General features: G+C 42.2%; 55 protein-coding genes. 30 read left to right on the forward strand and 25 right to left on the reverse strand.

Features of this window, described 5'->3' with window-relative positions; translation table 11 throughout:
* Positions 1-415 precede the first annotated feature (415 nt).
* Entirely contained in the window at positions 416-1,285 is an 870-nt protein-coding gene (rlmF, locus tag EAG18_RS12775) for a 23S rRNA (adenine(1618)-N(6))-methyltransferase RlmF (RefSeq protein WP_125252773.1), read from the reverse strand.
* Between the two features lie 175 nt (positions 1,286-1,460).
* Between rlmF and EAG18_RS12780 the strand changes: the two genes are divergently transcribed.
* On the forward strand, positions 1,461-2,381 hold the full coding sequence (locus tag EAG18_RS12780; protein ID WP_125252823.1) for an alpha/beta hydrolase: 921 nt from the start codon (positions 1,461-1,463) through the stop codon (positions 2,379-2,381).
* Here EAG18_RS12780 and EAG18_RS12785 read toward each other — a convergent pair.
* Both EAG18_RS12785 and EAG18_RS12790 read right to left on the reverse strand, forming a co-directional pair.
* A complete protein-coding gene (locus EAG18_RS12785; RefSeq protein WP_125252774.1) occupies positions 2,323-3,789 on the reverse strand; it encodes a sulfotransferase in 1,467 nt (488 codons plus the stop codon). The genes EAG18_RS12780 and EAG18_RS12785 overlap by 59 nt on opposite strands.
* Before the next feature lie 98 nt (positions 3,790-3,887).
* Positions 3,888-6,479 (reverse strand): TonB-dependent receptor, encoded by a 2,592-nt coding sequence (locus EAG18_RS12790; RefSeq protein ID WP_125252775.1) that lies wholly within the window; start codon positions 6,477-6,479, stop codon positions 3,888-3,890.
* 529 nt (positions 6,480-7,008) lie between these two features.
* On the opposite strand from EAG18_RS12790, the gene EAG18_RS12800 reads away from it, so the two are divergent.
* Positions 7,009-7,383 (forward strand): hypothetical protein, encoded by a 375-nt coding sequence (locus EAG18_RS12800; RefSeq protein ID WP_125252776.1) that lies wholly within the window; start codon positions 7,009-7,011, stop codon positions 7,381-7,383.
* 55 nt (positions 7,384-7,438) lie between these two features.
* Positions 7,439-8,803: a leucyl aminopeptidase family protein gene (locus tag EAG18_RS12805; protein WP_125252777.1), complete on the forward strand. Its 1,365-nt coding sequence runs from the start codon at positions 7,439-7,441 to the stop codon at positions 8,801-8,803.
* Positions 8,804-8,868: 65 nt separating this feature from the next.
* Here the strand turns inward: EAG18_RS12805 and EAG18_RS12810 are convergent, their stop codons facing one another.
* Together EAG18_RS12810 and EAG18_RS12815 are read right to left on the reverse strand one after the other, a co-directional pair.
* Positions 8,869-10,344, reverse strand: a complete 1,476-nt coding sequence (locus EAG18_RS12810; RefSeq protein ID WP_125252778.1) for an aminoacyl-histidine dipeptidase — start codon at positions 10,342-10,344, stop codon at positions 8,869-8,871.
* Between the two features lie 119 nt (positions 10,345-10,463).
* Positions 10,464-11,534 (reverse strand): ketoacyl-ACP synthase III, encoded by a 1,071-nt coding sequence (locus EAG18_RS12815; RefSeq protein ID WP_125252779.1) that lies wholly within the window; start codon positions 11,532-11,534, stop codon positions 10,464-10,466.
* Between the two features lie 150 nt (positions 11,535-11,684).
* On the opposite strand from EAG18_RS12815, the gene EAG18_RS12820 reads away from it, so the two are divergent.
* The 6 genes from EAG18_RS12820 (at position 11,685) to EAG18_RS12845 (ending at position 16,738) form a co-directional block, all read left to right on the forward strand.
* Complete coding sequence (locus EAG18_RS12820) at positions 11,685-12,956, forward strand: ATP-binding protein (protein WP_225740809.1); 1,272 nt, start codon at positions 11,685-11,687, stop codon at positions 12,954-12,956.
* Positions 12,937-13,452 (forward strand): response regulator, encoded by a 516-nt coding sequence (locus EAG18_RS12825; protein ID WP_125252780.1) that lies wholly within the window; start codon positions 12,937-12,939, stop codon positions 13,450-13,452. Before EAG18_RS12820 ends, EAG18_RS12825 begins: the two co-directional genes overlap by 20 nt.
* Positions 13,453-13,503: 51 nt before the next feature.
* Positions 13,504-13,914, forward strand: coding sequence for a DUF1761 domain-containing protein (locus tag EAG18_RS12830; RefSeq protein ID WP_125252781.1), 411 nt, complete (start codon positions 13,504-13,506; stop codon positions 13,912-13,914).
* Positions 13,915-13,920: 6 nt separating this feature from the next.
* The gene (locus tag EAG18_RS12835) at positions 13,921-14,172 is read left to right on the forward strand and encodes a hypothetical protein (RefSeq protein ID WP_125252782.1); all 252 of its coding nucleotides are present in this window, start codon (positions 13,921-13,923) and stop codon (positions 14,170-14,172) included.
* Positions 14,173-14,338: 166 nt separating this feature from the next.
* Positions 14,339-14,599: a hypothetical protein gene (locus EAG18_RS12840; RefSeq protein ID WP_125252825.1), complete on the forward strand. Its 261-nt coding sequence runs from the start codon at positions 14,339-14,341 to the stop codon at positions 14,597-14,599.
* 129 nt (positions 14,600-14,728) lie between these two features.
* On the forward strand, positions 14,729-16,738 hold the full coding sequence (locus EAG18_RS12845; RefSeq protein ID WP_125252783.1) for a TonB-dependent receptor: 2,010 nt from the start codon (positions 14,729-14,731) through the stop codon (positions 16,736-16,738).
* A gap of 291 nt (positions 16,739-17,029) precedes the next feature.
* On the opposite strand, the gene EAG18_RS12850 is transcribed toward EAG18_RS12845, so the two are convergent.
* Complete coding sequence (locus tag EAG18_RS12850; RefSeq protein WP_125252784.1) at positions 17,030-19,411, reverse strand: TonB-dependent receptor; 2,382 nt, start codon at positions 19,409-19,411, stop codon at positions 17,030-17,032.
* Between the two features lie 204 nt (positions 19,412-19,615).
* Here EAG18_RS12850 and EAG18_RS12855 point away from each other — a divergent pair, with 204 nt between their 5' ends.
* The gene (locus EAG18_RS12855; RefSeq protein WP_125252785.1) at positions 19,616-20,410 is read left to right on the forward strand and encodes a kinase; all 795 of its coding nucleotides are present in this window, start codon (positions 19,616-19,618) and stop codon (positions 20,408-20,410) included.
* Between the two features lie 187 nt (positions 20,411-20,597).
* On the opposite strand, the gene EAG18_RS12860 is transcribed toward EAG18_RS12855, so the two are convergent.
* The 9 genes from EAG18_RS12860 to EAG18_RS12905 all read right to left on the reverse strand — a co-directional run bounded on the left by EAG18_RS12860 (position 20,598) and on the right by EAG18_RS12905 (position 29,957).
* Complete coding sequence (locus EAG18_RS12860; protein WP_125252786.1) at positions 20,598-21,449, reverse strand: Tim44-like domain-containing protein; 852 nt, start codon at positions 21,447-21,449, stop codon at positions 20,598-20,600.
* A 149-nt stretch (positions 21,450-21,598) separates the two neighbouring features.
* On the reverse strand, positions 21,599-22,318 hold the full coding sequence (locus EAG18_RS12865; RefSeq protein ID WP_125252787.1) for a DUF3379 family protein: 720 nt from the start codon (positions 22,316-22,318) through the stop codon (positions 21,599-21,601).
* Entirely contained in the window at positions 22,318-22,833 is a 516-nt protein-coding gene (locus EAG18_RS12870) for a sigma-70 family RNA polymerase sigma factor (protein ID WP_125252788.1), read from the reverse strand. The genes EAG18_RS12865 and EAG18_RS12870 overlap by 1 nt, the downstream gene beginning before the upstream one ends.
* Before the next feature lie 342 nt (positions 22,834-23,175).
* Positions 23,176-24,807 (reverse strand): BatD family protein, encoded by a 1,632-nt coding sequence (locus EAG18_RS12880; protein ID WP_125252790.1) that lies wholly within the window; start codon positions 24,805-24,807, stop codon positions 23,176-23,178.
* A complete protein-coding gene (locus tag EAG18_RS12885; protein ID WP_125252791.1) occupies positions 24,801-26,630 on the reverse strand; it encodes a VWA domain-containing protein in 1,830 nt (609 codons plus the stop codon). The genes EAG18_RS12880 and EAG18_RS12885 overlap by 7 nt, the downstream gene beginning before the upstream one ends.
* A gap of 4 nt (positions 26,631-26,634) precedes the next feature.
* Entirely contained in the window at positions 26,635-27,618 is a 984-nt protein-coding gene (locus EAG18_RS12890) for a VWA domain-containing protein (protein ID WP_125252792.1), read from the reverse strand.
* Complete coding sequence (locus tag EAG18_RS12895; RefSeq protein ID WP_125252793.1) at positions 27,611-28,042, reverse strand: DUF4381 domain-containing protein; 432 nt, start codon at positions 28,040-28,042, stop codon at positions 27,611-27,613. The genes EAG18_RS12890 and EAG18_RS12895 overlap by 8 nt, the downstream gene beginning before the upstream one ends.
* Positions 28,043-28,996: a DUF58 domain-containing protein gene (locus tag EAG18_RS12900; RefSeq protein WP_125252826.1), complete on the reverse strand. Its 954-nt coding sequence runs from the start codon at positions 28,994-28,996 to the stop codon at positions 28,043-28,045.
* 4 nt (positions 28,997-29,000) lie between these two features.
* The gene (locus tag EAG18_RS12905) at positions 29,001-29,957 is read right to left on the reverse strand and encodes a MoxR family ATPase (RefSeq protein ID WP_125252794.1); all 957 of its coding nucleotides are present in this window, start codon (positions 29,955-29,957) and stop codon (positions 29,001-29,003) included.
* Between the two features lie 267 nt (positions 29,958-30,224).
* On the opposite strand from EAG18_RS12905, the gene fadI reads away from it, so the two are divergent.
* The 6 genes from fadI to EAG18_RS12935 all read left to right on the forward strand — a co-directional run bounded on the left by fadI (position 30,225) and on the right by EAG18_RS12935 (position 37,615).
* Positions 30,225-31,535: an acetyl-CoA C-acyltransferase FadI gene (gene fadI / locus EAG18_RS12910; RefSeq protein ID WP_125252795.1), complete on the forward strand. Its 1,311-nt coding sequence runs from the start codon at positions 30,225-30,227 to the stop codon at positions 31,533-31,535.
* Positions 31,535-33,634, forward strand: coding sequence for a fatty acid oxidation complex subunit alpha FadJ (gene fadJ / locus EAG18_RS12915; protein WP_125252796.1), 2,100 nt, complete (start codon positions 31,535-31,537; stop codon positions 33,632-33,634). Before fadI ends, fadJ begins: the two co-directional genes overlap by 1 nt.
* 433 nt (positions 33,635-34,067) lie before the next feature.
* Entirely contained in the window at positions 34,068-35,582 is a 1,515-nt protein-coding gene (locus EAG18_RS12920) for a sensor domain-containing diguanylate cyclase (protein WP_125252797.1), read from the forward strand.
* Between the two features lie 66 nt (positions 35,583-35,648).
* Complete coding sequence (locus EAG18_RS12925) at positions 35,649-36,215, forward strand: elongation factor P hydroxylase (protein ID WP_125252798.1); 567 nt, start codon at positions 35,649-35,651, stop codon at positions 36,213-36,215.
* The gene (locus EAG18_RS12930) at positions 36,205-37,326 is read left to right on the forward strand and encodes an ATP-NAD kinase family protein (protein WP_125252799.1); all 1,122 of its coding nucleotides are present in this window, start codon (positions 36,205-36,207) and stop codon (positions 37,324-37,326) included. Before EAG18_RS12925 ends, EAG18_RS12930 begins: the two co-directional genes overlap by 11 nt.
* A 13-nt stretch (positions 37,327-37,339) precedes the next feature.
* A complete protein-coding gene (locus tag EAG18_RS12935) occupies positions 37,340-37,615 on the forward strand; it encodes a YfcL family protein (protein ID WP_125252800.1) in 276 nt (91 codons plus the stop codon).
* Between the two features lie 243 nt (positions 37,616-37,858).
* Here EAG18_RS12935 and EAG18_RS12940 read toward each other — a convergent pair whose 3' ends face one another.
* On the reverse strand, positions 37,859-39,091 hold the full coding sequence (locus EAG18_RS12940) for a divalent metal cation transporter (RefSeq protein WP_125252801.1): 1,233 nt from the start codon (positions 39,089-39,091) through the stop codon (positions 37,859-37,861).
* A 188-nt stretch (positions 39,092-39,279) separates the two neighbouring features.
* Positions 39,280-40,131 (reverse strand): HDOD domain-containing protein, encoded by an 852-nt coding sequence (locus EAG18_RS12945; RefSeq protein ID WP_125252827.1) that lies wholly within the window; start codon positions 40,129-40,131, stop codon positions 39,280-39,282.
* A 184-nt stretch (positions 40,132-40,315) separates the two neighbouring features.
* Between EAG18_RS12945 and EAG18_RS12950 the strand changes: the two genes are divergently transcribed.
* Positions 40,316-41,872, forward strand: coding sequence for an AbgT family transporter (locus tag EAG18_RS12950; protein WP_125252802.1), 1,557 nt, complete (start codon positions 40,316-40,318; stop codon positions 41,870-41,872).
* 521 nt (positions 41,873-42,393) lie between these two features.
* On the opposite strand, the gene EAG18_RS12960 is transcribed toward EAG18_RS12950, so the two are convergent.
* Complete coding sequence (locus EAG18_RS12960; RefSeq protein ID WP_125252803.1) at positions 42,394-43,650, reverse strand: alpha/beta hydrolase-fold protein; 1,257 nt, start codon at positions 43,648-43,650, stop codon at positions 42,394-42,396.
* Between the two features lie 883 nt (positions 43,651-44,533).
* On the opposite strand from EAG18_RS12960, the gene EAG18_RS12965 reads away from it, so the two are divergent.
* Positions 44,534-45,151, forward strand: a complete 618-nt coding sequence (locus EAG18_RS12965; protein ID WP_125252804.1) for an EF-hand domain-containing protein — start codon at positions 44,534-44,536, stop codon at positions 45,149-45,151.
* A 277-nt stretch (positions 45,152-45,428) separates the two neighbouring features.
* Here EAG18_RS12965 and EAG18_RS12970 read toward each other — a convergent pair whose 3' ends face one another.
* Complete coding sequence (locus tag EAG18_RS12970; RefSeq protein WP_125252805.1) at positions 45,429-46,142, reverse strand: DUF4336 domain-containing protein; 714 nt, start codon at positions 46,140-46,142, stop codon at positions 45,429-45,431.
* A gap of 176 nt (positions 46,143-46,318) precedes the next feature.
* Positions 46,319-46,927, reverse strand: a complete 609-nt coding sequence (locus EAG18_RS12975) for a hypothetical protein (RefSeq protein WP_125252806.1) — start codon at positions 46,925-46,927, stop codon at positions 46,319-46,321.
* Between the two features lie 151 nt (positions 46,928-47,078).
* Here EAG18_RS12975 and EAG18_RS12980 point away from each other — a divergent pair, with 151 nt between their 5' ends.
* From EAG18_RS12980 to EAG18_RS13010, 7 genes are all read left to right on the forward strand, one after another.
* Positions 47,079-47,447: a hypothetical protein gene (locus tag EAG18_RS12980; RefSeq protein ID WP_275557292.1), complete on the forward strand. Its 369-nt coding sequence runs from the start codon at positions 47,079-47,081 to the stop codon at positions 47,445-47,447.
* Positions 47,448-47,563: 116 nt separating this feature from the next.
* On the forward strand, positions 47,564-48,037 hold the full coding sequence (locus EAG18_RS12985) for a DUF411 domain-containing protein (RefSeq protein ID WP_125252807.1): 474 nt from the start codon (positions 47,564-47,566) through the stop codon (positions 48,035-48,037).
* Positions 48,037-49,362 carry a TolC family protein gene (locus EAG18_RS12990; RefSeq protein ID WP_125252808.1) on the forward strand — a complete coding sequence of 442 codons (1,326 nt, stop codon included), beginning with the start codon at positions 48,037-48,039 and terminating at the stop codon, positions 49,360-49,362. The genes EAG18_RS12985 and EAG18_RS12990 overlap by 1 nt, the downstream gene beginning before the upstream one ends.
* Positions 49,352-51,079, forward strand: a complete 1,728-nt coding sequence (locus tag EAG18_RS12995) for an efflux RND transporter periplasmic adaptor subunit (RefSeq protein WP_125252809.1) — start codon at positions 49,352-49,354, stop codon at positions 51,077-51,079. The genes EAG18_RS12990 and EAG18_RS12995 overlap by 11 nt, the downstream gene beginning before the upstream one ends.
* 11 nt (positions 51,080-51,090) lie before the next feature.
* Entirely contained in the window at positions 51,091-54,207 is a 3,117-nt protein-coding gene (locus EAG18_RS13000; protein ID WP_125252810.1) for an efflux RND transporter permease subunit, read from the forward strand.
* Between the two features lie 164 nt (positions 54,208-54,371).
* Positions 54,372-55,034 (forward strand): hypothetical protein, encoded by a 663-nt coding sequence (locus EAG18_RS13005; RefSeq protein WP_125252811.1) that lies wholly within the window; start codon positions 54,372-54,374, stop codon positions 55,032-55,034.
* 246 nt (positions 55,035-55,280) lie between these two features.
* The gene (locus tag EAG18_RS13010; RefSeq protein WP_125252812.1) at positions 55,281-57,464 is read left to right on the forward strand and encodes an OsmC domain/YcaO domain-containing protein; all 2,184 of its coding nucleotides are present in this window, start codon (positions 55,281-55,283) and stop codon (positions 57,462-57,464) included.
* Positions 57,465-57,583: 119 nt separating this feature from the next.
* Here the strand turns inward: EAG18_RS13010 and EAG18_RS13015 are convergent, their stop codons facing one another.
* The 4 genes from EAG18_RS13015 to EAG18_RS13030 all read right to left on the reverse strand — a co-directional run bounded on the left by EAG18_RS13015 (position 57,584) and on the right by EAG18_RS13030 (position 64,383).
* Positions 57,584-59,167: a hypothetical protein gene (locus EAG18_RS13015; RefSeq protein WP_125252813.1), complete on the reverse strand. Its 1,584-nt coding sequence runs from the start codon at positions 59,165-59,167 to the stop codon at positions 57,584-57,586.
* 2 nt (positions 59,168-59,169) lie between these two features.
* Positions 59,170-60,108, reverse strand: coding sequence for a hypothetical protein (locus tag EAG18_RS13020; protein WP_125252814.1), 939 nt, complete (start codon positions 60,106-60,108; stop codon positions 59,170-59,172).
* Positions 60,109-60,287: 179 nt separating this feature from the next.
* Positions 60,288-60,536, reverse strand: coding sequence for a hypothetical protein (locus tag EAG18_RS13025; protein WP_125252815.1), 249 nt, complete (start codon positions 60,534-60,536; stop codon positions 60,288-60,290).
* A gap of 10 nt (positions 60,537-60,546) precedes the next feature.
* Positions 60,547-64,383, reverse strand: a complete 3,837-nt coding sequence (locus EAG18_RS13030; protein ID WP_125252816.1) for a TOMM system kinase/cyclase fusion protein — start codon at positions 64,381-64,383, stop codon at positions 60,547-60,549.
* Between the two features lie 286 nt (positions 64,384-64,669).
* Between EAG18_RS13030 and EAG18_RS13035 the strand changes: the two genes are divergently transcribed.
* The 5 genes from EAG18_RS13035 (at position 64,670) to EAG18_RS13055 (ending at position 81,063) form a co-directional block, all read left to right on the forward strand.
* A complete protein-coding gene (locus tag EAG18_RS13035) occupies positions 64,670-65,398 on the forward strand; it encodes a hypothetical protein (protein WP_125252817.1) in 729 nt (242 codons plus the stop codon).
* Positions 65,399-66,071: 673 nt separating this feature from the next.
* Positions 66,072-66,671: an aspartyl/asparaginyl beta-hydroxylase domain-containing protein gene (locus EAG18_RS13040; protein WP_125252818.1), complete on the forward strand. Its 600-nt coding sequence runs from the start codon at positions 66,072-66,074 to the stop codon at positions 66,669-66,671.
* A gap of 382 nt (positions 66,672-67,053) precedes the next feature.
* Entirely contained in the window at positions 67,054-67,698 is a 645-nt protein-coding gene (locus EAG18_RS13045; protein ID WP_125252819.1) for a tail fiber protein, read from the forward strand.
* Between the two features lie 379 nt (positions 67,699-68,077).
* A complete protein-coding gene (locus EAG18_RS13050; RefSeq protein ID WP_125252820.1) occupies positions 68,078-68,896 on the forward strand; it encodes a sulfotransferase in 819 nt (272 codons plus the stop codon).
* A 41-nt stretch (positions 68,897-68,937) separates the two neighbouring features.
* A complete protein-coding gene (locus EAG18_RS13055; RefSeq protein WP_125252821.1) occupies positions 68,938-81,063 on the forward strand; it encodes an Ig-like domain-containing protein in 12,126 nt (4,041 codons plus the stop codon).
* Positions 81,064-81,291: 228 nt separating this feature from the next.
* Here the strand turns inward: EAG18_RS13055 and EAG18_RS13060 are convergent, their stop codons facing one another.
* Entirely contained in the window at positions 81,292-82,047 is a 756-nt protein-coding gene (locus tag EAG18_RS13060; protein WP_125252822.1) for a hypothetical protein, read from the reverse strand.
* Positions 82,048-82,425 lie beyond the last annotated feature (378 nt).

The following is an 82,425-nucleotide window of genomic DNA, read 5'->3' on the forward strand; positions in this document are numbered from 1 at the left end:
GTAATAAACACCTCGCGAGGTAAACTCGCTCCCACCACAATATCAACAAAGTGCAGCACTGGTAGGAGGCGGTTTACCCGCCGAGCTGTTGGGTTTCAAACAAAAAGAATAAAACAGTCTACTTTGTAACATCGCGAGGTAAACTCGCTCCCACCACGACATCAACAAAGTGCAGCACTGGTAGGAAGCGGTTTACCCGCCGAGCTGCTTGGTCTATCAAACAAAAAGAATAAAACATCCTACTTTGTAACATCGCGAAGTAAATTCGCTCCCACCACGACATCAATAAAGTGCTGCACTGGTAGGAGGGGGTACCCGCCGAGCTGTGTGACTAGAGACGAACGTATGGTAATAATCAACAATGCGATAGGCTTTCTAGCACATGGATCCATTTACTGAAGTTTCTAGATTAAAGTTATAGTGATGAAGCGGGTTTGAAAAAACTCCATGCGATAAAACGGCTTATCTTATTACCTTGACCCATCTCTATTATTCTCACTTGTTCTGCTGCGACTTTTCTAATTTGCTTATGAAGCGGTTTTATATTGTCTTTATTAGAGATGAGAGATGTAAACCAGTAAATTTGCTCTTTGTACATGGCACTCTCAGCTATCATATTAAGCAAGAAGCGTTTTTCTCCACCTTCACACCATAGTTCTTGAGCTTGGCCGCCAAAGTTTAGTGAACTTTGTGGCGTTTTATTGAGGTTTCTCCATTTGCGCTGTGTTCCTTTGTTTGCTTCGGCTTCACTAGAATGAAAGGGCGGGTTACACATTGAAAAATGATAAAATTGGTTTGCTTTTATGATTGTCTTAAAAAATTGATTAGGCTGCTTTTGCTGAAGAACCTTTACTGGCAATTTATTTAATTCTGCGATGGTTTTAGCACATTTTACTGCAACAGGATTTATATCGGATGCTACAAAACGCCAGTTATATTCCCTTGAACCTAAGATGGGGTAGATCAAATTGGCACCGGTGCCAATATCTACGCCTTGAACTTTGTCAGGCAAATCACTGTCGTCGAGTAAATCTTTGAGTGCGTGAATGTAGTCTGCTCTGCCTGGCACGGGGGGGCATAAAAACTGTGGGGGGATATCCCAAACTTGGATATCGTAGTCTGATTTAAGCAATGCTTTATTTAACAGTTTCACGGCATCTGGGTTTGCGAAGTCGATACTTTTGATACCATCAGCTCGTTTGTAAGCAAAATCTTTTAAAGTGGGTTCGAGTGTTATGAGCTTATCGAGATCATAGCCAGAGTTATGCTTGTTTCTTGGATGCACGGGGTTCTTCGAATAAATAAAAAGATTATAACACTTTTAATCGAACTCTTAAGTCTTGAAGAAATACTTTATCTTAAAGACATACCAACTTTTGTATGCCTTGTTTTGGAGTTTACTTATCAACCACTCAACTGGTACGATGAGGAACAAACGTTTAAAAAATCAAAACAAAGAAATGGTAGAGCAAAAATCTCTGTTAGTAGATATAGAGGATGGGCACAAACTCCACCTCAGATATATAGCGAAACCCGGTAGTATTGGTCCTGTTGTATTCTTTATGCATGGTGCGGTCGAGAATGGTAAAATTTTCTACACTGAATCTAATAAAGGATTAGCCCCTTTTTTGGCTGAACATGGTTATCGTTGTTTTGTGGGTGATCTTCGTGGTCGAGGTGGAAGCACGCCAAAAATTGATTCAGAAGCGACTTACGGACAAACTGAATCAATTTTGTACGAAATTCCTGAAATGCTGAATTTTATCGAGCAATACACTGGCTCTAGAGCACAATATTGGGTTGGGCATTCTTGGGGGGGCGTATTGATGAATAGTGTTTTTGCACGCTTTCCAAGTGAAATTCAGCACGTGAAAGCTTGTGTCTATTTTGGTTCTAAGCGTAGCTTGTATAATAATCACCCCAGTAAATTACTTAAAGCAAACCTGTTATGGTTTAATGTTGCACATTACTACTCCAAAAAGTATGGTTATCTACCAGCGAAGAAGCTCGGTTGGGGAAGCGATGATGAGTCTTTAAAATCGCATGCTCAAAGTGCTGACTGGGCACAAAAGAATCCTTGGATAGATTCTGACGATGGCTTTGATTACTCCTCTGTTTTACAACATATAATGTTACCACCGACTTTGCACATAGCGGGAGTTAAAGATAAGGCGCTTGCACAACCTATTGATATTAAGGCTTTCATAAGTGAGTCAGGAAATGGGATCCAAGAGCTTAAGATTTATGGGAAAACACACGGTCATCAACATAATTATGGGCACATAGATATGTTAACCCATAAACATGCACGTGATGATCAATTTAAAGATTTGCTTGCGTGGTTTGATCGCTTTGCGGTTGGGGGATCATCTTCTCAATAAACCCTTCATAACGCTGCCACTTTTCTAGCGGTTGCGTACTGATTGGCTTTCTAACTTGGGCTTTGCTCAAGGTATGCACTGGCTTTTTAGACTTATGAAAGTCCAAGCATTCAGGTTCGTACTTTTGATACAAAAAGCCCAGACATTTCTTGATGGTTTTTTCTGGTTCAGCAATCAGTTGTTCGTAACTAAACGTGAAAATGTCCCTTTTCATAAATTGGTAAAAATGAGACATAAGGTCGCTTTGCGCTTGTGCATACAAGGCAAACTCACTTAAAGAGCAAAAATAAGGTTCACTTTCGGCGAAATGGTTACTGTATACTGACCAAGCTGTTGCTTTGAAATTGCGTGTTAAATGAATTACTCGCGCTTCGGGGAAGAGCTTGTGGATTAACCCCAGATTTTGAAAATTCGCTGGTAGCTTATTTATCACAACTTCTTCAGATACTCGATGTCGTTTTATTTCATCGACATAGAGAATGCGGCAATGATCTAACATCGAATTACTGAGTTGGTTTAAGCATGCGGGAAACTCGGCATTATTACGCATACTGAGATAGGGGACAATTTTGTCACTGATCACCGTATTCTCGCCAAGAGTTCCAATATTTGAGTGTTGCACCAACATTTGCTCAAGCAGCGTAGATCCTGTTCTTGGCAGACCAACAATAAATACCGGTGTAAATGTTGTTTTTACTTTATCACTGGGTTTATTAAAGAAAGATTGGCCACAATACTGTTTAATCGATTCAAAAAAAGGAAGCATATCTAGAGTGCGAAACTCACTCAAGGATAGCTGAGTTTCATTTGCTAGCGCAAAATGCTCCTGCGCGAGCTTGTAATCACCTAAACGTTCATGACATTTTGCTTTTGCATAGTAGACAACGGTTTTCAGTCTAGGGGTTTCAAACTCCTCCTCAAGTTTAGTTAATTGAATTAAATAGCTTGAGAGCGCGTTTGGTTTTGACATTTGTACGAGTTCATAAAGCATAAATGCAGTCACCGCGCTGTGTGGGCAGCTCAACCCAGCTTTAAAAACATTTTCTGCCTGCTCGATGAAGCCATAGTCTAGATAAAATTGGCCGAGTTGATAATGGGCTTGGGCATTATGTTTTGCCACGCTAAGCGTGTATTCAAGTACGGTTTTTGCGTCGACTGGTGAGCCAACCGCTAAAAAAGCGTCTGCTAATGCAAAAAGTGGCTCGAGCATTTTTGGCAGGTGTTCACAGGCTCTTTTTAAGTAGTAGATTGCATTATCATACTGCTCTAAACGCATACAGATACGACCTACTCCAAAAAGAGCTGCGCCATTTGTTGGTGATTGTTTTAAAACCGATTTGTACATAAACTCGGCTTCTCGAAGTTTGTTCTCTGCCAACAGCTCGTTGGCTCGCTGTAATAACAACATGTGCTAATAGAGTTACTTAATCAATTTTCAATAGAATAAAAATAAAAAGGCGAAATAGCTATTGCTAGTTCGCCTTTGTTTCTGGGTTACAGTAAAAGTTAGAACGTATATGTTGCTTTGACGTAGTAGAAGCCGCCATTTATACCGTATGGTGAGGTTTCGTAGTATTTGCCACCCCAGTTATTATTTGGAATGCCAGTTGCGTCATAAAAATCAAGTTCTTCAGGATCTTGGTCGAAAATATTATTGGCACCAACAGATAAGCTAATTGAATCTGTTGCAAAATAAGTTAACTCTGCATCGAACGTGATAGTTGCATCAGCTGTTTTAGCCGTTGCGTCATAATCTACGTGGACACCTTGATATTCACCGTAGTAGTTCATCCGAACAAAACCTGAAAAAGTATCCCACTGTTGGGACCAAGTTAGTGTGCCTCTGTGTTTTGGCAGGTCGTTTTCTAGGCGAGATACCTTGAAATCACCAGTAATTGCAGAAAACCGGTCTACTTCGGTTTCATTCCAGTTGTAGGCTGCACTGAAGGTCGCGTAACCTCCAAGCATGTCCATCGAGTAGTTACCTACCAAGTCGACCCCTTGAGTAGTGGTATCGAAGTCGTTTGTAAAGAAACTAACTTGAGCTAGATTATCTACATTTGGTACACCTGCCGCTTTAAGTGCCTCTTTATCAGCATCACTCAACACAATTTTTTCTGATTGACTCAAGCGATCAGTGACTTCTATGTTGTAGTAATCCAATGTGATAAACAGGTCACCAGAACGGTATACTGCGCCTAAAGTAAAGCTTTCTGACTCTTCAGGAGTCAACTCTGTACCACCTAGCTGCTCTGAGACAGGGTTAGTTGGTGGAAGTAATGCAGAGTCAACTAACACTCCGCTACTTAAGTTTGTTTGAACGTTAGAGACATTTGCTTGACCAACCGTTGGTGCCCTAAAACCGGTGCTTACCGAGCCACGTACAGAGAAGTCTTCGGTAATGTGATATTGACCAGTAATTTTGAAGTTGGTGGTTGAACCAAATGTATCGTAGTCTTCGTATCTTAGTGCCCATCCCATTAAAAAGTCTTCAGTAAATGGGGTTTCAATATCGATGTAAGCAGCGTAGTTACGACGAGTGTATTCTCCGGCTGCTGACGGTTTAAAGCCAGGGAAACCATTAGAACCAATACCAAAACCTTGCTGCGTAAGTGGGCCTGCTATAAATGATGCTTCATCGCCTGCAAGTACCTCAAAGGTTTCTTCATGCCATTCGAGACCAGCGGCAACATTCACGTCATATGCAAGATCAAAATCATAGCCTTTAGAAACATCAAAATTGAAATTCTTTTCTAGTTGTATGTACTTACCTGGGCTGAAATCCATTGGCGTGTCAGCACCAAGAGACGCGTTTACCGTATTGGTAATGAAATATCGAGATTCATTACGTCCCACTGAGCCACTTAAATCCCAGTAACCACCTTCCAAGAAGCCATCTTTAAACTCACCTTCAACACCTATAGTCAAAGAGGTGTCAGTAATGTTACCGCCAAAGTTTGGAGTAAAACCGCCAGGTAAGATTTCGTTAAAAGCGAAACAGTTGCGGCCCAACTCTGTATCGGCTGCAATTAATTGATAAGCTGGAATATTTTCAACGTTTCTGTCGGTCAGATTGACGACTGGACACTCAATACCAACACCAACGCCGTCTAGATCTCCGACAAGTAGAGTTTCTCCACCATCATTAGAGTACACGCCCGGACGGGTCTGAGGATTCCGATAGTAGAATCCCCCTTTAACATCACGCTCAGAGTAATTACCGAACATGTAGAAGCGCGCATTGTCGGTAACATCTACACCGACATTACCAAAGATACTAATATCATCTTTAATTTCTGGTGCGCCCCATATTTGCGCTGGATCACCAACTCCTTCGACTCCCGCACCGATGTATGCAGCAGCGTCTGGACGTTGAACACTTCTGCTTGTCGCATCAGCTTCCTTATATTGGAAGCTAAGATTTGCAAAGCCGTTATCGGTGAATGGCAAACCGACATTACCTTCTATAACTGTTGTGTCGCCATCCCCTTCATAATACTCGCCTTGGCGCACTGAGAAAGAACCTCCCTCACTTGCGTCTTTCAGTACGAAGTTCATTACACCAGCAATAGCATCTGAACCGTACTGTGCAGCAGCGCCATCACGAAGAACTTCAACCTGCTTTAGCGCAATACTTGGGATCACTGAAATGTCAGGACCTTGTGCACCGTCGTTAATACCGCCTCCAAGGAAAGCAATAACCGATGAGCGGTGACGACGCTTACCGTTTAATAGAATAAGCGTACTATCTGCTGGCAAGCCACGTAGGTTGGCTGGTCTTACTAAGGTTGCTGCATCGCTGATAGGGTTCGCATGCACGTTTAGTGATGGAACGGAACCTTTGAGCAACTCAAGCATATCTGAGCCCGCTGCTTTGGACATATCTTCTGCGCCGATGATATCGATTGGAACCGGCGACTCGCCAACAGAACGAGGCGCAGCCCTTGAACCGACTACAGCAATCTTTTCTATTTTCTCATCGACTTTGGGTTTATCGGCCTCTTCAGCTATGGCAGTTGTTGTAAGAAGTGATGTTGTTGCAGCTGACGCTAGCGCAAGGCGAATTGCACGGCGCAGCGTGTTACTATTTTGTTTCATCCTGTTTCCCCAGTTGATTGTTGTTGTCATACCAATAAAAAGGTCATTTATAATATTTTTACCTTTAATACACATATAATTTAATTTGCTATGTGTTGGCAAGCGCTTTTTTAAAATTAGCAGCGATTTAGAAAACTGCAACTTTCTGAATAACTTTTTGTTTCCGCTATAAAGAATGTCAAAACCCTAAATATAAGTTGTTGTTAAAGATGATGTTTTATGGCTTTTCTTTGGTTTCTCACATTAAGCTTAATTTGTTGCATATCTATGATGATAAAATAGCGGAGGAAGGTAACAGCGAATATTGAGTTTTTGTTTATTATTTAAGCATAATTAAAGCTCACGTCTTGGTTGCAGAGGTGTGATCGAGAATTCTAGCTATGTCGTGGGGAAATCATATTGAGTCGGGTATTTTATACAAAAAAATTACCCCTCTACATGGCTAGCACATATTTTTGTACTAATGGCTAATAGCTAAAAGCGCGTAAACTTTGATAGACTTGGGTTATCACTATTTTTGAGTTAATGAATGAAACTGATCAAAGTTGTTCACAAAGCACCGATGCGCGTTGCTCGGATCAGTAAACGCCGGCAGCAGATCAGATTACGCCGCGCTATGGTTGCGCTTAAATGTGCCCTTGAACAAGAAAAGCAAGAAACCAAAGAAATGCTTGAAATTTATAAGCGCTACACTTTGGGAAAAGCAGATAGGACTGAACTAAAGACTGCTAACGCACAACTTGTTGATATACTGAAAGGCCTTGGACTAGGCGTATTTGCGATTTTGCCTTTTGCTCCTATCACCATTCCAATTATTGTAAAAGTAGGCAGCTTAGTGGGGGTCGATGTGCTGCCAAGCTCCTTTAATTTGAAAAAAAAGCCGACAGATACCAAGAATTCGTGAATTTTCTTTTTAGGCTTGTTAATCTACGTAAGGACATTATAAATTTGAGGCCTACATGAACAATCTAGTCGTTCACTCTTCTATGGGTACACCCATTTCTCTTTTTTCCGCGACAGACCTAGTATCGTGGCAAGCAAAGCAATCAGAAACCGTTCAATTACTTATTAATACTGCAAAACTTCAGTCACAAAAAACGATTGTCATTCCTGCTTTAGGCTCTAATGAGGTTGAGCGAGTCATCGTTTTGATTGAAGAAGAGGGAGATTTTTGGGCTTTAGGCAATCTTGCTAAACAACTACCAAAAGGCACTTACACTCTAGATATTGCTGAGGAGCTGGTTGAAGCTAACGCTACTGCCTTTTTGCTCGGCGCATACCAGTTTGCCGCTTACAAAGAGCTTGCACCTATTGTTGCTAAGCTGGCTATTGCCAATGAGCAGACTTATCACAAAGTCAAAGCGACAGTTGAGTCGATAAACCTTGCTCGTGACTTAGTAAACACACCTGCTGCAGATATGATGCCACAGCATATGGCTGAAGTGATGTCAGAACTTGCTGAGCAATATGGTGCTGATTTTGATCAAATTGTTGGTGATGAATTACTAGAACAAAACTATCCGACTATTCATATGGTTGGTCGTGCCAGTGATAATGCGCCAAGATTATTAGGCTTACGGTGGGGAGATGATAAGCACCCTAAATTGACGCTTGTGGGCAAGGGAGTGTGCTTTGATTCTGGTGGACTTGACCTGAAACCTGCGTCTGGCATGCGCAATATGAAAAAAGACATGGGCGGCGCAGCCCATGTTATCGCACTTGCTAATATGATTATGGCAGCAAAGTTACCGGTGCGGTTACGCGTGCTTATCCCTGCGGTTGAGAATGCCGTTTCGCGTAATGCTTTTAGACCAGGAGATGTGATAAAAACACGTAAAGGTATCACCGTTGAAATAGACAATACTGACGCGGAAGGGCGATTGGTGCTTTGCGATGCGTTAGCAGAAGCACAAACGGAATCTCCAGCGCTTTTAGTCGATTTTGCTACGTTAACCGGTGCATGTCGCATTGCTTTGGGAACTGAGCTTCCTGGTTTTTACTCGACAGATCAAAAAATTGCTGCTGAGTTAATGGAAATAGGGCTGAGCAATGCCGATCCAGTTTGGCAGCTGCCGCTATTTGATCAATATAAAGCGTTATTTAAGAGTGATGTAGCTGATATTGCCAACTGTGGCTCAACGCCATTTGGTGGCTCTATTACTGCGGCACTTTACTTAAAAGAATTTGTTGAGCCTCAAACTACACCTTGGCTTCATTTCGATGTTATGGCGTGGAACTTAAGAGCACTTCCGGGTAGACCGGTCGGTGGTGAGGCGCTCGGATTGAGAACGATGTTCAGCTATCTCGAGAAAAAATTTAGCTAACTGCTTTATTTACCTGTTGTAAAAAAGCCCAGCGATGATTAAGCGCCTGGGCTTTTATTTATTAATTAAACGCTTTTTTCTGGAATATTTTCCAGTATTCCTTTCATTTGTTGCCAATACAGACCTACGCTTGCGATCTCTACTTTTTCTTCAGGAGAATGCGGAAACTTTATGGTTGGGCCAAAAGAAATCATATCCATATTTGGGTATGGCTCTTTAAATAGACCACACTCAAGGCCTGCATGGATCACCATTATATGCGGCTTCTCACCGTAGATAGATTCATACATATCACGGAATATCGCCAAAACTTGCGAGTTAGGATCTGGCTTCCAGCCGGGATAAGCTCCGCTAAATTCAATGTCGGCTGCGCTCAGTTCAGCGAGTGATCGTAGCATACCTTCGACATCACTTCGGCCTGAATCAATTAATGACCGGATCAAGCAAAGCACCTCAAGGTTTTTCTCTGAGGTTGAAATCACCCCCATATTAAGAGAGGTCTCAACAACTCCTTTTATATCATCGCTCATTCGAATAACGCCATTTGGGCAGGCGTTCAGTAATGCTAATACTTTGCTTTGGCTTTGTGTTGTGAGTGCTAAATGATGGTTATCGATGGTGTTGAGTGCAAAAGTGATCCCTGATTCAATAGCGCTAAGCTCTTGCTTTACTGTGGTTTCATATTGTTCAACTAGAGACTGAAATTGGTCAACCTTGCTGCTGTCAAAGCTTACCATGGCATAAGCTTCACGAGGGATCGCATTGCGTAGCGAGCCGCCTCTAATATCAATAAGTTTGAAGTCAAAATCTGCAATGTGGTGCTTTAAAAAACGTGCCAAAAGTTTGTTAGCATTTGCGCGTCCAGTATGTATGTCAACGCCTGAATGCCCGCCGCGTAAGCCTTTGAGAGAAAGCTCGAAAACTTGATGATGTGCAGGTATTGCTTCTCTTTCAAGCGGTAGCGTCATTGAGGCATCGACTCCTCCTGCACACCCCATGTAGATCTCGCCTTCTTGCTCAGAATCTGTGTTGAGTAAGATTTCACCGTCTAACCAGCCGGACTGCAAGCCAAAAGCACCACTCATCCCAGCTTCTTCATCAACGGTGAGCAATACTTCCAGTGGACCATGCTTGATGTCGTCTGCGTCCAGTACAGCAAGGCATGATGCCATACCAATACCATTATCAGCACCTAATGTAGTGCCGGTAGCAGTTACCCAACCATCATCAACAAATGGCTTGATAGGATCGGTAACAAAATCATGGGCAGTATCATCATTTTTCTGAGGCACCATATCAATATGTGCTTGCAGCACTACGGGTTTGCGGTTTTCCATACCAGCGGTTGCTGGCTTTTTAATGAACACATTACCAACTTCGTCACGGCGAACTGCTAGGCCTTTACTTTCGGCCCATTCAACAATGAAGCCTGCTAATGCTTCTTCATGTTTTGATGGGTGAGGGATAGCACAAATTTGGTCAAAGAATTTCCAAATGGCTTGAGGTTCTAATTGGCTGACTTCTGTATGCGCTTTAAGCACAGTGAACTCCTTGGGTGGATGGTAATAATGCAACAATGTTACCATCCACCCAAGGGCAAAATCGAGTTATTCAGGCCAGACTTTACCTAAGGAGTACGGCTTGAGTGTAAAATAGGCGATTACTGACCTCTACTTACCGCAACCGCAGGTGCAATTAACTCAAGTCCGGTTTTATCACAAGGAGGTAGGCTGGCATCAGAGCTGGCAATTGGGGTTACTCTATCACCCCATTTTAGATAGCTTGCGGCCCATGTTAAGCCTGCTCCAAACGCCGCTGACATGATATTTGCGTGTGGTTGGATCAAGCCATTTTCTACAGCTTCACATAGTGCAATCGCAATGGTTGCAGCAGATGTATTGCCGTATTTATCGATATTAACCATTACTTTATCGTCTGCGATTTCCAATCGACTTTGAATGGCTTGAATAATACGAAGATTTGCCTGATGAGGGATAAGTACATCAATATCATCTAACGATAGTGAAGCTTGTTTTAATACGTCATCACAAGCTTCACTCATGCCCTTTACGGCACGCTTAAAAATTTCACGGCCTTCAAACGACAGATCCGACGGCCCAGTACCCGCACAGCGATCCATGTCGGTACCATAATTTGGGATGTGAAGAATGCTGCGATCTGAGCTATCACACCCTGTTTTGGTACCAAGTAAGCCCGCTGGCTCCTCGCTCGCCTCCAAAACGACTGCACCAGCACCATCACCAAACAAAACTGCGCTGTCACGCTTTGCCCAGTTAACGTACCAAGTCATGCGTTCAGCGGCTACTACAACCGCTTTTTTGATCATGCCAGCTTGGATTTGAGCTGTGGCGTTTTGTAATGCGTACAAAAAGCCGGAGCACGCAGCGTTAGTGTCACATGCTGCCGCACCAACTGCGCCAATGTTTTTCTGTACCAAAGAAGCAGTGTTTGCAACCATGGTTGAAGGGGTACAAGTTGCAAGTAGCACCAAGTCAATATCTTTGCCATCTACACCAGCACAGGCCAGTGCATGTTGGCTTGCAACCGTAGCGAGATCTGCAGTGCTAACATGACTGACACGTCTAGCTCTGATCCCTGTTCTTGTGCTTATCCACTCGTCGTTTGTATCAACGACAGTACTTATTTCGTCATTACTAATGCTTGCTGGTGGAATACATTTCCCCCAGCCTGTGATTTTTGCGTAAACCATAGTGTCTCTTAATCTAATCCGACCAGTCGGCCAATTTTTTCATTTATACCAAATCCTTCATGGTATTGCCATAAAAGCGATACATGCCATCGACTAAGACGTGATTAACTGATATTAATCACAGTAATTTTAACTAAAATCGGTATAATTTTGATAAAACCGTCAAACTCAAACCATATGATGAACATTGCGTTTTCACCAAGCTCTGCATTGGGGCAACTTTTATTATTGCGCTCAGTGGCAATTGTTATACAAATACTGATGTTGCTATTTGCAGCGCTTGTATTTGGCAAGCAGTTTGACTTTGTTGCTGTGGTCGGTGTTGTGGCAGCTGAGTCGGTTTTTCAATTACTGAGTATCTACGCCTACCGCCATACTAAAGAGGCTGAGCCGATAGGTATGACGATGCAGCTGCTAGCAGATATTCTATTTTTGACTATTTTGCTGGATTTGACAGGGGGAGCTACCAATGCGTTTGTATCCCTTTTGGTTCTGCCAACAGTGATTGCTGCGGTAACAATACCGACGTTGAATATGTTAGTGGTATCGGCAAGTGCGATTGGTGCTTACGTTTATTTGTACATAAAAATGTCCCATGAGCATGTGCATCATATGGATATGTCGACACACCTACTAGGTATGTTGGTAAACTTTACTTTTACAATCATTGTTGTGGCAACCGTTGTGAGTTTATTGGTAAAGCAAAATCGTAAGAAAGAGCGAGCTATAGCGTCACTGCGAGAACAACAGCTACAGCAAGAACAAATTATTGCGTTAGGAAGCGCTGCTGCACAAGCGACGCATCAGCTAGCTACGCCTATTGCGCATTTGGCATTGTTACATGAGGAGTTAGATGAACTTTATCCTAATGAGCCATGTGTAGCGGACATGTCCGAGCCACTATTCCGTTGTAAGGAGCAGCTTGACGTATTCAGAGAGTTCACTGAGTATTTAAAGTCAGCATCAAAAATAACTATTACCATTGAACGCTTTGCTGAGCAGTTGAGCGAGCTAGTTAGCTTACAGTTTCCAAACCAACACTTTCATTTTGAATTAGAGAATCTCGAAGGGGAGTTAACCGATGATCCCATGCTCGCGCCTTCTATTTTGAATCTGATCAGTAATGGTGTTAGAGCGAACGAGCAAGCTGGTCAAGTTGATATCAAGATAAAGCTAAATTCAACAGACTCAGAACACCGTATTACGATCCTTGATAGTGGATTGGGCATAGATGAAGAAAAGCTCAAGCAGCTTGGACAGCATGTGGTGAATAGTGAGTCAGGATTAGGTATGGCTGTCCTTCTTAGTCACGCCACAATAGAGCGGCTTGGTGGACAATTAGCGATAGAAAATTGCATCTCAGGCGGAACAAAGTGCACTATCAAATTACCAAAGGTGAGAGATGAAATTATTACTCGTTGAAGATGATGTGCCATATGCACAAACGCTTATGCGTCGGCTAGAAAAACATGGGTTAACTGTTCAGCATGTCACAACTATAGATGAGATGTTAACAGCAGTTGATTCTTGCTCATTTGACTACTTTTTATTGGACATGAAACTGGATAAGGCAAACTCTGTTAATTTTATCGCCACAATCAAACAGCATCATCCATGCTCTAAAGTGGTACTGTTAACAGGCTATGCTAGTATTGCCACCGCGGTTGAAGCTATCAAACTTGGCGCAGATGATTACCTCACAAAACCAGCAAGCACAAGCTTGATTTTACAGACTTTATTGGGTGAAAAAACCGACAATCTTGAAGCCGAAATTATGTCTCCAGAGCGGCTTGAATGGGAACACATTCAACAGGTTTTAAAGGCGAATGACGGTAACATATCACAGACCGCACGTCAGCTAAATATGCACCGACGAACATTACAGAGGAAATTACAAAAGAAACCTGCTTATAAGTAAGTTTTCACATATACTGATTATTAACTAAACTGAAATATGCTGAGTCAGTCGATGATACTCTCATTTGAAGCATTGAATCTATGGGCTATTTTGCTTGCTGCGCTCTCGTCCTTCATGTTGGGCGGGATTTGGTATTCACCTGTGTTATTTCAAAAAACGTGGCTAGAGGGCTGTGGACTTACCGAGTTAGATTTACAAACAAGCGACCCAAAGATGACATTTGGTATGGCGTTTTTGTTATCGCTGCTAGCTAGCGTATTTATGGCGATGCTAATTGCACCATCATTTTCATTGATTGGTGCTACCGCCTTTGGAGCTGGAGTTGGGATCTGCTTTGTCGCGAGTGCCTTAGGAATAAGTTATATCTTTGAACAGCGTCCATTGAAGTTGTTTTTAGTCAACGGCGGCTACCATATGCTACAGTTCACACTTATCGCATTTGTGTTACGTATCATGAGTTAAAGGAAGATGGCAAAGCCAAACAAAAAAGGCCCAGTAAGAACAGTCGATATTTTTTGCGCCAGTTGCAAACAAAAGTTGTTTAAGTATCGTAAAGGAGGAAAAGGAAGCCTAGTGAAGTGTTTCAAAGAACGTATAAGTCAAGATTTTACAGCGGAGCAGACAAGCTGCCCAAGTTGTGGCAGTGTGTTTGCCCGTGATTCACTCGTTCGTGGAGCTCCTGCATTGAAAATCATTGGCGGAAAAGTCACATTCAAATAATGGCGCTAATGTTTTTTTAGTTCTCACTAAAAGACAGACAAATGTCCTGTCCTGATTTTTTTAGTTTGTTACTATCTCGCCGTTTGTCTTTGCTGTTTCAATGAATGAAAGCGACCCTTCCCATGGAACTGGGCCAGCCTATTGGGTCTTGCAAAATGGAAAAAACATGATCGATTTAATGTTCGATATTATAGGTATGAGCGGTACTTTCCTAGTCGTAGGTGCGTTCTTTATGTTGCAGCTTGAGAAAGCATCACCAGAGAGTTTAACCTACAATCTGATGAATTTAACTGGCGCGATTCTTTTGCTTATTAGCCTTTGCTATAACTTTAACTTAGCAAGCTTTGTTATTGAGCTATTTTGGATAGCAGCTTCGCTTATAGGCTTGTTTAAGTATTTTAAAGCTAAAAAGGTAGCAGCAGCCTAAAAGAAAAGATTAATCAAAAACTTGCGTAGTAGCAAAGAGCAAGTATTATTAAGTTAATCATATGCTGCTACGTAGGTTAGATTACTCTAACGCTACGAGTGAAGTGTGGGAACATAGAGCTCGTAATATATGAAAAATTTAAGTGCCTTAATTAAAGTTGCGCTGTTTATAACTCCTCTTACCGCTGTCGCAGAGCAAGAAGCGACAAGTTCAGATCTCTATCAACTCTCATTTGAAGAGTTGCTGAATGTTAATGTCTCAATAGCCACGAAAACCGATGAGACTAGAGCTTCAGTCCCATCTAGCATTACAGTATTCAACTCAGAACAGATAAATAGTTTAGGTGTTGATAATGTATATGATTTGATGAATTTCGTGCCTGGGTTTCAATCGACGCGAGGTGATTGGGTCGGCGCTGTACCAAAAGAGCATACCCGTGGGGTGTATTTAGATACGGGGCATGTGTTGGTGATGATTGATGGGCAGCGACTGAATGAGTCATCTTTTGGTAAAGCGTCCGTCTATACGCCGTTCATTCCTATTGATATTGTGTATAAAGTTGAATTTATCCGAGGCCCCGGCTCTGCGCTTTATGGTAGTAATGCTTTTCTTGGTGTTATGAATGTGATAACCAAAAAGCAAAGTAACCAGTTGTCTATTGGATACGCAGAGCATGGCGGTGTTCAGGCTGCAATAAATCTATCTACACAACTAGCTGATGAGAGTGAACTTTACGCTAACGTCGGGTTCAATAAACGCTCTGGAGAGGACTACTTTTCTGGTACCGTTAAGGATCCTTTGGAGTCACTATTCATTACGGTAGGTGGGAAAGCACAAGCGCTGAGCTGGCAAATTCGATATAACCGAACTCAACTTGATGAATTTCTTAACTTAGCGCGTTATTCTCGTGAAAATGAGCACAAAAGCGAAAATTATGCCGCGATATTAGCTTATCAATCGCAACTCTCAGAGCGACTAAAATTAACACACACCGTGAGCTTTATCGAACATAATATTGACAGTGCTGGGCTGATCGTTACCGCTGATGAAATAGGGATCACGCAAGGAGGGGACTTTTTAGTTGGACCTGCTTGGCAGTCAAAGGATTTAACCTACAACTTAGATGGTGATTTTGAACAGAGTAACACATTGCACTGGAACTTTGGTATTGAACTGTCAGAGGAAGAACAAAGCAAAGCAGGAGTCAGAACAACTTATTATGATCAAACTGTAGGCGATATTGTTATATATAATCGTAATTATCTAGGTGGTGTTCGGACTATCATGGAATATGCGCCATTTTACCCGTTACTTCAAGATTTTGACTCATATGCAGGCTATGTTCAGTCCAAATATCTTTTTAACGATAGACTTAGTATGTTTGCTGGAGTTCGCTATGACGAAGTCAAAGATATTGATGATAAGCTCTCACCAAGGCTTGCTTTTGTATATAGCTATAACAGTGTAAATACGCTGAAGCTACAGTACGGCGAGTCATTCCGCACGCCTGTCAGTAATGAATTGAACTCTAATGATGATGTGACGACGGGGAATTCAAATTTAACGTCAGAGTATGTAAAAACAACAGAGCTTGTTTGGCACTATCAAGACGAGTCTAAGCAGTTTGATGTCGTGTTGTTTGATAACGAATTGGAAGACTTCATTAATTTAGTGCCAATAGATGATGAACAGGCAGAGTTCACTTTTGACAATGTCTTCGAGACCAGCATGCAAGGTATTGAGATCAATGCCAATATAAACTTAAGTAGTACTACTTGGGTTCAAGCTGCGTACACACAGTTATTTGATGAGCCATTAAATGGTAGCTTTAAAAAGTTTTCGGCGCTTGCCTTTACGTACAAAAAAGAGTCCGTGGAAGTGACGTTGAACGCAATTTGGCGTGATAGCACATTTATGTCAGCACCACCTGAATCGCCAATTGACGATTTTGAGCAACCGAGTTACTACTTAATTGGCGGCACAGCTTCTTTTCACCTAGATGACAGCGCTAAAATTCAACTGAAAGCAGAAAATTTATTCGATAAAAAGTTTACAGTATTTGACCCCCGACTCATTGATGGTCATGTGCCACAACAGGGGCGGAACTTATCTATCCAATATATTAAAAACTTTAATTAATCTAATACCAATTTGACTTAGTGCTTGCTCAATTTGAAGGGGTAAATTGACGCTAACAGCGTTAAAATTTCTTATTTAGAACCACTAAATAGCAAAATTTTTGTCTTGCCTACACTGAGGTAGGTACCTTGGCGATAGCAGGACGCGGTAGCGGGGTTATCGACAAGATTTTCTCGCCTCAAAATAGACCACTTAATTAAGAGAATTGGTAAAAGATAGAGAGAATTAGCAAGAAAGGGCTGTGTTAAAAGTACAAAAGTGCCACCAGTCTGGTGGCACTTTTGTTATCTCTTAAAAGAAAGTGTAATCAACACGGAGGCTAATTGTACGACCGTTGAGGTAGTTAATGTATTCTTGAGCTGCCGAGTTATTGGCATTTCTCGAGCGTGCACGCATGTATGTTGCAGTTTCTTTATCAAATAAGTTGTTGACGAATACGCTAAGTTTTAAGCTATCGCTTAACTGAATACGTCCAGACACATTAAATACGCTATACGCTGGTGTCTTATCTTCATCACGAACGTTGAAGTGGGTTTTATATTCATCATAGAAAGAGTATTCACCTCGGATGTAAGCATCTTTACCGAATAATTGAATATTTTGATCAAGCGCGAGGTACGCATTCCACTCCGGTACCATTGTCATTTTATCACCAGCACTTGCTGAGATAGACTCATTATCTTGTGTGATCTCAGAGCTTGTATATGACGTGTTGAATGACATCGTTAGGTCGTCAGTTAAACGAGCTGTTGACTCAAATTCGAAACCTTCAGACTTTGCTTCACCACCGTTAGCTGTGTATGAGAAACCACAAGTGTCCATGTATACCGAGGTTTTTATGTCTGTCCAATCAATACGGTAGACTGCCGCTGAGAAGTCGACCTTTCTGTCAAGTACGCTTGCTTTAAAGCCCAGCTCATAGTTTTCGATAGCATCAGACGTGTAACGGTCTTTACGGTTTTTAGCAAGTGGATCTGCCTCACATGATGCTGCTAATGGACCGTTGTTACCACCTGGTCGATATCCTTCTGAATATAAGCCGTATACAGACATTTCTTCAGTCGGACGGTAAGAAACACTAAACTTATAACGATTACCTGACTCTTCACCGCTTAAGTTATCTTCAGAAGTAGCCCAAATACCTTCCTGTGTATAGTGAGAGCCATCTTTAAGCTCAAAGCGACGAACGCCACCATTTACCTCAAGGCTACCAGAGTCCCCTAAATCAAATTCGTATGCAACATCAGCGAAGAAAGCAAGCTCTTCGGTGTAGTCACGAATATTCGTAAGATTCCAGTTGTTTTGTGGATTGCCAAACGTATCTATACCTATTTGAGTGGCATCTGCACCCCACCAGTTCAATGCGAGTGCTGATACTTTGTCGCCTTTTTCATGATATTGATTTTGATAGTTCGGATCGAAGCCGTACTCTACTTCATCATAGTAAGCACCGATAGTCCAAGATAGAGGCGAATTTATATCAATATTTTGGAAACGTAGCTGATGAGTCACGCGCTCATATTTACGATGATCAATGATCCAAGTACGGAACATATCTGACGCGTCTAAACGGCTCCATGAAGTCTGAATACTATCTTCTTCATAGGTGCGATGAGAGCCCGCATAAGTTAATGAAGCAATATCGAAGAAGTTGTCATCCTGAATATTGATGGTGAAAAGGTCATTTGTTGCGTCAGACCATGGATCCATTAAGTCCCAAATTTGGTATTTTTGTGGTACACCTTTGTTAGCAATAGGCGCACTGCCGGCGTTACATTGTGGACGCTCAGCAGTTTCAGGACAAGAAACCTTAAAGAAGTCAACATCATACCCGTAATCCGCTTCTTCATTTGCAGTCAAGCTATAGTCCCAGTAATAACCAGGTGTAGAGCGATCGCCTGTTGTTGTGCCTGTATCGCTGAAAGTTGTATGGGCATAACCTAGAGTAACAGAAGTTTCAGGATCAACTTGCCATAACAGTTGGCCACGGATGAAGCCTCTATCAGCATTTCCTTGAACGCCGGTATTCATGTTTACCATTTGGTAACGTTCATGCTCTGTATTACCACTGACTCGCAGTGCTAATGTATCGTCAACAAGAGGAATGTTAACGCCCATTGAAATGTTGCGGTGCAGGCCATCAACATCTTTTTCACTTCCAATTTGTGTTGACGCGAAAAATTCAAACTCATCAAGCACTGGCTTTTTGGTGATTATCCTCACGGTACCACCGATGGCATTCGAGCCATAAAGTGTACCCTGTGGCCCACGCAGTACTTCCACTCGTTCTACGTCGTTTAGATTTTCAAACGTGAAAGGAACATCATCCACAAATACACTAGTGGTATCAGGAAATGCTGTGTTACCTCCACTGAGGCCACGTAAAATAAGCTGGCCTCTAGGGGAGGCTGCGCCAGCGAGGGTTCTGTAGAAATCTTCAGCTGATACTAAGTTACGATCAGCGATGTCCATTGATGAGATAGTAGAAACCTGCATCGGGATCTCAATGATAGTTTCCTCTTTGCGGCGAGAGGTTACGGTAATCTTTTCGATTTGTTCATTGGCACCGTCATCAGACTGTGTTTCGGCGGTGGCGTAAAAGCTAGATGATGCAGCTAGCATGCTAAGACAAATAGTGCTCTTAGCAAATGGTATTTTACCCAGTGGTTTCATTGTGATTTCCTTTATTATTTTTATGTGAAATAAGCAATAGTACCGATATTTATACTATTGTCTTATTATCAATAGCAGGTAAAAATAATTTATTAATGTAAATTATTCAAGTTTAATGTAACTTTATTTTTTCCTAGGTGTATTGGGAACATGTTAAGTTTATAATGCAAATAAGGTTTTTATCGGGCTGGTAAGGGTAAAAATATGGAATTGGCTGAAGAACTAGTTAAATTTGGAATATTTAATTCGACAAAGCCGCTATTGATAGGAGTCTCTGGTATTCAAGGGTTGGGAAAATCGACACTGAGCCAGGCGCTGTGTAAACAGTTAACAGGATCTGCGATTGTTTCTGAGCATGTTTCTCTTGATGATTTTTACCTAGACCCTGAGGAGCGGGCGATCCTAGCTTCGCAAAGACACTCACTATTTCAGCAAAGAGGATTGCCGGGAACACATGATGTGGCTCTACTACAGGAAGTTATCTCCCAGTTTAAACAAGGAAGAGCGATAACCCTTCCGGTATTTGACAAGTCAATAGACAGAAAAATACCAAAATCACAATGGCGAACTGTAGCTGCTGGACTTCAGGTACTGATTATTGAAGGTTGGTGCATTGGACAAGTCCCACAGCAGCATAACCAGTTAGTATTACCAGTTAATCGCTTTGAGCGGCAATACGATGCAGATGGAGCATTTCGTCTACAAGTAAATGAAATTTTACATCAACAGTATCAACCTATTTTTTCACAAATAGACACGTTAATTTATTTGAATGGGCTGAGCTTTGATAGGGTATATCGTTGGCGATTACAACAAGAGCATATGCTAAAAGCGATGACGGGAAAAGGGATGGGAGATGATGAAGTTGCGCGATTTATCCAGCCCTTTCAACGCTTGTCTGAATGGGGGATATTAAGCCTCCCTAACACCGCTGATATTGAGGTTAAGCTGGGAGAAAATAGGGAAGTGCTTGAGATAAAAACAAAGCTCGGCAATTAACCGAGCTTAGACTGCTTATCTTATACCAATTACCTTAATTAATCGCTCAATTTTGAGGCGAGGAAACCGTGTCGATAGCTGTTCGAAATAAGAAGTCTTTCACGCAGCTAGCGTTAGATTGGTATTACCCCTTCAAATTGATCATGTATTAAGACTAATTGGCATTAAATACAGGTTTTGATCTCGCTTATTCAGCTAAGTCCTCAACGCCGACGATTAGCCAAGGCGCATCACCTGCTGTTTTTCGCTCTAAATGCCAGATCTCAAGAATAGCCTCTTCTTGCATATCATTAAGGTCACGATATTTACCCGTGAACTTAATACTGATCTCCCATACATCGGCAGTTGTGTCTGCACGAACAAGCGCAGCATCTACAAACATGACTTCTGTCTTAACATCACCATGTTGCTCACGTTCACGCTTAAACTCTTCAACTAGTTCAGGGCTTAGATACTCAGCCATGGTAGTAAAGTCGTTTTGATTCCATGCCGTTTGAATGGTTTGATAGTGTTGTCTGGCACCCTGTAAGAAACCGTTAACATCAAAATCTCGTGGTAGATTCATTGGTACACTGTTAGCGCCAAATCCACCGCTGGTGGCACCGCTGCTTTGAAATTGCTGTGGCTGTTGAGATGGGGTGCTCGGATGACCCATTTGTGGAGCCCCTGCAAGGCTTGGTTGCTGCTTTTTAGCTAGCATGCTTCTCACTAGTTTAAAGATAATGAATGCAGCGATTGCTAATAAAATCATTTCAAGGAATTGAAATCCTTCGAAATCATCACCAAGCATTGCAGCAATTAACCCACCAGCTAACAAACCACCAAGCACACCTGCCATAATCCCTTTTTTGTTTGACTTAGGTTTAGCTGTTGATTTTGCATTTAAAGCTTGGGTGTCCGTTTGCTGCTTTTGCTGAGTAGTTTGAGTTTGATGAGTTTTGCCTTTGCTTTTACTACCAAACTTTTTTCTTGCTTCAGCATCAAAGCTCGCTGTGAATAAAAAACAAACAAGTGAAAATAACACAATGAAATGTTTCATAAAGTTCCTATATACAAAAATAACTTACAACATTGTAAAGAAGTCATTTTGCTATTTGAATAGGGTTGTGTCTTAATTTATTTTGAATTTTGGTGGTTTAGTAAGGATCTTGAGACACCACAATTAGCTCATTGTGGTGTCTGGTTGGTTTACAGCCAACGTAAAGAGTTGTTTACCTCAGTTTGGAACCTTTCAAGTGGTGCACCACGGTTGGCGACCAAGATAGTATTGGCTTTTTCATGATGTGCGATTAGCCCTTCAAAACGACTGTCGCTAAAGTTGTCTTTCTGATCTTGTGTGCTTTGTTGATCTGCAGGCACTACAAAAACGGTCAATGGGCCAAATTCTGATTGCATCACCAAATGCAGGCTTTTTTGCCCCTTAAAGTTACAGAAAGTTGCGTAAACTATCTTGCCCGGTAAAGTATCGAACTTACCTCCTAGCATTGCTAATTTTTCATTAACTGTCTGAAGAGGAACACTTTCCTGCTTTTCCAAGGCATTTTGTTCATAGTAAACGTGTGCAAGCGCGTGCTCAGCTGTATCTGTTGGGTGTGCCAAGCCACCATAATAAAAAATCACAGCAGCAAATAGCATACTAGCGGCTACCGCCAGTGGGGCTGAAATACGCCTAAACCATGAAACATGCGTTACCTTATCGTGTTCTTCCTCCAGCAATTGCTGCTTTGCAATAATTCTCTCTGCAAGCCCATCTGGAACGTCAATATCCAGAGAATGACTTAAAAACTTATCGAAATCGCGCATATCTTCTAGTTGCGCTTGCAATTCGGGTTGTTGTGACGCGTACTTTGCTACCTCTTCATCTTGAGGATCGGCAACAAGGCGACGTCGAAATTCGAGTTCATCCATTAGTTTGATGCCCCCTTTACTGGTTCATATTTAGTCGTTAAAGCGTCTTTGAGTTGGTTACGGGCTCGATATAATCTTGTCATGACTGTATTTTTGTTCAGCTCTAAAATCTCTGCAATTTCCTCACCTGAACATCCCATCACCACCTGAAGTAATAATGGCTCTCGATATTCAGCAGATAAGCTCGCTATTTGTCTCTGCACTACAGTTTGTTCCATTTCGTCATCCAAAGCTGAGCTTCTATCATCGACTAAGGTATCTTGCTCCACCTCCGCATAGTCAAATTGTTTACGCTCAAAACGACGTGCATTTTCTCGTCTTAAAATCGTTAATAACCAAGGCTTAGCGGCTTGTTCGTCTTGTAAAGAGTCAAGTGCACGCCATGCCCGTAAAAAAGTTTCTTGTACTAAGTCTTCGGCAATGCTTGGATCTCCACATAACCAATAAGCGAACTTATATAGCTCTTTGTGGTATGCCCGCACCAGTGACTCGTACTGATGTTGTTTAGTGGCCATATTGATGAGACCTATTTTTTGGCTGGTTTATTTCATCACAAACCAATTATTTTTATTAAGCATAACAGCAATACTCTCTCGTGTTGCTGATCGCTGCTCTATTTTTATACCAATAAGCTTAACTAAGCTTGCTAATTAGAGGCAAAAATCTTGTCGATAACACCGTTTTCGTACCCTGCTGATGCTGAGATATATACATATATCTAGGCAAGAAAAATTTGCTATTTAGTTGTTTTAAATAAGAAACTTTTAATGCTGTTAGCGTCAGATTTATTCCTGCAAATTGGTTAAGTCTTATTATCAAACAAAAGTGGTAAAGAGTAAAAAAGCGCCGCTTGGCGCTTAGCTATACAGCGTATCAAGTACTTGCTTAGATCTTTTGTCCGCTGCTTGCTTGATACTCCGTTTTACTTCAGTGAACAAGGCGGATAAATCAACACTAGATTGGGTGTTGCTGTAAAGTGAACGTTGCAACTCATTCACTTGCGTTTTTAACGACTCAGGCTGTTGTTGCAACCATTTGGCCATAGACATGTTTTGTTGTCTAGTATGGTTGAGCAGTGCCTGATAAAACGCATTTGCGCTGTTTTGTTTAACGGCTTCTTCAAACGAAATCAAAGGCTGTGAGTTGGTTTGCTGACTCATTTTTGGCTGATGTTTCACTGTTGATTTAGATGCCCTCCACCAGAACATCAATGTGACTAGCCATATTATGTAACCGCTCACTGCTAAAGCCCATACCCACAGCGGTACTGTATAGCTTGTGTGTTGTTGTGTTGAAGTCGACACCGCTTGACTTGGCTCATTACTACGCGTTTGCTGAGTCACTTTTGGTGTTTGTGGTAATACGGGTTGATTTGGATCTTGAACTACACTCAGAGATTTGCTCGCCAATGTAGCAATTTCTTCGCGCTTGGTAATGGTATTGAACCAAGGTAACGTGACTTCAGGTAAAACAAAATCACCAGCTCGCTGAGGCAGATAGGCAAACGAAACGATCAGTTGCGAGATAACTTTTCCATCTCTGGTAATTTGTTTTCGCTCGGAAGTATCAGGATAAATTCTAAATCCATCAGTATCCTCTACCTGAATATCTGGAAGCTGCTCTTTTGTTACTCCTACAGCGGTTAGGGTTAATGTTCGAGTGATTGGAGTCCCAACGGTAAAGGTTGACTCATTAGGTTGCCATTCCTCGGAAAAGTTTAAGTATTCGCTTGGCAACCACGTATCGGCGGCATCGGCCGGGATAGGGGATACTGAAAAGTCAATGCTATCGCCAACAGCAGAGGTAGCCATACGGCGGTAATTATCTCTGATCTGGCCATTAAATACTGGCGGCTTGATGGTGAAGTCACCACTTTTTTGCGGTTGGATCATGTATTCACGCGTCAAAACCATATAACGGCGTCCATCAATAATCTCGTATTCTTCACTGGCTTTACCTAACTGTGTAAAGGTAGCACCATCAGAGATAGGATCACTCAGCTGGCCATCTAGTAAGTCCTTGCCAATATAAAGCTTAACGGTGTAAAGCGCTGCTTGCTGCACATAAAGGTTAGGTGTTTTTAGTTCAGTCTTGACGAAAATATCTTTGCTTTGCTGTTGATCCTCACGAGCGACGACTGAGATTTCGATTGGCTGCGTTTTTGCGCCATCAACTTCGAACGCGGGAATGGTATAGGTTCCTGGGGAGCGAGCCACAAGCTGCATTTGCCAGGTTGTTGAGCTAGCAACACTGCCATTGATGATACTCGTTCGAGAGCTGGTATTTACAGGGCTTGTGACAAAGTCATTACTCAAAGCTGACACATCTGGAATTGTGCCTTTGACTTTTCCTTGCGCGACGATTGACAAGGTAAAATACTCACCCGCAAGTACTGGATTTTTGTCTACGCTTGCGGTGAGATTATCCACAGCGAGCGTTTTGTGGCTGATTATTAACAAAGACAGCAAAAATAAAATACGTTTTACCATGATTTCTCAACTCCTTTCGGTAGACGTCTTTGTTTACGTTTTTGTGCTTCTAATTGCATTTTATTTCTCAGTAATATCGCTGGGTCGTCAGGTACTTTTCTGAGTAACTGATTGAGCTGTTGTGCTTTTTCAATTTCTTCAGGTGTCAGAGGTCGACTTTCCTGCATCATAGCGGCATTGCGTGCTTGTTCATCTTGCGGTGTCTGTTCTGCGTCCGCCTCAGATACAGCTTGCCCCTGTTGTTGGCTTTGTTCATGTGCTTGCTGATCCGCTTCTTCTTGCTGTTGCATGGATGGATCTAGCTGCGGCTCATTATTATTTTGCTCTTGTTGACTCTCTGATTGCTGACCCTGTTGGTCTTGCTGACCTTGTTGGCCTTGCTGACCTTGTTGGTCTTGCTGACCTTGTTGGTCTTGCTGACCTTGTTGGTCTTGCTGACCTTGTTGGTCTTGCTGACCTTGTTGGTCTTGCTGATTTTTTAATGCCTCAACGACGGCTTTATTATCCTTTGCCTGCGTGAAGTCGGGGTTCAAGGCTAGCGCTTTGTCATATGCTGCAATAGACTCATCCAGCTTACCCAGCTGCGCCAACGCGTTACCTAAATTATATTGGCCTTGTGCTGAATCAGTTTGATTTAGCACCGAAGCCGCTCCTTCATAGTCGCCTGCTTTATACAAAGCAGCCCCCTTTAAAACAGGGTCATTAGCTGATGCCGCTTGTTCAAAAGCTTCATCTTGATAGGCTTGTAAGGCATTTTGATCGGTATTTTTAAACCATTGGAGCCATTCACTGGCTACAGCCTTTTGCTGTGGTAATAAAGTAAAAACAAGCAAAGCACTGAGCATAATCGCGTGGTTCCGTACTAACAACAGTGCCAGTGGAACCAATAAAATAAGCAAATATACACCAGCATCTACACGCCACTTGGCACTTTCTTGCTCAGTTTTAACGATGGCAGCGTTCGACGCTAAGCTAGGTTTAAATGTGTTGATGTCTCTGTTGTCGGTCGTATACGTGGCAAACTTACCGCCTTTGACTTTCGCAAGCTTTTCTAATCGAGTAGTGAATAGTTTTGGTACTACAATTTGACCATATTGGTCTTTTAAGAAGCCGCCGTCAGGAAGTTTTATCGGCGCGCCCTGAGTTGTACCCAACGCATAAATATTGAGTGAATAAGGACTATCAGCCAGTAACGCCTGAATGTCCTCGGCATCCTCTTGCTCGAGCCCATCTGTAATTAAGATAATATCGCCAAAGGTTGCGCTCGCACCACTTAATAGGTTGATTGCCTCTTCGATACCGGCATAAACATTAGAACCTTTTGATGGCATGATTTCGGGGCGAAGGCTTGGAATTAAATTCTCTAGTGTTGCTACATCTGTTGTTAACGGAGACACAGTGAAGGCGTCACCTGCGTAAGCAACCAACCCTGTTTCACCTTCTTGAAATAACTTCAGCATGTCCAGTGTCTTAAACCTTGCTTGAGTAAGACGATTTGGTGCGAGATCGGTTGCATACATAGAGTAGGACATATCCAGCACCAATACTCTTGGTGCTTGTGTTTTGAAAACAGGCACTTCTTGCTTTTCAATACTCGGGCCTGCAACCGCAATAATGGTTAGCAAAGAAAAAACAACACCAAGTAAAGAGTTATTGTGTTTTTGTGATTGTTGCCCTTGTTCACCCATCACCACTTTCATTAAGTGTGGGGCGATAAGTTGATTATTATGTTGCTTACCTTTTTTAGACCACTGCATCAAACAGTAGATAGCCCAAGGAACGAATAACCAAAGTAGTTGTGGGCGAATAAACTCAAACTCCATGCTCTTATCCCCTTACTTTTGCTCTAACAACGACGCTCAGTTGAGCCACAAAAAGTAGCCCAAGAACTACAAGTAGCGGTATGTAAAACAATGAAACTTTTGGGCGAAATGTCTGTGTTTCATCACTGATTGGCTCTAGTTCATCCAGCATGGCGTAAATCTGTTGCAAACTTGCGACGTCTTTGGCTCGAAAATACTGTCCGCCTGTTTCTTTTGCGATGTGCTGTAGTGTTTTCTCGTCAATGCTACTGCCAGCCATCGAGTTAAAACCAAATAGACCAAACCCTCGTCTGCCATCGGAGCCTACGCCAACGGTGTAAATCTTGATGCCTTCTTCACGTGCCAAGATTAGCGCCTCATTTGGCTCAAGATTACCGGCAGTGTTTTGACCGTCGGTCAATAAAATTAATATACGGTTACTCTGTTCGCGAGCCTCAAAACGTTTGACTGACAAGCCAATCGCATCACCGATGGCGGTGGCGCGACCAACCAGCCCTATTTGGGCCTCTGTTAACATTTGACTGACCGTCGCTAAATCTCGGGTGAGGGGGGTTTGCAAAAATGCGGTATCACCGAAGAGAATCAGACCTAGTCTATCCCCCTGACGCGCTTCAATAAAGTCACTCACGACGGCTTTTACGACGGATAGTCTATCAACCAAACGGCCTTGATACTCCATATCCTGCTCTGTCATGGAGGCTGAAAGGTCAACTGCTAACATAATATCTCGCCCTTCGCTTGGAATAACAATCGGTTCGTCAAGCCATGTAGGATTGGCGGCTGCGCTCACCAGCAGTAACCAGACAATGGCTTCAAGGGGGCTGACTTTAGCGCGCTTATGCAATTGCTTTGAGTGGCCAAGCTGTAACTTGGCGACACTTGGCATGCGAATATGTATATTCGTTTGTGCAACACTTGGCTTAAATTTGGCAATCAGCCAAGGCAGTGGTAGTAATAAAAATGCCAGCGGCCATACAAACTCAAACATCGATACGCTCCTTGACTTTAAAGGTACTGATCGCCAGTGCAAGCTTTTTGCTAAGCTCAGGCGTTTGGGTCGGTGCGTACAATGAGTCAAGCTCTTGTTGCGTTAGCTCAACACGGGTGAGTTTTGCTTGTAATGCTAACCACTCTTTACCATAGCGGCTTGCGGCGACCTCGCCATAATAGTGTTTCACTAAACGCTTGAGCAAAGTATGTAAAATCTGTGGGTTATCTTGAGATTGACTAAGCCTTATCGCTTCTTTTTTGGCTTTTAAAAACTGTTGTCTGCGATACAGCAACCAAACTCCGCTGGCTACCAGTGCGAGGACGATAACAATAACTCCCCACATTGGATAAGAAAGTGGCCACCAGCTTACGCTTTGAGGGATGACCACATCATTGAGTTGGTCGAGTGGATTGACTTGCATTTAACCCCTCATTATTTGTAGTTCTATGGGTAACGACGCATCGTATTTTTGTAGCGTCATGCCTGAGCGTTGTAGTAACGCTAATCTTCGATTAAAAAAGTCGGCTGCATGTTGCGAAAATGAGTCGCGAAATTGCTTATCCATGAGCGGTAATGTCCAATTGTGCTCTCCCGCCGATACTTCTATTGCTTGGCTGTACTGAGGTAATTGATGTTCAAATGGATCGCTTACCATACATCCGATCACTTCGTTATGGCGGCTGGCACGTTCCAACAATTTGAAACTTTCTTCATTAAGTTCAGTAAAGTCCGATATTAAATAGATAAGGCTGCCTGGCTTTGCAAGATGAACAAGCCGCTTTAAATTTTCATTAAAACGGTTTTCAGACGTCGGTCGGTCTTTTTGCAATAAGGCTTGCTCATGCAGTGCACAAAATTGATGAGCCAACGCCAAAACACCGCGATCGCGAGCTGTTGGTTTTAGCTCATGGTGATGACTGTCATTAAAGACCACACCACCGACACGATCGCCACGTTGACAAGCTGACCAAGATACCAAAGCGCCTAAATGTGCAGCTAATACAGATTTGAGTAACAGCCTTGAACCAAAAAGCATGCTCGAAGAAAAGTCGCAAAAAATGAATACAGGGCGCTCTTTTTCTTCTTGGAATAGTTTAGTGTGTGCCTCACCGGTACGCGCGGTAACACGCCAATCAATAGCCCGTATGTCATCGCCGTATTGATATTGCCTCACCTCAGCAAACTCCATACCTCGCCCTTTGTGGGGGGCGAGGTATTGACCAGCTTGCGCACTTTTTACTTTGCCGCGTGGTTTAAGTGAAAGTAAGTGAGCCTTTGACTTATAAAACAGCAGCTCCTTGAGGCCTAGCTCGACGCCATTACTGTGGCTTTCTCTAAACCAGCTGGCTGCATTAAACTGTGTGACGTCGTTCATCATGTTATGGAACAGCAACTAATTCTAGAATTTTACTAATGACTTGATCTTTTGTGATGCCATCGGCCTGAGCCTCGTAGCTAAGAACGATACGATGGCGAAGTACATTGTGAACCACCGCTTGAATGTCTTCAGGTGTGACAAAATCTCGACCCTGAAGCCAAGCATGAGCACGTGAACATTTATCTAATGCAATAGTGGCACGAGGACTTGCACCATACTCAATCCAGCTAGCTAGGGTAGGGTCAAAGCGCTCTGGTTGTCTTGTGGCAATGATTAGCTGCACCAAATATTGCTCAAGAGGTTCAGCTAAGTGCATACCCAGTACAGTTTTACGTGCTTCAAATAACGTTGCCTGACTAATTGGCGTATAAGCGGCTTGATACTCTTCAAGTGCTTCACCACGGGTTAATCTGAGTATGTCTACTTCAGTTTCGGCATCTGGGTAGTCAATGTTCAAATGCAGTAAGAAGCGGTCAAGTTGTGCCTCTGGTAGCGGGTACGTACCTTCTTGCTCCAAAGGGTTTTGTGTGGCCATCACCATAAATAGCTCTGGTAATGGGTAAGTAGTTTTACCTACGGTGACTTGTCGCTCAGCCATGGCTTCGAGCAGCGCAGACTGAACTTTTGCAGGCGCTCGGTTAATTTCATCTGCCAGAATAAGGTGGTGGAAAAGGGGCCCCTTCTCAAATACAAATTCGTTCGTTTGTTGACGATAAATGTCCGTGCCTGTCACGTCAGACGGTAATAAGTCAGGGGTAAATTGAACGCGTTGAAAACTGCCTTCAATGCCTTTTGCCAGTGCGTTTACTGCTCGAGTTTTAGCAAGTCCCGGAGGGCCTTCCACCAACAAGTGGCCATCTGCTAACAGTGCAATAAGCAACGATTCGGTCAGTGCACTTTGTCCTAGAATTTGGGTATCTAAATATTCTTTTAGTTGTGAAAACTCGTTTACTGCCATGAGAATGCCTTTTAAACCGACAAAAATAAAAATAGTTATATGGTCGCTGGATCAATAATCAAGGAGATTAGACCGGTAAATTTAGAAAAGTTCATAAATTTTCAATAACAATTTCAAATACTTTGAGATTGTTTGAAAAAGCATCTAAAGTTGACGTTTGCGGTTTAAAAAGCAACCATTTCGCGCTTTACTATTGGCAACTTCGATTTGGTTGTTTAGAATCGAAGGAAATTAACAGGTCAGACCTGTCAGCGGGAGAGCAAATTCATGTCTGAACAAAATATATTAAAAACATCAAAAGGCGACCGAATCGCTATCGTTAGCGGCTTGCGTACGCCATTCGCAAAGCAAGCTACCGCTTTTCATCATGTTCCAGCATTAGATTTGGGCAAAATCGTAGTTAACGAAATGCTTGAACGACTTAACTTTGACCGCAAAGAAATCGACCAATTGGTTTTTGGTCAAGTTGTGCAAATGCCTGAAGCGCCAAATATCGCACGTGAAATTGTCCTTGGTACAGGGATGCCGGTATCTGTTGATGCGTATTCCGTATCTCGCGCTTGTGCCACGAGCTTCCAAGCGATTGCAAATGTAGCAGAAAGCATTATCTCAGGCCAAGTAAATGTAGGCGTGGCAGGTGGTGCTGATTCTTCATCGGTACTACCAATTGGCGTAAGCAAAAAATTAGCTGGCAGCTTAGTCGACCTAAACAAAGCTCGTACTCTTAAACAGCGTTTACAAATTTTCTCAAAACTGAGATTAAAAGATTTGTTACCGGTTCCACCTGCAGTTGCCGAGTATTCGACTGGCTTGTCTATGGGGCAAACAGCAGAGCAAATGGCGAAAACACATGGTATTAGCCGAGCGGATCAAGACGCGATGGCGCATCGTTCACATACTCTAGCAGCAAAAGCATGGTCAGAAGGCCTGTTGAGTAATGAAGTGATGGCTGCACATGTCGAGCCATACAAAGGGTTCATTGATAAAGATAATAACATCCGTGAAAACTCGTCACTTGAAGGGTACGCCAAATTAAAGCCTGTATTTGACAGAAAGCATGGCTCTGTTACCGCTGCGAATGCAACACCACTGACTGATGGTGCTGCAGCTGTATTGATGATGAGTGAAAGTAAGGCCAAAGCGCTCGGTTACGATATTTTGGGATATGTCCGTAGCTTCGCCTTCTCAGCGATTGGTGTACACGAAGACATGCTAATGGGCCCTGCACACTCGACGCCTATTGCGTTGGATAGAGCTGGGATCACATTAGCAGACCTTGATTTGATTGAAATGCACGAGGCGTTCGCAGCTCAAGCGCTGGCAAACATGAAGATGTTTGGCTCAGATAAATTCGCGCAGGAGAAATTGGGTCGCAGCAAAGCGATTGGTGAAATCGACATGGACAAGTTTAACGTAAACGGTGGCTCACTGGCTTACGGTCACCCATTCGCTGCGACGGGCGCGCGTTTAATCACGCAAAGCTTGCATGAACTTAAACGTCGTGGCGGTGGCCTTGCATTAACAACAGCCTGCGCAGCAGGTGGTCTTGGAGCAGCATTTGTATTGGAGAGCGCGTAATGTCAGTATTTTCTTATGAACTAAACGACCATAAAGTGGCCATCGTCACTATTGACGTACCAGGTGAAAAGATGAACACCTTACGCGATTCATTCGCTGATGAGTTGCTTGAAGTTATTGCTAAAGGTAAGCAAGACGATGTAACCGGGATGGTTTTTATCAGTGGTAAAGCAGACAACTTCATCGCCGGTGCAGACATCAAAATGCTGGACAACGCCAACACGCGTGACGACGCGTTAGCGATATCAGAAATGTGTCATAAAACCTTCTTTAAAATGGCCGAGCTGCCATTCCCAACCGTTGCGGCTATTCATGGCGTCGCATTGGGTGGCGGCCTTGAGTTTGCACTGGCTTGTGATTATCGAGTTTGTACTGAAGACAGTAAAACAAAACTGGGTCTTCCAGAAGTACAACTTGGTTTATTGCCAGGTGGTGGTGGTACGCAGCGCCTACCAAAGTTAGTTGGAATACAAAAAGCACTTGAATGGATGTTGACTGGTAAACAAGTACGTCCAAAGCAAGCGAAAAAGACAGGGCTGGTTGATGACGTGGTGCCACACAGCATTTTATTAAACGTTGCTGTTAAGCTTGCAAGAAAAGGTAAGTCTAAGCCTCGTAAACCAAACCTAGACAAAATTAGTCAACTATTAGAATCAAACCCGTTTGGTCGAAATATCATTTTCAAAAAAGCACAAGAAAATGTAGAGAAGAAAACTGGCGGACACTACCCAGCACCACTTGCGATTATCAAAGCGGTGAGAGCTTCTATCGAATTGGATAAGCTTAAGGGCTACAAAACTGAAGCAGAAGGGTTTGCTGATCTGGTTATGTCAGAAGTTTCTCGCTCACTGCGAGGTATTTTCTTTGCCACAACGGAAATGAAAAAAGATTTTCAAGGTGAAGACTTGGCGGCTGTAAACCGCGTAGCTGTGCTTGGTGGTGGTTTGATGGGTGCCGGTATTACCCATGTGAGCGCGGTAAAAGCAGGGGCGACGGTGCGTATTAAAGATGTTGCCCATCAGGGGATCAGTAACGCACTAAATTACAGCTACAAGATTTTATCTAAGCGTCAAAAGCGCCGTATTATTTCAAAGGCAGAAATGCAGTCAAACCTGAATATGATCACAGGTACTACTGATTATTCTGGCTTTAAGCACACAGACATGGTGATCGAAGCGGTATTTGAAGATTTAGAGTTAAAGCAATCCATGGTAGCGGATATTGAACGTGAATGCGCTGAACAAACCATTTTTGCGAGTAATACTTCGTCATTACCGATAGGCCAAATCGCTGCGAAAGCCGCGAGACCGGAAAATGTGATCGGATTACATTACTTCTCGCCAGTGGAGAAAATGCCATTGGTTGAAATTATTCCACACGATACCACCAGCGATGAGGTAATCGCTCGTACGGTTGCGTTTGCACGTAAACAGGGTAAAACGCCAATCGTTGTAAAGGACAAGGCTGGCTTTTATGTTAACCGTATTTTAGCGCCGTACGTCAATGAGGCGGCTAATCTACTATTAGCGGGTGAGCCTATTGAAAAAATTGACCAAGCTTTGGTGGAATTTGGATTCCCAGTTGGCCCCTTGGCACTTTTAGATGAAGTAGGTGTTGATATTGGTTCTAAAATAGCCCCTATTTTGGAAAAGGAACTCGGGGAGCGATTTAAAGCACCCGATGCTTTTGCCCGTATGATAGATAGTAAACGTTTAGGTCGTAAAACAGGCCGAGGCTTCTACAATTATGAAGGCAAAAAAGGTAAGCAGGTTGACGAGTCTGTCTACGAATTGCTGGGTATTACTCCATCTCCAAAATTGAACAAGCAAGAAATAGCCAATCGTTGTGTTGCGCAAATGCTAAATGAGGCTGCGCGTTGTTTGGACGAAGGCATTATTCGTAATGCTAGAGATGGAGATATTGGCGCTATTTTTGGTATCGGTTTCCCACCGTTCTTAGGTGGTCCGTTTAGTTACATGGATAAAAAAGGCGTTAACAAGATTTGCTCTGAGCTATCGACGTATGCGTCTGAAAATCCAACTTTTACGCCTGCCGAGCCGTTGCTAGCGATGGCGGAAGCGGGTAAAGGTTATTACTGATCTCTACGTACAGTAGCAATTCATTGGTAAGCCGCATTTTATGCGGCTTTTTTTTATTTTCTGGTCTATATTTAAACGAATAACCTGAGCTCGGGATAATGACTTGTTCTCCAGTAGCTGTTATCCCTTACACGAATTATCTTAACTAAATGGTCTATTTTGAGGCGAGAAATTTTGTTAATAACACCGCTAGAGCGTCCAGCTATCGTCAAGGTCACTAAATCAGTGTAGGCAAGGCAAAAATTGTACTATTTAGTGTTCTAAGTAAGCAATTTTTAACGCAGTTAGCGTCAGATTTACGCCTTCAAATTGAGCAAGAATTAAGGCAATTGATATTACATATTATAGGTCATATCAACTGGTAACAGCATGAATAGCTTACAGATAAACTGTCGAGTTACCATTAACCTCTATATTGTTGGTGGTAACAGGGATGAATAGGCGTATTTTCTTACAAATAATAGCGCTTTCTATATTTACAGTGCTTGTTAGTGGGAGCTTAGTTTATTGGTCTGCTGTACTTAATCAGTCAATCTCTTCTTTTCATCAATCATGGCAGTCTGACTCTGAAGTATCAATAAAGCGTGCGGCCTTGCTCGCGGAGCTTGAGCGCAGCTTTGGCTATAATGGTTTTATTCATCATTTTAAAAACTACATTCTACGTCAACAAAATGGTTACTATGACACGGCGTTATTAGATGTAGAATCGACAAATAACGCAATTGTTAAGCTTCGGGGTTTGGGCTTAACTGAGCAAGAAGACGCTGCATTGGATGCAATACAGTCAACCTTAGATAACTACACGCACATGCTAGCGGTTGCAAAATCGACTACAACAAGTAGTAATATCACACCAACTATGATGGATAGCCTTGTTAAAGTCGACGATGCAGATGCTGAAGCCGCGTTTAACTTTTTGCGCCACTCGATAGGCGCGCAGTTTTCATTCGCAAAACAGCAGCAGGCTACAATGTTTGCACAAACACAGGCACTGGCTAGTTACGGTACGTTATTATTTATCCCAATTATGCTGTTATTTGCATGCTTAAACATAGCTACACTCATCTACATTTTAAAACTATTAAAAGAAAAGCGCCGGCTCTTTAATGCAACGCCAGACGCAATTTTGTATTTTGACAGACACAATAAGCTTAAGGACGTTAATCAAGCATGCACCAAGTTGTTTGGATATAAGCATCATGAGCTGTTGGGGATGAGAGTGGGTGATTTAATTCCACAACATCGTTTTGCCGAGGAGGAGTGTGACCAAGCTGGTGCAGGTGATCCGCAGCTGAAAGGGAAAAAAATGTTAGCGCTTCATCAGTCAGGTAGCAAGCTTCCTGTAGATGTTGCGATTTCTACGGTGTCTGTCTCGAAAGGCGATGTCTACATTGCAGTCATACGAGACTTACGGCAAGAACAAGAGCTAAGGTCACGTGCAGAACTTGATTTTTTGACTCAAGTAAAAAATCGCAGAAAAATAGAAGTGGTCCTGCGAGAAGAAGTACAAAGGGCGATCCGTTACCATCGCTCACTGTCTCTTTTGGTTGTCGACATAGACTACTTCAAGCAACTCAATGACAGTGCGGGACACCAAGATGGGGATACAGCACTTAAAGAAGTTGGACAGTTTTTAACTGAACAGGCAAGGCCGAGCGATCATATCGGTCGCTGGGGAGGAGATGAATTTGTCATTATTTGCCCCGAGACAGCGCCTGACGCAGCGTTGAATTTTGCCGATAGACTTGTCCATGATTTTCCTCGTTTTAGTAGCTATGGACTTACGTTTAGTATTGGTGTTGCTGGCTATGAATTAATAGGTGAAAGCTTTAATCACCAACGCTGTTTTGAAGAGGCTGACATGGCCTTATATCAGTCCAAGAAGGCCGGAAGAAATCAAGCCACTTTATATATCGCTCCTTGTAGCTCGTTCGATAAAAAGGCTTGATGCCTTTTACATTGTTCCTCAAAAACCTTACAATTTGCGCCCTGTTTGAATTTGTGGCGGATGTTGATGCATAAAATAGAAGACCTCATTGCCGTTTTTAATGGGCTATTCTTGGCACCTCTCAACACAGAGCTTGTCGCTGGGCTCGAAGAACCAGTATACCTTCCCGCGAGTGAGGCATATCCGCATCACCGAATCATATTTGCCCATGGCTTTTATGCCAGCGCCCTACATGAAATTGCACATTGGTTAGTAGCAGGTAAGGCGCGCCGCGAGTTGGAAGACTATGGTTACTGGTATTGTCCTGATGGTCGCGATGAGACGAAACAAAGAGAGTTTGAGCACGTTGAAGTAAAACCACAAGCGATAGAGTGGGCATTGAGTGCTGCGGCAAATTTTTCTTTTAATGTCTCAGTAGATAACCTAAGTGGTGCGCAAACATGTCGATTCAATTTTCAAAAACGTGTTCATCAACAACTCATTAGTTTATTAGATATCGGTTTCAATGAGAGAGCAACATGCCTGCTTGAAACCTTGAGTCAGTTTTACAATACACCTTGGCCGTTAAATAAAAGCCAATTTAATTGGAATATTCCATCTGATTTAAGTGTGGGGATAGAAAATGAAATTTAAACTGGGACTGATTGTTAATCCGCTCGCAGGGCTTGGTGGTAGTGTTGGTTTAAAAGGCAGCGATGGGGAGGATACCGCTCAAAAAGCATTTGCTTTAGGAGCCGAACCCCGTGCCAATCAAAGGGCTAAAGCTGCGCTTAGTCAACTTGTCTCACACCGAGAAAATATAGAAGTTTTTACTGTTAATGGCGAAATGGGTGAGCGTATTGCCGAGGAACTTGGTTTTAGCACTCAGGTGATATATCAGACCCCAAGTGTGCAGACCAGAGCTGAACATACAGAATCTGCAGCACAACTTTTGCAGCAACAAGGTGTGGATTTACTTTTATTTGCAGGTGGTGATGGTACTGCTCGTAATATTTGCCATGCAGTAGGTGATACTTGTCCCGTACTTGGGATCCCCGCAGGATGTAAAATTCATAGTGGTGTGTATGCCATCACGCCCAAAGCTGCAGGTCGAGTGGTTGAGCTTTTGGTCACAGGAGAGCTGGTATCTATTGGTGAAGCTGATGTAATGGATATAGATGAGGTTGCCTTTCGAGCCGGTACCGTAAGAGCCAAACGGTATGGAGAAATGCAAGTACCCACTGAACTTAGATATGTACAAGCAGTAAAAAATGGCGGCAAAGAAAGCAACGAGTTGGTATTGGCTGATATAGCCGCTTATGTTGTTTCTGAAATGGATGAAGATGAAACCTATATCATGGGATCTGGTTCTACCGTTGCTGCCGTGATGGAAGAAATGGGGCTTGAGAATACCTTACTTGGTGTAGATGTAGTGAAAGATCAAGCGCTGGTTGCACAAGATCAAACAGCACAGCAATTGCTTGCATTGGCTGATGATAAAACCAAACTGGTGATCACCCTAATTGGTGGTCAAGGGCATATTTTCGGCCGCGGTAACCAGCAATTAAGCCCAGAACTGATTAAGAGAGTGGGAAAAGATAATATTATTGTTATCGCTACTAAATCAAAACTGAAAGCGCTCAATGGTCGCCCGCTTATCGCTGACACAGGAGATGAGCAACTTGATGAATCTCTCACTGGATTTATTAAGGTGATCACGGGATTTAACGACCATGTCATGTATGCCATTGGTCATCAGGAATAACCTAGGAACACAAATGTTATTAGTAGAGTATGTAGAAAAAGCACAGCAATTTTTTGATGATCTTGTAGATAGAGCAAGTGATGATGAGTTATTTGCTGGTGGTTATTTACGGGGCCACTTCGACTTGGCTGTGGGATATGCACAGGTAGAAGAGGCTGACCTCACCGTAGAAGAGCTAAACGCTCAGGTTGAGAGCAGCTTGGTCAAAGCGTATCGAAACGGTGAACTTAATGATGATGACAAGGCGCATGTCGTTACTATTTGGGAACAGGTGCAAAACCTAAAGTAAGCGGACTTAATTATACCAATTAGCCTTAATACTTGTTCAATTTGAAGGCGTAAATCTGATGCTAACTGCGTTAAAGGTTTTTATTTAGAACAACTAAATAGCAAATTTTTTACCTTACCTACACGGATGTAGGTACCTTGGCGATAGCAGGACGCGGTAGCGGAGTTATCGCCAAGATTTTCTCGCCTCAAAATAGACCACTTAATTAAGCAAATTGGTATTAATTAAAATAGTTGGTATAAATCAATTTGCAAGCCTCCAAAATATAAATAGCAGTGCAAAACCAATCAAATAAATAAGCCCAAGCTTTGTTAATACCTTGACTACAACAGATTGACGACTGAATATTTCACCTTTGACCAATCCCAAATTCATCCAAGCAAATACTGGGGTGGTAACAAACGCTGAGCTCATTGCAAACATCAACATATTTTTTAAATCAGCTTTAAAAAATAGCACGACTAACATTGCTAGTAGCGCCTGAAGTAGCAAAATGCCTAAGTAATATTTTTTCGTTTTGCTGGGTCGCAGTAGCTGTAACGATTCACTCAGTACTCTTGAATAACCATCTAAAACGGTAATAGTGGTACCAAACATACATAAAAAAGCAACGCCAGCGATAAGCCATCTTGCCCACTCTCCTATCGTATTTGCATACATATCAATTAGTTGCTTGGAAAAAGCAACACCTGCAAGCTCTACTGGGTTGTTTTGTCCATACTGCATTAACATGCCAAGTAAACAGAACACGACAGCTAATCCTAAAGTAACGAAATAGCCGACCTTAAAATCTAGCATGATCTGTTGGTAGGAGAGCGTTTGCTTGGATATTTTCGTTTTCAGCCAAGATGAGTTTATTGCTGATATTTCAATAGGTGCTGGCATCCAGCCCATTAAGGCAACTAAAAAGCCAAGCAGTGCAAGGTCATAAGGTGATATTGGCGCCTGTGGTGGTGGATGTGCTGCGCCATTTATCATGGCAATAATGAGTGCACTCACGGTGGATAGCGTTAAAATTATCATTACCCACTTACTGGTTATATCTAAAATTTTATAATGGCCTAGCAATAAAATAGCCAAGCAAGTGGTAAGTAATAAGAAGCTTAGTGATTCAATACCAATAGTAAAAGGAAGTGAGTAGCTAAGCAGGCTTGCAGTTAAGAGCAAAACACCAGCCGTATTTACAATAGCTGCAAAAATATTGAGTAATACGAATATTTTAAAACCAAAACGATAGTTATTGTAATAGCCCTCCACCACTGTATGGGCAGTTTGACTAGTGTATTCAACCGCATACTTGAAAAAAGGGTACTTAAGTAAGTTAACGACAACGATGAGCCAAATTAGCTGTGTACCAAACAGCGCGCCGGCTTGTGTTGAAGAAACCAAGTGTGAGCCACCGATAGCGGCGGTAGCCATCAAAATGCCAGGGCCAAAAACTGCAAACCTTTCCTTTAGCGAGCGCATTGCGATCAATGTTATTTCCTTTGTTTGTATTGTTTGTATTGTTTGTATTGTTATTATTGTAAGCCTGCACGCAGTCTACGAAGTTTTACATATTGCCGCAATATAGATGAAAACGAATTTTACATTGGACGGCAAATTAAATTTTGGTACTTAAGTGTGCCCAAAAGTGGATTTTTAACAATACCGCATGTGTAATCTCATTGCCCCTCTAAAAAGTAGTCTTCTAAATCCTCTTTGATGTCTTGATAATCGTCTTCGTCTAGGTTGAGTGCTTTGAGTACATCGCTTTTCATTAAGTGCCAGTCAGGCGATGCGACAAAACGTTTATTGATGTGAACGAAGTTTTCAGCCATTTTTAGCGCAGCAAATGCCAATTGTTGTTCTTCATTTTTACACTGGGGTAAAAACTCGGGGTCGTGATGACATAAAATCATCTGACAAATATCTTTTGGTAGATTCCAAGAAGTTGCCAGAAAGTAACCTACAACTGCATGATTTGTTTGATACTTTTGCTCTTCATGTGCTATTAGGATCTTATCATAATCTTTGTTAGCTGCGACTAAAGTTTCCATATAATCAGGATAATTTACTGCCATGGCCGCAATCCCGGCATCATGAAACAAACCGAGTAAATGCAGATTTTCTATAGGTACACGTGCTTTGATTTTATTACCAATCACCATAATACTGTCGGCAATATCGGATGCGTTATCCCAAAACCGCTCAAGACTAATACAGCACTTGCTTTGTTCAAAGGATTGCTTAAGTAAAAAGCTAGTGACTAGCGTTGTGATAGCACTAAGTCCTAAAAAGACAACGGCTTGCTTGACGTCTGTAACGGTTCTAGATAGGCCATACAGTGGAGAGTTAATAATCTTTAACACCGCAGCTGATGCGCCTACGTCATGGGCTATGATAGTTGCGACGTCATTGAGATCTGGATTTGAGTCTGATAACGCATTTTGTAGCTCGGTTATTAGGCTTGGTTTTGGCGGTAAACTGAAGCCATGTTTTACGTCGGATAACACGGTGTCATCTAAATCAATCATCATTAAATCCTTCATTTTGGATATCTAAAAGCATAGCGTATTTTCTTTTTTGGACACGAAGTGGTAAGAAAAAATCTCAATCCGACTACTAAATCAGCAAAGTGTCCCAATGTTCTGAACGTATACTTGCCTATCATGTAAATATTAAGTTATGGTTAAGCAATTTTTTTCTCAGGGCAACGGTATGCACGAATCACAACAAGCGAATTCGCAAAACTCTGCGATCACCCGTTTTTTAAATGGGATCGAGCGGGTCGGAAATAAACTTCCTGATCCTGCCATTATCTTTCTATCAGCAATGTTGCTGATCTGGCTTCTTTCTTGGCTATTCTCAGGTGTGGAATTTAGCGCCATTGATCCTAGAACTAATGAAGCAATAGTAGTACACAATCTATTAGACCCCGGTGCGCTTGCCGGGTTTATGGCAACGATGGTAAAGACCTTTACTGGATTTGCACCTTTGGGCGTTGTTTTAGTTGCAATGTTGGGCGTGGGTGTCGCTGAACACTCAGGTTATATCAATACTGGGCTTAAGATTATGCTTAAGCGCACACCACAGATATTGTTAACACCGTCAATTATCCTGATTGCAATTGTTAGCCACACCGCTACCGATGCGGGATATGTACTCGTTATTCCGCTTGCGGGCGTGATTTTTTATGCGATGGGTAGGCATCCACTGGCAGGTATTGCGGCAGCGTTTGCCGGTGTGAGTGGTGGCTTTAGTGCCAACTTCATTCCATCTGGTATTGACCCGTTATTGCAGAGCTTTACACAAAGTGCTGCACAAATTATTGATCCTGAAATTGCAATAAACCCTCTTAATAACTGGTTTTTCACGTCTGCATCTAGCTTGTTTATCATTTTATTGGGCTGGTATATCACGGACAAAATTATTGAACCGAGATTAAAAAACACAGCAATCGATGGTGACACCGATAGCCTACCTTCATTTGATGAGATCACGAGCAAAGAGAAAAAGGGATTTGTAATTGCATCTCTAGTTATGCTTGCTGGCATCGCTCTACTGGTTTATGCGTCAAGTGGTGAAGATTCAGCACTGCGCAGCCCATCAGGTGCGCTAACGGACTTTAGTGCGCCATTAATGCAATCAATCGTGCCGCTAATTTTCTTATTGTTTTGGATCCCCGGAGCGGTATATGGGTTCGTAGTTGGGACATTTAAAAGCTCCAAAGACATGATTGACGCCATGACAAAAGCGATGAATAGCATGTCTTATTACATCGTAATGGCATTCTTCTGTGCGCTCTTTATTAGTGCTTTTAGCCACTCTAATTTAGGTGCATTGCTTGCTATTGAGGGAGCACAAGTGTTAAAGGCAATGGCATTGCCTAGTTATGTCACTGTTATTGGCATTATTTTCTTGACTGCATTTGTGAATTTGTTTGTTGGCTCAAGCTCAGCCAAGTGGGCACTACTAGGACCTATTTTTGTTCCTATGTTGATGCAGTTGGGGATCTCTCCAGATCTAACACAAGCTGCGTATAGAGTAGGGGATTCAGGCTCAAATATTATCACTCCGCTTATGCCGTACTTTCCATTAGTCGTGGTTTACTGCCAAAAGTATGTTAAATCAACGGGTATTGGTACATTGATAGCAATGATGCTGCCATATTCAATCGCATTTTTGATTGGATGGAGTATTTTCTTATTAATATACTGGACTTTAGGTATACCTCTAGGATTACAGGCAAGCTATATTTACCCATCTGGTATGTAACACCTTGGAATAGAAAGTTAAATCAAGTGTAGTCAGCTTGGGTTTAATTTTTAATCATACAGACTGGAACCATAAGATAAGTGCTGCTAATACAGCGCTTATTTTTTAATTTGAGTTTCAGGTATAAGGACTAGAATTCAGTCGAGCTATTTGTCTGATAAGACAGCCAAAACCGGTCAGTTATAGCAATTTCCTTAATTAAGTGGTCTATTTTGAGGCGAGAAAATCTTGTCGATAACTCCGCTACCGCGTCCTGCTATCGCCAAGGTACCTACATCCGTGTAGGCAAGGCAAAGATTTTGCTATTTAGTTGTTCTAAATAAGAAATTTTTAACGCTGTTAGCGTCAGATTTACTCTTTTAAATTGAGCAAGTATTTAAGTCAAATTGGTATTAGAGCGATTTTTCATAAGTTAGCAAACTAGTTCTATTCTCAACTCGTTAGCGCCATACAGAAAAATATTTAATTAATGATTACGCTTACACCTCGTTATTTAATTTAGAATCACCAGCCGTTGATAATCACTTTATCGTCGGTGTTATACTTTGAATGTATTGATTCAGCCTCTTCTTATCATACTCATACTTAGCAAGTTTTAACGCGACATTGGCATTTTCTATCGCGTGTTCGCGATTGTTATTCGCCTCATATGCCTTTGCTAATGATTCATAAGCTTGCCAAGATTTAGGCTGATACTTGGTGTAACGTTGAGCGACTTCAATTGCCTCTGCTGCTCTGTTTTGCCTGATCAAGTATGTACTAATAAAACCCAGTCTATTTACACTATTCCAGCGAGTTGCTCTGGGCAAAATAGCAAAACCGTAGTGTTGACTTAATTGGTCAAAATATTTATCAAGGTTTTTCAGAGCGTTACCAGGCTTGGCAACAATGTCACGATATTTTGCAGACCAAAGCGATTTTGGGTATTTTATTTCGATCACATCCAACATGGCTTTTATTAGCGTGTCATAATGTCCTTCATTATCATATATCCGAAGGGTAAAAGGCAGGCCTTCTATTTGGCTCAATTTGCTTTTAAGTTTATCTACATTGGTTTGATATTTTTTTTGTTTTTTCAGGTCGTCATCAGCGACCATAAAAAAGATGAGCGGATTTACTTTTGAGCTCTTAGATAGCCGGATTGCTAACCCATCCACCATGGTTTTATTTGGCGTGTGTCCCATCCCAATAATATCCGCTGCAGCCAAAAAAATGTAAGTGTCGAACAAGTGTTTGTCATGAATAAGATTATTTAGCGGGAAAAAACTACTTGTCGAAATAGCAACTACACTACGTTTATTGTTTGCGCGATACTGCTGTTCTAGAAAAGGAAAGAGTTCATCTTGGTAAAACTGATGATACATATCTGGTTCTCCCCATGAAGGCCATTTATTACTTGGCTGATTACCGAACATATTGTTGTGATAAATGTCAGGGGAGGGGCTTCCTCCATCAATACTTACAACAATAGTTTCTGGCATCCGCTCAACATCAGCCAAATGTTTAACGATCCCATTCACGGTATGAAAATACTGATGACCATGTTTACCAACAATAAAAATAACCGGATAAGTGTGATGTTCAGAAGAGAGAGCAAAGTTGCTAGGCAACGAAATTTTGAGAGGAATTTCCTTGTTTAAGATTTCTGATTTTAATAATAGCTCTTCCCCTATTACTATAGGGCTTTGGTCACTCACTGTTACCGCTGCTTCACAGAGCATGGAAACGGACAAAAATATGAATAGACTAAAAGACTTAATACTCTTTAATACGCTCACAGATACCTCCTAGTATTTAACTTATATAGCCTGCTTTGATGTTTCCACCTAGTTGCCATAACACCTATCTGTAAGTATTTTTAATCGACAATTGAGGCGACCCAAAGTTTATAACTGGCTTCTGTACCCAGACGCTTATACTGAGAAGCAAAGCGAATTATCTATATTAGTAACAGCATTTGATAACTATTGTCCAATAAGCAACGTTAAACAGAGCTGTGAACACTAAACCTATCAATAATCGCATTGATACTTAGAAAATGAAGGCGTGAAATACTTACTTAATCTAGTCTATCCTCAACGCTTGCGTAACTGTCCTAACGCCCACTAGTCGAACGCTGCGGCTTACAGCTAGCCTATCAGAGCATGATCCTTCTGTGTATCTGAGGGGGGCTCATAAATAATCTAATACCAATTTGCTTAATTAAGTGGTCTATTTTGAGGCGAGAAAATCTTGTCGATAACTCCGCTACCGCGCCCTGCTATCGCCAAGGTACCTACATCCGTGTAGGCAAGGCAAAAATTTTACTATTTAGTTGTTCTAAATGAGAAATTTTTAACGCTGTTAGCGTCAGATTTACGCCTTCAAATTGAGCAAGTATTAAGTCAAATTGATATAAACTTGAGTTGTGAGATACTTATCATAAGCGAGCCATTGTAAGAACGTATGGCTTAAATCGTCTAGGAACCCATACATAACTGGGTTTATATTTCCCTGAAGCCATATTGCTTTTGATTCACTTCACGTCACAAATTAAATATATAATTCCATATTCTTTGCACATTTCCCTACCATCTTATTATTGAACCTAACATATCGCGGTCCTAACTGAATGAGCTTTTTAGTTTGGACGCAGATTATTTAACCCAAAAGAGGTAGAGCATGAATAACTCAATACGTAATATTGCTATTTCGGCGGCTGTGTTAACTACATTAACTTTAAGCGCACAAGTAGAGGCAAGAAAAAGTGATAGGAACCATAAAAAAGCACCTGAAATTGTATTTAGCAAACTCGATTTAGATCAGAGTGGTACGCTGATCCTTGATGAATTACAGGGTAATGAACAGACTAAAGCTGAAAAAAAGTTAGTGCGTGCAGATCTTGATGGTAACGCAAGTATTGACCTGACGGAATACCTTTCAAAGCAGCGTCATTCGCATGATTTATCTACGTATGCGACCGAAATAGTGCAATGTGTACAAGCATTAAAAGATGCAGATGAAGCAAGCCTTATCGTCGTACCGAGTAGCGATAAATTTGCATCACCAGAAGAAAAGTTTGCTCAATTAGATTCTGATGATAGTGGTGCGATTAGTGTTGATGAAATTGCACAAACGTTGGCCACTCGTCAAGAAATACGTTTCGCTGAGATGGATAGTGATAATAGCAATGACGTTACACTAGAAGAGTTTATTCAAAATGGTGAACGTAAGCAGGCAACAAGAGCAGCTGTCAAAGAGTGTATCGACAGTTTAGTTGATGTGACTGAGGTGATTTAATAAAAACTTCAGTTATTCACCAGCAATAGCATAACGCATTTTCTAAATTTATTGCCCTAGTGATAACCTCATTAGGGCTACGAAAAAATAAGCATATAACGGCTGATAAATAACCCCATATCAGCCAATATGTGGGCTAAATTTAACGCTATATTTATTAACGATGTTTTCTATGAGTGATTTAGGCGCGTTCATGGATTGTATATTGGTTCCTAATTATTCTTAAGCAGTGCAGATCAGCGTCTCGCAATAAACATCAGTTAAATTACGTGATTCGTCATCCTTTAATTTTAGGTGTTCCTAACCAAGAAAAAGAACGATGGAGAAATGCTTCAGGATCTGTGTCGATACACTCGCCATGGGCTATGACAATGTACCTAGGCTGCCAAGCCGCCATGGTAGCAAAGCAGGCGCGGGCTTGCTGTTTACCAAATAAGAAAGAGGTGCGCCAGTCAATTGGTGTTTTGCCGTTGGGGCTGATAATGCCTGTTATTTTAGCAATACACTTCTTAAAGCCAGAGAAGTGATTCGGATGAAAATTTTCAATCAAATCTGTGAGTATCAAGGTTCGGCTTTGTTTGTGAAAGAACACGACCTCTTCCATTAATACACTGCCTTTGAACACCATTTGTTCAATATCTGCTTGCCATTCAGGCTCTGCAATATCGTTTAATATACGCGTAAAGTTAAGGTCTGGGCGCTTTTTCTCGACCCCTGAAGAGGCAAACATCTTCGCGTCAGGAAACCTTTCTTGCCACTCGCCCATGAACAGATGGTGTAACTTGTTAGGCGAGATAAGATATTTTACTGTGCCGAGCTTGTCTAAAGCTGTTAATAATGTATCAGTTAACTTGCCTGGAGAGTGCACCCAAAGTGCATTATCAGGTAGTTTTACAATTGTACTGCGCGTCGTATAGGGCATTCCAAAAAAAGGAACAGTAGGGCCGTCGTTTATCCAAATGTTATCCCCAATCTTAATTAGCTCGCTCATTATCTCTCCTTACCTTGGCGTATATGTGATGTTACTGTATCAGGTAATGAGGAAATCTTAAATCGTCTAAAAAGTCAGATGTATTGAGGTTAGGAACAGCTGAACTACAGTGGGTGTTGGCACGAGAGGAAGCTTCCTTTTGGTATCAAAGGCGCACTTCCTCTTTTAAAGCTTCGCTATAGAGAAAATCGATAACTCAGTGTTGCGCTCGCATGGTATTGTCTCATCAGTTCATCATCAAAGTGCCAGCTACAGGTATTTTCTGTCGCAGGGTCAAGATCACAAGTAACTTTCGAGCCATTGTTAAGCATTGTTGCTATGCAACGTACTTGCGCACCAAAATGAAAACCGGCACCTAAATCGTACTCTAAACCAGTATAAAGACCTGTAGCAAAGAATGTGTCTGAGTCGATAAAGTTAGGATTAACAAAGGTAGCACCAATTTGTGCACCAAGGTAGACATCGAGGTTTTCAGTAAGCGGTCGTACGACAGCACTTTGAAAAAACAAATACTCCATTTCAACTTTGTTGAGTGGGTAGGCTGTTAGCTGAGTTTCGGTTGTACCATAATAAAAGCCATAACGGCCTTGTGGCACATACTTATCGATACTGATCCCAAAATGAGAATCATCCTCTAGTTCGTACTTTTGGTGACGCGAAGTTTCAATATCGCTACTGAATGATTCACCACCATAGATTGATATGCCAAATTCACCAAAGTCGGCTGCGGTTACGACACTGGAAGTCGTCAAAGCCAATGTCGCAGCAAGGGTAACTAATTTCATATATTCTTATCCTTGATCCAGAGTAATGCTTGTGTAATGAGCGCAGAGTATATCAATGATGAAAGAAAATAATAATCCGTAAAGCGTGATTTGCTTGCATTTCTTCACATTGATTTTTATCATTGCGATGTTATTGACTTGGAAAAGCATTTTGCAGCTAATATTACGCATACTTATCACCTTGTTCGTGGTGGCTACTCTTAGTGGTCAAAGCGCTGCTGCGTCTATGGCAGCATGTGAAATGCACAGTACAAATAACGAAGCAAAAACTCACAGCAAACATATGCAGTCTGAACATCATCAAATGATGAGCGCAGAGATGGACTGTTGTGACCCTAAAAGCGCTACGCAGTGCAATGAATGCACCTGTCCAACACACATGTGCTCAACAAATTTAGCTGCTTTTTCCTTAAACGAATGGCTCGCGCTGATCGCGTTACACAGCGATAAACTTAACTTTGTAAGCGGGCAGCTAAGTACTTACCCTCAATCTCTTTATAAGCCACCGATAATCGCCTAGCCACAGGGCAGATCTGCCTTTTTTATACTGATTTATATCTATCCATCGGATCAGATGGTGTTTTTCATAATGTAATTTTCAAGGCTTTTGTGCTTTGAATCATGTGCGAGGTTAGCATGAGAAAACTTTTTCTAATGTTGGTGCTATGGGTAATGAGTGCTGTGGCATACGGTAAATCCCATATTGAACTAGAAGTATTTAAATCCCCAACTTGTGGCTGTTGTGAGCTTTGGCTCAACCATCTCACCGCTCAAGGTATTTCGCATCAGGCGACAGATCTAAATTATTTAGGCTCGCTTAAAAACAAATTTGGTATCAAACAAAATTATCAGTCTTGCCATACTGGTGTTTCTAAAGATGGCTTTGTATTTGAGGGTCATGTACCTGCCAAGTTTATCAAGCGCTTTCTACAAGATGAAACGCTAACACAAGACAGCAATAACATTGGGTTAAGTGTACCAGCAATGCCAATTGGCTCTGTGGGCATGGAAATGGGAGAGCGATTTATGCCATTCCAAGTGTTGTTACTAAAAAAAGATGGCAGCTATGAGGTTTTTGCTGAAGTGAGTCGATATGAGGAACAGTTCTAATGAAAGTAATCATCTGTGTCCTATTTGCGCCTATTGTGTTTTCTGCTTCGTTGCGAGCAAATACAATGACACTGGAAAATGCAATAAAAGTAGCGATACAACACGATCCTTGGCTTAAATCTAGTAATCATCGACGTTCTGCGATGTTGTCCATGAGTCGTGAGGCGCTAAGCTATCCAGATCCACAAGTAAGCGTCGCTACAATGAACTTACCAGTCGATAGCTGGGAGTTTAACCAAGAGGGCATGACCCAACTTAAAGTGGGTGTCATGCAAATGCTCCCTCGTGGAGATAGTCTTGAAATCAAAAGTACGCAATTAAAACTTAATGCGAATAAGCAGCCGATATTACAATTAGACCGACAAGCTCAGGTACGTCGTGATGTCTCTCTTCTTTGGTTGGATATGGTACAGGCAAAGAAAACGTTATCGTTAATTGAACGCGATAGCGTGCTTTTCGAACAGATGGTTGAAATCGCAAACGCGAGTTACGCTAATGCGGTTGGGCCGACTCGTCAACAAGATGTCATCAGAGCACAGCTCGAGGTTATGCAGCTCGACGATAAACGTTCAGCGGCTTTTCAACAACTTAATACCGCCAAAGCAAAACTTGAGCAATGGTTACTAGATGATTCTCTGTACAATAAAACATCACTCCCAATTTCTATTGAAGACCATATTACGTTACCTAAAATCTCCTTTTTGGCACCTCAGTTTTTGCGTGAAGGTCGTGGTGACAGCCAAACGCTTGTGCAGTATTTAGCACGACACCCACAAGTCGTTGCTGCTGATGTCACGACTCATCAAGCAGAGCAAGGTATCAAATTAGCTGAACAAGCTTATAAACCGCAGTTTGCTTTGAACGCAAGTTATGCCTTTCGTGATGATGCGCCAAATCAAATGTCACGCTCTGACTTTTTTAGCGTGGGTGTCTCGTTTGATCTGCCACTCTTCACTGATAGTAAACAAGATCAAGCAAAGGCCGCAGCTATTGCGGAGTTTGAAGCGACTAAGACCGATCGCTTGATAGTGTTAAAGCAACTATTTGCGAATTTGAACGGTGAAATTCAGTCAATTCAACGTTTGCAGCAGCGCCGCTCCCTTTACGAAAAGGCGATTGTGGCACAAAGTGCAGAGCAAGCAGAAGCCGCGTTGACAGCGTATACAAATGACGATGGTGACTTTGCTGAAGTAGTGAGAGCGCGTATTGCCAAATTGAACGCGCAATTATCGGCGCTTGCTATAGATATTGCCTTGCTCAAGGCGGTAGTACGCAGTAATTACTATTTGACCCAAGTTGCCAAGGAGACCACACATGAACAGTAACGTTAAGCTAATACTAGTTGGGGTAGTTACTCTAACATTGGGCATGTTTGTTGGTTTGACTCTATCTACAAATGGCGAGCAAGAGATTGCAACGAATGAAGCGCAGGCCCCACTTTACTGGGTTGCTCCCATGGATCCCAATTATCGCCGTGATAAGCCAGGTAAATCTCCAATGGGCATGGATTTGATCCCTGTATATGAAGAGGAGAGCTCTAATGCTGCCTTTGGTGAGGGGGTTGTGGAGATTGCCCCCCATGTTGAAAATAATATGGGGGTTCGCAAAGCTCTGGTAAGTCGGCAGATGATGTCTTATCAAGTTCAGACAGTGGGTTATATCCAATACAATGAAGATAGCTTGGTGCACATCCATCCCCGAGTTGAAGGCTGGGTTGAAAAGCTTTATGTGAAAGCCGCGGGAGAGGCAGTAAAACAAGGTGAGCCACTTTACACACTATATTCTCCTCAGCTTGTGAATGCACAAGAGGAGTATCTGATCGCACGTAAACGCAATAATAAAGCACTTGTCAGTGCAGCACAGGAGCGTCTTAAGGCGTTACATTTAAGTGAGGAATTTATCAGTACACTAAAACGCACAGGCGAAGTACATCAAAGCATTACTTTTTATGCTCGCCAGTCCGGGGTACTCGACGGTCTACAGATCCGAGAGGGGTTTTATGTAAAGCCAGGTACAACACTCATGAGTATTGCCAAACTAGACGAGATTTGGGTTGAAGCTGACGTATTTGAACGTGATGCAATGCTGGTCGCTCAGGGACAAGCAGTTTCCATGAGATTGGACTTTTTACCCGGCAGAACGTGGCGAGGGCAAGTTGATTATGTCTACCCCTCACTCAATGAAACAACACGAACACTCAGAGTCAGACTCAGATTTGACAATAGTGATGCGTTATTAAAGCCAAATATGTTTGCGCAAGTAACGATTCATGCAGATTCTCGTGATCAGGTATTACAAGTGCCAAGTGAAGCGGTGATCCGTACAGCCAAACAAAACCGTGTTGTCGTTGAAGTTGCACCCGGTAGCTTTAAATCAGTTGCTGTTGAACTAGGGCAAGTCAGTGGTGAAAACATTGAAATCCTCAATGGTCTTAACGAAGGAGACACAATCGTTACGTCAGCCCATTTTTTGATTGATTCTCAATCTAGTATTACCTCTGACTTTATGCGTATGGCGCCAGTTGCCGAGGCTAAGTCTGTTTGGATTGAAGGAGAAATTCAACACGTGGACTATCAACGCCGCGTGGTGAATATCGATCATCAACCTGTACCTGAGTGGGAATGGCCCGAAATGGTGATGGATTTTACAGTGGCTGAGAGTGTTGATATTGACGCACTAAATGCAGGACAGGTTTTGCACTTCGAAGCGACAAAACAAGACAATGGCAGTGTATTACTCACCGGTATTCATATTATGTCCGACAGCAGCGAGGATATTGATACGCTACCTAGTGCAACTGTCGGTGGTGTGATCAATGCCATTGATATTGATACCCGAGTGTTGAATATTTCTCGCGACGCCATCAAAAAGTGGAACCGCCCAGCTACGACGATGGATTTTATGGCCGCTCATCATCTTGATTTAAGTCAACTGAAACAAGGGATGGCAATTAGCTTCACCTTTGAAGTAGGTGACGAATTTGTGGTTACTGACATTAAAGCTGCTGATGAGATGTCAGTAAATACACATACAGATCACTAGGAGCGCGTATTATGATCCAAGCTATCATACGTTGGTCGGTGTATAACCGCTTTTTTGTGGTATTGCTGACCTTAATGACTGTTGGTATTGGGCTATTTACCTTAAAAAATACGCCAGTTGACGCGATCCCAGATCTGTCAGATGTTCAAGTCATTGTAAAAACCCCCTATCCTGGGCAAGCACCACAAGTTGTACAAGACCAGGTAACGTTTCCACTCACCACGGCAATGCTCTCCGTGCCTGGTGCAAAAACGGTAAGGGGCTATTCTTTTTTTGGTGACTCCTATGTGTACGTTATTTTTGATGACAAAACAGACCTTTATTGGGCACGTAGTCGCGTACTTGAGTATCTAAGTCAAGTTGCACCGCAATTACCTGAAGCAGCAAAGCCGCAACTGGGGCCTGATGCTACGGGTGTGGGCTGGGTGTATCTGTATGCGTTAGTAGATAAAACCGGTAAGCACGATATTAGTCAGCTACGCAGCTTGCAAGATTGGTTTTTAAAATTTGAGCTGCAATCGGTTGCTGGTGTATCTGAAGTTGCGCCAATTGGCGGTATGGTTAAACAGTATCAAGTACAGGTTGACCCCAATAAACTGCGTGCTTATGGCATTCCCCTAACCCATATTCAGCAGGCTTTACAGCGTGGAAACCAAGAGTCAGGGGCATCTGTTATTGAAATGGCTGAAGCTGAATACATGGTAACCAGCACAGGATATATTCAAAGTGTTAAAGATATTGAAGCAATACCACTAGGGCAAGCCGTTAAGGGGACTCCACTAACGATTGCGGATGTTGCGTCGGTCAATATTGGGCCACAAATGCGCCGTGGTATAGCGGAGCTTAACGGCGAGGGAGAAGTTGTTGGTGCAGTGGTGGTGATGCGCTTTGGTGAAAACGCGCAAAATACCATAGAGGGTGTTAAACAAAAGCTGGCCGAGTTGCAAAAGAGCTTACCGGAAGGTGTTGAAGTGGTGACCGTTTATGACCGCTCTGAGCTTATCAGCAAAGCCATTGATAACCTGTGGTCCAAGTTGCTCGAAGAGCTAATGGTGGTGGCGTTAGTCTGCGTTGTATTCTTATTCCACATTCGCTCCTCTATTGTTGCGGTGGTCACTCTACCACTGGGGATATTGGTTGCTTTTATCGTGATGTACTTTCAAGGGGTGAATGCCAACATTATGTCCCTTGGTGGCATAGCCATAGCGATTGGGGCTATGACAGATGGTGCAATCGTGATGATTGAAAACATGCACAAGCATATGGAGAAAACGCCGCTCAACGATGAAAACCGCTGGGAAATTGTCGCTAAGTCAGCCTCAGAAGTAGGGCCTGCACTATTTTTTAGTTTGTTGATTATTACAGTGAGCTTTTTACCTGTGTTTATTTTAGAGGCGCAAGAAGGACGTATGTTTGCCCCACTTGCGTATACTAAAACGTATGCGATGGCCGCTTCGGCGGGGCTCGCTATTACCCTTATTCCAGTTTTAATGGGCTACTTTATTCGCGGCAAAGTTGTTCCTGAACACAAAAACCCCGTAAATCGCGTTTTGGTTGGCGCATATACGCCATTGTTGAGGCAAGTTTTACGTTTTCCGAAGCTTACACTTATCGCTGCTACCGCAATTACCATAGTGGGATTCTATCCGATGGATAAAATCGGGAGTGAGTTTATCCCGCCACTGGATGAAGGGGATCTGATGTATATGCCAACCACTTATCCAAGTATTTCCATTGGCAAAGCGAGAGAAATTCTACAGCAAACGGATAAGCTGATTGCGACTGTGCCAGAGGTCAAAAATGTCTTTGGTAAGATTGGCCGTGCGGAAACGGCCACCGACCCTGCACCATTGACTATGATTGAAACCTTTATTCAATTAAAACCCAAAGACCAGTGGCGTGAGGGGATGACCACTGAAAAGCTAAAAGCTGAACTTGATAAACTCGTACAATTCCCTGGATTGACCAATGCTTGGGTAATGCCAATTAAAACCCGTATTGATATGCTCGCAACGGGAATAAAAACGCCAGTGGGCATAAAAGTAGCCGGTCCAGATTTAGATACCATTCAGCGTATTGGTCAGGACATTGAGCGCATACTGAACAAAGTAGAAGGCACTGCCTCTGTCTATTCAGAGCGGGTAGCTGGCGGACGTTACATTAAAATTGATATTCAGCGTGATAAAGCCGCGCGATTTGGGTTAAACATTGCTGATGTGCAACAAGTCGTCGCAACTGCCATTGGCGGGATGGATGTAACGCAAACTGTGGAGGGACAAGAGCGTTATCCGGTGAGTTTACGCTACCCTCAAGACTTACGAAACTCTCCTGAAGCGCTAAAGCAGCTCCCGATTGTGACGGCTGAAGGACTGAATATTGCCCTAGGTGACGTTGCGACCATTTATATTGAAAATGGCCCTCCCGGTATCAAAAGTGAAAACGCGAGAATAAACGGATGGACATTTATTGACTTAGATGGGGTAGATATTGGTAGTTACGTGGACACGGCTAAGCAAGTGCTGAATGAACAGCTGGAGCTGCCAGCAGGCTACTCCATCAGCTGGGCAGGGCAATACGAATATATGGAACGTGCGAAAGCAAAATTAGCCTATGTGGTGCCACTTACACTTGGGATCATCGTTGTTCTACTCTATGTAAACTTTAGAAGGTTGAGTGAAGTGGCGATTATCATGGCAACGTTACCAATGGCCATGATAGGTGGGCTGTGGTTACTATACCTAGAGGGGTTTAACTTTTCTGTCGCGGTTGGGGTCGGTTTTATTGCACTGGCAGGTGTCGCGGTTGAAATAGGGGTAATAATGCTGGTGTATCTCAATCAAGCTATAAGTGAGCTGAAAGAAAAACAACAGATTATGACTCCTGAGGCTATAAATAACGCCATTTTAGAAGGGGCGGGTAAGCGCATTCGCCCGGTTATGATGACAGTGGCGACCATTATCATTGGACTATTACCTATCCTTTACGGCTCAGGTACAGGCTCTGAAGTAATGAGTCGCATTGCTGCGCCTATGGTTGGTGGTATGGCTAGTGCACTTTTGCTCACTTTGATTGTGTTACCAGCAGTTTATATGCTGATGATCCGCTGGAGAGAGAAAGTGGCTGGCTAATCGGTAGCGGAAAAAGCTTGCCTTAAGTGCGCTAATATGAGGGGGTTGAACGGCAAACTTTTAGCTACAAGAGCCGGTAACTGTGGTTAAGAGGCTAAAATCTTAACCACATTTCCTTGGCGCACTTATTGCTTTATAAATGTGTCAATTACCAAGGAGTGTATATGTATATTCAAAATTCAGCGTATTCGCCAGTGTATAGTTCGCGTAAACAAATTGGTGATGCGAGTAACAACACCATAGAAGGTCAAGGATTTGCCAACCCCGTGGCAAAAAGTTCAGAAACAAACTCTTTTATGGCAGCTGCAAAAGCGGTTCAAGAAAAAGCGTCGAACAATCCGCAATCGATTTATCTTGTCAAGCATTTTGAGCAAGCTGAAAAAATAGCCCATGAGTCCTTAGTCAGCTCAAGCCATAAAGTCGGCAGTCGTGAATATAACATTGAGATGTATCGCGAAATGATGACGAACATTGTGGAAATGCCAATAGAAGTAGAGATTGCACCAGAGGAAATGAATCAAGCTCTGTTATTCAACCATTTAGGGTTAGATTTTAAAGAGTATAAAACTATTTCTGTGCGCTCTGAGCTGTTTTCTATGCTTGAGCAAAAAGTGGATCAGGACAGTACACTACTCAAGTCAGATAAAGCGAAGTTAACAGCTATTATTGCAGATATGCAAGACCGACTGGAAGCCGCGCAAGCAGCGCTGCTTGAAGGCGAAGATGTTGCTGAGCGCCTGCGAGACAGTAAAAAAGCTATCTATGACTCTTATGAGCAGCTTAAACTGGGTAAGGTAAGTCAGCGAGACTTACTTGCGGCTTTATAAGTCAATCTGAGTTAGCTTATTATTTTTAAATCTCAGGCTGAATTAGCATGTGGCTTGCTGAGTCACGCTATCAGACCTGGGTGCCTCAAAGTGTGTTTAATCACAATGATCCGAAGCTCAGTTAACTACCTTTATCCATCGTTTTTTATTGCCATGAGATGATCTCTAAATGTAACTTCCATTGGCGTGGCCTTGCATCCTCAAGTACAATGAGCGTTTTCGATTGCAACACACCGGAACCTTCCAATGGAAATCAAAGTAAATTACCTCGATAATCTCAGAATTGATGCCAAGTTTGACGACTTTTCTGTCATTGCAGATCAGCCCATTCGTTATAAAGGCGATGGTTCAGCACCAAGCCCATTCGACTATTTTTTAGCGTCTTCAGCGCTTTGTGCAGCTTACTTTGTGAAAGTGTATTGTAATGCTCGCGATATTCCGACCGATGGTATTCGCGTAGCGCAAAATAACATTGTTGATCCAGAAAACCGCTATAACCAAATTTTTAAAATTCAGGTTGAGTTACCGGAAAGTATTTCTGAAAAAGACCGCCAAGGTATTTTGCGCTCAATCGACCGCTGTACCGTGAAAAAAGTGATTCAAACTGGGCCGGAATTTCAAGTAGAAGCAGTTGAGAGTCTAGAGGATGACGCTCAAGCAATGCTGATGGTTGATACCAGTGAAAGCGATAGTACTTTTATTTTGGGTAAAGATCTGCCGCTTGAACAAACGATTGCAAACATGACCAAGATCCTGTCTGACTTGGGTATGAAGATTGAGGTTGCATCATGGCGTAATATCGTGCCACACGTCTGGTCACTGCATATTCGTGATGCTGCTTCGCCAATGTGTTTCACTAATGGTAAAGGGGCAACCAAAGAGAGTGCACTTTGCTCAGCACTTGGCGAGTTTATTGAACGTTTAAACTGCAACTTCTTTTATAACGACCAATTCTTTGGTGAAGAAATTGCCAATGCTGAATTTGTTCATTATCCGAACGAGAAATGGTTTACACCAGGTGCTGATGATGCGCTGCCTAACGAAATCTTAGATGATTACACCCGCGAAATTTACGACCCAGAAGGTGAATTACGTGGCTCACACCTTGTTGATACAAACTCAGGTAATATAGCGCGCGGCATTTGTTCTATTCCTTATACCCGCCATTCAGATGGTGAAACGGTATATTTCCCATCAAACCTAATCGAGAACTTATTCCTAAGTAATGGGATGAGTGCTGGTAATAATCTGTTTGAAGCCAAAGTGCAGTGTTTATCTGAGATCTTTGAACGTGCGGTGAAAAAGCAAATCATCGAACAAGAAATTGTGTTGCCTGATGTGCCAGAGTCTGTACTTGCTAAATATCCAGGTATTGTTGAAGGGATCAAAGGACTTGAGGATCAAGGGTTCCCTGTTGTGGTTAAAGATGCGTCTCTTGGCGGTCAATTCCCTGTAATGTGTGTCACGCTAATGAATCCAAAAACAGGCGGCGTGTTTGCTTCTTTTGGGGCGCATCCAAGTTTTGAAGTAGCGCTTGAGCGAAGCTTAACCGAGCTGTTACAAGGGCGTAGCTTTGAAGGCTTAAACGATGTACCAAAACCTACGTTTAACAGCATGGCAGTATCTGAGCCGGAGAACTTTGTTGAGCACTTTATCGATTCAACGGGCGTGATCTCATGGCGCTTCTTTAGTGCGAAGCACGACTACGACTTTGTTGAGTGGGATTTTACAGGCACTAATGAAGAGGAATGCGATAAGTTATTTGGCATTCTAGAGGCGTTAGGTAAAGAAGCTTATATTGCGGAGTTCACAGATTTAGGCGTTGCTTGCCGTATTTTAGTCCCGGGATTCTCTGAAGTATATCCAGCGGAAGATCTGATCTGGGATAATACCAATAAAGCACTGCAATATCGCGAAGATATTCTTAACATTCATTCACTAGATGACGAAGCATTAGCGAACTTGGTTGAGCGCTTAGAAGACAGCCAGCTTGATAATTATATCGACATTATTACCCTTATCGGCGTTGAGTTTGACGAAAATACGGTGTGGGGTCAGCTTACTATTCTAGAGCTTAAGATTTTGATTTATCTAGCGCTTGGTGATATCGAAGCGGCTATTGAACTGGTGGAAACCTTCTTGCAGTTTAACGACAACACCGTTGAGCGTGGCTTATTCTACCAAGCAATGCATGCCACACTCGAAATTGCATTGGATGACGAGTTAGAAATGGAAGATTACATTCATAACTTTACTCGTATGTTTGGTAAAGAGGTGATGGATGCAGTTATTGGCTCAATTAATGGCGATGTGAAATTTTATGGCTTAACGCCAACTAACATGAAGTTAGAAGGGTTAGACAAGCATCTGCGTCTTATTGAGAGTTACAAGAAGCTTCATACAGCAAGAGGAAAGTTAGCACAGCGCTAATCTTTACTTTTTGAAGTAAAAGCAAGATAGCATGACTGCTATCTTGCTTTATAGTTTGACGGACTGTTGAGCATTATACGGTTGAAGCCACAAGTGTTCATTGCAGCTCACCCCAAACCTCAGGGCTCCTCTTTGATACAGTTTTGCTCTTTAAACTGTGCCTTTGCATCATGATATATGAAAGAGAAGTCTGCTGTACGTGGTGTAAATATCGGTTTGCCGGTACTCTTATCACAGTCGGTAGCGATCCCGCCTGCTGCATGACAATTCATACAAGAGGAGCTTTTATAATAAAGCGCTTCTTGTTTACCTAATGGCTGATTTCCTAGTTGTAAAAATGTCTCAATCACCTCATTAGTTAGATAAACAGGGTGGGGCAATCCACCTGAATAATTGGTGAGCTTGGTTTCAATTGTGTCACTTGGTTGGCCATTAATATCAGTCATTGGCTTACTGCTGTTATTAGTTGAATACTGCGTACCAATTAGTTTGTAATATTGCAGAACAGCGTTTTCTTGTTTGAATAGCTTAGAAATATGCCGATTCACTTTTTCAACAACCGGTGATATTTGTTCCAATCGAACCACTTGAGTAGGCTTAGTGCCTCCTACTGGGTGATTGATTGCGCATGTTGGACATTGCTTATCAAAAAAGGTTGGAGAGTTGCCCCAAACATTATCCTGATGTGAAAAGGTTGCGTAAATCCAATTACTAGATGTGCCGGTTTTCTGCATTATGTGAAATCCAACTACGCCAACTTCTTGTTCTTCGACTTTAAATGAGCCTGTTTCACCACTTTGTATTTGGTGGTAGCGTTTTACGGGCAGTGTTGCGCGAATGTACTTACTCGGATCATCAGACTCATTGAGTATTTTCCACGCTACCTTTATCTCGATAGCAAGGCCTGGCGGCTTAGGGTCAAAATTGGTCAGGTCTTGTGGCAAGTTACAAGTGGGTAATGAGGAACCACTGGAACACGCTAAAAAGCCAATCGTATTCATGTTGATGCACATGCTACTCGCGCTCTGGCTTTTGCATGCCCAACTATAAGTTGGGTTATTCGCAAATTCAATTTGGCCATATATGCTATATAGTTTATTTTTGGTAATAAAATTGAATATATAGGGACTAACAAACTTCTGATAATATACAGGGTTGTTTTTTTGGTCAGTTAAAATTGCCTGTTTTTTCGGTGTATTTTTGGGCGCAACTTGCTCCACTGCAGATAAAGGCTGCATCATGGCGAAGTTTTTGGATATTTCCCAGTTTTTTGGAGGCGCTGCATCTGCTGTGAAAATAGTCTCGGTTTCACGCCAGTTTATCCAAAGTGGAAGCGGGCAATTGGCGCCTGAATCGGCTTCACACACTTTTAGATTATTTTGCGTGAGCTTATAGTTTTCGTCCAATTGCCTATTTAGCGCAGTAAAGCTCAGCCATGAAAATAGCGCGTATCGGTGATCCAAATAGTCAAGCTTCTGCGATTCATCAGGTTTTACGGGTTTTAACTCTTCACACGACTTCACTAATTTATTGTATGCGTCAAGTGGGTAGGGTTTTAGCTGAGTCAAGTCGTTTGGAAAAGGAAATGGCTCTGTTAATGTGCATTCATCTTTGACTAGCCAATCTGGAAAAATGCTGTATTCAGTAGCAAAAGTACCAGTACTTACGAATAGTAAAGAGAGCTTCGCTATTACACTTTTCATGATTATTTCCTTTTTTTATAAGGTGAAGAATATAAATATGACTTGATATTAAATTCTGATGCTGATGTAAGGGTTATTTTTATATAGTAACCAGTTTGTACCTTCAGGTTGAGCCAAGGAGTTAAATTAGTGCTTAATTCTTTTTCTGTTATTTTTCTTAGCGAGCTCAAAAAGCTATCTTGTAGATAATTTTCGTCAAGGCTTGTTATCCAAGGTAATTCAATTTCAATCTTTTCTGACAGCTCCGTTGAATAGGAAAGCCCAACTTGTATTTCATCTGATACTTGAACAATAGTATTTAATAACTGTTCCAGCAGATATAAGTTTCCTTTCCAGTCTAGATCTTTGAGTAGACTGGGAAGTCTTAAGGTTTCTAATTTAAAAACGAATTTAGCTCTAAATTCCTTTCTGCCAAATGTAAAACTGAAGTGGTTTATCCTAGTGCATTCTAAACTAGGAAGTAACTCTTTTGTTTTATTTAAAAACTCAGGAGCTAAAATCTCAGATGCGTTAATTATAAATGAGCTTAATAGGCTAAAGTCAGAAAACTGACAATGTTGTGTACTTACACAAAATGTTGGGACTGTGCTATATCGACCCTCTTCATAGTCAAAGCTAAACCATATTAAATTTACTAGTTTATAAGCAGGGGAGTGCTTCCTATTACTTATAAAGTCATTTATTCTTAGGGCGTATTTATTTGGGGTTTTTTGATTTATATAGGATGAAACGCTATCTAAATTATGAGGAGAGCAGTAATAGCATACTAAAAAGTCAACAGGATCATCAAACTGATCAATTCTGTTTTCAAAGCATATAGCGTGTATATTTTCAGGGATTTCACTGACAATTGTCTGAAGCTCTTCTAATTCGGTATTATTGAGATGTTGAACCTCACTATCAAGTGCAATGCTGTAAAGCTCACTTTTACTATATTTCATGATGAATGCGGGTGAAATGCCAATTTAACTTAATTTTGGTTTTTTTTTGTGCATGATGTCAACAATATTAGAGATTGACTATTTAAAAAATAAATAACTCAACTTTTATTACTGACAGGGACTCACTTCAAAAAATACACGCTTGATTAAGATAAAAAATCACCCGCTGCTCCTATGTATTACCAAATTGTTTTGATAGTGTGTTGAATTTCAGGTCTTAGTTCTGCTGATAGTTGATCCCACAGATCATCTGTTAATCCAGTTTCTAAAGAAATTTCAGTAATAATGCGTTTTTGATCTGCTGTTAAATCAAACTCTGCCATCACTTCGGCCAAGTTATCGGTCGCTCGTTGCTTTAAAGCTTCATCGTTAGTTACATTATAGATGTAAGAGATTAAACCAGTTGGTAGTGTTGTATTATCACTCATGTTTTATTTCCTAATTTTCATAGTTTTGGAGATATAAGGTTTTAGTACTAGCCTTATCATTTAAGTATTCGTTATAAGCGTCATCTTTCATTGTGTTTTTATTAAATAGTAATACTTTATATAAAAAGTAATAATAAAAAGCACGATGTGAACGATATCCAGCAAAGCTTGATATTTTTTCTTCGAATTCTCGTAAGCTATCTATATTATCTAAATTAGCCAAGTAGTTGAGCATGTTATTATAACCCAACCAGCCAACATTATTAGAATTTTTTGCAAGGCTTACTCCTGTTGATGAGTAATTTTTTGCTTCATCTTGATATTTTTTAAAATTAGCTGAATCTTTTTGTATTGAAGCATGTATTAGTTTAAACCACGCCCATATCCCATTTGTTGCTGAGCTAATGTCATTTATATTAATATTTTTGGAAAGCTCAGCTAAATCGTTCATGGCGCTTTGTGCCAAGTCAACCTTACCAGTGAGCAACTGTGATAGCGCTTTAAAAGCAATACAAGTGAGTTCAGAACAAAAGCCGTAATTATCAGTTATGGCTTGAGAGCTATTATCGAAGAAGCCCTCTTTTGGTAACGTATCGACAAGCGCAATTACTTTGTCAAACTCTCCTAGCGAAAAGTAGGATTGCGATAAAAGCTCGAAGATCACTGGGTGTTGATGAGGTGGATATTCGTTTTTGTTTTCGTGCAGCTGTAATCCAATATTATGAGCTTTTAATATATCACCAGTAGCGTAGGCGTGTAGCCATTCACCTCTCATCGTAATGAAGCGCTCTTTAGGGTCTAAAATTGTGGCGAGTTCACTGATATTTTGAAGCACGTGCTTTTTAGCCAACGTGTCTAGCCAACCATTATATGCAACTCGTGATGAAGCAAGTGCATTTTTAATTTTATGGAGTAAAGGCTGGTTATCAATCAACCCATTTTGAAAAAAGTTTAATGCTTCTGCATAGTAAATACTGGCCTCTGCGACAGAGTAGATGGCAGCAGCACTTTTTGCTGATGTTAGTAATAATTCAACAGCTGCATTATGATCTCCCACCTTTGCTAAATGATGGGTTGTAAGTAGGGGCTGCTTTTGGCTCATTCCTGTATTGTTGAGTACTTCAATTATACTCATGTGATGTGCATATGACTCATGCTTACCCATACTTTCATAGGCAGCATCCCTTACCAAAGCATGTTTAAAAATGTAGCTATCGTTATCAACACGACGTTGATGCACGATAAGATCGTTAGCCATTAACTCATTTAAGTCGTTTTGAATTTGGCTTTCACTTAAGGATGATGTAGCAATAAGTAAATTGTATTCAAACTCTCGGCCGATGGTTGCCGCCAATTGCGCTGTCTCTTTGGCATGATGAAGGTTGTCGAGCTTTTGTTGCAGTGATTCTCTTAGGCTGGTTGGAACTTGCTCCAATTTATCAGGGGCCAAAAAGTCGATGACTCCGCCTTTATCTCCAACCAGTGCTTTTTGCTTTAGCATGTTGACCAGCTCTTCAATGAAAAGTGGGATCCCATCTGTACGGCTAGTGAGTACAGTAAGCACTTGTTCAGAGACTTGGCGACCGTCAAATAGATTAATGATAAAGTCCTCGGTCGCTTTGGCCGTTAGCTTTTTCAAACAAACATCGACTAAGGTTAAATCTTTTAACTGGCTAGGTACATCTTGGCGCGATGTACTCAGTAGTACATTGCCAGACGTTAATGCGCCCGCAAAATGATGTAAAAACTCTAAGGTTGTATTATCTGCCCAATGAATATCTTCAATAATATAGAGCTTAAACTTGCTTATCCCATGGCGGTTTGACAGCAATAATGCACATAACCCTTTAAATAACACTTGTTTTTGCTCATCAGGTGTGAGCGTTGAAGGCGCTATATCATCACCAAGAGAAATATTGAGCCAAACAAGCAGTACAGGAATGGCCTGAGTCAAATCAAGCTCACTGTCAATGCTTGATAACACATAGCTAAATACGGTATTTGCTGAATGGGCATCAAGCTGATCTGTATTAAATAGGTACCTAACTAAGTTAAGTATTGGGTATAAGGCATTGTTTTGATGTTCAGGCAAACATTGAGCAACCAAGTGTTGGTATTGTGGAGCATTAGCACGGATCTCTTGTAATAAACGAGATTTACCTATACCAGCTTCGCCATGAATATGCGCAATACGTGTTTCGCCCTCAACTTCTGTATTAATGAGTGACAGTGTTTGCTCAAGCTCAGCATGGCGACCAACTAGCTCATGGTTATTTTTAGTACCACGCATAAAGCCAAACGCTTCGACGCGACGTTCACCCTGTAAATTGTATACTGGAGTTAGTTCGAACAGTGGGCCAATTTGTAACTGGCCGTACAGGTTAAACTCTGAAAAAGCATCTAGGAGTGAGCGCGATTCTGCACTACATAAAATTTGGCGCTCGCCAGCTTCGCGAGAGAGTGCTGCGGCAATATTTGCATGATGGCCTTCAGGAACAGCGTTGGCATAAGTAATAAATACTCCGCTATGAATACCAATATGGGCATTGAGTGAGACTCTGTGCGCTTCTTGCATCAATGCATTTCGTTTGGCAAGCTCGCTTATCATTTCTAGCGCTGTGCGCGCAGACAAGCGTGCGTCATTATCACTGCTTACGGGGTAACCAAAATAAAAAAGGCAAGTATCGGCTAAGTTCCCAACATGGTAGGCACCGTAGCGGGTGGCAATATCGATAAAGTGATTACGTTGAGACTTATAAACTGTGTCAATCACATCGTAGTCTTTATCATGGTTGTCGAGCGCTTTAACACTTAAGCGCACCGCTAAAACCGTAAGCTGTTTACGCTCAGTAAGTGCCGTATACTCTTGAATTGCGCGATGATCTGGATCGTCATCGCGGATCATTATTGTTGTCTCATCGTAACCGTGTTGTGCCTTTACGTCGCTAAGCACACCGACTAGATTGGAAACGTTCATTCGAGCGAGCTCTGAAAACGCCTCGGTTGCTGTTATGACACGTTCTAGTGCACTTTTATGCAGTACTCTTCTTAACAAACCTGCCAGAGGATGACCGAGCAGGGCGCTTGGGATAGGAATATGTACGTCACTGAGTTGTTTATGGTAAATTGACGCAACACTGGTGCCGGTTACTGCTGGCACACCGGTCAAACATTCCAAAAAAACCAACCCCCACACATACAGATCTGACTTTGCTGATGCAGGCTCTCCCCTTAATTGCTCGGGCGCGCTATATGATGGTGTACCAAGAGTTTCTTGGGTGAGGGTAATCGTCTCAAAATCATGCTGGCGACTTTCTTGCGCTAGGGTACCAATACCAAAATCGAGTATTTTGGCATAGGTTTTTGCCCCTGATTGGCTCAACATAATATTTGTGGGCTTTATATCCCTGTGAATAATACCTTGTTGATGAGCATGGATAAGGGCGTCCAAAACCTGCAACATAATATCAGTGGTATAGACAGAATCAATAGCGCCATTTTGACTTAAATAGTCTCTTAATGTTTGCCCTTCAACATACTCAAAGACACCAAACATTAAATTTTCATTTAATTGTCCTTTATCTAATAATCGAACAATATTTGGATGATTAAGCTGACTACAAAGCAGAGTTTCACGATTAAATCGCTCGGCATATCGTTGTTTTTTTGTTACATCAAGTTGTGGCTCTAATGCCAAAAACTTAAGTGCCACGAATTGCCCTGTATTTAATTGACGAGCTTTAAAAACTTTGCCAAAACCACCTTCCCCAATCTTTTCAAGTAGTTGATACTTGTCAGACTGAAAGACATCGACAATATGGCTGTCCGAAAACTGAGTCAGAGACATACGATTACTAATTCTTATTCTATGTTAACGTAATAGGTTAATTGGAATGTAAATACTTGTCTAGTATGAGATTATCTATTATTTAAAAAAATTAAACAGGCTGATGTAATGGGTTATAAACTAGTTACTTCAAGTCCAAATACTGTAATCTTTTATTTATGAACTCTTTTTTATTAAATTTTGTCTGTTTTTTGTTCTCGTAATGTTGTGTAATTACAGAGTAATTGTGTTTTTTTGCCAAGCTGATATATTATTTTTTCTATAAATACAACAAAAGGATAGGCTCGTGGATCGTAGAGCGTTTTTGAATACTAGTTCGATGTTATTAGCCGCTTCAGTGCTACCATTTCCTGCGATGGCGACCGGAAATGAATTGATAGCAGCAAATGCTGACTCCACGAGATTATCGAGAGAGCAATTGCTGTCACTTGGTATTAGTGAACCGGTTAGAAAGATAAGTCCTCCAACAGGTGGAAGTGTTGACGTAACGATGAAAGCAAAGATTATTCGTCGCTACGACACTAGAGTGTTTGTATATTTCGAATTAAGCCGCTTTATTGATGTATTTGATATGTATGGGAACTTAGTCGCTCAAATTACAACTCCAGAAGGCGATGATATACCGATACATGATTTCGCAATTGATACGAGTAGCGGCAGTGTTTACTGGTTGAGACTTGGCGGCCATGAGGTTATCGTTACGGACTATAGCGGTAACGTGCTAAACACACTTGGCGAATTCGGCCATGATCAAACAGATAAACTTAATGGCCCAAGAAGTATTACGATAGATAGCCATCACAGGGTCTATGTGTTGGATTCAGACAATACACGTATAAAAGTGTTTGGAAACAATGGCATGTTCCTGAGAGACTATAGCTTAGGAAGATTTACAAAAGGTAGAAAGTTTACCAGTTTAGATGGTAATCAAAAAGTAGTGGTCAGCGGTGGTTTATCAGGTGAGCGCCTTTGGTATTTGGACTCAGAAGACCAAAGCTTACGTGCAATCCACTAATCGCTAACCCTGTCAAAGAGACCTTTAATACCAGCAATAATCGATGCAATATTAATGTTATAGCGGAGAAGCAAATTTGTAGATCCGCTATCAACGTTTTAATTAAACTAAACCTCCCCTACGTAACCAAGTCAAGCAAAGTTATTTTCGACAAAACTGTCCCACTCAGCCAAACCACATCCCCTGACTAAAGCGCAGAGGTAATACCAATTATCTTACTTAAGTGGTCTATTTTGAGGCGAGAAAATTTTGTCAATAACCCCGCTACCGCGCCCTGCTATCGCCAAGGAACCCACATCCGTGTAGGCAAGGCAAAAATTTTGCTATTTAGTTGTTCTAGATAAGAAGTTTTAACGCTGTTAGCGTCAGATTTACTCCTACAAATTGGGCAAGTATTAAGTCTAATTGGTATAAACACAAGCTTGAAGTCAAAATCTCTATGCTAATGCTGCTTGCGCCAGAATGCGCCTCCTTTACAAGATAATTATAAAACCAGTCAGCACGAGAGTGTACCCAGTAATATCAAAACTTTTTGCAATCTTTAATAGCACTATTGCCCCTTTATACTAGGCTAATAACTATTCGTTATTGAGGCGCATAATATAAAGACATCAGCTGGTTGCTTGTCACAAAAGCATGACTATCTAATTTCATTAAAGGAACTATTTTTAAGATGAGCGCGATTGAAACTGATTTTTGTAGGCTACCAATTGGTATCAACAGTGCTTCTATGTGTAATGAAGTTAGCCGATTGTTGACCAAAAGCTGGAATCCTCATGTTAATCGTAGAGATTACGTTGGAGATTGGGATGTATTACCGCTGCGATGTCAGTTGGAGCATACAAATGCGCATCCGATTTTGCAATGCTTTGCCATGGGGGGTGGTAGCGAATGGAAAAACCTACCATTAATGGACAGTTTGCCAACGATACGAAGCTTAATATGGAGTTTGCAATGTGACGTAAAGTCGGCGCGTCTAATGCGGTTAAAGCCTGGGGCATATATCAAGCCACACAGAGACAGAGGACTATGCTTGTGTAAGGGCGAAGTAAGGCTACACGTGCCGATATTGGCTAATGACGAGGTATTATTTTTAGTTAATGGCAAGGTCGTACCAATGGCTGTTGGTGAGCTTTGGTATATCAATGCCGACAAGACACACAGCGTAAAGAATAATGGTGGTAATGATCGTGTCAATTTGGTCATTGACTGTGTGGTAAATGAGTGGATCGCTGAACATATTAAAGGAGAGTCGATGACTCACTCAATATGAAGCGCTAGTAATGAGCACATTCAAAAGCAGGTGGCGTTAAAAAAGTCTCGGTGGGCTAACGTTCACCATTACAAAAGTAGACAAGTATTGCTGAAACGTGTTTGTACAAGCGCATTGTATGTTGATTTTGTAGGTGACTTGCTGTCATCGAATCTAATTTTTATCAATAAAGAAAGAGCCAACCAAGAATATGTTTTAGCTTGCTCTGAGAAAAGACGTCATTAGAGCCGTGTTAAATGAAACATCCCGCAAAGGGTATCTTTATGTTGATCAGAGATAAGAGGTAATTCAGTAACAGATCACCAGTTTTCGAGAGTAGGTGGTACTCAAGCTGGGATGCAACTATAGCCAGCAGGCTTTTGACTTTAATTAGGAGAAATAAATGAGTGATGAATATACTGGGCAGATTATGCCATGCGGCTTTCACTTTGCGCCGGTCGATTTTGCATTCTGTATGGGTGGGACCGTTCAAATAACACAATATACTGCCGTGTTCGCGTTACTCGGTACCTACTTTGGTGGTGATGGGAGAGTATCATTTGGTTTGCCTGATTTTAGAGGTAGATCGCCTTTGGGCTATGGTACATCTCCATATTATGGTCCATTTAATATGGGGCAGTTTGGTGGTGGAGATTCCTTCGTATTGACCGAGTCTAACCTACCACCACACCATCATGGAGTTAATCTTAATGTTACAGGAGCAGGAGACGCTACAACCACACAGGTGACTTTAAATGCGACTCAATTGGAAGGTGATTCAGCCACACCACAAGCGGGAGCGTATCTTGCAACAGCGCCAGATATCCCAGGCCCTGATGCACCGGAAAAAATTTACTACACAGGTGGTAATCCCTCTTCTACCGTAGCACTCGGAGGAATAGAAGTGACTCAGACTGGTTCTGCATCTGGACATGTTAGCGGTGAAACTGGAGTAACTGGCGCAGCTGTTGCGGTGAGAAGTCGTAGCCCTTACCAAGCGGTGAATTATGTAATTTGTATGGAAGGCATTTTTCCACAAAGGAATTAAGAGCTGACGTAGCTGCTATGTCGGATGTGATGGTTAGCTCATTTAGCTGTTTACTAGGTGAGCTGACCCAAACTCAACTGCGCTTAAAGTAACACCTGTAGATGTGTTTAGCATTACGGAATTTTATGGCCATTGCGTATGAGCAAGGTATGTTTTACCTGCTCTATAAGCCACCCGGTTTATTTTAGATAACGACTCTTCTTTATTATCCATATCAATTTTCTAAAATCGGTAATGCTTAGGCTTGCTTGCATGTAAAATAAAAGGTGACTACATTTTATATAGAATAATTCAATTATAAAAATATCGCTATTTTGTTTCTATATTGGTTGCAATTAATGGCTAAATTCGAACTCAAGGGCTGTATAGGGACTGTTTTATGACACAGCAATTTCATTTTATCTCTGGCTTGCCGCGCTCAGGTTCCACTCTGCTAGCGGGTATTTTAAGACAAAACCCAGCTTTTCATGCCGGCATGTCTAGCCCCGTAGCTGTGTTGATAAACACATGTCTTGAGCAAATAGGTGCAGGTAGTGAGTTTGGTTCATTTTTTGATGAGAAAAAGCGCAAATCTTTAGTTACTGCTATATTTAAATCGTACTACGAAGCGCAACAAAATAAGTCCGTGATTTTCGATACGAATAGGTTGTGGACGGCAAGACTTCATCAGCAAGTTGAGTTGCATCAAAATCTTAAAGTTATTTGTTTAGTCAGGAACCCTGCTTGGATAATGGACAGCTTTGAGCGAATTTATCGTAAAAACCCATTCGACTATAGCCGGATGTTTTCTCCTGCCTCTCGCACAACAGTCTATACTCGCTGTGAGTCATTAGTGCAATCAGCTGGCGCTGTTGGCTCTGCCTGGACGGCTTTGAAAGAAGCATATTATGGCGAGTTCTCGGATAGGTTGTTGATTATAGATTACGACATTTTTACTCAGTATCCGCATAAAACGTTGGCGTTACTCTATGAGTTTTTGCAACTCGACGGTTTTCAACATGATTTTGACAATGTGGAATACAGCGAAAATGAATTTGATATTCAATTGGGTGTGAAAGATCTGCACACCGTGAAAAGAAAAGTTGAATATAAAGCACGTAATACCATTTTACCGCCCGATCTGTTTGCAAAATATAGCGAAATGCAATTTTGGCAAGACCCGTTGGGAACAAGCGCCAGTATTATTTCTCCAAAGTAAAACTGAACTTAAGCTACCTTGTGATATAAGAAGGAAGTAATATGCATCATCTCGTGTTAAATGGAATAGTTTCCGCTCTATTACCTGTCAGTAGTTTTGCTGCGATACAGCAAAGCGCACTTTTTAACCTTCATCCAAGTATTATTCAGCCTGAGCGTTTGGCACGAGGTGAATCAAATTATCAATTAGAACCATCCGTTGATGAAACCGAAGAGTCGACAGGAACAGAAGGGGAAATTAGCCTAAGCAAACTGGCTGGTGTGAAAGAGCTAATTATCCTTGCTGCTGATGTGAAAGATAAGCACTTGTTTTATCAACGCATCCGTCCTGGTATAGAGGTTATCGATTTAAAAGCAGGATCTAGCGGTAAGCAACAACTGATATTTTGGCTTAAGCAGTATCGTGGTCTTGATGCTATCCACTTGGTGTCACATGCGACAGCGGGCACTATCCACTTAGGCGATGAGCGAGTAAATAAAACAGACTTCGCACACGATAGTCAGCTTACTGACGCGATAAATCAAGCAATGAAGCCCGGCGCTGATCTGTTATTTTATGGCTGTGAATTAGCGGCCAGCAATCATGGTTTTGAATTGGTCGAAATCATTAAAAAAAATACGCATGTTGATATTGCAGCCTCAAATAACTTGACGGGTAGTCGCGATCTAAATGGCGACTGGGAGCTAGAAATACATAAAGGTGAAGTGAATACTACTACCCCTTTTTCTGAGGCCGCATTAAGAGATTTTAGTGATGTATTAGCTATTGATAAAACCATCAATATGGGAGGTTTTGCCCAGCAGGAGTACAGAGAGCCTACTACTTACACTTTTAATACTAATTACACAGCGAGGTTGTCTATTGATGATGGCGACCCTGACGGTAACTCGCTATATTGCTACCTAGGGTTTTGTTACGTTGATTGGGATAGCAAGTCAACAGGTGATAAAAAACTGTATTTTGATTTTAGTACAAACCAAACGTTCGATATTACTAGCCTTTATCTATATTCTGCTACTGTACAAGCCTTTACCATTGAATCTGATAACAATGATTCAACGAGTGTCTCTCTCAATGGAGGAGGTCAAACGGTTAATTTAAACTGGACTGGCATCACTAAAGTAACGATCCGTAAAAGTGACAACTCAGATATAGAATTTAGCAAAATCGACAACTTGGTTTTAACTAATATTTCACCACCAGACTCGACAGCCCCTATTATCAGTCAAGTGACACCGGTTACTACGCCAACCCAAGACAACACACCTGATTATATTTTTACTACAGACGAAGCTGGCACGTTAGCTGTTGGAGGCAGTTGCGGTACGTCAACTTCCACCACCATAAGTAGTACGGGTAACCAGACCATCACGTTAACACAAACAAACAACTCATCGCCTTTAGCAGATGGAACGTACAGTAATTGTACAATCACGGTTACGGACGATGCGTCGAATACTAGTAATACACTCAATATTCCATCTTTTGTAGTGGATACCACCGCGCCAACGGTGGCTGAAGTCACAGCGGTGTCGACACCAACGAGTGATACAACGCCAAACTATACGTTTAGTACTACTGAAACTGGCACATTATCTGTTGGTGGCAGTTGTGGTACATCAACTTCTACAACGATTAGCAGCACTGGAAACCAAACAATAACCCTAACCCAGAGTGACAACACTTCGCCACTCGCAGAGGGTACCTATAGTGACTGTACTATTACAGTCCAAGATGCTGCAGGTAATACCAACACACCCTTAGCAATTACTGCGTTTACTGTCGATACAGCAGCGCCAACATTTGATGGCGCTAATTCTACGCCAAATGACAATGCCACTAACGTGACAGCCAGCAATGATATTGTTATCGACTTCAGTGAAAATATTGTGGCTGGGACTGGCAACATTACCATTAGAGACGTGACAGGTAGTAGTAATTTTCAGGTTTTTGATGTGACGTCTGCTACCGCAACAACAACTCCTGGTGCGGGTGGTATCGGTATTTCGGGTGACAAAATTTATTTAAACCCAACCACAAATTTAACCGGCAACCGCAACTACGCGATACGAATTGACGCGACCGCAGTCGATGATAATGCAAGCTTTAGCTTTGCAGGCATTAGCGACGATACTACTTTTAATTTTTCAACAGCCAACACCCTGCCTGTGGTTGACTTAGATTCGAGCTCTGGCTCAGATGACAGCAGCGCGGCTTTCTCAGAAGGTGGAGGGGCTGTTAATATTGCAACAAATGCGGCTGTCACCGAGGCTGATGGGGATACGATAACCACGGTTACTGTGTCATTAACTAATGATCAAGACGGTGCTGCTGAAGGGTTGAATGTAACGGCCGCGGCACAAAATGCGCTAACAGGGGTTTCTGGCGCCTCTGATATTACGTTACAAGATACCATCTCAATAACAGGTGCCTCAGCAACAGCTTCAGAAGTGCAAACTTTTCTGCAAGCAATCACATACAACAATACCTCCAGCGCACCAAATGAAACGGCTAGAACGGTGACGGTTGTTATTAATGATGGCTCTACAAGCAGTGTATCAAGAACGGCAACCATATCAGTGACTAATGTCACCGCGGCAAGCTCCAATGCTGCAGGGTTTAATACAAATAGTGGTACTAACCTATCACCTGCGATTACTTTCACTACAGAAAGTGAAACGTTGACCATCGCTGATGCAACCCACGCAACAGGCTCGAGCGCTGATGGTGGAGCTGGTGCTGGTACTGATGAGCTCATTGTTGCGACTAACACGGACTTAACAGCGCTTACCTCACTTAGTGGGTTTGAGACGCTTTCTCCGGTTTCTTCCGGTAATTTGACATTATCAGAGGCACAGCATGATAGCTTTACCACGATTAACGGTTCAGGTACCAATACTTTCACGCTATCAAGCACCACTGTAGATGGTGTTATTACCGCCGATGCAGATATTGAAACTTATGTTTTAGATGCTGCGTTTACAATTACACTCGCCGCTGCGAGTCAAAATATTACAGGTAGCACGGGTAATGATACTGTAAATGTTGCAGGATTTAGCGCAACTGGAACGCTATCAGGGGGAACTGGAACGGATACATTACAGCTCGGTAATGGTGCCAATATAAGCGGGGCGACGTCAATTACTGGGTTTGAAACGCTGAGCTTAGCAAGTGGTGCGTCAGTAACGATGACAGAATCACAGCATGACGCTGTTTCTTCAATTACCGCAGCAGGCTCTGAAACGATAACCATTAGTAATACTTCCGATGGATTAACAGGTAACGCAGCCGTTGAGGCTTACGTTTTGTCAACCGCAAACACCTTTACGCTTGGTGCAACTGGGCAAAGTGTTACCGGTAGTAGTGGTGATGACACCGTGAATATTGGCGCCATAAGTGCTAGCGGGACATTGGCTGGGGGGTCAGGGACAGACACGCTGAATATCGGCGATGGTGGCAGCATCGCGGGTGCAAGTGTTAGCGGTTTTGAAAACCTCTCGGTTGCAACCGATGGCGCGATAACTATAGACGCATCTCAGATCTCTGGGTTTACAGGTACGGTCACTGCGGGTGGAACGGGAGAGTCACTAACGGTTTCTGGAGATGGTGATATTTCAACCATAACTGCCATTGAAAGTTACACGCTTCTAGATGATAGTAATAATTCAAGAACCGTGACGGTGAGCGGTGCTGGGCACTCAGTTACTGGCACTTCAAGTACCGATGCCATTACATTTGATGTTGGTGCATTGAGCTACACAGGAACCATTACAGGTGATAACACAACAGCGGATACGCTTGCGTTAAGTTCTGGTGCGGACATTAGCGCTGCGACGATTAATGCAGTTACAAATCTAACGCTTGCCTCAAACAGTACCGTAACTATGTCTGTGGCACAGCATAATAGTTTTACTGGTACCATCACCGCAGCAGGCTCAGAAACCATCAACCTGACCGGAGATGGAGACTTTACAACTTTTACAGGCGTTGAAACCTACAGCGTTGGCGACGATACTCGAAATACCAGAACCATTACAGTTGGCAGTGCGACAACAAATGTGTCTGCTGTTGCTGCTGATGATGCCATTATTTTTGATATTGGCGGCAGCGCATATGCCAGAACATTAACTGGGGATGCCACTGTTGCCGACTCTGTTCGCGCTTCTGATGGCGCAGACTTGACCAGCGGCGGGTTTGTTAATATAGGTTCATTAACGCTTTTAGGTGGCGCAACAGTGACTTTGGACGCGGCTAATATTAGCAACAGCTTTACCACTGCAATTACGGGGGCTGCTGGATCAGAAACACTCAAGCTGATGGATGGCGGAACATTCAACTTTGCAAACACTAGCGTATCTGAAATTGAGAACATCGCGATTGGTTCCCTAAACATATTTACGATAACCCTAACTGATAACTTTGACTCAGATGGCGGTACAGTTGCCATTTCTAATTCACTGGGCTTTCCGCTTTCGGCTGCACTTACACTGAATGCAAGTGCGCTCAGCGGCGATTCAATTAACATGACGGCGACGGATTTTAATGGCAACGATACCATAACCGGTGGTAGTGGTGCAGACATCATTAGACCTGGCGGAGGTACGGATTCACTGACAGGTAACGCTGGTAATGATAACTTTGTGGGCAGTGCCTCAGATCTCAATGGTGATACTATCACGGACTTAAGCATCGGAGATATCATTACCATCACTGGCGTTACCGGTTTAACGACAAGTAATGTACGTTTTAATGGTACCAGTACACTTCAGGTTGATACAGATGCGACGGATTTCAGTGCGGTTGAAGTAGCTATTAGCCTGTCAAATGCACCGAGTAATTCGCTTGTCTTTACGGTTGCTGACAACGGCGCAAATACTGATATCACCTTTGTTAGCCCGAACGATGTGCCGGTATTTAGTAATTTAAATGGCGGTGCAACCTTCTTGGAAAATGGCTCTGCGGTAGCAATTGACTCTGATGTGGTGATTTCTGATACCGAACTTGATGCACTTGATAGCGGTGTTGGTAATTACAACAACGCAAGCCTGACTATTTCACGAAATGGTGGTGCAAGTTCGCAAGATATATTTGGTAACGGCGGATTATTGGGAACGCTTACTGAGGGGAATACATTTGTTTATAACTCAGCCACTGTTGGCACTGTTACGACAAACTCTGCTGGCACCTTAGTGTTAACTTTTAACACTAGTGCAACCTCTGCCATTGTTGATTCTGTACTACAAAGTATTACTTATCAAAATAGTTCGGAAGCGCCGCCATCCTCAGTGACACTGGATTATGTATTTAATGATGGGGAAGCTAATAGCTCCGGGACTAATCAAGCTGCTGTCACTATTACGGCGAATGATGATGCCCCCACACTACTGACATTGACACTCAGCTCGAACAGCATAAATCAGTCTGTTGCTACGACAGGGTATAATATTGGCACTTTATCCACGACTGATGTCGACGATTCCTCACATACTTATTCCTTGGTTACTGTGGGTAGCAGTGATGCAGGAACCTGTACAGCGAGTACTGACAATGCGAACTTTGAAATTAGCGGTTCCTTGCTGTCTGTAAAAAATGACTTAGATGCAGGTTCACATACGGTTTGTATTCAAACTGATGATTCAACTAATACGCTACAAAAATCCTTCACGATTACGGTTATTGACGACGTTGCGCCAAACGCTCCTTCTACTCCCGATTTAATAGCAGGTTCAGATAGCGGCGCATCTAACACGGATAACATCACAAATGACACCACACCAACGTTCTCTGGTACTGCGGAAGATGGCACGACAGTTAAACTTTACAGTAGCCAAGTTGGTAGCGGAAACACAGTAATTGGCACTGGTACTGCAACAGGCGGCAACTGGCAAATTACCACCTCTGCACTAACCGCAGGAATAGTACATGCCATTACTGCCACTGCCACTGACAGTGCGAATAACGTTAGCAGCAGCTCTAGTGCATTAAACGTCACAATTGATACAAGCGTGCCTAATGCTCCAACAACACCTGATATGACTGCTGCTACAGATAGCGGCTCGTCAAATACGGATAATATCACTAATGATACAACGCCAACATTTACAGGCTCAGGGACTAATGGTGACACGGTTACACTGATTTCTAGCGTGGACGGTACGCTTGGCAGTGTTGTGGTGTCTAGCGGTAGCTGGACTATCACACCCAGCTCCGCGATGTCAGAAGGTGGGCATTCTATTTCAGCTAGAGCCACTGATACCGCGGGTAACACCGCTGACAGTGGCGCATTATCGGTGACCATTGATGCCAGCGCTCCTACGGGCGTAACTGCTACGATAGACCAAAGCGTAATCAACGCGGCAAATGAATCGGCATTAAGCTTCGCCTTGTCTGGTTTGGATGGTTCGGGCAGCTTTTCGTATTCAATATCGGATGGAACTAATACGGTTAGCAGCTCAGCAAGTATTACCATTACAGGTACGACTGCTCAAGTTAATTCTGTTGATGTGTCGAGCTTGGCAGAGGGAACCTTGACCTTGAGCGTTGTTATTACTGACGCGGCTGGAAACCAAAGCGCACCATTTACTGATACGGTAACGAAAAAGTACAACGTTGCGCCTGTACTTTCTGGCACACCAGCGACCAGTGTAAATGAAGACAGTCTTTATGAGTTTACACCAACTCTGACGGACTCTGACACAAATGATACGCATACATTCAGTATTACTAACTCGCCTAGTTGGGCAAGTTTTAATACTCAAACTGGTAAACTGTCTGGCACGCCAACTGATGCAGATGTAGGGACAACTGCAAATATTACGATTTCGGTTAACGATGGCACTGACAGCGACTCATTGACGGCATTTAGCATAGAAGTAATAAATACGAATGATGCCCCCACAGGGCAGAGTATTGGCTATACGATCGATGAAGGAGGGACACTATCTCGTGATTTGAACAATGGCCTATTGTCGCTTGCAAGTGATGACGATTTAGATTCCAGTGATAGCCTAACAATAGTCAAAGACACAGATCCTCAATATGGCACGCTCACACTCAATACCGATGGTAGCTTTAGCTACATCCACGACGGTAGTGAAAATCATACAGATACTTTTACCTACCATGTCGAAGATAATTCAAGCGCCAGCTCACCGGTTTATACCGTAACTATTAATATGAATGCGGTTGAGGATGCTCCTACGGCATCGAACGATGCGTTAGAAACATTGGAAGATGTTGCAAAAGCGATTAATGTCACCACCAATGACAGTGATCCTGAAAATAATTTAGTCGCGTCATCCATTACGATTAAAACACAACCGACCAAAGGGTCATTAGGTGTGAATACCAATGGTGTTGTTACTTTCACCCCAACGGCCAATGCAAACGGCTCTGATTCTTTCACTTACACAGTGAAAGACTCGACCGATGCTGAGTCAAATGTTGCGACAGTCAATATCACTATCACACCGGTTAATGATTTACCAGTAGCAGCAAACTTTACGCCGAATATTGATGAAGACACGCCAACATCAGCCCTAACGGTACGAGCTAGTGCAACAGATGTGGAAGATACCAATCCATCTGGTGCAATCACAATTGAATCGCAGCCAACCAAAGGGCAAACTGCCGTTGATTTAAATAACGGCACCATAACATATACCCCAAATGCTAATGAAACAGGTGATGATAGTTTCACTTATTCGATCCTTGATAGTGAAGGTGGAAAGTCCAACATCGCGACCATTTCCGTCAACATCGGCGCGATTAATGACCGACCTGTGGCATCAAATGACTCTGGCTCAACCAATGAAGATACTGTTACAACCATAAATATCTTAGCTAATGACTCAGATGTAGAAGATCAAAGTTTTGATGGTTCAGATATTACTCTAGAAGACAAAGGAGATGGTGTTGGTAATTATAATTTAGCAACGGTAACTGTGGGTACCGATGGTCTACTGACTATCACACCAAAACAAGATAAAAATGGTGAGCTTACATTCACGTATACTATTGTTGATAGTGAAGGGCTGAGATCCGACCCTGCAACTGTAACTGTCACAATTAATGCAGTAAATGATGCGCCTGTGGCGGTCGATAATCCGGTTCAGCAAATCCAAGAAGATGGCAATATAGAGATCAATATACTTGGAAATGACACAGATGTAGACAGTCAGCTGGACGTTACAAGTGTTGTAATCGTTAGCCAACCTCAGGGTGGTACGGTGCAAGTGCAAACGACGGGGCGAGTAGTGTACACTCCGAATGCTAACTTCTTCGGTAATGATAGCTTTACCTATACTGTGAATGATGCGGAGGGTCTGACATCCAATACTGCGACGGTTAATATCACAGTAACATCAGTTAATGACAGTCCGGTAATTTCTGGAACGCCGCCCACATCAGTGAATGAAGACAACACATATAGTTTTACGCCCAGTGCCTCCGATGTTGATGGCGATAGCTTGACATTCAGTGTTGCCAATTTACCGAGTTGGGCAAGCTTTAATAGCACGTCAGGCACAATCTCCGGTACGCCGACAGAAGGACAAGACGGCACTTATAGTGGTATTGTGATTAGTGTATCTGATGGCCAAGCCGAATCTTCACTGACCGCATTTAGTATCATTGTAAATGCAGTGAATGATGCACCAACTATCTCGGGCACACCGAGTACATCAGTAAAACAAGACGAAGGATATAGCTTTACGCCTTCAGCGACCGACGTGGATTCTCAAACGCTGAGTTTCTCCATCACAAACCAGCCTGTATGGGCAAGTTTTGATACTGCTAGTGGTCAACTGTCTGGTACACCATCTAGAGAGAGTGTAGGCAGTTATAACAATATTGTTATTAGTGTCAGTGACGGTTCTTTGAGTGCAAGTCTACCTGCCTTTAGTATCAATGTTGAGGCTGTCAATGCGGCACCCATTGCCAATAATATGCAAAGAAGCGTTGTCGAAGATGGAACAACGAGTTTCCTAGCGGACGTTAGTGACCAAGATGGAGATACATTAACAGTAGAACTGGTTTCACAGCCACAAAACGGTGTCGTTGGAGTTCAAGGAAATGTGTTTAGTTATACTCCATTACCAAACTTTAACGGCTCAGATACGTTTACCTACAGAGCATCTGACGGTGAGTTGACGTCTGCCGTGGCGACGGTTTCTATGTCTGTAACATCTGTGAATGACGCACCAATTGCTATAGACGATAACTTTAGCTTTGATCCTGAAGCGTCTAATCAATATGTGTTACCCGTTTTAGAAAATGATACCGATCCAGATGGCAGCGCACTAACTATCGTGGGTGCTAAAGCCTCAATCGGTAATGTGTTTGTTTCTAATGATACGCTGACGTATCAAGCCGTGCCAAACTCACAAGTACCAATCGTCATTACTTACTTGGTGGAAGATAGCAGTAAAGCTCGGGCAAGAGCGACGGCCAATGTGACCATAAGTAGTTCGGGTACTGGAAATACTCCTGAAATCACCGCACCTAATGATTTAACAGTTAATGCAACAGGCTTGTATACAAAAGTGAACCTTGGAACGGCTGTTGCGACAGACAGTGCAGGAAATGCCTTGCCAGTTTCTTTGGTTGGGGGTGCTCCGATTTTTGCACCTGGTAAACATATAGTTTACTGGCAGACTATTGATAGCCAAGGTCAAGTGGCGACTGCCAGCCAAAACTTAACTGTAAACCCACTTGTATCATTGCAAAAAGATAGCAGAGTTGCAGAAGATAGAAGTCATTCAATAGCGGTATATCTGAATGGTCCTGCACCGAGTTACCCTGTCACTATTCCTTATACAGTATCGGGCACTGCTGATAGCTCAGATCATGATTTGCGCTCAGCAGAGGTGGTTATTAACTCTGGCACCAGCACCAGTATTAATTTCAATATTTTTGCCGATGGGGTAGCCGAAGGCGATGAAACAATCTTTGTAAGTCTTGATGATTCAGTAAACAAAGGGGCTAAATCGACATCAGTTGTGACGATTGTTGAGCAAAATGTCGCCCCTAGCCTTACTACCTTGGTATCGCAGAGTGGCGAAGAACGTAGTTTAGTTACAACATCTGGCGGTTCAGTCACAATCACAGCGACAGCTTCAGATCCAAATCCAAATGATCAAGTGAGCGTATCTTGGATCCCGGACTCACCGATAACAGATATCTCGAGTGACCCATTTGTGTTTGAGTTTGACCCTACCAATATCTCTGCTGGTATCTATAAAGTGAAAGTGACAGCAGAAGATAATGCTACGCCAAGTTTATCTACTTCTCGAAATATCATTATTGAGGTTGTCTCTACCTTGGCTGAGTTGACTGGGGATGACAGTGATGGCGATTTAATTCCCGATGATCAAGAAGGTTATGCTGATGAGGATGACGATGGGATCCCTGATTTTCTGGATGCCATTACCGAGTGTAATGTTATTCAAGAACAAGCCTTGGAGTCGACTCAGTTCTTAGTTGAGGGAGATCCTGGAGTTTGTCTACGTAAAGGCGCGACAGTGCCACAAAATAACACAGGTGGTTTGCAGCTGTTAGAGGAGGAGTTACCTTCTGATCCGACAGCTAATAACGCTGGTGGGATCTTTGATTTCATTGCAACGGGTTTACCACAGCCAGGTGATGTGTACAGCATCGTGCTACCACAACGTCAGCCAATCCCGCTAAATGCGGTATACCGAAAGCTGATTGGCGGTCAGTGGCAAGACTTTGTGTTAGGCGACGGTAACGAACTACTTTCAACAGAGGGAGAACCAGGTTTTTGTCCGCCCCCTGGCAGCAATGAGTGGGTTGCTGGGCTAAATGAAGGAGATTGGTGTGTGCAGCTTCGAATAGCCGACGGTGGTCCCAATGATGATGATGGTCTAGCAAATGGTAGCATTGTTGACCCAGGTGGTATTGCAGTCCCAATTAGTGATAATACGCAGCCAATTGCCAATACTGACTCTGCTTCTATTTACTCGGGTCAAACACTCTTAATTGACGTGCTAGAAAATGACACCGATGCTGATAGCGACACACTCTCGATTACTAGCGCATCTGTCGATTTTGGTGATGTTACAATAGAAGATAACAAACTTCGCTATACCCCACCTGCCACGTTCATTGGCAACGCAACTATTCAGTACGGTATCACCGACGGCAAGGGAGGCTCTAGCAGTAGCACTGCAACAGTGACAATTATTGCAAACCAGCCACCTCAAGCCGCGAATGACACGGCGACATCATATGGTACACAAATTACGATAGATGTATTAGCAAACGATGCTGATCCCGAAGGAGGAATATTAAGTCTTGTCTCTGCCACTGCGAGTCAAGGTACGGTTGCAATAAATATTGATGGTACTTTGAGCTATTCACCAAAATCTGGCTTTGAAGGTGTCGATACCATACTCTACACGGTAAGAGATGAGCTAGGAGCTTTAGCTGAAGGACAAGTTCGTGTTACTGTATCGATCAAAGAGGTAACATCCGTTAAAAATACGTCTTCAGGGACGATGGGAGGTATGTTGGTACTGTTAATTAGTGCATTAGTGATCCGCCGCAGGAAATCATTATTACCAGCCTTTGCGTTGATCAGTAGTACATGTGTGTTAAGCACTCAAGTGCAAGCGGGTAGTTGGAACATTGAAGCGTCAGTTGGACAATCAACTGCGGATAGTGAATTAACTAGCCCAGATCTGAGCCTCATCAGTTTAGATGATACAAGTAGCAGCTGGTCTATTGGGGCATTCTATGAGTTGATCCCTAACTGGCATGTTGGCCTGCGTTATGTTGATCTCGGTCAGGGAAGCGTGGAGTTTGAAGGCTTAAGTGGCAACCCAGAGCAAAGTCAAAATCTAATTTCGCGTGTTGCACCGGTATTACCAGAGGGACCAGCGCTGCAATTCAATTACACGAAAACCTTTGCAGATAAGTTTGTTGGAAAAATGTTTTTAGGTGCATTTAACTGGGACTACAAAATCAACAGTGTGAGAGAAGAGCGCTTTTCAACACGTTTTGAAGACAGTGGTACAAGTGGTTACTTGGGTGGAGGGGTACATTATCAACTTTCGGATGAGTTAACGCTTGGTGTTGATTACAGTCATTACTTTATTTCAGCAAACGATGTTCAAGATGTAGCGATTAGCGTGAGTTATCAGTTTTAGCGCTACTATAGATTGGCCGTTTAGCGATTCGATTTTTATTGAACTGCTAAACGGCCAATTGAAACCGTTATTACCAATAGGCTTAATTACGTAACCTATTTTTAGGCAAGAAAATATTGCTAATTATTTGTGTTAAATATTAAGCTTTTAACATAGTTAGCGTCAGACTTACGCTTTCAAATTGAGCAAGTATTTTATAAATATACAGCTTGTGACTTCAAGTTCAGGTTAGTTGAGTAAGATAGCTAACTCTTCAGATCCCTTTTCTTGAATGGCATGTATTGAGCTACCAGATTTAAATTGGCTATCGACTGTGCCTTCTTTTAAGCGTGATAGGGTAATATGCGACTTACAAGGTTTTTTCTTGTTCAAACTATCGTCATGTAGTCCTTCTATACTTCCAAGTAAAATAGTGTAGCTGCCGTCATTATCATCCAACTCTACATAGTGATTGATTGATGAAGGATCACCTGTATTGGAAGTGCAACTCGCGTTAAAAGATAGGGTGAGGGTGGTGTCTGGCTCATTGACTGGCTTCCACTCAACAACTATCCGGCTATCTTTGCGATATGTAGCAGCGACCGGTGAATATAACAACACCTCTTCCGGTAAGACTACTTTTGAGGTGAGTGTAGTGTTTTCCTTACTTCTTATTAATTCAAGTTTAAATTCAGTATTTTTAGCCGGTTGGCTAAAGTATCCTTGGTAGTCGATATCTAAAATATCTTCATCCATCTCTAACACTTTTACTTCATTACCAACGGTGGCTTGTACTTTGTCGCTGGGGCTAAGAATAATATTTGCGCCTATACTACTGTTTTTATTAAATTCAGTAACAACTCGTGCGCGTTTACCATCTGCGGTAAGACGAATGTCTGCCCAAATTTTTTCGGTCGCGACAATATCTGAAGTAGTGGACTCACTAGAGCAGCCACTGGTTCCCAAAATAAACAGTAAACTTGTTAACCCATAAATGTATTTCATTTCATCTCCTTTGATTGTCAGAATACGTATTCAGTATACATGCTGTAAATAGTTTCTAAAATAGTACACAATAGCAAAAGACATTTTTTTACATTTTTTACAGTATCCACTTGTTAATGAAGCGTTTTTTTGAAGCTGAAACTCTGGTGAAAATACTACTTGTGAATATTGCAATCAATGAGGTGTCTATGCACGTGCGCAATGTAAAAAGTGACGAACAAGAAACATCTAATACCAATTTGCTTAATTAAGTGGTCTATTTTGAGGCGAGAAAATCTTGTCGATAACTCCGCTACCGCGTCCTGCTATCGCCAAGGTACCTACATCCGTGTAGGCAAGGCAAAAATTTTGCTATTTAGTTGTTCTAAATGAGAAATT

This window comes from Pseudoalteromonas sp. J010, from assembly GCF_003934235.1.
GTDB classification, from domain to species: domain Bacteria; phylum Pseudomonadota; class Gammaproteobacteria; order Enterobacterales; family Alteromonadaceae; genus Pseudoalteromonas; species Pseudoalteromonas peptidolytica.

Coding starts and splice junctions, on each gene's coding strand:
- EAG18_RS12865 (WP_125252787.1), bottom strand. CDS start 22,318: ATGGATGAACTCGAATTTCGACGTCGCCTTGTTGCCGATCCTCAAGAT.
- EAG18_RS12845 (WP_125252783.1), top strand. CDS start 14,729: ATGAAAAATTTAAGTGCCTTAATTAAAGTTGCGCTGTTTATAACTCCT.
- EAG18_RS12920 (WP_125252797.1), top strand. CDS start 34,068: ATGAATAGGCGTATTTTCTTACAAATAATAGCGCTTTCTATATTTACA.
- EAG18_RS12945 (WP_125252827.1), bottom strand. CDS start 40,131: ATGATTGATTTAGATGACACCGTGTTATCCGACGTAAAACATGGCTTC.
- EAG18_RS13005 (WP_125252811.1), top strand. CDS start 54,372: ATGTATATTCAAAATTCAGCGTATTCGCCAGTGTATAGTTCGCGTAAA.
- EAG18_RS12860 (WP_125252786.1), bottom strand. CDS start 21,449: ATGAAACATTTCATTGTGTTATTTTCACTTGTTTGTTTTTTATTCACA.
- fadJ (WP_125252796.1), top strand. CDS start 31,535: ATGTCAGTATTTTCTTATGAACTAAACGACCATAAAGTGGCCATCGTC.
- EAG18_RS12805 (WP_125252777.1), top strand. CDS start 7,439: ATGAACAATCTAGTCGTTCACTCTTCTATGGGTACACCCATTTCTCTT.
- EAG18_RS12830 (WP_125252781.1), top strand. CDS start 13,504: ATGATACTCTCATTTGAAGCATTGAATCTATGGGCTATTTTGCTTGCT.
- EAG18_RS13010 (WP_125252812.1), top strand. CDS start 55,281: ATGGAAATCAAAGTAAATTACCTCGATAATCTCAGAATTGATGCCAAG.
- EAG18_RS12890 (WP_125252792.1), bottom strand. CDS start 27,618: ATGTTTGAGTTTGTATGGCCGCTGGCATTTTTATTACTACCACTGCCT.
- EAG18_RS13040 (WP_125252818.1), top strand. CDS start 66,072: ATGAGCGCGATTGAAACTGATTTTTGTAGGCTACCAATTGGTATCAAC.
- EAG18_RS12885 (WP_125252791.1), bottom strand. CDS start 26,630: ATGGAGTTTGAGTTTATTCGCCCACAACTACTTTGGTTATTCGTTCCT.
- EAG18_RS12850 (WP_125252784.1), bottom strand. CDS start 19,411: ATGAAACCACTGGGTAAAATACCATTTGCTAAGAGCACTATTTGTCTT.
- EAG18_RS13020 (WP_125252814.1), bottom strand. CDS start 60,108: ATGAAATATAGTAAAAGTGAGCTTTACAGCATTGCACTTGATAGTGAG.
- EAG18_RS12785 (WP_125252774.1), bottom strand. CDS start 3,789: ATGTTGTTATTACAGCGAGCCAACGAGCTGTTGGCAGAGAACAAACTT.
- EAG18_RS12935 (WP_125252800.1), top strand. CDS start 37,340: ATGTTATTAGTAGAGTATGTAGAAAAAGCACAGCAATTTTTTGATGAT.
- EAG18_RS13015 (WP_125252813.1), bottom strand. CDS start 59,167: ATGAAAAGTGTAATAGCGAAGCTCTCTTTACTATTCGTAAGTACTGGT.
- EAG18_RS12825 (WP_125252780.1), top strand. CDS start 12,937: ATGAAATTATTACTCGTTGAAGATGATGTGCCATATGCACAAACGCTT.
- EAG18_RS12835 (WP_125252782.1), top strand. CDS start 13,921: ATGGCAAAGCCAAACAAAAAAGGCCCAGTAAGAACAGTCGATATTTTT.
- EAG18_RS12790 (WP_125252775.1), bottom strand. CDS start 6,479: ATGAAACAAAATAGTAACACGCTGCGCCGTGCAATTCGCCTTGCGCTA.
- EAG18_RS13045 (WP_125252819.1), top strand. CDS start 67,054: ATGAGTGATGAATATACTGGGCAGATTATGCCATGCGGCTTTCACTTT.
- EAG18_RS13055 (WP_125252821.1), top strand. CDS start 68,938: ATGCATCATCTCGTGTTAAATGGAATAGTTTCCGCTCTATTACCTGTC.
- EAG18_RS12970 (WP_125252805.1), bottom strand. CDS start 46,142: ATGAGCGAGCTAATTAAGATTGGGGATAACATTTGGATAAACGACGGC.
- EAG18_RS12840 (WP_125252825.1), top strand. CDS start 14,339: ATGATCGATTTAATGTTCGATATTATAGGTATGAGCGGTACTTTCCTA.
- EAG18_RS12895 (WP_125252793.1), bottom strand. CDS start 28,042: ATGCAAGTCAATCCACTCGACCAACTCAATGATGTGGTCATCCCTCAA.
- EAG18_RS12855 (WP_125252785.1), top strand. CDS start 19,616: ATGGAATTGGCTGAAGAACTAGTTAAATTTGGAATATTTAATTCGACA.
- EAG18_RS12950 (WP_125252802.1), top strand. CDS start 40,316: ATGCACGAATCACAACAAGCGAATTCGCAAAACTCTGCGATCACCCGT.
- EAG18_RS12925 (WP_125252798.1), top strand. CDS start 35,649: ATGCATAAAATAGAAGACCTCATTGCCGTTTTTAATGGGCTATTCTTG.
- EAG18_RS12905 (WP_125252794.1), bottom strand. CDS start 29,957: ATGGCAGTAAACGAGTTTTCACAACTAAAAGAATATTTAGATACCCAA.
- EAG18_RS12780 (WP_125252823.1), top strand. CDS start 1,461: ATGGTAGAGCAAAAATCTCTGTTAGTAGATATAGAGGATGGGCACAAA.
- EAG18_RS13030 (WP_125252816.1), bottom strand. CDS start 64,383: ATGTCTCTGACTCAGTTTTCGGACAGCCATATTGTCGATGTCTTTCAG.
- EAG18_RS12800 (WP_125252776.1), top strand. CDS start 7,009: ATGAAACTGATCAAAGTTGTTCACAAAGCACCGATGCGCGTTGCTCGG.
- EAG18_RS13060 (WP_125252822.1), bottom strand. CDS start 82,047: ATGAAATACATTTATGGGTTAACAAGTTTACTGTTTATTTTGGGAACC.
- EAG18_RS13050 (WP_125252820.1), top strand. CDS start 68,078: ATGACACAGCAATTTCATTTTATCTCTGGCTTGCCGCGCTCAGGTTCC.
- EAG18_RS12995 (WP_125252809.1), top strand. CDS start 49,352: ATGAACAGTAACGTTAAGCTAATACTAGTTGGGGTAGTTACTCTAACA.
- EAG18_RS12880 (WP_125252790.1), bottom strand. CDS start 24,807: ATGGTAAAACGTATTTTATTTTTGCTGTCTTTGTTAATAATCAGCCAC.
- EAG18_RS12870 (WP_125252788.1), bottom strand. CDS start 22,833: ATGGCCACTAAACAACATCAGTACGAGTCACTGGTGCGGGCATACCAC.
- EAG18_RS12900 (WP_125252826.1), bottom strand. CDS start 28,996: ATGAACGACGTCACACAGTTTAATGCAGCCAGCTGGTTTAGAGAAAGC.
- EAG18_RS12990 (WP_125252808.1), top strand. CDS start 48,037: ATGAAAGTAATCATCTGTGTCCTATTTGCGCCTATTGTGTTTTCTGCT.
- EAG18_RS13000 (WP_125252810.1), top strand. CDS start 51,091: ATGATCCAAGCTATCATACGTTGGTCGGTGTATAACCGCTTTTTTGTG.
- EAG18_RS12975 (WP_125252806.1), bottom strand. CDS start 46,927: ATGAAATTAGTTACCCTTGCTGCGACATTGGCTTTGACGACTTCCAGT.
- EAG18_RS12815 (WP_125252779.1), bottom strand. CDS start 11,534: ATGGTTTACGCAAAAATCACAGGCTGGGGGAAATGTATTCCACCAGCA.
- fadI (WP_125252795.1), top strand. CDS start 30,225: ATGTCTGAACAAAATATATTAAAAACATCAAAAGGCGACCGAATCGCT.
- EAG18_RS12965 (WP_125252804.1), top strand. CDS start 44,534: ATGAATAACTCAATACGTAATATTGCTATTTCGGCGGCTGTGTTAACT.
- EAG18_RS13025 (WP_125252815.1), bottom strand. CDS start 60,536: ATGAGTGATAATACAACACTACCAACTGGTTTAATCTCTTACATCTAT.
- EAG18_RS12985 (WP_125252807.1), top strand. CDS start 47,564: ATGAGAAAACTTTTTCTAATGTTGGTGCTATGGGTAATGAGTGCTGTG.
- EAG18_RS12930 (WP_125252799.1), top strand. CDS start 36,205: ATGAAATTTAAACTGGGACTGATTGTTAATCCGCTCGCAGGGCTTGGT.